The sequence below is a fragment of the Paenibacillus sp. FSL R7-0273 genome (genome assembly GCF_000758625.1).
Classification (GTDB): domain Bacteria; phylum Bacillota; class Bacilli; order Paenibacillales; family Paenibacillaceae; genus Paenibacillus_AQ.
In genome coordinates this window covers 7056201-7171543 of sequence record NZ_CP009283.1, presented here as the reverse complement: position 1 = coordinate 7171543, position 115343 = coordinate 7056201, and the positions used below count along the sequence as shown (strand labels likewise).

Below are 115343 nucleotides of genomic sequence, written 5' to 3'. Positions count from 1 at the left end.
TGCCCCTTGATGCGCCTATAACTAGCTTTACTTCAATCTGCAGAACCCCCAATAATCTAACTGTAAGGAGAGGGCGTGCAACCGGTGATTTTCAGTGAACAATTAAAACGCGAACGGGAAAAGCTGGGCTGGTCCCAGGCAGAGCTTGCTGAAAAGCTGCATGTTAGCCGCCAGTCCGTATCCAAGTGGGAGACAGGCAAAAACTATCCGAGTATCGAGGTCATTATAGATCTGAGCGATCTGTTCGGTATTACGATAGATGAGCTGTTGAGGGGAGATGACGGGTTGAAGGAGAAGGTTATCCAGGACAGCAGGCAGCTGGCACACCCGAAGTGGAAGGCGCTGTTTGACAGTTTGTTTTTGCTGGGGGCATTTCTGCTCGTTGTCAAAATCGTGATTATCGGCCTGAACCATTTCACAAATGCTGATATTCAGATTCTCGAGGGGCTGCCGAAGGCGGTCACCAACTTTCTGCCGCTGGTTCTGATGGTAGGCGGCGGAGTCGGAAGCGATCAGTTGAAGGACAAGTATGTTTGAAGCAGGTTTTAACTAAAAAGAGGGCAGCCCCGTCAAGCCGTTTCCGGCCTGCGGGGCTGCCCTTTGTATATGCGCCTGATCTGATGCGCTTATTTATCCAAAGCTTCAAGTACCGCTTCTACACCGTAAGTGTTGGCCAGCGGGCCGTAACCCATGGCGAGAGCACCGTTAACCGCGTAGGTCTGTCCGCTCTCTACGGCTTTTAGCTTCTTCCAGACCTCCGTCTGCTCCCATTCATCAGTAATGGAGGCTGTTTCCGGGCTGTCGTAGTTGAAGTAGCCGAGAATCAGATGATCGGGATTGAGTGCAGCCAGCGTCTCCAGCGACATCTCGGCTCCGTCTGCCATGGCGGGATCATCCGGCGGAGTCAGGCCGATTCCCTGATCATAGTAAGGAGTCAGATATTTGGTGCCGCCCAGATAGGCAACGTTGTTGCGCACCTGCAGGAAGGCTACATTGCCTTTTACGTCAGCCAGCTTCCCTTTGGCCTCCGTCACCTTGGTCTGATAGCCGCTGATGAACTGCTCTGCAGTCTCTTCCTGGCCCAGGATTTGGCCGAACGCTGTAACAAGGGCAGGCCAGTTGCTCCATACATCGGTTGCTGCTTCATCAATCACAACAGTAGCTGCAATTTTCTCCAGCTGTTCCGTTACCTCTGCGTTCACGGTGCTACCCGCGATGATCAGATCCGGCCCGTAAGCCAGCAGCGCCTCCATATTGACGGTGGTGTTCTCGCCGACAATCACCAGCTCGCCGATCCGGTCTACATAGGGCTTGTACGTATCCGTTCCGAGCGATGAGGTGTCTTCCGTGAACGGCAGCGCGAGACCGGCAGACGGCAGATCGAACAGCAGAAGGGAATCGGCGTAACCCCAGTGGACTACAGCAACCCGTTCCGGCTTCGCGTCAATAGTAACGCTCCCGTTAGCCGCTTCTATTGTCCGTGGGAAGGCGGGGGCTTCGGTAGCAGCAGCTTCCTGCTGAGGCGCAGCCGGTGAAGGGCTGGCAGCCGCCCCGCTATTACCGGAATTGGCATTGCTTGAGCAGGCGCTCAGCAGCAGAAGCAGGCTGAACATTGCTGCAAGAAGGGCAGACCACGATGTGGCTCGTTGTGCTTGCATAGGTTAGATGGCTCCTCTATTGAAAATGATTATCAATTTCATTTCCAATAGTACCACCATCCTGCGCAAATGAGAATGAAGAGATTCCTGATCGAATGATGGACAATTTCGCCTCAGCCTTCCTTGCTGTCAAAGTCGACCTGGCTGGGCGCGATCCCTTTATATTTTTTGAACAGCCGGCTGAAATAGTAAGGGTCAGAGTAGCCGATGCTCTTGGCGACTGCAGCTACGGAGAACTGCTTGGTCAGCAGCCATTCATGCGCTTTGTTCATCCGGTAGTGAATCAGATAGTCAATCGGCCCGGTGCCTGTATACTTGGTAAATAAATAGGAGAAGTATTTGGGCTTCAGCTGATACAGCCCGGCAAGCTTGGACAGCGTCAGCGGCTCCGTGTAATGGGCCTGAATATACTTCATCGCGTCCTCAATTAGGAGATAGCTGTCCTTATTCTGGTGATGGCGCTCGGCTTGCAGGGCCCGCGTAATCAGCTGGTAGAACAGTGACCGCTGATTCAGCCGTCCGAGCACATCAGGGGCAGAGGCTGAATCCAGCAGCTGCTCCATCAGAGGCAGCAGCTCCGGGTTCAGTGCCGTCTCCAGACAGGAGATATCCTCCCTGCGGCGTTGTCCCTCTGCATCAGCCGGTTCATCAGGCAGGAAATGGGCCAGGAAATACTGAAAGCCATCTGTACCCGTAGTGATTTCGAGATGCCTGTGAGCTCCTCCGATCAGAATATGTCCGGGCTTCAGCTGGTAATGCTCCCCGCCATCGAAGGCAAACCGGGCTTCTCCCTTAAGCGCAATGATCACCGCACATTTTGTAGTCGGCTTATGGACATGCCCGCCATAAATCCGGCTGCCCTCCAGCCAGGTCTGATACACACCGTACAGCTGGACAGGCGTAGCAGCAAAATATTGCGCAAGCTCTTCATAGGTCCGCGGCATTCAGGTAACCTCCCTCCTATATAAAATACTTATCAGACTAAGCAGGGGGCTGCGTACTTTAGGCGTTAGGTGTGAATATGCTGTTCTTGTATTGCATCAGCGGCGCTAGCCAGACCATGCCGGTTCCGCGGTAGACGTTGACCAGGCCTTCGCCGGAGGCGGCGGAGCCAAGCTTGGTTTTGCCGGATTTTTCTACAGTGAAATCAAGGGTATTGGACCACATCAGCGCAAAATTGCCGTCTACCTTCAGCACATCATTGTTAAGCTCTACCACAACCGCTTCCTCTGAAGGAATCGGTGCCTCCAGTGCAAGGATGCCCTTGCCGCGGGCGCTGAGGTTGAACAGGCCTTCTCCGCCGAGTGCGGCAGAGGACAGGTTTTTACGGGCAGAAACAGACAGCTCCAGTGAGCTCTCACAGGCCAGGAACATGCCGTCATCAATAACAATATGATCGTTGTCGACATCAATCAGCCACAGATATTTGTAAGTGGTCTCCAGCAGAATCGTACCGGTTCCTTTGTACTGCGGCCTGATGGCTGTAGTTCCGGTTACCGCACTGGACATGATATTGCGCATCAGCCCGCCGACACCCTTAACACCTGAGGTCATTTCAATATTCCCGACCATATACTGCATAGCGCCTGCGCTAAGCACAACCTCGCTGTTATTCAGCTCGATCATCAGCTGCTTGTTGCGCATATTGCTTCTGCTCATGAAGTAGTTTAATTGCGCCTCCATCATGGTGGTGCTGCTCAGATCCTCTTTGTATTCAATTACCGTGAATCCGCCGAGCTGTTCCTTGATAATAACGTTGCTGTTATCTTTGAGATTATTAATGGTAAAAGCCATAGTGAGTCCTTCCTCCCGTCATGTTAACAGTGTAGGTAGTGCGTATTGCCAATTCTTCGTTCAAGGCCTATCTATTCGACAAAAAAGCCCAATATCCTCTAGGCGGAGCAGCCTCCCGTTTTCATTCACTATCCCCTCTCTGGTAAAATGAGAGAATCCTATATTCACAGAGAGGAAGTGCGCAGACTATGAATATGAATCTAACCTCACAATTTGCACAGTGGCATGAGAATGACGAGCATCAGAGGATTGTGGATGTAATACTGGAAATTCCTGCGTCTGAACGCGATTACGGGATGATTAGCAGCCTGGGCAGGGCCTTCAACAATCTGGGACTGTATGAGGAAGGTCTGGAGCAGTTTCATCTGATTGCGGCAGAAGGGGAAAAGGATCCGCTATGGCATTTCCGCACCGGGTATTCCTATTATTATCTGGACCGGCACGAGGAGGCTGTGCAGGCATTCCGCGCTGCGCTTGCCCTTGATCCGGGCGATGAGCAATCGGCGCTGCTGCTGGACTGGAGCCGTAGGAAGCTCGAGCAGGAGCGGATAATCGCGGCTAACCGCGAGCAGAGCAGGACACAGAAGCGCACAGGGGTACCTTTTGAAGGTATGGACCTTGAGGCCTTTTGGGATGACAGTGATTATGCCCTGGAGTCCTATGTCAGCGATCCGCCGGATGATGAGCTGATTGCATCTGTTGAGCAGGAGCTTGGCTACAAGCTGCCCGCTTCTTATATTACGCTGATGAAGCAGCATAACGGCGGTGTTCCGCACAACACCTGCTTCCCTACAAATGTGCCGACCTCCTGGGCGGATGATCATGCGGCGATTACAGGGATCATGGGAATCGGGCGGGATAAATCCTATTCGCTGTGCGGCGATCTCGGCAGCCCGTTCATGATTGAGGAATGGGGCTACCCTGATATCGGAGTGGTCATCTGCGACTGTCCCTCGGCCGGTCATGATGTCATCATGCTGGATTACCGGCATTGCGGGAAGGACGGGGAGCCTGAGGTGATCCATGTGGATCAGGAGGCAGATTACGAAATCACGTACCTGGCACCGGACTTTGAGACCTTTATCCGCGGCCTTGTGCATGAGGAGTTATATGATACCTCCGCAGAGGACAGGGAGGAGGATTTGCGCAAGGTGCAGGAGGGCGAATTCTCGCCGCTGCTTGCCGAGCTGTGCAGCCGGATGCCCCGTGCGGAGCAGCTGGCGGAGCAGATTAGGGCTGTATGCCTCCGTGTTGTAAGCGAGAAAGGTTATTTCTCGTTTCATGCCGACGAGCTGTCCCTGCTGATGTACGATGTGCAGTTCGCGCTGTATACTAACGCCTACCCGCAGCCAAGCCGGGAGGAGTATCTTGAGGCTTATCCCAAGATGATCGCCTTCGGCGGAGCGTTCGGGCAGGGCGGCTATGCTCCGGGCTTCATCACCGACTGGCTGGACCGGCGGATTAAGGAGGGGCAGATTGTGAAGTCCCACGGGAAGCTGGCTTTTACAGCCGAGGCGGCTAGCCGGGTACTGCAGCAGCTGGAGGCTGCTGCATCCCTGGCGGAGGATGAGCCGGAGGGGTCTGTGAAGGTGACGGAAGCGGGTGAAGAAGCGGTGGCAGCTGGGACTGGGGCAGGGGCAGCAGAGGTGGGAACTGAGATTGGGGCTGAGTCGGCAAAGTTGGGAGCTAAGACTGAGGCAGAGACTGCAAAGCCTGTAGTAACGGAAGCAGAGGTGGCACCGTTTAAGCTGGTTGAGCAGGCTAACGGCGGGATGTCCGTCATTCTGGTTGTCGGGAGCTACAGGCAGGAGGTGTTTGCTGCCCGGGCTGACGAGGGCTTCGAGGGTAACGGGTATGACTGGGCTTCGCTTGCGGCCGTCTTTCTTGGAGAGCGGATGCCGGAGCTCCGGGAGCATATCCATTTTGACCCGGAAGCAGATATGTTCTGTGCCTATTCCTCTGACCGGGCGGCGCTGCAGGCCTTCATTCTCGGATTCAAGCAGGCCTGTGAGCAGGAGCAGCTGATCCATGAGCTGTTCTCACGGGCAGAGCTGGATTAAAGGCTGTCCAAATTCCCTTCATTCCGCGTGAACTTTTGATTTTTTATTTTCTTCAAATTGTATATAATTATCTGATAACAGCTGATTAACATTTTAATAGTATTCCATAGAAGAGCCCGGCTTCTTGCAGCTTGTACAGCGCCTGGCTCTTTTGGCAAATTCAAAGAGATAAGGAAGGTTTTTTATGAGCAGCGTACACAAAAAAACAGACGTTATCTTGATTGGCGCAGGAGTCATGAGTGCGACTTTGGGAGCCCTGCTGAAAGAGCTGGCGCCGGACTGGAACATTAAAGTGTTTGAGAAGCTTGCAGGCGCGGGAGAAGAGAGCTCCAACGAGTGGAATAATGCCGGCACCGGCCATGCCGCACTGTGCGAGCTGAATTATACGTCGGAGAAGCCTGACGGGTCAGTCGACATCAGCAAGGCTGTCAAAATCAATGAGCAGTTCCAGCTGTCCCGGCAGTTCTGGTCTTATCTGGTCAGGCATCAGCTGATCCGCCGTCCGCAGGATTTCATTATGCCGATTCCCCATATGAGCTGGGTCGAGGGGGAGAAGAATGTTGCTTTCCTGAATAAGCGATTTAAAGCGCTCTCACAGAATCCGCTGTTCCAGGGCATGGAATTCTCCGATGATCCCAAGAAGCTGAAGGAATGGCTTCCGCTTATGATGGAGGGCCGCAGCTCCAGTGAGCCGGTTGCCGCAACCCGGATCACTTCAGGGACCGATGTTAACTTCGGCGCGCTGACCCGGCTGCTGTTCGACCATCTGCAGAGCCGGAAGGTGGAGGTCCATTACAGGCATGCGATAAAAGATATCCGGCGCGCGGCAGACGGCGGCTGGAACGTTAAGGTGCATAATCTGAACAGCGGACGAACGGAATCACACTCTGCCAAATTCGTGTTTATTGGGGCGGGGGGAGGCAGTCTGGCGCTGCTGCAGAAGACTGGAATTCCCGAGTCAAGGCATATCGGCGGCTTCCCGGTGAGCGGGCTGTTCATGGTCTGCGACAACCCTGAGGTTGTCGAGCGGCATCATGCCAAGGTATACGGCAAAGCCAAGCTCGGTGCCCCGCCGATGTCCGTTCCGCATCTGGACACCCGTTATATCAACAACAAAAAGGCGCTGCTGTTCGGGCCGTTTGCCGGCTTCTCGCCGAAATTCCTCAAAACCGGCTCGAACCTTGACCTGATCGGCTCGGTGAAGCCGAACAATCTGTTCACGATGCTGGCGGCGGGCGCCAAGGAAATGGCCTTGACCAAATATCTGATCCAGCAGCTGATGCTCTCGAACGAGCAGCGGATGAATGAGCTGCGTGAGTTCATTCCGAACGCCAAAACCGCTGACTGGAAAATCGTCGTAGCCGGTCAGCGTGTTCAGGTAATCAAGGATACGCCGGACGGCAGAGGCACGCTCCAGTTCGGAACCGAAGTGGTCAGCGCCTCCGACGGCTCGGTAGCTGCCCTGCTTGGTGCATCACCAGGCGCATCCACGGCCGTGCATGTCATGCTGGAGGTGCTGGAGAAATGCTTCCCGCAGCATTTCAAGGCCTGGGAGCCAAAGATCAAGGAAATGATCCCTTCCTACGGCGCACCGCTGGCTTCCCGGCCGGAGCTGCTGAAGGAGGTGCTGGCATCGGATACCAAGACGCTGGGACTTAGTGAAGAAAAGCCGCAGAAGCAGGCTCATATCCGTTAACACATTAGAGGCAGGTCCCCGTGGGGGCCTGCTTTTGTTGTTTGTTAGGGGGAAAGGTGATAAAGGTGATGCGGAGTGCGGGATGCGGGATGCGGGATGCAGGATGCAGGGAATGTGGGATGCGGGAAATGACAGGGGAAGTCTGGGGACTTTTCAGGAAGTTGGGGAATGTTCTGGAGTTCCGGGAGTTCTGGGAGTTGGTAAAAGTCCGGGAAAGTCAGGATTCCCCTTTACCGTGGTTTCCCGGCGAACAGGGGGAAACAGGCGAACACGGAATGAAGGGCAAAAAGGCCTTTGATTAGATCGGAAGTAGGCGAACAGGCAGAATGAAGGGCAAAAAGGCCTTTGATTCGAACGGAATTGGGTGGACGAGCGGAATGAAGGGCAAAAGTGCCTTTTGATTCGAGCGGAAGTGGGCGGATGTGCGGAATGAAGGGCAAAAAGGCCTTTGATTTGAGGAATTAGGTGAACGGGCGGAATGAAGGGCAAAAAGGCCTTTGATTTCGGCGAAAGTAGGCGGAAGAGTGGAATGAAGGGCAAAAGTGCCTTTGATTCGAACGGAATTGGGTGGACGAGCGGAATGAAGGGCAAAAGTGCCTTTGATTCGAGCGGAAGTGGGCGGAGGAGCGAAATGAAGGGCAAAAGTGCCTTTGGTTTGAGCGGAGGCGGGCGGATGTGCGGAATGAAGAGCAAAAGTGCTTTTGGTTTGAGCGGAATTGGTCGAACGAGCGAAATGAAGGGCAAAAGTGCCTTTGATTTCGTCGAAAGTAGGCGGAAGAGTGGAATGAAGGGCAAAAGTGCCTTTGATTCAAGCGGAAGTAGGCGAACAGGCAGAATGAAGGGCAAAAAGGCCTTTGACTCGAGCGGAAGTAGGCGAACAGGCAGTATGAAGGGCAAAAATGCCTTTGATTTCGGCGGAAGGGCGCAACGTCAGAGCCATAAACTCAGCTGGAGCTGATATGCAAAGGGAGATTGGAAAATCAGTTTGATTTTGATTACTTAATTCTCGAGTAATCAGGCATATGAGGGATTTAGTTGGAAAAACGTCACCTAATTCGGGTGATTTTCCTCTTAGCGGCCAAATCAGTGAAATTAGATGAACTTTTTACCACTAATGCTTTCAATTCGTGGCTTTGGAGTAAATTAGGTGACGTATTTCCACTTAATCTAATGGGCGTGAGTCCCGCTGGCTGAAACCACAAGCTAATATGTGTAATGCGAGTAACTGAGTGACCACGAGTGACTGCGAGTAACTACGAGTGACTGCAAGTGACTAGGAGTGACCGCGAGTGACAGCGAGTGCCTAAGAGTAGCTACAGCTGACCACCAGTGCCTGCTGTTGATTTAACAACAACCGCAGGTACCTGCGCGATTCCCCCAAACACCCTCAGCCCTCTGCAAGAAGCGCGCTAATGCGCCTCCCGCAGCCTGCTTCTGTATACGGCAGGGGTAAGATGCTCAAACTTCTTAAAGGTCTTGATGAAATAGCCGGCATCGCAGAAGCCCAGCACATCGCTGATCAGGTTGACAGGCTGGTCCGTGGCCTCAAGGAGCTGTTTGGCCCATTCAATCTTCAGGCGCGGAGCGAAGGTGGAGAAGTTCTCCCCGGTCTCCCTGGTGAAGATCCGGCTGAAATAGCTGGGGCTGATGTGACATTGTCTGGCCAGGTCAGCCAGGGTGAAATTTTTGTTTTTATGCCGGTAGAGGTAATCAAAGGCAGGCTGCAGCAGCGGATTAGCGGCGCGGTACTGCATGGAGCTCAGCTCTTTGATGGAATGCTCGACCAGCGCGTTGGACAGCTCGTTCTGAATGGCCTGGAGGCTGCCGACAGCCGGCACGGGAGAGGCAGCATAATCATCAGCCGGGCCCTGCGGCGTTTCGGGGAGCAGTGTTTTTTTGTACAGCTGGATGGTGGCATTCTTGGTGATAGCTTCTTCCACTATATAGTTGCAGAGATGATACAGCATATCAGCAATGGTTGAAACCTCGTCATAGGACAGCGTCGGCAGCGAGGCATATTCGGCTTCAAGAGCCTGGAATTTAAGCTCGGTATCGGCATTGGGCGGCCGGGAGACGAGCTGCTCCAGCTGCTGCTGGTCGGAGTCGCGGAGCCGGATCTGCCCGGCCATGACCGCACCTATGTATTGATTGTCTATAATGATCGGAACCGCAATATCAATAATATTGAAGTGGCATTTGTAGATATAGGGCGCATTCAGACGTACGGCCTCAAGACCGCCCCGGGCATCACATTTCTGGCAGAACGGGGACAGCATTTCGTCCTTCCTCACGCCCTGGCAGAAAGGCTGGCAGTAGCTGTGTTTGCTGACGGGGACCCCTTTGTAGTTGACGGTGATAATCGCCATCTTCGTGACCAGTGCGAGAGAGTCCTGGAGCTTATCCCACTTCTCGAGGTCTATAATGTTCTCCAGCTTAAACAGCGGATTACTCATGGGTGTAAGATCCTCCTATCCGGGCAATAAAGTGCAAGATAATACTATTAAATAAGTATACAACAAGAAAACACAATCTGAAAACGCTTAATGTAGCAGGCAGAGTACAATGCTTAAAAAGAATGGGCAGACTATACTTGACGTAAGAAGCTCACGACACTTTTAGGAGGAATTAAGATGAGAAAAGCCTTTATCAGCCCGACCAAATACGTGCAGGGTGAAGACGAACTGCTCAATCTGGGTTACTTTGTACAGACCTTCGGCCAGTCTGCGCTGCTTATTGCCCACCCGGATGATGTAAAGCGTGTGCAGGCCAAGCTGGATTCCACCATTGAAAAGTTTAAAATTACACTCGTCGAAAGCAACTTCCGCGGCGAATGCTCGCGTGAGGAGGTTGCCCGCCTGAAGGAGCTGGCCCGTGAGCATTCCTGCTCCTGTACCATCGGTCTCGGCGGAGGCAAAGCGATCGATACAGCTAAATGTGTAGCCGAGGGCGAAGCACTGATTATTGTGCCGACGATTGCTGCTACTGACGCACCGACCAGCCACTCGGCGGTTCTCTACACTCCGGACGGACAGTTTGATGATTATGCTTATTTTAAACAAAGCCCTAGTGTGGTTATGATTGATACAACAGTAATTGCCAATGCACCGACCCGGTTTCTGGTATCCGGGATGGGGGATGCGCTTTCCACTTATTTTGAAGCGAGAGCGACGTCCAATTCCTACTCCAATGTCAACGCCGGCCTGCCGAGCGGTGTACGCGAAGGTGTATGCGGACCGGCCAAGGGAACAAATACGGCCCTGATGATGGCGAAATTCTGCTACGAAACGCTGCTTAAGGACGGATTGAACGCGAAGGTGGCCAGCGACTGCAATCAGGTGACGCCTGCGCTGGAAAATATCATCGAGGCCAACATTCTGCTGTCCGGACTCGGCTTTGAGAGCGGCGGTCTGGCTGCGGCCCATGCGATTCATAACGGTCTGACTTCCCTGGAAGGCACGCATCACTACTATCACGGTGAAAAGGTAGCTTTCAGCACGATTGCCCAGCTTGTGCTTGAAAATGCGCCGTCCAGCGAGCTGAATGAGGTATTCGGCTTCTGCCTGTCTATCGGCCTGCCGGTCTGCCTTGAGGATATCGGAGTAGACAGCATTTCGCAGGAAGAGCTGCTGGAAGTTGCGCAGAAGGCCTGTATTGCAGAAGAGTCGATCCATTCCATGCCTTTCCCTATTACGGCAGAAGCTGTAGCAGCGGCAATCCGGGTAGCGGATCAGCTCGGACGCAACTACAAGCAGAGCAAGGGGGCATAAGATGAAGAAGATTATTAATGCACCGGAGACTCTGGTAAGGGAAATGTGCAGCGGGCTGGTGCTGGCCCATCCGTCCCTTGTTTTCAACAGCAAGCATAAGGTAATTCAGAAAAAGCGGCTGAACCCTGATAAGGTAACTTTGATCAGCGGCGGCGGCAGCGGACATGAGCCTGCCCATGCAGGATTTGTCGGCAAAGGGATGCTGGATGCAGCGGTCTGCGGGGATATTTTTGCTTCGCCATCGCAGATTCAGGTGTACCAGGCAATCCGCTCAACGGCCGGTCAAAAGGGAACGCTGCTGATCATCAAGAACTACAGCGGCGATATGATGAACTTCAAGAATGCGGCATTCCTTGCCGGAGAAGACGGCATTGAGGTCGATTACGTTAAGGAGGACGATGACATCGCCGTTGAAGACAGCCTCTATACCGTAGGGAAAAGAGGGGTTGCCGGCACAGTGCTGGTGCACAAGATTGCCGGCGCGGCGGCCGAGCGTGGTCTGCCTCTGGCCGAGGTGAAGAAAGCAGCCGAAAAGGCCATCGCGAATATCCGCAGCATCGGGTTCGCCTTCACCTCATGTACAGTGCCCGCTAAGGGAACGCCGACCTTCCAGCTTGAGGATAACGAGATGGAGTACGGAGTAGGGATTCACGGTGAGCCCGGTATCCGCAGGGAGCCGGTTGTAACCGCCGATGAGCTGGCAGCGAGAATGACAGCCGCTTTGCTGGAAAGCCTGGGCGCAGAAGGCGATGCTGCACGCGAGGTAACGGTGCTGGTCAACGGCTTCGGGGCAACTCCGCTGCAGGAGCTGTATCTGCTCGGCAACTCGGTTATCCGTGAGCTGAATGCGAAACAGGTTACCGTGCATAACGTGCTGGTCGGAAACTTCATGACGAGCATTGATATGGCCGGAGCTTCCCTGTCGCTCATGAAGCTGGATGATCAGCTTAAGGAATTGCTGGCTGATGAATGCCATACGCCTGCGCTTGTGCTGCGGGGGCCGTTCGAGCCGGTGCAATATACCGAGGCTGTCCGGCAGCCGCAGGCTGAGCAGGAGGTTTCGTTTAAGTGCGATACAGATGCTGCGTATGCCAAGGTTACAGGAGATACCTTTACTCTGAATAATCTCATCTATGCCATCGATAAAATGAGCGAGATCATCATTGAGAATGAGGTTCCGTTCTGCGAGCTGGATGCCCATGCCGGTGACGGTGACTTCGGCATGAGCGTGGCCAAAGGGTTCAAGCAGCTCAAAACCGAATGGAAGGATATTACACAGAATCATGCTGCTGATACAGGCAGCTTCCTCGATGCCTGCTCCCTGATCATTATGGAGCACTGCGGCGGCGCATCCGGCCCGATCTGGGGCTCTGCGTTCCGGGCGGCCGGCAAATATGCCGGAGACCGGACGGAACTGTCGATGCAGGAGCTGGCCGGAATGCTGGAGGCCGTAGTTAAGGGCATCCAGGATACAGGCGAGCGAGCCTTCGGCAGGGGCGCGGTTGTCGGCGATAAGACGCTGATCGACGCGCTGGTTCCGTATACGCAGTCATGGAAGGACAGCGCCGCGCAGGGCGATGACTTTGGCACCGCCTCAGCGAAGGCGGCAGCGGCTGCGGTTGAGGGAGCACGGCAGACCGGCGATATCGTAGCCCGGATGGGCAGAGCCGGTACTGTCGGCGAGCGTAGCCTCGGTTATCCCGACGCAGGCGCTTATGCGCTGGGGGTTATTTTTACCGGGCTGTCGGAAGCCATGCAATAAGAAGAATGCAATAAAAAAGACCGTTACCGGGAATGCTTGTCCGGTAACGGTCTTTTGCTGTGCAGCCCCGCTCACCGACGTACGGAGACGATCCGGTTGCGACCCTGGTGCTTGGCGGCATAAAGCGCTTTGTCTACGGTTTTGAGCAGGTCGTTCAGATAGGCGGAAGCATCCTTCGGCTGTCCGGAGCTGAAATCACTGATGCTGAGCACGCCCATGCTGATGGTTACCCATACCGGATGGGCGACATTATCGATGCCTATTTTATTGGAGGCGACGGCGGCCTTCAGCTGCTTGGCAATGGCAAGCGCCTCCGCTTCTCCGGTATCAGGCAAATAAATAATGAACTCCTCACCGCCGTAGCGGGCGAGAATATCATGCTCACGCAGTGTGCGCTGCAGCACCTCAACAGTACTGCAGATGACCAGGTCACCGGCCAGATGGCCGTAACGGTCGTTCACCGCCTTAAAAAAGTCGATGTCGATCAGGATAATAGCTGCCGGAAAATGCTGCCCGCGCCTTCCGTTCACTTCGTGCTCCAGTTGCTGTGTCAGATAATGCCGGTTATAGCAGGCGGTGAGGCTGTCGGTGATAGCCATTTTGGTGAGCTTGCGGTTAGTCTGGAACAGCTCCTCCTGAACTCTGATCAGAGATTCATTTCTTTCCTGCAGAATGGCATTCTGATGATTCGTTTCATCAACAAGCCGGCGGAGCTCGGTGATATCCTGGAAGGTGATGGTCCGCCCTACCCGGACTGAGCTTACCAGGATAGGCGCAGCGTGAATGTTGATGTGCAGCTGGCCGTCCGGAAGCAGGCATTCAATTTCGGCGATCTCATCGGGGTGTTCCCGGTATTTTTTCAGAAAATGTGAAATGGTATCTGTCTTATCCTGCAGAAAAGCCTCCATGTTAAAGCGCTCCCCGGCCTTGAGCCGGGAGTAAGGGAGCAGAGCCTGATTCATTTCCATCACCCGCTCCTGATCATCCAGCACGAGAATGCCGTATTCCATCGTATCAATAATATCCTGGTGGGCAATGGTCACAATATCGAATACCTTGTCCTGATGAATAGTAATGACAAAGAAAATAGCCGAGATCACAATGCCCAGCGAAGTAAATCCGGGAATGACGGGCAGATAGTCGTCGAGCACAACATTCAGCAGGATATCCAGGAGCAGAAATACCGTTACTGCAAGTATGCCTCTGAGCATATACATAATCTGGTTCTTAATCCGGGAAGCCTGGTCGGAGACAAGCGCAACATAAATAATGTACAGGGAAACAAAGGCGTGAATAATGAGAATGACGATATTTATCCAGAAAATAGGTCCGTAAATCCGTTCGACGTACCCCCCGTTAACCGGAGTAACGAACCAGCCGTACGGATTCAGTATTACCCCGATTGAGGAGAAGACGGCGGGCAGGAACAGCAGGATTAATATTTTGCGCTTAAGGAACTGTGTCTGGCCTGAGATCAGGATGGTGAAAAAGATCCAGCCGGCAACCAGCATGGACGCATCCACAAAGGCAAGCTTCACATAGAACAGCTGATATACCGGATCATCGACCGTTTTAATGGCGAACTGGCAGTACGGCCAGAGCATCATCGAGAAATGAAAGCCCAGGTATACCTTGTGCAGTCTGGTTATCGTGACAGAGGCAAATATGTATATGAACAGCAGGAACAGAATAAAGCACATGATCAGATCAATCCACGATCCCAAATCCAATACGCCGCACCTTCTTGCATTTATTGGTATATTATCAATTTCTGTGGGTCTTAAGACTTAGGTAATATTTTTAATATATAATCAGGCTATGAAGATTACAAGATTTTTAGGGGAATCTATAATAAAGAGAAGGTAGAGTCACCCCGGCCGTTGAATATTACCGACAACTAAACTAACATAATGAAAATGTCAGGCGTATCCGGGATACGCCCTAGCTGCAGGAGGAGAACCCTATGAAGTCAATCACCGTTCAGAGCCTAACTGATAAATTCCACCTGGAGGTGCTTGCCGGAGCGAGCCGGATGGACCGCCTGGTTACGCGGCCGCGGACGCACCGGCCAGGTCTGGAATTTGTCGGGTATTTTGATTTCTTTCCGATGGAGCGGGTGCAGGTGCTCGGCCGCAAGGAGATTAATTATCTGCTTACGCTGAGCGTAGAGGACCGTGTGCATCATATCGGCAATATCGTCAAATATCATCCCCCGTGCTTCATTGTCACGACAGGACAGCAGGAAATTCCTTATCTTACGCATTTCTGCAACCAGGAGGGGATTCCCCTGCTGCGGACGGCAGAAACAACCAATGAGTTCATCGCCAAGCTGGACAGCTTTTTGGTCAAGGCGCTGGCACCCGAGCTGTCCATACACGGTGTCTGTGTGAACGTCTCCGGTATCGGCATTCTGCTGCGGGGCAAATCGGGCATCGGCAAAAGCGAAACGGCACACACCCTGATCCGCAGAGGCCACCGGTTCGTAGCCGACGATATTGTCGTGCTCAAAAAGCTCGGTCCGGCTACACTGCTTGGCACCCATAACGAAACCACGCGCGAGTTCCTGGCGCTGCGCAGCATCGGTCTGATCAATGTGGTCCGCCAGTACGGGCGAAAGGCCTTCCAGGACGAGACCCGGATTGTGCTGGATATTGAGCTGTGCCCTTGGCGCGAGAACGCACTTAACAATGAGCTGGAGCTGGTGCCCCAGTTCACGGAGTACCTCGGCGTAAAGATCCCGCACATCGAGGTTCAGCTTCAGCCGGGGCGCGATGTGGCCGGCTTGATCGAGGCGGCCGCCAACAACTGGTATCTGAAGCAGCTCGGCTACAGCGCGGTTGAGGAATTCATGAAACGGATTGAGGACGGGATGCAGCCGTAAGCGCTGAAGCGTTATCATCCGGAAAAAATAAACGAAACAGGCCATCAATAATAATTCTATCAGATAGTGAGGCAAAGCGGCACTCCAGAAAAGGATATATACAACTTTCTTCTAATGTGGTATCGGCCAGAGGCAGCGTTCTGCCTCTTTTTTTGCGCACAAAACAGTAGTAACCGTTTTCACTTCGTTGTAGAATGGATGCAAACAGCGGCCAGCTGCTGTTACACCTTTGTAAGGGAGCCTCAGGTATGGAAAGATTTTGGCCGGATAAAAAATACATTCCTTTCACCTACAAAATGATGATTCCTTATCTGATTCTCGTTCTCCTGACCGATCTGCTGGTCGGCTATATTGCCTATACGATGCTCGTTGAGTCAAGGACCGAGATGGCGGAGACGAATGTGCGGACAGCCTTGAAGCAGACGAGAAGCAATATAGAATATCAGACCGATGAGATTAAGCGGATGAGCAATTCGCTGTTTCTTAATACGAACTTTCAGAATGCGCTGCAGTTCAGGGGCAATCTGCTGGAGAATATGCTCAAGATGCGCGATGATATTGTGCCTTACATGAAGGCGCCTCTGCAACTGTACGGGAACAAGCTGCGGCTTGTGCTGTATACAGCTAATGAGACTATGCTGGAGATTACCGGAGATGATATGTCGGAGCCTATCGGCAGAAGCGATTATTACGTGATGTCTCAGCGGGTCATTGAGAATAAGGAATGGTTCCGTTCCATTCTGATGAGCAACCGGGACAGCCTGTGGCTGCAGGCCGACAGTGACAGCGGGCTTGGCAACATTTCGTATTTCCGCAAGCTCGTTGCTTCCAACGCGGCCCCGTCGGTTATCGGCTATATCCGGGTTACGGCGAGAATAGATGAGCTGTTCGGCAACTTTGACACCTTTCCCGTGGATCAGGGACTGGAGCTGCGGCTTGTTGACAGGGCCCGGGGGCAGACCATTTATGAGCAGGGAGCTCCGGACAAGCCGGCTAAGCCGGACGAGTATCTGATAATCAGCGAGGATATCCCGATACCCGGTTATGTGATAGAAGCGCGGGTGCCGCACAGCTATCTCAATAAGGATGCAAGCAGAATGCAGAGAGCCATCGGTGCAGTCTGCACGATCAGCTTCGTGGTCATGGCGGCAATTGGTTTCCTTGTGGCCCGTATATCCGGTAAAAAGATCAAGCGCATCGTCTATCTGGCCCGCTCATTTCAAGAGGGCAACTTCTATAAACGGATCGGCTTCCCCGGGAACGATGAATTCGTGTATATTGCCAACAGCTTTAATCAGATGGCAGCGAGCATTCAGGAGCTGATCAGGAACGTCTATGTTCAGGGCCTCCAGAAAAAGCAGGCCGAGCTGGATGTGCTGCAGGCCCAGATCAGTCCGCATTTCCTGTACAACACCCTGTCTACCATTGTCAGTCTGGCCAATCTCGGGGAGGTCGAGAAGGTGACGCGGATGGTGCAGGGGCTGTCCAAGTTTTACCGGCTGACCTTAAATGAAGGACAGGTCTATATTTCAATTGAAAAGGAGCTCGAGCAGGTACGGATGTATCTGGAAATCCAGCGGGTAAAGTATGCCGATGCTTTTGAGGTCTATTATGATGTGGATCCTGAGATTCTGCAGGTTCCGGTCATCAAGCTGATTCTGCAGCCGTTCGTGGAAAATATCTTCAAGCATGCCTGGTTCGGCGAGAGCATCGCCATCCGGATTACCGGCAGGAAGCTGGGCGACCGTATCGAGCTGAAGGTTATTGATAACGGGATCGGGATGCGGCCCGATACGCTGCGGAATATGCGCTCAGGCTCCTTCCAGCCGGGCAGCTACGGCCTGAAGAATGTGGAGGAACGGATCAAGCTGAGATACGGCAATGATTACGGAATTCAGATCGGCAGCTATTACGGGGCCGGAACGGCTGTACAGATTGTTCTGCCGGTAGAAAATGAAGAAATCCGTGAAGTGAGGGAGTAGAGGGATATGGCAGTGGAGATAAATGTTTTGCTGGTAGATGATGAGGCTGTTGATCTGGAGTGGCTGAGACGGCGCGTGGCCGGAAGCAGCCATCTGCCGCTGCATAGCGTCCTGACGGCTGCCAGCGGCTTTGCCGCTCTCAAAGTGATGGAGCAGCACCCGATCGATATTATTCTCTCTGACATCCGGATGCCGATTATGACAGGGGTGGAATTTGCCCGCAAGGCTAAGGCGCTGAACCCGGAGGTCGAGATTGTGTTCATCAGCGGGCATCAGGATTTCAGCTATGCCAAGGAGGCCATTCAGTTAAATGCCTCCGACTATCTGCTGAAGCCTGTAGATGACGAGGAGCTGAACGGCATGCTGGTCCGGCTCTGTGCCAAGATTGAGCAGGAGCGCAAGCAGCATACCTCCCTGACGGAGACACTGTCGCTGGTCAATCAGGAGCTGCTGCTGCGCTGGTTCAGTGAAGCTGCCCCGGGTCCGGCGCAGGCCCATATTCTCGGTGTGCTCACGCCTTATCTGCAGGCACTGTCGGCTGTGGCTATTGTTGAGCTGGATGATATCGCCTGGAAGATACGCGGCTGGAGCGAGGAAGAGCGGTGTGCCTGGAGCGCCAGCGCCGGAGATTTTATCCGGGAGTTTGCCCGGGAGCATAATCTGGGCATGGTAATCACCGGCTATGACTATCACTTTATCATTCTGGCTGCGGTTCAGGAGCAGCATTTCACTGTCCTGCTGGAGGAGCTGATCCGTTCCTTTTATCAGAAATTCTCCAGCTCTGTTACCATAGGCAAAGGGATGTACGCTGCTGAGCCGGACAAGCTGCATGACTCCTACCGGCAGGCCCAGGCTGCGCTGAGCATTAAATGGATTGTCGGCAAGAACAGGCTCATTCAGGACGCCTCGGAGTGGCATCCGAAGGAGAAAATCGCCTCCGATCTGGAGGAGATTGTGGACCGGATGCTGAAGGCGATGCTTGAATATGATCTTACGACCGTCGATGACTGCCTGCTGCAGCTGTTTGCCGGGGACAGCCCGATCTCACAGAAAAATGATATCTACGATATCATCATCCGGATCACCTCCAAGCTGCACGCCGACCTGCGCCAGATGAATGAGCATCTGTACGAGATTCTGAACTGGGATGCCCATCAGCCGTTTGTGCTGTTCCAGTTCGAGACGGTGCATGATATCCTCTCCTGGCTGCGGCGGCGGTTCTTCGAGCTGTCGGAGCGGCTGTATCTGAAGCGCCAGCGGCAGAAGCGCAAGCTGATCGATGAAATTACAGACTATGTGAAGGCAAGACTGGACCAGAAGATTACACTGAACGAGGTAGCAGCCCATTTCGATTTCTCGCCCAACTACCTGGGCCACCTGTTCAAGGTGGAGACGAACAGCCTGTTCAGCGACTATGTCGGCGAGCTGCGGATGAAGCGGGTCTGCGAGCTGCTGGAGGACCCGACCAAGAAGGTCTATGAAATTGCCGAGCAGGCCGGCTACAAGAATATCATCTACTTCAACCGGCAGTTCAAGCAATACATGGGCATGTCCCCGGGCGAATACCGGAAGCAGAATAAAATATAGGATTGCGGCCTCTGTTCCGGGTGGAACGGGGGCTTTTTTTATACTAAATCGTTGAATTAGTATTAAGTTTAGTTGTTTCGCTGAATTATGCCGGGGGCCTGCCCTGCTTATAATGTGAGATATAGAAGAGAGAGGGGTGCAGAAATGAAAGGGCATACATTCTGGAATGATTTGAAAAACTATAAGGTTATCCTGCTGATGCTGTTACCGGCGGTTGCCTTCTTCCTCCTGTTCGCGTACATCCCGATGGCGGGTATCGTCATTGCTTTTAAAAAATACGATTACGCCGGCGGCATCTTCGGCAGCGCCTGGAACGGGCTGGACAACTTCCGCTTTTTCTTCGAATCCGGCGATGCCTGGCGGGTTACACGGAATACAGCACTTTATAACATTGCTTTTATAACGGTAAACAACGCCCTGCAGATCTTCGCTGCCATCATGCTGTTTGAGGTCGGAGGCAAATGGTTCCGCAAAATTACACAATCGGCGCTGTTCCTGCCCTATTTTATCTCCTGGGTCGTAGTCGGGGCGATTGCCTATAACCTGCTCAATTATGACATCGGTACAGTAAATGCGCTGCTTAGAGGCCTTGGCCTTGAGCCTGTCGATATTTATAATACACCGGCCTACTGGCCTTATATCCTGGTTATTGTAGCTGCCTGGAAGAGTCTCGGGTACGGAACGGTAATGTATCTGGCGGCGATTTCGGGTATCGATACAGAAATGTACGAGGCGGCTGAAATTGACGGCGCTAACATCTTCCAGCGGATTATGAAGGTGACTCTGCCGAACCTTTATCCTACAGTCATTATTCTGGTGCTGCTGGCGGTCGGGAACATTTTCCGGGGAGATTTCGGGATGTTCTATAACATGGTCGGCAACAACGGGCTGCTGTTCTCCGCGACGGACGTTATCGATACCTTTGTCTTCCGGTCACTGATTACTTCCAATGATATCGGAATGTCGGCTGCAGCAGGCGTGTTCCAGTCGGTGCTTGGATTCGCAACCATCATGACGGTGAACTACGCTGTCCGCAAATACGACAAAGACCGCGCCCTGTTCTAGGGACAAACAGGAAATGGAGGTAACGATATGAAGCAGCTTGACCGTAAAATTTTCTCAGCCATAGGCTATGTTTCACTGATCTTGCTCGCCGTGCTATGTATCTTCCCGTTCATTCTGGTCGTCTCCTCATCCCTGACCGAAGAGAGCAAAATCATAACGGACGGCTATCAGTTTATACCGACTGCCTTCTCGACCGAGGCTTACAGCATTCTTTTCAAATACCCGCAGGAAATGATCAACGCTTATCTGGTGACTATCGGGGTTACGGCGACCGGCACCCTGCTGGGATTGTTCCTGACTTCGATGACCGCTTACGCGCTGTCCCGCAAGGATTTCAAATGGCGCAACAAGTTCTCGTTCTTCTTCTTCTTCACTACCCTGTTCAGCGGCGGACTCGTTCCGTGGTATCTGCTGATCGTTAACTATCTCGATATGAAGGATACGCCGATGGCCCTGATTGTGCCGATGATGCTGAATGTGTTCTACATTATCGTCATGAAGTCTTTTATGAGTAGCATCCCGGAAGCCATTGTCGAATCGGCCAAAATCGACGGCGCCGGCGACTTCCGGATTTATGTCCGCCTGATTCTGCCGCTGTCCAAGCCGGCCCTGGCTACAATCGGATTGTTCCTGGCTCTGGCTTACTGGAATGACTGGTATAATGCGCTGCTGTTCATCTCCGACGAGAATCTGATGCCGCTGCAGTATTATTTGTACAAAATGCTGGGCAACATGGACGGTATGCGCAAGGCAATGATGGGAGCGGGTGCTGTCGTGACTACAGCCATTCCTACCGAGAGCCTCAAAATGGCGATGACGGTTGTGGCTACTGGCCCGATCCTGCTGGCTTATCCGTTCGTGCAGCGTTATTTTGTCCAAGGCTTAACGATCGGTGCTGTTAAAGGGTGAACCCGGAGTCATCCGGTTTATCAATAGATTTCATATTCAACTACAAGGGGGAAGGCTTGAGATGCTGAAAAGAAATAGAATGATGCTGCTGGCGCTCGTTTTAACCTTCGTTACGATTCTAAGTGCGTGCGGCGGAGGCAATAACAATGCCAATGCACCGGCTGAGCCTACTAATAATGCATCAGAGGCAGGCGGCAACAGCACTGCAACAGATCCTGCAGCTTCGGGAGCTATCGATACTTCTAAAGAAGTGAAGCTGAAAATGATTTTTGTCGGACCTAAGCCGGTCGATTACGACAGCGTATTTGCTGAAATCAATAAAGTGCTGAAGGAAAAAATTAATGCCACCGTCGAAGGCGAGTTCCTGGACTGGTCCGACTGGGCACAGAAATATCCGCTGAAGCTGGCGGCTAACGAGGATTTCGACCTGATCTATTCGGCGAACTGGGCCGGCTACAATGACCAGTCTCTGAAGGGCGGCTTCCTGGAGCTGACCGATGAGCTGCTGAACAAGTACATGCCGGAAACGGTGAAGGCTATGCCGCAGGTAAGCTGGGACCAGGCCAAGGTGAACGGCAAGCTGTACATGGTTCCGCAAAACAGCGGGGAGTCTGTTGAAAAACTGATTCTCTACCGCGAAGACCTGCGCAAAAAGTACAATCTGCCGGAGATCAACAGCCCAGAATCCTACTCGACTTACCTGAAAACCATTGGCCAGAACGAGAAGGGCGTTACCCCGTTTACTCCGGAAACCGGAGACTGGAAATATCATAACCTGGACCGTGTCCTGCTGAAGCAGCAGAATGAATGGAACATGTTCGATCTCGACCTTCCGTTCGCCTTCAAGCTGGATGACGCTGCCGGTAAAGTATTCAACGTCTATGAAACACAGGAATTCAAGGATCTGCTGGTGTACTACAAGGATCTTGCCGACAACAACGCCTGGTCCAAGAACGTGCTGAACAGCAAAAACGATCATCAGGCTGACTTCAAGGCAGGTAAAACTGCATCCATTACGCACAACAATGGTACGCTGGGTTCCCTGATGGCTCTTATGCGCCAGGAGAATTCACCTTACGAAGTAGCGCTGGCCGACATCAACCAGGGCAAGAAGAAATCGATCGCCATCTCCACGCAGAACGGTACATCCATCCATGCGACCTCCAAAAATGTGGAGCGCTCCCTGATGATGATTGACCTGATGCAAAATGACAAACAGCTGCATGACCTGATGATGTACGGAATCAACGGCGTACACTATGAACCGGTAGGCGAAGACAAATTCAAAGCGCTTGAGAAGAACCCGAACTATACCGGCTTCTCCAACTGGAACTTCAACTCGCCGCTGAACCGCACCAATGAAGCGTTCCCGCAGGAAGCTTCCGATCTGGTTAACAGCTGGGAAGCTAGTGTGTACCACTATGACCTGGAAACCTTCGTGTTCGACAACAGCAAAGTGAAGACAGAAATCGCCAACGTCGGCAACGTGATGCTGCGCTACGCTATTCCGCTGGAATACGGCGTAATCGAAGACATCGACAAAGGCCTGGCCGAGCTGAACAAGCAGCTACAATCCGCCGGTCTTGAGAAAATCCAGACTGAGCTGCAGGCACAGATTGATGCGTTCCTGGCGAACAAGTAATAGAGTGTTTATACAAGAGCAGGGCAGCGTTCTCCCGTTATTGGGGGGGCGCTGCTCTGCTTTTTTGTGCGGGTGGCGGGATGGGGCAGGTGGCAAGCGGCGAACTTGCGCAAAAGGGGCATTTGTAGCAGCTGCAGCACATGGGGCGCTCTAACGGAGCATTCAAGTAACTGCAGTGCACGGGGTGCTCTAACGGACCCAGGAGGCGTTATTTGCCTATTTTCTGGCGTTTGGACTTCCTAACGGACTCAGATGACGCTGTTTAGCCAAAAATGCGCTCATGCGGGTGAATACGGAGCAAATAACGCCGCTGGAGTCCGTTAAACCTGCCGGTAGACTGAAATGGCAAGAATAAGGTCTGCTGAGTCTGTTAGGAGGTATTGGCTGCGAGGGAGGTTAGCGATTAGAATGAAATTAGTTGATTTTGTAATATATGGGATAACAAACTTTGTCTTAAAGGTACACGAAGGGACGGTCTGAATGGAAGCTACATTTATTAAAGTCTGCGATAAGCAGCTGTATGTAGAGATTCACGGCGACGCAGCGGCTCCGCCATTGTTGTATCTGCATGGGGGCCCGGGAGAGGGCTGCTATGAATTCATGCTGCATCAGTCTCGGCGCCTATCAGACCAACTCCGCCTAATTGGCATTGACCAGCGGGGAGTATGGCGTTCTGAGGAAATCGGAGAGAGTGAGCCGTTAGCGCTGGAGGATTTGGTAGAGGACTGTGAGCAGCTGCGTAAAGAGCTGGGGATTGCAAAATGGTCTGTTCTAGGCCATTCTTTTGGCGGATTATTGGGAGTCCGGTATGCCGGCAAGTATCCAGACTCGGTAAAGAGCCTGATTCTGGAGGGGCCTTCTTTGGATTTGCCAAAATCACTTCAGAGCTGGCTGCGCAAGGCAGCAGGCTTGTACGAGTCACTCGAAAAATCAGAGCAGGCACAAGCCTGTCTTGCAGCAGCAGGAGATAATCGGCCGCCGTTTGAGCTGTTACACTCCTTTTTTGAATTAGGCGAAGGTTTGGGTGAACTCAGAATGAAGGTATACACGCCGAATGAAGGCAACAATTATACAGAGATGTCGTATTCAGACAGTGAGACAGAGGAGTTTGGAAGGCGCAGTTATATACATTTGTCCAAGCTAATGAAAGAGGGGCGGATGTTCGACCCGGTGCTTCCCGTGCTTAAAGAGCTCACGGTTGCCGTTCTTCTGATTAAAGGCAGGCATGATCCGATTACCTGTGAAGAGCAGACCCGGACTTTTGTTGAAAATACACGGAATGGAACTTTGAAAATATATGAGGAATGCGGGCATCTGCCGCATTTTGAAGCGCCTGACCGGTTTGCGGCAGATGTCATTCGATTTGTAACCCGACCCTAATACCGGTATACATACACTTTAGTCCGCAGACGATCCTTACAGGTAATAACGCGCACAGGCTGCCTGTCCGGCAAGGCAAAACAGATGCTGATCACCGTCGCGCCTTGCGGCAGCTGCTGTCTGAACTTCTCTGCCAAAAGCGCCATTGCTCCCGGGAACAGATAACAGAGCACAATGTCGGCGTCCCTGTAAGAGTAGCTATAGATATCCCCGCGCTTAAAAATAACCCGTTTGCGCAATCCCTCCCCGGCACCCTTTTCCGGCAGCATGCGGGCATAGAGTAAGGTGAACAGCCTTGAGAACCCCAGGGGAATGCCGGAATTTTCGATTCCGGTCAGCCGCTTCCCGGGACAATGGCGGATAACCTCCAGCCCAAGCGTGCCCCAGCCGGAACCGGCTTCAACAATATTGCTGTAGCCCCGAATCCGCTGCACCTCTGCAATCACTGCCAGCCGGACAAGCCCGGAGGCGGGCATCGGCGAAATCCCGTTCTTCCAGCTTATGAGGACAATCCAAAGTACGGATAACAGGAGGACAAATGTGATTATCCAGGGAATGATTTCAATAAAAGGCATAGGGACTCCTTTCGGGGATGAACGTTCAGCCGTTTAGAACTTACTCCATTATAAGATAACTTATGCCGAGGTGAATACCCGGCGTCCAGTTCGCTGAGTCTGCATGAGCTGCAATAAATGTCCTCCCCCTTTGAACCTTTTTACCCCCAGCGGGCCAATATCCGTTGTAACGCCTGAATGGAGGCCGGTCCTATGAAGGATTTAGATTTACACCCGTGGCTTATCCGGATGAGCCAGGGTGAGGAAGAAGCGTTCCAGGTTGTGTATGAAGCTACACGGGATCACGCGTACCGCTTCATCAGCTACCTTGCGCCCCGCCAGCAGGACGCGGGAGATATTATGAGCGAGGTATATCTTGAGCTGTACAGAAGCGTGCATACGTATGATCCGCAGCAGAACTTTGGCGCATGGTTCAGCGGCCTGATGATCAGGCAGGTGCGGAACTGGAAACGGAGAGAGTGGCGCTTGTTCCGGATTACGGAAAAGCTGAAGCTCAGCACGGGCAGATCTGCAGATCCGGCGGCTGAACGGCCGTTCACTGCTCTGGATGACCAGCTGGAACTGCTTCCGCTGCTCCAGACGCTGCCGCTTAAGCTTAAGGAGGTTATCGTGCTCCGCTATTATCAGGATTGTCCGCTGACGGAAATTGCCGTGCTGCTGGAGGTTCCGTTAGGCACCGTAAAATCGAGGCATCATCATGCGCTTAAGCAGTTACGCCGCCGGTTCGCTGAGCAGGGTATGGAAAAGGAGGGTGATGGCTTTGTCTATTGAGCAGCAGCTGACAAAAGAGTTCAAGCACGATTCCCGGAGAAGCCCTGAGGGCCTTAATAACCGGATTACGGCGGAATACAGGCAGCAGGTGATGCAGCAAAGGGGAGTTTCAATTATGTTCAGAAAAAGAAAAACGTCCGTCTACCTGTTAACCGCTCTTATCGTTGTTATGCTGTGCGGCTTCGGCTATGCCGGCAGCAGGCTATTGTATTCGGATGAAGGCAGATTGTCCGTCAGCAACCGGACGGAGCAGCAGCTGCAGTTCAAGCAGGAGGATGTGGTGAAAATCCGCGGTGAGCTGGAAAAGGTAAAAGCACAGCTGGTACCCGGGGAATCAGCGGTCGTATATCTTCGTGATTTTGATCGTACTATCGGCGAGTCACCAATTATTTATGGTATCAATAACCCGGTGAAGGTACCGGCAGAGGAATGGAGAATGCTGCTTCAGCAGCAGGGAGTCCAGGAAAAGCTGCCTGAGACCCTGCTTGGAGCCTACAGCCTGGAAGAGGGCATGGAGGCCTCCCCTTTTCAAGTCGCTTTGGGGACCGGCGCCGATTCCATTTTCGATGAGCTGAAGACTGAAGGTACAGCATCAGGAAGTGAGATGCTGTGGCGCCTCACTGACACAGCCAATGGTTTTATAGATACCTATACTTCACTCTACCGGAATGCAGCCAATGATACGATCTACGTTACCTGGCAAATCGCCGGGGAAGATGTAAACCCTGCGATTCTCCAGCTAAGCCCGCCCGGGATAACCGCTGAAGATGCAACGATCGGCGGACTGACCGCACATTATCTCAAGAACGACCAGTCGCTGTTCGGGCAGAGCAGTATCCACCAGGATGTGACCTGGGTTAGCGAAGCCGGTGATACGGCGGTTGCCTACCATGTACAGACCGATTCTGCGGCGGTTACGAAAGAGCAGCTGATTGAGGCAGCTGAGAGTTTAGTGCAGAAGTAATATAATGAAAGCCTGGGCCCTAATAATGGGGTTCAGGCTCTTTTTTACATTCAATACAACCAAATTCATATAAAAAGGATGTGCACGATGAATCAGGCAGAGCAGCTTCATACCCTCGCAAGACGTTACTGCATGATTATGTCCCGGTATTGGGGGAGAACCTATTCACGGCTGATGAATGCCGGCAGGGACAGAACGGAAGACGGGGGCTACACGGCAGAGGCAGAAAAGCTGTTTCCCCGATATTTAGTGCTGGATGCAATCCTTGCTCAGCTCGAACAGTCTGACGGAACAGAATTTGCGGCTGTGGAAGAAGCGCATAAGAAGATTTTATCGGCTGTCTGGAATGCCCAGAGCCTGTTTACCGAGAATAAAGAGGGGATATTTCAGCAGACTGCGGCGGCTGAGCGGCAAGCGTTAGCGGACTATTTGGATAAAAAGGCTGCGGAAGGAAAAGTGCGCGTATCTCCGCTGCCTTACCGGCGCACCTTGTCAGAGGTAGAGCGGACCTTACTGTGGGAGGACCTGAGGGAAAAGTGGGGCATCGGTGATTTCTGGTACCCGCTGACTGATGCCAAGCCGGCGGATACAGAAGCTTTTATGGATGACTATTTCGCGGCAGAGGTGGGGATTGAGGCACTAAAGGCAATATTACGGGCCCGCGGAATAGAGCGGATTTTCGAGCTGCGGGAGTTCGATCATTCACCGGAGTATCAGCTTGATATAGAAGGATTTAACCCGGCTTACACAATCAACGGCGAGGGCTACTGGTTTGCTGCCGATATGGACTGGGTCATCTACGCTTCGCATGAGAATTCGATTACGATAGCGGGTGAGTGGCTGTTAGAAGAGATAAAAAAGATTTGGCCGGGCTGGGAAGAACGGCGGTGGCTGGATTGGCAGGAACGTCTGCGGCGCGGGCTCTGATATGTGGCAGATCAGCCACGGTGGGGGAAACGTACTGCTGGAGCAAAATAAAAGCCTGAGCCCGGCAAAGCCGTACCGGACCCAGACCTGTACTTACAGCCTATAGCGAGAAAAAAGTGCGCAGCAGCCCGCGCTTCTTGGGCGGGGTTTTGAGCTTCATAGCGGCGAGGGGATGCAGCTCCTCATAGGCCGCGGCTGCCTGAAGCCGCGGCTGCTGAATGCTTTCAATCGATACAGCGAGCTGCTGGATCATCCGGCGCAGATCCTCAAGCTCCTGGCGCTGCTGAAGCAGCTGCACGGAGACGACCTCGTCGGCCTTCTGGTCAAGCGAACGCTCGATACGGACGAGCCTGGACCAGACCTCCTGCATAGGGGGCTCCGTAACAGGAGGCTTCTGAATAATAGGCATCGGCTCTGCCTGCGGTTGATTCTCAGCTAGCGTGATGCTGTCCAGTGATTCCCCCTGCTCAAGCCGTTCTTTAATAGATTTAAGCAGGCTGACTTCCTGCGTGGTAAAAATATAATGACCGAACCGGTCCTTGGGAAAGCTGGCAGGGAACATCGCGGCCCAGCGTTTGATCGTGGTCTGGCTGACGGACAATTGCTCTGCAGCTTCCTTTGTTTTAAACATTTCCATTTTCCATTCCTCCGCTTCGGTATTTGGTGATATACCTATTCGCTCCTCAGGAGCGACTCCCTGCACGGGTGACAAAGGTGGTGCCGGTTCGCTAAACAAAGTGGTATTGCGAGCAAAGCCGAGATTAGCAGCGCCTTATGATTCTACATAAAGCGGCCGGATTTTGCTTTTTTCTCAATTAAACAGCCGTGAGCTTCACCACGAACATTACAGGCGATCCTGCTCCAGCAGCTCCACCAATTCAGCCACACTGCTGAAAACGTCATCCGGCTCCACGTCATAGGTTTGACTCTGAAAAGCCGACAGCCAGCGCACCGCATAAGTACGCAGTCCGGCAGCTTTGCCTGCCAGAATATCGGCATTGCTGTCACCTACAAATACAGCCTCGGCGGGGCTGACTCCGAGAAGCTCCAGGGCACGATGGATGCCTTCCGGGTGTGGCTTCGGCTGCACCACATCATCCCCTGTAATGGCAAACTCACAGAAGTTCTCCATCTGCAGTGCCTTGGAGGAGATCCGGTATGCCCGCTGTCCTTTGCCGGTGATAACAGCGATCCTGATCCCGCGCTCTTTCAGCAGCTGCAGCAGCCCGGTAATTCCGGCGTTCTTGACAGACTCACCACTATGGCCCGTTTCATAGATTGAGAAATAATCCTGAACCGCCTGTGGAGCAGCGGCTTTATTAGTGAAGTTAGTTTCAATAATCTCCTCTTCGGTCGGGCCGAACATAGCTACCAGCTCTTCGTTCGTTACATCTCTGTTCTCGTATTGCTTAAACACCGTGCGAAAAGCCGTGAAGGACAAGGGCAGCGTATCAGCCAGTGTTCCGTCAAAATCAAATAGTACTGCTTTAATAGACATAATGTGGTGACTCCTTTATTAGATTGAATGCGCGGATAATCAGAAAAGCGATACTTATCATTTTAGCAGACACAAATGAAATGATATGTTTGTTTCGGCACAGATTAACCGTTTTCATATAAGGGAGGACTGCCGCATTTGCTTAACATCCGTGATATTAACAAAGTAATGGAAGGAAACTGGTTTGATGTCTTCTGCGTTGACAAGGGAGAAATGGCAGGGGACAATTTACAGCTTATTATCTCTATGTACGAATGTGAGGGCGGAACCATTGTAGGTAAATTGCGCTCCTGGGAGATTATATGTTGAAAATGTACGGGAAAGTAATATCAAATTTGCAAGCGGATTTACCTATCTGAGAATATTGAAGGATCATCCTGTCTTATTTAAATATAACAAGCCTTCCTTTATGATTTTGGGTCCTATTCAGCTTTGGGGGGATGATGAAATTTACGGCCGGGTGTTCAGGGAACTGGAGGAATATTTGGGAAGTTATAATGCGAGGGATAGAATCAGTGAATTCATGTGCTCAAGTGGAACCACAGAAGGCCTTGTAATTTTCACCATTGGTCCTCAGGAAATCGCTGATGTGTACAGCAGCGTGCTGGCGAGCCGGGGGTTAGAGATTACTCTCTGGCCGGATTCGCAGATATATAGCGATAACGGAACTGAAAGGATTCTGCTGTTTAATAATTCCGCCTATGTAATCGCCGAGAAATTTCATATAACCCAAATAGATATTACATAATCGGGAGGAACACAAAGACCGGAAAACAAAAAGCTTCCCCGGTCTTTCCGCTGTTTATATGATTTTACCAGGCATAAATTCCGTTCACATCCAGAAACTCCCCGTTATGCCGCTTGCCGTCGGTGGCGTAGCCGACAATAATGGCTGCTCCCGCTTCCTTGGACTGGCCGCCCTCGGCGTTGTGGTTCAGGTCTGTTTTCGTAAATCCAGGGGTAACAGCAAAGACCTGAGCGCTGCTGTCTCTTAGCTCAATAGCTATTGCGGTGGTCATCGCGTTGCTGGCTGTTTTCGAGGCATTATAGTCGAAGCAGTTCAGCGGATGCTCCGTATGCTGCATGAACTGCAAGGAAGCCATGTCGGTCGAGACGTTAATGATCGCTCCCTCATTCTTTTTAATTAGCGGGAGCAGCAGCTGGTTTAACCGGAATGTACCGAAGAAGTTCACCTCAAAAGCCTGCCGCAGATCCTCCTCACGGGTATTGCTAAAGGAGCTGGAGAAGGCCCCAGGCATCCCGGCATTGTTGATCAGCAGCGTCAGATTAGCGTAACGCGATTGAATTGTAGCGGCAGCCTGTCCGACACTTTCCGGATTCGTCATATCCAGCTGCAACAGCTCCACATCCAGCCCCTGTCCGGTTAATTCGGCAACTGCCGCCTCTCCCCGTTCCGTGCTGCGTGATCCGAGCACTACCTTCCATCCGGCTGCGCCCAGCTGTCTCGCTGTTTCGAGTCCGATTCCTTTGTTCGCACCTGTTACCAAAGCTGTTTTCATCATTATGATCCTTCTTTCTGTTAAGGGGTATCTATCTATAATTTGAAGCATAATATGCTACACTAAGTGTAGGTCAACAATGAATTTTCGGGAGGCAGGCAGAATGTTTACGATAGGACAGATTGCTAAGAGGGTAGGACTGAACATCGGGGCGATCCGCTTTTATGAGCGTAAGGGGCTTCTGGAGCCGGCGGTACGCAATGAGCAGAATAACCGGCTGTACAGTGAAGAGGATATCGGCTGGCTGGTGTTTCTGAAATGTCTGAGGGAAACGGGAATGAGTGTGGAGGAGATTAAGCGGTATTACGATATGGTTAAGACCGGGACATCAACCCTGCCGGAGAGAACCCGGATGATTGAGGAGCAGAAGCAGGTGCTGCTGGATGACATTGAGAAAAAGAAGGCGCAGCTCGTTCATCTGGAGCATAAGCTGGAGCGTTATTACCGCGGGGAGAACTATTAAAAATCCTTAATTTCCTAGTAAATGAAGTTGAAGTACTTACTTTTATATACTCCCTTTAAATTATAATATTAATATTTAAAATATATAATGAATGGTGATTCTTTTGCCGATATAACTATCCTTACATCAAATACAGACCTCAAATGGATAGGGAGCTGCAAGCATGAACATCTTAGAAAGCGTATTGAAGGCATTGCCGTTTTTTACCCAGACCTTACGTGAAAAAGTGAACCTTGTCGTGTATGACCGGACCAAGGTTCTTTATTTTGTACAGACCCGGGGCTTTGAGCTGGAGCAAAAGGTTGGTGATCCGCTGATTCCGCAGTTCCAGAATTTTGGAGCCTTGACGAACGGGCGGGAGCCGAGCCTCGTACATATTAGCGCTGAATTATATGGCTTTCCTATAGATGTCATCAACATTCCGATTGTCGATGACAGCAACGAAGTGGTGGCGGTGCTCTGTGCTACCTATGACCAGAGTAACCAGCACCAGCTTAACGCAGTTGTAGACGATAATCAGCATATCTCGAACGAGCTTATCGATATGGTACAGCACGTAGCAGCACATGCCGAGGAGCTTCAGGCGACCAGCGAGCAGATTCTGCAGAACAGCAGGCTTGCGGTTGAAAATGCGGGTAAGGTCACCAGGGTATCCGGCCTGATCCGTGAAATCTCCGAGCAGACCAATCTGCTGGGTCTGAATGCCGCAATTGAAGCGGCGCGTGTAGGGGAGGCGGGAGCCGGCTTTGGAGTAGTAGCGACTGAGGTGCGTAAGCTTTCTGTTCATTCCAGAGAGGCGACATCTGGCATCGAGGCTGCTTTGAAGGAAGTCCAGGAGTCTATCGGCAAAATGGAGTACGAAATCAGCCAGATTTCCGCTTCGGCGGCAGAGCAGGCTTCCCTGGTTGAGGCTTTTACCCAGGTGATTGAGCGTCTGCATCTGTCGAGTGAGAAAATGCTCGGTGTGTCGGGCAATCTGATTGAATACTCGGTGGAGTAAGGAAGCAAATATAAACCGCAATTACATTTATAACCTCACATGGAGACAATCTATCGCTTCCACAGCTAAAATACATCAAAGCTATTTCTCTGCTGGGGGAAGCAGAGAGAAGATCCTGTAAAACCAAATAAAGGCGGCAGCGTCCGCCTCTCCTTCTCTTCGGTGATGCACTTGCCCTGTTTCGTAGGTAATTGCACGGCATCATGAATGAGCCGGGTTGAAATAACTGTACTTTCTGCAACTAAACTAGGCTAAATAGCTTCGCTGCAGGGTTTAACTGCACTCTATACATTTATATTTGCCGAAAACGCCCCGAACCGGCTATTTCGCGAAAAATAGATGTATAGAATACAGTTATCTCCTTAAAATGACTGAATTCCCCTGTTTTAATTGCACAAACTACACTTAAACTCATTTGACTCCGAACCGACTGACTAAGGTTAGCGCTTTGGCAAGGGAGATCCATCCGCTGCTCAACGCTTTACCTAAGGCAGGAACGGGAGACGGTTTGTTAGTCTCTTAATAACGTTCTATATAGAAGCAGTAAAAGGCCATCCCAACACGGGATGGCCCTTCTTTTTACTAAAACTAATACATTAGTGGCTATGCTCCACCGCTCCGGCTGCCGCTGCCATCGCTTTCGTCAGCGTAACCGTTCCGTCAGCAGGGGCATAATTCACCTTCCAGCCGAGCAGCTCGGCGATGAAACGGACCGGAACCTGCACACGTCCGCTGTCCAGGAAGACCGGGGCTCCGATGTTCTTACGCTCCCCGTTCAGCTCCATGTAGGATTGCCCGGCCCAGAACACAGCGGTATTGTCACTGTCCATGATCCAGAGTGTTTTCTTGGTATTATCCCAGGTAACATCCACGCCGATAGCCTCACCAAGGTAACGGAGCGGAATGAAGAGACTGCCGTTCTTCATTACCGGGGTAACATCCATCTGGCTGGTCGTACCGTTAACGGTTACGGCTGTGCTGCCTTTTGTCATTGAGATGGTTGTCATTTCAGCGGCGCCGGCCTTCATCCCGTGGAACTTGTCCGGGAATTGGGCGACAATGCCGCCGGTCAGCTCGCTTGCTGTCATGAACATATGAGAATAGGCGGTACGTTCAAGGCTATAAGCTGTGGCATAATCTTTATTTACATAGCTGTTAAAGGTATCCAGCAGATGGCCGATGTGCATTTTCAGGCCTTCTGCAATAGCTGCCGTTTCAAAATAAGCCGGATTCGCACTGTGGAAAAACTCGGCTTGCTTCATACGGTAATCTTCGAGCGAGGCAACAGCCTGTCCGCGTCCGGCTTCGTCTTTAGCGGCTGTGGCTTTTACATAGTCTACAAAATATCCGATATGGGACGACCAGATCGGCTTAAAGGCATCGCCGGCTGCTGTGCCGTATACGGAGGCAATGGCTGCGGACAGGTCATCCGTGTTGCTGTTCAGGGCAGCCGCTGCTGCGGTGAAGTCCGGGGCACCGTCGATGCCTTTTTGCATGGCGAGTGCGGCCAGTGTGGCATGCTCACCCAGCAATTGTCCAAGACCTGCGCGCAGGTCAATTCCCGGAGATGCTGTGGTAACGGCAGGGAATTTATCAGGGAACTGGGCCTGAATGCCGCCAGCTAGCTCGCCTGCAGTCATGAACATATGAGCGTAAGCAGTCCGTGTATCCTCGTAGGCCGCTATATAGTCTTTATTCACATAGCTGTTGAAGGCGTCCAGCAGATGATTAATGTGCATTTTCAGCCCTTCTGCAAGGGCAGCCGATTCAAAATATGCAGGATTGGCATTGTGGAAAAATTCCGCCTGCTTCATCCGGTAGCCATCCAGATCAGCGACGGCCTTCTGCCGTCCGGCCTCATCTTTGGCAGCGGCCGCTTTCACATAGTCTACAAAATATCCGATATGGGAGGACCAGATGGGCTTGAAGGCCCCGCCGGCGGCATTTCCGTATACCGAGGCAATCGCGGCGGACAGGTCATCTGTGTTCTTGCCGAGTGCGGCAGCAGCCTCATTGAAATCTGGAGCACCGTCGTAGCCCTTTTGCATCGCAATTACGGCCAGCAGGGCATGCTCACCGAGCAGCTCGCCAAGTGCCGCCTGCAAATCCGGTGCAGCCCCATTCGTATCCACTTCGTGGGCGTTTGCAAGTGCGGGTACAAATAGACTCAGGCAAAGCATCAGGATGGCCAGCTTACTGTGCAGCTTTTTCATTTCTGTTCACTCCTTCATTCAAAGTTGAGCCGCTAATCAAAAGCGGTTATACTCAGTGGAACGTAAGTATTCTGAAGTTGGATCACTTTTTAGAATATAAATTTTAAAATATTATTCATCCAACTACGCTGGGGAAATGGGGGGTAACAATTGAACGAAGTCGCTGACGACGTACAATTAATGCAGCTGATCAGGCAAAAGGACCCGGATGCCCTCGAAAAGCTATATGACCGGTACGAGCAGATGATTTACAGCTTTGCATACCGGATTGTGAAGGACTCAATGGCAGCCGAGGAAGTCATGCAGGAATTATTTATGCGGATATGGAAACATGCGGAGCAGTATGACTCCTCCAAGGGCAAGCTGTCGACCTGGATGTTTACGGTTACACGCAATATTGCGATTGACCAGCTCCGCAAGACAAATACACGGCCTCCGCAGCAGTACGCAGACTCTGAGGAAATACAACAGCTTCGCGATACCGGAACCATGACTGAGGATATGGTCGAAATGCTGCTGGCGGGGGAACAGGTAAGAGAAGCCCTGCAGGAGCTGAGCAGGGACCAGCAGCAGGTGATGGATCTGATCTATTATCAGGGCCTTACGCAGCAAGAGGCGGCTTATCATGTGGCTGTTCCGCTGGGGACGGTTAAGAGCAGGGTAAGGCTGGCCATGAGGCAGCTGCAGAAGCGGTTAATCCATTGGGGAAGGAGGGATCAGGCTCATGAGTGAAGAGAATACAGAGTTGTGTGAATGGGCTGAGTTGTATGCGCTGGGCGCACTTCAGGACGATGAAATGGAGCGGTTTGAGGTTCATTTACAGGATTGCCCGGAATGTGAGAAACTGGTAAAAGAATACCGCCAGGTAATTGAGCTGCTCCCTCTTGCCTCCGAGCCTGCTGAGCCGCCGTCAGGCATGAAGAAACGCATTCTCTCCCGGGTAATGGAAGCGGAGGCTCCGGTGCAGAAGACTCAAAAGCCTGTAAGCGAGGTGCCGGAGCCGGTCCGGGTGGAGCAGAAGCCCGCAGTGAAGACTGTGCCTGTGCCCGGAAAGAAGCCGCTCCTGCGTTATGTGAGTGCAGGGCTTGCAGCAGCGGTTGTCGGACTGCTCATCTATACAGGCCAGCTTCGCCAGGATGTCGGGCAGCTGCAGAGCCAGGTGGATGCCAGCTCAGGGCCGCTTCAGCAAATCAAAGTGAATGAGTCGGTTGTGCTCAGTCCGTCAGCTGTGGAAGCTGCAGCCAAGGGGCTGGCAACCATCATTTCTGATACCGGCGGTACACATCTTGTCGTACAGGCCGAGGGTCTGCCGGAGCTTACCGGGACCGAGGTATACCAGGTGTGGCTGATCAAAGGGGATGTTCCGCAGAATGCGGGCACCTTCGTAGCACAGGGCGGCAACGGCGCGCTGTATTATACCTTTGAGCCTCAGGAGTACGATACTGTTGCTATCACACTAGAGCCGGACGCAGGCGGAGAAGCGCCGAGAGGACAGATTGTACTGGTGGCACCAATCAAGCAGGGGTAGTTGAACTTGGGAGAAAGCCGGGAGGAACGTAAGAATGAAAGAGAACGGGAAGCTGCAGGCCGCAGCGTTGTCTGAGGTTTCACATCTTAAGGTTCACGGAAGATCAAATGGCAGCCTGGCTCCCCTGACGCTGTTCTGGACTGGCAGCGCAGTGGAATTTAACATCAGGGGATCAGAGCTGTGGATTGAAGCCGAGGCTGATTATGACCAGCACGAGCCGTGGATTGGCATTGTCATTAACGGTTTTGCTGTCAGCAGACAGATGCTAACAGCTGGCAGACGCTGGATTTGTGTATTCCGGGGAATGAACGGAAATACCGTGAAAAATGTCCGGATCGTCAGGGAGCTGCAGGCCATGAGCGATGATCCGGGCTGTCTGCTGCAGCTGCATGCTGTAAGGTCGGACGGGGAATTCCTGCCGGTCGCAGATAAAGCACTGAAGCTTGAATTCATCGGTGACAGCATCACCTCCGGTGAAGGGGTAATGGGCTCCAAGACGGAGGAAGACTGGATTCCGGTATGGTTCAGCGCAACTGACAGCTATACAGCATTGACAGCTGAGTTGCTGGAGGCGGATTATCGCGTTATTTCACAGAGCGGCTGGGGCGTGCTGACCAGCTGGGATAACAATCCCAGCTGTAATATCCCCCGGTATTACAGCCAGGTGTGCGGTCTGCTTGGCGGAGAACGCAATGAGGCGCTTGGCGCACTGCAGGAGAATGATTTTGAAGCCTGGCAGCCGGATGCCGTTATCATTAATCTGGGCACCAACGACGGCGGCGCCTTTTATTCTCCGGAATGGACCGATCCGGCCAGCGGCATAGCCCGTAAGCAGCGGCTTAACGAAGACGGCTCCTTTAATGAGCATGATCTGGAGGCTTTTGAGAAGGCTGCCGAGTCGTTCCTGGTGAAGCTGCGGCAATGCAATCCGCAGGCTCACCTGGTTTGGGCCTACGGAATGCTGGGAATCCCCATGCTGCCGGCGATCCGCCGTGCGGTGGACAGCTACATAAGCGCAACCGGTGATAACAGGGTGTCGGTCTTCCAGCTGCCTGATATGACACCGGAAAGCGCCGGCGCACGAAGCCACCCGGGGAGATTGGCCCATGAGCAGGCGGCTCAGGCGTTAAGCGGCTATTTATTGAAATTGCTGCAATAAAATGTCCGCCGCCTCTTAGAAGAAGCTATGCATAGAACGGCTGCCCTGAACACAAAAACCGGCTGGACGGATCACTATCCGTCCAGCCGGTTTCTTGTATAGAAGCCGTTATGCGTATTTGCTGATCGTTGCAAGCAGCTGGTCGGCAACATGGCCGGTGCCTGCTGCCAGGTGAGCGCGGTCCAGGCGCAGCCTCACGAACTTCTCATCGGCATCGAGCGCTTCAGCCAGCAGCCCGGATAAGCCGCGTGCCTTGCGGTCAATCTGCAGCAGCAGCTCAACGCCCTGGTCATCTGGATAGAACATCATTTCCAGCTCATCCAGACGGCCGCGGAACTGGCTGGAAGGCTGGAATTCAAATTCCTGGACGAAAGGAAGGCCGTTTCTTTTGCCGAAATGAGGGGCATATTCACAGCTGACCTCGCGGAGCCGGAAGCCAAGCTGGGCTGCAGCGTCCAGAACAACCGCTGAATGCGGATGAGGTAGCACCTGCAGATAGTCCTCATCCTTAGGATCAAGGGCTTCCTTGATATCAAGCCCGGTATGAATCCAGACGGGGGTTTTGCCCATGGTCACCGGGGTAACGGACGGAAGCTGGAAGGATACCGGGAACTCATACACCTGTTCCGCTTCCACGGTGAACCCGGAAGCCAGCAGGAACTTGGCAATGGTTGCCTCTACATGGCTCTTGGAATCGTTATGCTCCTTCACGTAACGGGTCTTGACGAAGGCATACACATCGTCCACCTTCTGATCCACACGGCCGCCCTGGATGCGGACAACTCCGCTAAGTGTATCCCCGGCTTTTACTACATCCTGATGAAGCATGAGGTTGACTTCAGCGGCGCCAATCCCGGCGCTTGCGAGCATTCTTTTGAACATGGACATGCTGTGAATCTCCTCCTTATCGGTAATAACTCTGATACGGAGGTATCCTCTGCCTGGTTTCAGCCGTTTATCTAAAATTTCAATTAATTAAGAGAGCTGCACATAAAACGTAGCCGACTCCCCGATTGTGCTTCTGGCATACAGCTTGCCCTTATGCTGCTGCTCGACAATGGACCTCGCGATCGCGAGGCCAAGGCCGTAGCCGCCCTGCTTGCGGGCGCGGGAGGTATCGGTGCGGTAGAACCGGTCAAAGATCCGGGTCAGATGCTCAGCGGCGATGCCTTCGCCGGTATTAGTGACGGAGAGCAGCACGTCGTTATGCTGCTTGCGCAGAGACAGGGTGACCTCACCCTTCGGCCCGGTATACTTCACAGCATTGTCCAGCAGGATCATGACGACCTGCTTAATCTGCTCGCTGTTGCCGTTCACACTCAGATTAGGCTCGATATCATACTCCAGCACGACATTCTTCTCGAAGATGACGGCCTCCATCGTCAGGATGATATTTTCCACCGCTTCGCTGATGTTGAAGGGGGCATGGATCATACCGGTGCGGGAATCATCCATTTCAGTCAGATAGAGCAGGTCACTCGTCAGCTTGGCCATCCGCTCGGTCTCCGATTTGATATAATGCAGCCATTTGGACTGCTCCTGAATCGTATCGTCCGGGTTAGACAGCAGCACCTCGGTATTCGTATTAATAATGGCCAGCGGCGTCTTCAGCTCATGCGAGGCGTCGGCGATGAACTGCTTTTGCTTATCGAAGGCTTCCTGCACCGGCTTGATGGAGCGGTTCGCGAAGTAACGGCTGGTAAAGTACAGGATGATTAGCATCACGATACCGACGATGGTAAAAATATAGACCATGTTCGTGAGAATCTTCTGCTGGGAGGTAATGTCCAGGAACACAAGCATGTGCCCGTCAGCGGTCTGCCTGACTTCAAAGGTCCAGAGACTGCCGTCCAGCCCGAATCTTCCGGTTGTTGTATTCATATCCACAGCGGTCTGCAGCGCCTGGGCATAGAATTCATCATCCATGCTGAGCTGTGAAATGGGTGTCCCGGTCTGCTTCCAGTCGTTATCGGTCTCGATCATGAAGGAAATGAACCGCTCCGGCGGCGGATTATCCCCCATTCTTCCAAAGGTGCCGCCGCCCTCCAGACGCTGGGCTCCATTGTCTATGGCGCTATCCGGAGCGCCGGCCGGACCGCTGCCAAGGCCGCCGTCCATCCCGCCGCCGCGGTGCTCGCCGCTGCCCGGCTTTTGAAAGGCCTCCGTAATCCGCTGCAGATCCATACGGATGTCATTCTGGACGTTCAAGTAGTTGATAATGTAGATGGTAGCGAAGGCGGCCAGCATCATTACAGAGATGGTCACCAGGTTGACGATCAGGAAACGGTTTCTGAGCTTTTTGAACATCAGGCGTTCACCTCAAGTACATACCCTACGCCCCGGAGCGTACTGATCCGCGTAGAAGCACCGAGGAACGTAAGCTTTTTGCGCAGAAAAGAAATATAGACCTCCACATTGTTATGCTCGGCCTCAGAGTCAAAGCCCCACAGCTTCTCAATAATCTGCTCCTTCGAGGTAACGGACTGCTTGCGGACCATCAGCAGCTCCAGCAGCTCGCTTTCCTTCAGATTCAGCTTCATTTCCTTGCCGCCCACCATCAGCTTCAGGTTCGTCGTATTCAGCTCCAGGTCCCCGTATTTCAGCGCATCGTCTGGCAGCACCTCGCCTTTGCGGCGCAGCACGGCGCGGATTCTTGCAAGCAGCTCCTCCGAGGAGAAGGGCTTGGCGATATAGTCGTCGGCGCCGTAATCAAGCCCGGTCACCATATCGGTGGTATCCCCTTTGGCCGTCAGGAAAATGACGGGGGTCGGGATACTCTTTTTGCGCAAGGCCCGCAGCAGGCTGATTCCATCCATCTCCGGCATCATGATGTCGAGCAGCAGCAGATCATAAATCCCGCTCAGCGCGTAATCAAGCCCCGTTCTGCCGTCATGCACAGCGTCTGCCGAATAGTTATGCTTTTTCAGAATTTGGGTCACGGCCTCGGCCAGATGCACCTCATCCTCCACGATTAAAATTCTCACCCAGTCATCATCCCCAGTTTAGCTTAATGTCTGTCCTGTAACTTACGTCATTATAGCAAGATTACCTTTAATCAACCTTAACCACGCGGGCAGAATCTAAGACTTCTACTATATAGCGGAGGTTTTCTTTTGCTGCAGAAGGCTTGTGTAAAGCGGGTGTAAAAAAATTAACGCAGTGTAAAATCTATTTAAGCTTCATTAAAGGTTCGCCAGCTAAGATACATTCATAGACAAGCGAGACACACGAAGCACTCTATTTAAGAAAGGATCTGATCCCAATGGCTATCGAGGTTTTTAACCGCTATGAAAACAAATACCTGTTCAATCATGCAGCCTACCTGAAGCTCTATAACGAACTGCTCGAATATATGGAACCGGATGACTACAACAAACAGCATGAGTTTTATTCCATTACGAATCTGTACTACGACACACCGAGCAATACGCTGATCCGCAACAGCCTGTCCAAGCCGAAATACAAAGAGAAGCTGCGCCTCCGGGCATACGGTGTTCCGGATGGCGATTCCAGGGTCTACCTGGAGATCAAGAAGAAGGTCTTCGGTCTCGTCAACAAAAGAAGAACCTCGCTCATGCTGGACGAAGCTTACGATTTTGTCCGCACAGGTATCGCACCTGAATACAAGGACTACATGAACAAGCAGGTGGTTGAGGAAATCAAATACTTCCTGAGCTGCTACGATCTGAAGCCGATGGTGTACCTGTCCTATGACCGCAAGGCGCTGTTCTGCAAAAATAACCGCGATCTGCGCATCACCTTTGATACGAATATCAGAAGCCGGCGGTACGACCTGGCGATGGAGCACGGCACCCACGGCGAGCTGCTGATGGAGCCGGGCCAGTGGCTGATGGAGGTTAAGGCCGAGAAGACCATTCCGGTCTGGCTGTCCAAAATGCTCTCCGAGCACCAGATGTACCGCACCAGCTTCTCCAAATACGGCAATGAATATAAAAAAATGCTGAGAAACAGCAAAGTAGAAAGCGAGAGTGTCCTGTATGCTTGATTCGATCTTCGCCGCCGTCTCCGACAGCACGGCTTTAACCTTTGGCAATGCGGTTCTGACCATCCTGATCTCCCTGGCGCTGGGTGCGCTGATCAGCTTCACTTATATGAAAACTAGCCCGGCCGGCTATTCGCAGAGCTTCACGCTCACTATGGTGCTGCTGCCGGTCATTGTAGCTATCATCATTCTTTTAATCGGCAGCAACGTAGCCAGAGCGTTCAGTCTGGCCGGAGCATTCTCCATCATCCGCTTCAGAAGCGCGCCCGGCGATCCTAAAGACATCACCTTTGTCCTGTTCACCATGGCATCGGGCCTGGCCTGCGGCGTCGGCGCTTACGGCTACGCAGTCCTGTTCACCATTATTCTCTGCATCATCATGGTTATCCTGAACCGCACCGGTTTTGGCGTAAGAAAATCAGCACAAAAAACACTGAAGGTTACCATCCCTGAGAATCTGGGCTATGAAGAAGCCTTTGCCGAAGTATTTAACAAATTCAATGTCGCTTATGAGCTGAAAAAGATCAGAACCACCGAGCTCGGCAGCCTGTATGAGCTGGTGTATAACGTTACCCTTGATGAGCATACAAGCCAGAAGGAATTCCTGGATGCCATCCGCACCCGGAACGGCAACCTGGATTTGTCGCTGACAATGTGCCCTACAACAACTGCGGAATATTAACACAGACTGAAAGGATGGATCCGATATGAGTAAATTTATAATGGCAAGCAAAGCGGGGCTGATTCTGCTGTTAGCGGCAGTAATGTCAGCCTGCGGGACGGCCAGCAGTGCATCGACCCCGTCACCGGCGGCCACAGCAGCCGTGGCTACAGCAGTTACTGGCGGGACTGCATCAGATGTACAATTGGCAAGTGTGAAGGCGGCTGATCTCGTCAGCTTTGATGAAGAAGATGTGGCGGCAGACTGGAGCGCTGATAGCGCCACAATGATTGCGCTGAGCGGTACAAGTAGCACTGTAACAGGCTCGGGGGCAGTCGCTTCCGGCAGCACGGTAACAATCTCGGCCGGCGGAACCTATGTACTGAGCGGTACCCTGAGTGACGGCCAGATTATTATCGATGTGCAGGATGACAGCAGCGTGCATCTCGTGCTGAACGGGGCCACGCTCACGAACAGCAGCAGCGCACCGGTCTACATTAAGGAAGCCGGCAAGGTAATCATGACGCTGGAAGACGGGACGGTAAATACCGTAACCGATGGGGCAAATTATGTGTACCCGGATGCAGCTACAGATGAGCCTAGTGCAGCGATTTTTAGCAAGGCCGATCTGACCATTAACGGAACCGGGACGCTGAAGGTTAACGGCAACTACAACGACGGCATTACAAGCAAAGATGATCTGAAAATCGTCTCCGGCACCATTGAGGTAAAGGCTGCGGATGACGGCCTGGTCGGTAAAGACCTGGTGGCTGTGCAGGACGGCAGCATTACCATTACAGCAGAGGGCGACGGCATCAAGTCGACCAATGACGAAGACACAGAGAAGGGCTTCATTGCGATCTTCGGAGGAAGCTTTGATATTACCGCAGCAAACGATGGCATTCAGGGTGAAACCTCTCTTGTCATCGATGGCGGCACCTACAATCTGGTGACCGGCGGCGGTAGCGAGAGCGCGGAAGTGAAGACAGGCGATGAAGGCGGCTTTGGGGGCGGTGGCTTCGGCGGGGGCGGTATGGGCGGCGGCGGAATGCGCGGCCAGGCTCCGTCAGCGGACGGTACGCAGGCAGCACCGCCGGAAATGCCGGCGGGTGATGCAGCAGCCGGCCAGGGGACGCCGCCAGAAATGCCGGCAGATGATGCAGCGGCCTCCACGGATACAGCAACCGCTACTGAAACAGAATCGGTCAGTATGAAGGGCCTGAAATCGGGCGGTGACCTAACCGTTAACGGCGGCAGCTTCACGATCGACTCCGCAGATGATGCGGTGCACAGCAACAGCAGCATCTCAGTCACGGGCGGGGAGTTTCAGATCGAAACAGGCGATGACGGCATCCATGCCGACAGCCTGACAGCCATCTCCGGCGGCACCATTAACATTACCAAGAGCTATGAAGGGATTGAAGGCGCCAATATCACCATCTCCGGCGGTGACATTGATGTAGCGGCCTCCGATGACGGCGTCAACGTAGCGGGCGGCAATGACACTAATGCCGGACAAACCGCAGGCGGGCAGGACCAGTTCGCAAGTGCAGGCAGCAATATGCTTACAATTACTGGCGGTACGCTGACCGTGGATGCCTCAGGCGACGGTCTGGATTCCAACGGCTCAATCACAATGAGCGGCGGTACCGTTACTGTATACGGTCCGACTAATGACGGCAACGGCGCCCTGGACTTTGACGGAACTTTTGAAATGACCGGCGGATATCTGATCGCGGCAGGAAGTGCGGGTATGCTGCAGGCACCCGGCGATGCTTCCAGCCAGTACTCCATCGCCATGACCTTCACCGATTCACAGGAAGCCGGGCAGCTGGTAAACCTGAAGGATAAGGACGGCAACACCATTGCAACCTTTGCACCAGCGAAGAGCTACCGTGCAGTAGTTATCAGCTCGCCGGACCTGAAGGAAGGCGGCACGTACACCCTCTCCACCGGCGGCAGCTCGACAGGCACCGCAGTGGACGGCGTATACACTGACGGCACTTACAGCGGCGGCACAGAGGTTGTAAGCTTTGACCTCTCCAGCAGCGTAACCTGGCTGAATGAATCCGGTGTGACCGAAGCAGCCCAGGGTATGGGCGGCATGGGCGGCGGACGCGGCCAAGGCGGCTTCGGCGGCGGTACAAGACCTGACCGCGGCACAGCTGGAGGCACACCGCCGACTGGCACACCGCCAACTGGCGCTCCGTCTGCTGGAACCGGCGGGACAACACAATCTGGAACCGGCAGTGAGTCTCAAATGTAAGGCCGGGAATTTAAAGCCGGTTAAGCATCATTGAATAGCAAACAGCACGTTCTCCTTAACCGGGGAACGTGCTGTTTTGCTGTTTACTGTTTTTACTTGGGCTCGCGCTCCAGCGCTCTGAGGAACTTCTCCGCTTCAGTGTTCTTTTTCCGCGAGGTGGAGAGCAGCCGGATGCCCCCGCCGATCATCAGCAGAGCAACAACGACAGTATTCATATACGATTGAATCCGGGCGATATAAAAGCCGTAGTTAAAGTCCAGCTCCGGAACAACAATCCGGATGAACAGATAATACACACCCAGGAACAGGAGCGCGCCGCCGATCCAGCCCTGATACCGGGTCCAGCTCTCAATGACCGGCTTGTCATACAGGGGCTCCCGGCCGTATTTGCTGGCCTGCTGCATCCCGTCAAAAAAGCTGTAAAACCAGGCAATCGGAATAAAGAACAGGAACAGCGAAAGATTCAGCAGATCCAGAATATAGATGCTTCCGAGGAAAATGAGCATCAGCTGGAGGCCTCTTTTTTGCAGTCCAAGGTACATATGTCCGGCCCCCGGAAAGGCAGCCAGCAGGGTGGCGATGACCTTGCTTTTTTTGCCTGCACTGCTGCCGTGCTCAAGCTGCTCAAAGATCGTCCTGTCCTCGAGCAGCTCGCCGGCCTGCTTGCGGTTCACATGCTGGGCTGCATCGAACATGCAGTACAGCCACAGTACCGGCAGCAGGAGCAGAAAGATCAGAAACGTCTCCTGTCCGGTTATGCCGGCCACAAATACCAGCATGATGCCGAGGCCGAAGAACCCGATCAGGAACGACAGCCCGCGCTGCAGCAGGCCTAAATGCAGATGTCCGAGCCCGGGAACAAAGGAAAGGAGAATCGTGTAGAACCGCTCGCTTTCCCGGCGCGGCTCCCTTCCCTGATCCGGATGGCCGTAGCCCTCGGGCGGCGGCTGGAATCCGTACGGCTGCTGCTCAACCGGTATCTCCGGTCCGTAAGACATCTGGCCCTGGGGGTGGGAATAATGCGGATAGTTCGCATAGCTTGGCGGATAATCCGGTTCCCGGATCAGCCTGATTATCATACCGAACATGCTGATGAACCAGAGAACGGCTGCCGCTAAAAGACATAAGGCGGCAAACCCCTCATCATTCCCTGCGACGAGTGCAAGAAAGGCAAAGCCCAGGCTGCCAAAAAAGATAAAGCCGTAAATGAACCCCTTCAGCCGGCTGCCGTAATAATAGTGCCCCAGGCCAGGAATCATATTAAGCAGAAAAGCCAGCATCTTGCTGCGGTGCTGCTGCATTATTGTTCAGTCCTTTCGTTTGTTATGGTATAGGGGGCCGGCTTTATTTCCTTAAGCCAGCCGGTTGCTTTTTCGACCATCTTCTCACTGTAAGGCTGTTTGGTCTGGGCACTGATGCCGATATTGCCGGGAGCCATTCTGTCGAATACACCGGCAGAGATGAACAGCATCGTGATGCAGGCTGCTGTAATATAATGCAGCCACTGATTCCGCAGAAGCCCCTGAAGCCGGAGCGTGCCGCTGCTTGCCTGCTTCTGTCCGGCTGCAGGCGAGAGGGGAGCCAGCTGCTCCATGATCTGGTCTGCAAAGCCGTCACGATCCGGCAGCTGCGGCAAAGAGTGAAGCTCAAGAGCTGTCATATAAGAGTCCAGTGCTTCAAAATCCTCAAGGAGCAACCGGTCCATGTATACCCGCTCCGGACCTGTTATTTCTCCTTGTACATACCTCTTCCATTGCTGCTGATCCGGTTTATTCATGAGAAGGTTCCTCCTTCCAGTGTGTTCTGATCCACTGCCGCGCCCTGTACAGTCTGGATTCGACGGTTCTGACCGATACCTGCGTTTTCTCTGCAATCTGCTCGTAGTTCTCCTCTTTAATATAGAAATCAACGATAATATCGCGGTGCAGGGGCGGGAGCGAGGATATTTTGTGCCGGAGATCCTCCTTCTGCTCTTTACGGAGCAGCTGATGCACAATATCTGAACGGTAATCGGCGATATGGAGCACTGCATCGTCATCGCGGCCGCTAACCTCTGCTTTTCTGCGGTCCAGCTTCCGCCTGATATCTATGGCTTTGTGCAGGGCAATCCGGGTAATCCATGTTTTGAAGCCTTCTGAGCGGTATTGGGGGAGAGATTTATAAATTTGAATAAAAGCCTCCTGTGCAGCATCCTCCGCATCCTGAGCCTGATGAAGCACAGAATAGGCTACCTGGTATACATAGCTTCCATAGCGGTCGATAATGCTGCGGAACAGGGTATGGTCCCCTTTTAAAATTTGCTTGATCAAGCGCTCGTCATCAATGGGTCCTCTCCTCCTTCCCAACCGTAATAGACGAAGGCCTCAGGGCAAACCCTGCGGTAAATCATTTATTTTATAAAAAATAGACATCCCCCTTTGTAAGAGATGCCTATCGTACGTTCCGGCCTACATAAAATCAAAGAAATACCGGATGACATGGAAAAAGATCGGCGAGGTATACGCCAGACTGTCAACCCGGCTCATATAGCTTTTTTGCAGGGCGGCGAATTTGTCATCGTCTCCGATCAGCAGGTCGCGCTTCAGTACGGAGACAGTCAGGCTGCCGAAATATCCGCTCAAGCTAATCAGTACCCCGGACAGCAGGCCGAACAGCGGGGTAAGCGGCGTCAGGTAGGGGTAGATGAGGTAAGACACGGCGGTCGTCACCACAAATCCGCAGACAAAGCCTTCCCAGGTCAGATGCGGGTTGGCGGTCGGCACGACCTTATGCCTGCCGAAATAGAGCGAGGCCAGATAATGCGCCACATCATTAAGCTGCGTCAGCACGACCAGGAACAGCACCAGCCCTGCGCCGTATTCCGGGGTGGCAAACTGGAAGTAGGCCAGATGGCTAAGCCCGAACACCATCAGCATCATTCCCCATTGGGTGGAGCTGACACTCCGCAGGAAACCGAGCGTTCCCTTGTTCAGCAGCCGCGGGAGCGGCAGCAGCAGAAAGACGTAGACCGGAATAAAGACGATGAACATCCCGTACCACTCGATATAGATCCAGTAGAATTGCAGCGGAATCGCCAGATAAGCCCACAGGAACAGCCTGCGGTCCGCCTTGCGTGTGCGGATCATGGAGAAGTATTCCTTGAGTGAAAAGAAGCATAGCACCATCAGCGACAGCAGGGACACCACAGCATTAAACAGGGTCGCCAGGCAAAAGATAAACAGCATGCCCCACCAGGTTTTGATGCGGAAGCCGATACCGGTATAGTCCTTGTCCTTCTGAAGCCTGCTGACGGCAAGGTAGATCAGATGAATCGCCGAAAGGCCGGCGAAAATTAGCAGTAGTGTGAATAAAGAGCTGTCCAAGCGCCGATCACCAGCCTGTCCCAGGATTGGATTCCAATAAAGGAATCATATGTTATTATGAAGGAAACGTCCGAAATTGATAAGGGGAAAATTTGTAATGACAGGTAACCAATCGGTCTTTATTTTGCTTACGAATACCGGAACGCTGTTTACCAGACTTATTCAGGGCTATACCAAGGCTCCGTATAACCATGCCTCCATCTCGTTTACCCGTGATCTTTCGGAGATGTACAGCTTCGGCAGAAAGCATCCCAGCAACCCTCTGAACGGGGGCTTTGTGAAGGAGGATCTGCACACGGGGACGTTCAGTAAATATCCGAATACAACTTGCGTTATCTATGAGCTTAAGGTTACAGAGCGGGAAGTGGAGAAGATGCAGCGCGTGCTGCATATTTTTATCCGCAGCCGGCAGAAGTACCTGTATAACATTCTGGGTGTGATCGGCATTGCCCTTAAGGAGCCGGTTGAATTCAGCAATTCCTATTTCTGCTCCCAGTTCGTTGCGGAGATTCTCGACCGTTCCGGCATCAAGCTGTGGAATAAGCTGCCGGCGCTCGTTACGCCGGATGATTTCAGGCAGAGTGAACGGCTGGAGTTAATTTATCAGGGTAAATTAAACCAGTATAAGCAGGGGAGTGAATAGAATGGTTCATGCGAGAGAAGTATTAGCCAATCAATTGCTGGCAGGCGCCAATGATCCAAGCTGGCATCTGCCGTTCATGCAGGCAGTGGAGGACGTGACCGAGGAAGAGGCGTTCTGGAAGCCGGGGGCCGGCCTGAACAGTATCGCCGAGCTTACGCAGCATCTGCTCTACTGGAACAGAACCTGGCAGACCCGCTATCAGGCGGGAACGGCAGCTGCCGTGCCGCCTGTAGGCGACAACAACAACAGCTTTATCCTGCCGGAGAATGTCTCCTTCGCTGAGCTGAAGAGCGGTCTGCTTGATGTCCTGCTGGGCTGGCAGACCCTGCTTGCCGAAGAGAGACTGGAGGCGCAGGTCGCCGGCTTCCCGGAACCCGCGCTGTGGTGGGAAGTCATCAGTAATGCCGCAACGCATAATGCCTACCATATCGGCCAGATCGTCTATGCCCGCAAGCTGCAGCGGCGGGCGTAGACGATAGCAGGATTGCGGATGCTGAGCATTAACGGAAGCCATAAACACCAGCTGTCAGCCGCTCTCCACCTCAGGTACAACGACCCGGATATGGCGCGGCAGCACGCTGAGCTGTACTGGCAGAGCGGGCCCCTCCTCGCCATCCACATTCGTGTGCATCGGGGCGGCGGATTCGACCGTTATGCTGCGGGCGGCAAAGTACTCGACCCCTTTATGGTTCTTCAGATTGCCGAGCAGCAGGGAGATGCTGGCGGTAAGGGTGCTCAGAATTGTAAGATCCTTAATGACAAAGCAGTGGATCAGGCCGTCGTCCACTGCTGCTCCGGGAGCCAGCCGCTCAAACCCGCCGACCGAATTCGTCAGGGCGGCAACAAACAGCGGCGAGTCGCCCTCCCACACCTGGCCGTCATGAGTAATGATCAGATGGTTAGGCGTGTTGCCGGTCAGCTCCTTCAGCCCCTCCTTGAAATAAGCAAACGAACCGAGCCGTGATTTATCCTCTGAGGTCACCGCTGATACCGATTCAGCGATGGCTCCGGCCGCAACCACATTGATGAACAGCCGCCCGTTTAGCCTTCCGACATCGACCGCACGGGTGCCGGGGGAAGCGAGAGTGCGGATCGCCTCTTCCGGATTCAGTGAAAGCCCGATGGCCCGGGCAAAATCATTGACGGTTCCCAGTGGAATAACTCCGAGCTTGGGACACCCCGTGTCTCCGCTCAGCCCGTTGATCACCTCATGCAGTGTGCCGTCCCCGCCAATCGACACAACCAGCCCGTAGCCTTCCTGGCATGCCGCTCTGCTGAAGAGGGTGGCATCGCCTTCCTGCTGTGTCTCCTTCACCGTAATGGCATACCCCTGTTCTGTGAGTATCTCCACAGCCATCCGTACATAGCCCGGCCCCTCCTCCTTACCTGAGGTGGGATTCACTATAATCATAGCCTGCTCCATCGTAGCCTCGTCCTTCCGTGCGTGGTTTATTATTCTGTGCTGCGCCTGCGAAAAGACTCCCCATAGGCGGTGTGGCGGAATTGTAGAATAGGGTCATCCGACAGGGCTATGCCCTCTGAAACGGCCGCCGGGTCCATTAGCAGGCCTGCCGGCTCAGGTATAATCTCTGTCAGATGCAAGCGGCCGATTTCGATCCGCCGCCGGTCCCCGGGCCACGCTGTGGTAGGGTCATCGGTGGGATCATCTTTTTCGCCAAAAATAACATGGAGCTGGAATACCGCCGGCTCCGCCTTCAGGCGCAGCTCCAGCTCATCCTCCAGATAGCGGTCCGGCTGCTGCCGGGCATCAGAGAGAGGCAGGGTACGGACACCGGCGTCCGGGGCCCATTCGAATTTAACCGGCCGCCGAATCCCCTCGGGATCTATAAAATGATAGGCGTGAATGCAGTAGTAGCGGGACTCGGCATAGCTGGCGGGCGGCTTCAGCCTGTTAAGGCTGAGAAGGCTTTCCTTGCTCTCGCTGAAATGCGCTGTGATCTCTTTTATAAGCTCAAGCGGACCCAGATTGCCTTCGCGTGCCTTGTGTGCGGTGCGGACGATATCGACAAATGATTCGGGTGTCCGTGCAAAAAAGACCGGCAGCGTAGCCCCTACAAGACAGGTGGTGCCGCCGCCGGGCAGGCTGAACCGGACTGCCATGCCTTTGGCCGGAGATAGAAGATCGGCCAGCGCCGGATCAGTGGAGCTGCCGGAGAAGCGGACAACCGCAGCTGTCTCCTGCTGCTGCAGGTGCGGTGCAGTTGTAAAGGCAGCGGCGAGCCCGTTCGGCCGGAATACGGCCCGGCAGCAGATGCCTCCGGCATGGGCCCTCCGGTAGCCGGGATGGACGCCGGACAAGCCTTCAATGGCGTCAACCGCCTCTGCGGCCAGCCCGGAACCGGCTGCTGCAGGGATATTTTCCGGTGAGTCAGATTCCTTCATATATTTGCTTCCCTCCTGAGTGCATCATTTACGGTCTCTACAAGCTCTATTCCATTCATAACCACGCGCGTTTCCAATTAAACTTCTGCCAGTATTTAAGCGGTGATAACAGACTCTATCTCTGGTATACTCTCGGCAAAATGATAACAGAGGGAGGCGTCCTTGATAGCGTGAATAGAATATGGAGAAGAGCGGCGGCAGGAGCTGTAGCCGTCTTGTGTGCAGCTGTTGTATACATACCTCACTCGTCGGCAGCAGCTGTACCGGCCGGGGCGAAGCAGCCTTTTGACGATATAGGAGCCAGCTATGCGAGAGAAGAAATCATAGACTTATATAACCGGAAAATAGTAACCGGCACTTCCGGGAACAGCTTCTCCCCGCAGGGGACAGTAACCCGTGCTGAGCTCATTACGATGCTGGGCCGCCTGCTGAAGCTTGAGCCGGTAGGGAGTACCATTACGCCATTTAAGGATGTAGCCCGGAACGCCTGGTACTATGGCTGGATACAGGCGGCAGTTCAGCTGGAGCTGGCGGGCGGCACCTCGGCTGCAACCTTCGCCCCGGCGCAGCCGGTTACCCGCCAGGAGGCTGCCGTCTGGCTGGCCCGGGCATTTAAGCAGACGGGCAGCACTGCCGGACTGCAGACTGCCTTCAGGGATAGCGGGGCTATTGCTGCCTGGGCAGGAAGTGCAGCGGCGGCTGTAAACCGCCTGGGCCTGATGAAGGGAGATGACACCGGCGCGTTCCGGCCTTTGTCGCCCATCACGAGGCAGGAGACCGCAGTGCTGATCTACCGGGTGCTGCAGCAGCAGAAGTGGGCCGCTGAGCTTGAGGGGCAAACGGATGAGCGAATTGTAATGGGCTGGCAGTATGGCCAGACGGCGGCGGAGTATCAGGCGAGTGTTGTGCAGTCCAATGTGAATGTGTTGTCTCCCCGCTGGTACTTTGTAGGGGGCAATGGAACGGTATCAGATTCGACAGCAGCCTCAATGGTTACCTGGGCCAAGAACAACGGCAAGCGCATATGGCCGCTGGTCGGCAACCGCTTTGACCAGGCTGCAACCCACCAGCTGCTGTCCAGTCCGGCAGCCAGAACATCAGCTGTTAATCAGCTGGGGGCGCTTGTCAGCAAGCATGGGCTTGACGGGCTGAATCTGGATTTTGAGAATGTGGCAGCGGCTGACAAGGCAGCATTGACCGCCTTTGTTACACAGCTGGCCGCTAAGCTGCATGCGCTGGGTGCTGTATTGTCGGTGGATGTGTCGCCGGACCTCGGAACAGACTGGACTGAGGCCTTTGATTATGCGGCGCTCGGCAAGCAGGCTGATTATATGGTGATGATGGGCTATGATGAGCACTACAGCGGCAGCATGAATCCCGGCTCAAATGCTTCGCTGCCTTATGTCCGGCAGGCGGTGACCGGGCTGCTGCAGGCGGTACCGGCTTCAAAGGCCATTCTGGCCATGCCGCTGTATACCCGGGACTGGACGCTGAAGCAGGGCCCGGTGAAGCCCTCCTCGGTCGAGCTCTCGCTTACCGCACAAAACCAGCTTGTCAGCAGCTATGGCCTTCGTCCGGTCTGGAACAGCACGCTCGGGCAGTATGTAGCCAGCTATACCCGGCAGTCACTGAAGCATACTATTTGGCTGGAGGATGGCCGTTCCCTGACCGCCAAATATAATCTGGCCGCAGAGCAGAAGCTGGCCGGCATCGCCTACTGGCATATCGGCGGGGAGAGCCCGGATATCTGGACGAGTATCCGCAATGCAGAGAAGTATGCGGGGTATTCCTTTTAGTTGCGGGGGAGTAAGTGAGGGGCAAGTGAAGAGTAAGTGAGGAACAATTAAAGGATGGATGAAGAAGTAAAATGAAGAGTAAGTGAGTAGTAAATGAAGGTTAAATGAAGGTTAAATGAAGAGTAAATGAAGAGTAAATGAAGAGTAAATGAAGAGTAAATGAAGAGTAAATGAAGAGTAAATGAAGAGTAAATGGAGAACAGTTGAGGAACAATCAAAGTATAAGTGCACTCGTCCTTATCTCAGCGCCTTTTGTGGGGCGCTTTTTTTATGGCCCGCTGGTCGACGGCTTACCTGTAGCGCTGTCGCATCTACAGCCGGACGTCAGAATTTAAAGGCAAAAATGCCTTTGAATTCGCTCGGAGAGGCCAAAGCGGCCGAATCAAGGGCAAAAGTGCCTTTGATATCACTCGGCGAGGCCAAGGCGGCCGAATCAAAGGCAAAAGTGCCTTTGATCTCGCCCCGCAAGGCCAAACCGGCCGAATCAAAGGCAAAAGTGCCTTTGATATCACTCGGCGAGGCCAAACCCGCCGAATCAAAGGCAAAAGTGCCCTTGATTTCGCTCGGCGAGGCCAACCCGGCCGAATCAAAGGCAAAAATGCCCTTGATTTTGCTCGGTGAGGCCAAAGCGCCCGAATCAAGGGCAAAAGTGCCTTTGAATTCGCTCCGCAAGGCCAAAGCGCCCAAATCAAGGGCAAAAATGCCCTTGATTTCGCTCGGCGAGGCCAAACCGGCCGAATCAAAGGCAAAAGTGCCCTTGATTTTGCTCGGCTAGGCCAAACCGGCCGAATCAAAGGCAAAAGTGCCTTTGAATTCGCTCCGTAAGGCCAAACCGGCCGAATCAAAGGCAAAAGTGCCTTTGAATTCGCTCCGCGAGGCCAAACCCGCCGAATCAAAGGCAAAAGTGCCCTTGATTTTGCTCGGTGAGGCCAAAGCGCCCGAATCAAGGGCAAAAGTGCCTTTGATCTCGCTCCGCGAGGCCAAACCCGCTAAATCAAAGGCAAAAGTGCCCTTGAATTCGCTCGGCGAGGCCAAAGTGCTCAAATCAAGGGCAAAAGTGCCCTTGATATCGCCCTGCGAGGCCAAACCCGCCAAAGCAAAGGCAAAAATGCCTTTGCTTTCCCTCCGCGAAGCCGGACCGCCTTTAACTCCCCGTATTCCCGGTAGTAAAGCTACGTCACAACCAGCAGCAAAAAACACCGTGCAGCGCTTGAATATAATCCGCCGCCAGCCGATATAAATCATGATTATATAAAATTTATACAATCGTTATTTGAGGGATTGTACCAGCTCTATAACCCATTAATATAAATATCAGCTAAATCAGATTTACTGAAAAAGGTGGCCACACAATGTATAACGTTGATTCGCTTGAGCAGCTCATGGCAGCAATCCCTGTAATCAAGGCGGCGGTTCCCGCCGATTTATCCATCGCCGTCTGTGACCTGGAGAAGTTCCTCGCCTACTGGCCGGGAGAAAATATAGATCTGCATATCCGGGAGGGGCAGCCCCTCCATGCCGAGGAGCCGCTGACGGCGGCAATCCGCAGCAATACACCGCTTAGGGCGGAGGTACCGGCCGAATTCTACGGGTTCGAGTTCACCGGAACGGCTACGCCTGTCCATGACCGGGAAGGCCGGATAATCGGCGGAATTGCGGTGCAGCTGCGCCGCCAGCGCGAGCTGCGGACGATAGCGGATCAGATGTCCGGCTCGCTCGCCCAGGCAAGCAGCCGGCTGCTGCAGGTAGCTGACGGAGCAAGCGAGCTTGCGGCCTTCACCCAGCAGCTGCTTGTGCTTGCACAGAGAAGCGGCGAGCAGGTGAACGAGACGGATAAGGTGGTAGCGCTTATAAACAATGTTGCCAGCCAGACTCAGCTGCTGGGCATTAATGCGGCTATAGAGGCGGCCCATGCCGGAGATAAGGGCAGAGGCTTCGGGATAGTGGCCCAGGAGATCCGCAAGCTGTCCAATGAGACTGTCAGCTCAACCCGGACCATTCAGGATACACTCGGGGCCTTCAAGGCAGCAACGTCACAGATGGGTGTCTCCATTGAGCGGATCGCTTCCATTGTTGAGGAGCAGGCTGCAACCTCGGAGCAAATTGCGTCCTTTATCGAAGAAATTCAGCAGATGTCCGAGAAGCTGAATGAGTTTGCCCGGAAGCTGTAAGCAGCGGACCGGCTCCACCTAGGCAGATACCCGGATACTGCCGCTTCGGACAGGGGTGGGCTTGAGCTGAGCGAAACAAATATTTGCCTGAATGCCACATTTTAGCTGGAATGATCAGGAAGATTGGCATAACGATTTACTTGTCAATTCGCACGTCCGCCTCCACAATAAGTGGATAGAATCAGGATGAGGAGCAATGGTAGATGAAAGAGGTTTGGGTACGGAATAAAGTTAAAGTAATCGGAGAGGGCGCGCAGACCATCGTGCTGGCCCACGGCTTCGGATGCGATCAGAGCATGTGGCAGTTTATTACACCGGCCTTTGAGCGGGAGTACCGGCTGGTGCTGTTTGATTATGTAGGCTCGGGGAACTCCGACTTAAGCGCGTACAGCACGGAGCGTTACGGTAACTTCCGCGGGTATGTACAGGATTTACTGGATGTTATCGAACTGCTGCAGCTGACCGATATTATTTTTATAGGACATTCTGTCAGCTCCATGATAGGTATGCTGGCTTCTATTGAACGGCCGGAGCTGTTCGCCAAAATGGTCATGATCGGGCCTTCCCCGCGGTATCTCAATGATGCTGACGGCTATTTCGGCGGATTCGAGAAAAGCGATATTACCGAGCTCCTGGAAATGATGGAGATGAATTTCAGCGGCTGGGCCAGCTTTATGGCGCCTCTTGCCATGAACAATCCGCATCTGCCTGAGCTTACACAGAATTTGGAGCGCAGCTTTATTTCGGCTGACCCGGTCATTACCCGGGAGTTCGCCGAGGTTACCTTCCTGTCGGACCACCGCGGTTCACTCGCTGATGCCGCAGTGCCCACGCTGATTCTGCAGTGCTCGGATGACAGTATTGTGCCTATTGCGGTAGGTGAATATCTGCACAAGCATTTGAAGAACAGCGAGCTGCGCCTGATGCAGGCCAAGGGCCATTATCCGCATATCAGCCACCCGGAAGAGACAATAGCGCTGATCAGCGGCTTTCTGTAAGCCGCCAAGAATATTTTGCAGTATTGTGAGGTTATTTAAAAATGGATGAACGGCTGGAGTTCGCCCCGTGCGGATATCTGTCAATTACACATCAGGGCATCATTACGGATATGAATCATACCTTCCTTTATCTGATGGGATACACACGGGAAGCGCTGCTGCATAAGCATATCGAATCCATTATGTCGAAGGCTAACCAGCTGGTGTTCCATTCTTATTTTTACCCCAATATCAATCTGCACGGCCATGTGGAGGAGCTGTTTATCAGCCTGAAGGACGGGAGCGGCGGGTCGGTTCCATACATCATGAACGGCCGGAGCCTTATCGTGGACGGGGTAGCCGTCATTGACTGTGTACTGGTGCAGATGAGCAAGCGCATCGATTACGAGCAGGAGCTGCGTTCGGCCAAGAAGCAGATTGAAGAGGCGTACTGGGCTAAAGATCAGGCGCTGGCCGGGCTGAACCAGATTCATGCTGAAATTCAGCAGAAGCAGCAGGAGCTGATGGAGCTGAATGCCGTGCTGGTAGAGCTGTCTACGACCGATAAGCTTACTGGGCTAAAGAACAGGCGTTATTTTGAGGATATGCTGAGCAGGCAGCTGGAGCTGTTCCGGGAGACCGGGGAGCCGTTTTCCCTGCTGATTATCGATATTGACCATTTCAAGCGCATCAACGATACCTTCGGGCATCAGACCGGCGATTATGTGCTGGAGAAGCTGGGGAGCCTGCTGAGATTTCATTCCCGTGAAAAGGATACGGCTGCCAGATACGGCGGTGAGGAGTTTGTTCTGATCCTGCCTGATCTGGCTGCTGATGAAGCCAGGCTGGTAGCGGAGAACCTGCGGCTGGAAACACAGCTTGCCGTCTGGGAGACCGGAAGTCTTACGGTCAGCGCCGGGATTGCGACCTGTGCAGACGGAGATACGGGGCAGACCCTGCTACACAAGGCCGATAAGGCACTCTATGCTTCAAAAGAAGGCGGAAGAAACCGGGTCACACACAGTTTGGATTGTATCCCGGAGGTCCGGTAATGCAGCTTCACTAACTATCAGCAATTAAAAAGCCTCCGACAGAGCAGCCGTCTTACGGCCGTATCTGCCGGGGGCTTTTTTGGCTCCGTGGCGCTGTTAGAACATTCTTCGTGCGGTTACAAAGCGCTTTTTCCACTGGCCGACTATAACCTCTGTGTGAACGCCCTCCTTGGGGGAGTAGGTGTGCAGCATCTTATTGTTACCCGCGTAAATACCGACATGTCCGATAGGAAGGCCGCGCGACGTAAAGAACAGCAGATCGCCCGGACGCAGCTCATCCAGCCCGACCTCGGTGCCCTGCTTAGCCTGGTTATAGGATACGCGCGGCAGCTCAATGGATAGAATATCCTCAAACAAGCGTTTTACGAAGGACGAGCAGTCAAAGGTACTGGTCTGGCCGGTGGAGGCGCCGAACTCATAAGGGGTGCCGTTAAAGGTCCTGCCGTAGGCGAGCAGGGCTGCAGCCTGCTTTTGGACAAGGGAGGCACTGCTGTAGTCCGTGAATTTCGGCTTGGCTGAGAGATAGCCGGTCAGGTTATCCTCAGTCTGCACCTTCAGCCAGAGCGCATCCGTTACGCTGATTACATGCACCCTGGCTCCTTCAGTAAGCATCTTCTCCTTAACCGGTTCACTTGCGCTATCCGGCTTGCTGCGCAGTGTGACATCTCTGAGGATCTCCGTTTCATAGATGACAGCGGGCTGGACGGCAAGCTTGGCCTGGGAGACAGGCTGCTTCAGCGGCCGGGCATCTGCATAGGCGGCACCCCCTCCGCATAGCGACAGGATTAGCAGGGAGAGGAGAGCGGTATTGCGTTTGATCATATGTGTATCACCTTGCCTATAGATTTTTGGTCTATAGTTGGACGCGGGCGGCGGAGAATGGTTTTGTGGTAAATAGTGGGCTGCGCCCGCTGCTGGCAGAGGATAAATCAGTAAAAAACCTTCTGCTGCAAAAGCTCCAGCGCAAGCCCGATTTCCCTGCGTTCTTCATCTGAAAGCTGACCGATGCGCTCTTCAAACCGCCGGCCGATCGTCTGGAAAGCCTCGCCCATCATCTGTTCACCGGCGGGGGAGAGGGTAATGCCCTGCCTGCGGCGGTCGGCGGGATCGGTAACTTTGGCGCAGAGCTGCTTTTCGGTCAGCTTTTTAAGCTCACGGCTGGTATTGGGCATGGACATATGCATGCATTCACTGATCTCGCTCAGTGTCACCGGCTGGCTGACAGCTATATATTCAAGGATTTTATATTGGACAGGGGTAAGCGCCCCGGATTTCACGTCTTTGGTAATATCGCTCGCGACCTGATGCACGGCAGCTGTAAAAGTCACGATTTGCCCGAATAGGGGGCTGTTGCTGCTGTTGTTCATTCCCATGGGATCACCTCTAGATGACCATAGCAAAAACCTTATCATAAAACAATTATCATTTGACAACTAATTTGCCGGTGTGCTAGGATTTCGTTATCAAATGATAAGTAAAGAGGTGCTGGAATGAATACGCTGGTTATCTATACACATCCCAATCATCAGAGCTTGAGCTATGCTTTTTTGCAGGAGGTACTCCGGGGAAGCCGGGACAATGCAGCGGTGAAGGACATTAAAGTGCTCGATTTATATGAGGAGGGCTTCGATCCGGTGCTGGTCTTTGGTGAGCATAAACGCCGGCGGGATATGCATGCCGATCCGAAGCTGGCTGTATACCGTGAGCAGCTGCTTTGGGCTGACCGCATTGTGCTGGTCTATCCGATCTGGTGGGGCCGGCCCCCGGCGATGCTTATGGGTTATATTGACCAGATGTTCGCCTCGGGCTTCGCTTACAGGGACAAGGGAGGACTGCTGCCGGAAGGCCTGCTGAAGGGGAAATCGGTGGTTTGTGTTTCGGTGATGAAAGGACCGGCGCATTACCCGCTGCTGTGGCTGGGCAATGCGCACAAGATCCTGATGAGGAAGGCGCTGTTCAACTTTGTCGGTATCCGTAAGGTGAAGTTCTTTGAGTTCGGCAGCATGGAGAGCCCGCGCGGCGGGCATGCGCGCAAGCTCGATAGGGTGTACCGCTACTTCAAGACAGCAGTCCGGTAGGAGCGCAGGCTGCAGATGCGGCGCTGCGGGCGGGAGTGTAATCCCCCCGGCCCCGCTTTGTCCGGCAGTATGGCTGCGGAAGGCTTAGCTGTACTGCTCCACGTACCAGTCGATGATTTTCCGGGCGATGCTGACCCGCGGCGGGATGTTCGGCAGGCTGTCCGGGGAGAACCAGGCGGCATGATCGAGCTCAATCCCGTCCACGCTAATTTCGCCGCTCTCGTATTCAGCCAGGAAGCCGACCATCAGTGAATGCGGGAAAGGCCACTGCTGGCTGCCGAAATAAGTAATATTCTTGACCGTAATGCCGACCTCTTCCCTGATTTCACGCACCACACAGTCCTCCAGCGTCTCGCCCGGCTCTACGAAGCCGGCAATCAGCCCGTACATATTATTCTGGAAATGGGGTGCGTGAGCGAGCAGAATCTGGCCGTCCTTCAGGATGGCAGTAATGACTGCCGGGGCCAGCCTCGGGTACCACAGCTGTCCGCAAGCAGAGCAGCTGCGCGCATGCTCTGTTCCCGAGAGCACGGTAGCTGCTCCGCACTTGCCGCAGAACTGGTGGGTTTCATCCCAGGCCAGCAGCTGGAGTGCTCTTCCTGCCAGGTGGAATACATCCTCGTCCAGCACATCGTACAAGGTGCGCAGAGGGCGGAAGGCCATACCTGCCGGCTCTGGCGTATCAGCCGGCACTTCGGCCGCGAAGCAGGGCATGCCGGCAAAGGAGCCGAGATAAAGGGTCCGGACAGGGGCAGCATCAAGGCCTTCAAGAGAAGCCAGCAGCGGAATGGCTGTCTGTTCAGGCGATTCCGTTACAAGCAGCTTGCCGGAATGGGTAATGAGCCAGTACACAGAGCCGGCATATTGCGGGTCCGGGATAACGGACGGGAGATAGCGTGCATAGATGGATGTCTGAGGTTTAGGCATAATAGGAGACCTTTCTGTTTTTGGTATATTTACTTCTTGTAAGAATAGCACCCTGCGGGAAGGCTAACAATCAGAAGGAATCAGGCGGGCTGCCCGAATGCGGGCAGGCCGTTATTTGGTATTTCGGAAACGAATGATTTGACAATTGCTCAACTTGTAACTACAATGGTTACAAGAGCGGAAGAGTAAGTGGTAAGTAAAGCTATATATACAGTATTTTCAAATAAAAAAATAGATCATGGAGGAATGTAAAATGAAGATCGGATTTACTGGAGCAACCGGACAGTTCGGTTCTATTGTAGCAGAGGCTTTGCTGAAGACAGTTCAGGCAGATAGCCTGGTGGCAAGTGTAAGAAGCCCGGAGAAAGCGGAGAGCCTGCGGGCCCGCGGCGTTGATGTCCGCCACGGAGATTTCGATCAGCCGGAGACACTTGATGCAGCATTTGCCGGTGTGGACCGGCTGCTGATTGTCTCGGCAGACGGCGACAATGAGACGCGTATCCGCCAGCATAAGGCGGCTGTAGATGCAGCAGTACGGGCCGGTGTAAGCTTTATCGCTTACACAAGCGTCGGACATGCGGATACCAGCTCCCTGTTCCTTGCCCCGGTGCACCGGGCGACTGAGGAATTCATCCGCGAATCCGGCATTCCGTATGCCTTCCTGCGCAATAACTGGTATCTCGAGAATGAGGCCGGCTCCATTCAGGCTGCTGCAGCCGGAGCACCATGGCTGACTTCCGCCGGCGAAGGTAAAGTAGGCTGGGCAACCCGCCGTGATTATGCCGAGGCTGCTGCTGCTGTCCTGACCGGCGAAGGCCACGAGAATGCCGTCTATGAGCTGTCAGGCAAGCCGCTTACCCAGGCGGAGCTGGCCGCAGTTGTCGGCAGCGTGCTTGGCAAAGATATCCCTGTACAGCAGGTGGATGATGCCACTTATTCAAGCGTAATGGCGGGCGCAGGTGTTCCGGAAGCAGCGCTGCCGATTGTGGTAGCCATTCAGGCGGCGATCCGTGAAGGCGCGCTTGATATTGCGGGCGGCGACCTGGAGAAGCTGCTGCAGCGTCCGCAGACTCCGCTCAGCGAGGGCGTCAGCGCATTGCTGAAGGGTGCGCAGGCGTAAAGAGCCGGAAGCTGCCTGCGGCAGCACGCGCCGGCTAAGTGTAGCGAGTGTGCTGTAAATGAGTTTTGAGATATAAAGCTATATAGACCAAAGGCTGCCTTCCGGTGAATGAACCGGGGCAGCCTTTTTGTAGTATTTAGTTTGGGGAAAGTGGAGTTGCAGACGTAGGCTGACCGGAGGTTAGAGGAAGAAATTACACAAATTAGCTCATCCGGACTTCCAGCACATTTAGTTATAAAAACGTCACCTAAATCATGCTTTTTTATGGTTTTTTAAGCATTAGGTTGATTTTAGCCACCTAATTCAGCCTATATCCTGCATGCGCGGCAAAAAGGAGTATTTAGGTGGCGATTTTCCAACTAATCCTCTGGCTGTGGGGCTTTACAAGAAATTAAGTGGCGAAAATCCACCTAATACACAGCTGGTCAGCACTGTATCTACCGCCTATCCCCTAACAGCTGTGGCAGGGAAAAAAGCCAGCTACTCCGCGTCCTCCCGCCGCTCAAGGCAGCCGGCTACTCGGCGTCCTCCTGCTGCTCAAGGCAGCCGGCCACAAGCTTGTCCACGGCGCCCTCCAGTAAGGGCTCCGGCGGAGACCCCAGCCACTCCGGCGGGATAATCAGATAGCTGCCGGAGCTGCTTTTGAGGTAGCTGTAGATAATTTGCGCCTCGTCAATCGTGTGGCGGTTAATAGTACCTGCACCGTCGCCTGCTGAACCTGCAGCCGCTGCAGCAGCGAACTGCTCCAGAATAGCCGCATACACTGCGGCCTGCAGCTGCGCACGGTCCATTTGCTGTGAATGCAGCGTGGCACGGTATATAATCTGTGCGCCCTTGATCAGAATCAGCTTGATGCGGTCCCCGGCCATCGGCTCCAGCACGGCAATGCTGTTGTTCTCGCCGGTGAACCGTGAGACCTTCTCCTTTTGCAGCAGCGCCTGGACAGCTCCGGCATAATCGCGGTATTTGACTGCTGCCTCAAAGTCGAACCGCTCCGCCGCCTCTGCCATGCGCTGCTCCAGATCGCTGAGAATCCCGGTGTCCCTGCCGTCTAAAAGGGCAATAATCCGGTCCATAATGACATCATAGGCTTCAAGCGCTGCACCGCCGCCGCACATGCCGAGGCAGAGCCCAAGCGAATGGTTGAGGCAGAGCGAGCCCCGGGCATTCGGGCTGCTGCAGAGAATCCGCTGGCTCTCCTTAATACCCTGCAGAGCACGCTCTACTGTGCTTCTGCTTGTGTAAGGGCCGAAATGCAGGCTGGCGCCTGGAGGTCCGGGGTCGTAGCTAACTTCAAACTGGCGGCGACCCTTGTCTTCACGGACGGAAATATAGCTGTAGGCGAGCGGATTTTTCATTTTGCGGTTGTACATTGGCTTCATTTCTTTAATGAGCTGGCATTCCAGCATAAACGCCTCAAATTCTGTATCGGTCAGCCTGTACTCCAGGTCCCTGATCTGGCGGACAAGCTGAACAACCTTGGGGGAGTGGCCTTTGTTATTATAGAAATAGGACTGCACCCGTTTGCGCAGCCGTTTGGCCTTGCCTACATAGATAATATTGCCGAGGCTGTCCTTCATCAGGTAGACGCCGGGCGATAAGGGGAGGCTGTGTACTTTTTCAGTGAGATTCATAGAGGAGTCACCTCTGCTTATAGCATAGATTGGTAGCTTTAAGTATATACGAGAGCTGTAGTATCAGGCGACTGGAAAAGTACATGCCGCAACTCTACAATGGGAGTAATCTTCGCAATTGTAAGCGGATGTACCGCCCGATTTGGCTGAAGCGCTTGACCTCGAGCCTGCGGCCCGCAGCTTTTTTGACGGATTATCTTACAGCGGCAAGCGGCGGTTTGTACTGTCCATTGAGGATGCCAAGACTGCGGAAACCCGGCAGCGGCGCATCACTAAGGCTGTCCAGATGCTAAGTGAAGGACGCGCCCAGTAAAGGAATCACCATACCAATATATCATTAATAAGAAGCGGCCCGGGCAGGGCTGCTTCTTTGCGTTCAGCAGGCTGTGCTGCAGCATTGTGACAAATACCATAAAACCTTCCAGGCCGACCACTTATCATTAATGATATGAATATAGAAGAATTTCGCCAAAGCTGGGGGGCTTGATATGAAATATTCGATCGGAGAGTTTGCATCCATGCTCGGCATAACGGCGGATACGCTGCGGTTATACGAAAAGCACGATATAGTCAGGCCTGAGAAGGACTGCCGCAATAACTACCGTTACTTTAATGATCTGGATGCCCGCAATCTGCTGTCGAGCCGCTGGTACCGGAGCATGCAGATTCCGCTGCAGCATGTGGCTGAGCTGATTAATGAGGCGCCTGCGGAGCAGGTGGTGGATTCCATATACGCCGCGCGGCTGCAGCTGGAGGAGGAAATCCGGCGGAGCACGATGCTGCTGGACAAAATCAATGCCATCCATAACGAGCTTACAGGGCTGGAGGCCGGACTCTACACCTGCCGGATCCGGCGGATGCCGGGAATGTACCGGATTCAGCAGACGGACAAGAACCAGCTGCTGCAAAAGGAGGATCTGAAACAGACGGTCCAGGCCTGGATGGACCTGCTGCCATTCACCTTTTATTCCTTCCGGACCGGAGATATGGAGAGCATCAGCTGGAGCGGAGAGCTTGATTACAGCTGGGGTCTGGCTCTGCTTGAGGAGGATCAGCAGAAGCTCGGCGTAGACATTGACGGCAGCATGCAGTACATTCCGCCCTATACATGCATCTCATCTGTAATCCTGACCTCCTATGAGGATTATCTCGAACCCAAAGCATTCCAGTTCATGCTGGACCACGCTGATGAGCAGGGCTATACCTTGAAGGGCGATATATACGGCAAGATATTATTTACAGAACGGCTGCGGGACGAAAACAAGACGTATCTGGAAATCAACATTCCAATAGTTTGAGAAAAAATTCACAACTAGTTCATTGACCTTGGTGCTGCACCAAGGTTTAGACTCAGTGGCATCAGCATCAGGCAGCCGCGGCTCAGCAGTGAGATAACGGACTGCCATTAACGACAGGGGGAACAAGAAAGTGCGTAAGAGAGGATTAACCAGAAGGTTTATGGTATCACTTAGTCTGATTATGCTCCTGGCCGTCATCGGCGGGTGCAGCGGAAATTCCGCAGAGCCGGAGGCAACAGAGCAGCCGGCGGCATCGCCGGAGGCCACGCAGCAGGCAGCAGACAACAGCGGAATTCCGGCTTCTTTTAAGGCGGGTACCTACAAGGCGGAGGCCGACGGCAAAGACGGCACAATCCGGGTCGAAGTCACACTGGACGACAAACAGACCATTACGGACATTAAGGTTCTCAGCCAGACTGAAACGGCCGGGATTGGCGTTGAGGCCATTGATAAAATCAAAGATCAGATTATTACCGGCCAGACGCTGAAGGTGGATGCGGTCAGCGGCGCTTCCGAGTCCAGCAATGCCATTCTGGCAGCTGTAGAAGATGCCCTTAACCAGGCGGGCGGTGACGTTGCAGCCTTCAAATCCAGAGAAGTCGCCAAAGCAGGTGCAGGCAAAACAGAGCAGCTGTCGGCAGACGTAGTAGTGGTAGGCGCAGGCGCATCCGGTGTATCAGCGGCAGTATCGGCTGCGGATAAAGGCGCCAAGGTCATTCTTATCGAGAAAACAGCGACCATCGGCGGAGCGAGTAACCTGTCATGGGCAGGGAAATTCTACAATTCCTCAGCTGCAGTCAGCAGCGGGCTTAAGGTGAACGTGGAGAAGGAGATCTCCGACTGGATTGTCAATAATCACTGGCGGGTGGATGCGGCGGCGATCCGCCAATATGTAACTAAGTCAGGGGAAACCTACGACTGGCTGACCGGAAAAGGCTATACTACAACCTTTATTAACTTCGGCGGTGAACAGCTGCATATGCTTCCGGCTTATGAGACACGCCAGGAGCTGCTGCGGGCTATGCTGGCTGAATCGGTAGAAAAGGGCGGCGGCCAGATCCTTACGGAGACCACAGCCAAGAAGCTGATTACAGGTGCAGGCGGTGAGGTAACCGGAGTAGTAGCTGAGAAGGCTGACGGCACGACCCTGGAAATTACGGGTAAAAGCATTGTTATGGCAACCGGCGGTTATGCCGCCAACGCGGAAATGGTCAAGGAAGCCTTCGGCTTTGAAGGCGTAAACGGCGGGCTTGGCCAGAATATCGGCGAAGGCCTGCAGATGGCCTGGGAAGCCGGAGCCAAGGTGCCTGATAATTTCGGCGGGCAAATGCTGCACCAGACCTTGGCCAGAGCAACAGAGAAGCTGAAGGCGGAATATGAGCCGTTCCAGGCCAGCTATCCGCTGATGACGACCTATCTGCCTACCTTTATGAATGTCGGCCCGTCCGGGGCAAGATTCAGGGATGAAGCGGCGACGCTTACTGCTGTGGCTGCGGCGAATACGAGCGCTTTTAATGGAGCCTATCATCTGGTTATCGTCTCCAAATCACAGCTGGATGCACTTGCGGCCAAGGGGATGAACGGGGTAAAAGCACCGGGTCTGCCGGGAATGCCGCCGGAGTTCTATGCAGCCTTCGCGGACAAGTTCACCCTGGAGAATCCGTGGCAGAATGCGGAGAAGGTATTCGATTCCATGGCTGCAAACGGGGACGGATATAAAGGCAGCACTATTGAAGAGCTGGCTGCTAACGCCGGCATGGATGCGGCTGTGTTCAAGGACGCTTTTACGAAATATGAAGCGGCAGCGAAAAGCGGTGTGGACAGTGAATTTGGCAAAGCCAAGGAATATCTGCTGCCGATGGGCGAAAGCGGACCTTACTATGCAGTAATTGCGGAGATCAACAATCTCGGCTCTGTAGGCGGCTTAATCGTCAACACGAAGTTCCAGGTACTGAACGACAAGCGGGTGCCGGTCAAGGGCCTGTATGCAGTAGGTCTTGAATCCGAAGGCGTAATGTACAATGATACCTACGTCGGCAACGGTGTCGGGCTGGGCTACTCGTTCACCTCCGGACGTCTGGGCGGCGAGGATGCCGCTGCGGCTGCGCTGGGACAATAAGCTTGTATAGCTGGGGGGAGCCGGGAGGCTTCCCCCTTGCTGCGCCTTCATGCTACTATGAAGGTGCAACATCAGCTTGCTCATGAAGGTGAGGCTGTAATGATGGTGATTAAACGAGGTAACTGCCCGGTGCAGCCAGACTGATCTGATAACAGGACAGCGCCGGGCTATAGAGGAATAAGCTATGTTATCAGGCTGGTCCCGCTGCACCTAATCCGCAGAGCGTACAATATACACACTTGCGAGAGGGGCATTATTATGGGAACAGACAAACGGGATATGAGCAATTGGAAGCAGGGCTGGCTGCAGGAGGAACGGAGCTCCTTCCAGGGGTGGGATTTCTCTGCGCTGTCCGGAAGGATGGAGGAGGAGGAGCTGCCTTGGGATTATGAAGCAGCAGTCCGAGACTATATAAGAGGCACTACAGGCAACCTGCTGGACATGGGCACAGGCGGGGGAGAATTTCTGCTCTCCCTGTCCCCGCCCGGGGGACGTACTTATGCTACTGAGGCCTATCCGCCTAATGTGGAGCTGTGCAGGAAGCTGCTTCCGCCTCACGGAATTGAGCTGAGACAGGTATTCTCGGATGAGGAGCTGCCGTTTGCGGATGAATCGTTTGAGCTGGTTATGAACCGGCATGAGGCCTTTTCAGTCCGGGAGGTACACCGGATTTTGAAGCCGGGCGGCGTATTCATAACCCAGCAGGTCGGAGGAAAGAATAACCGCGCTTTGTCCGCGTTCCTGCTGGGTGACGGTGCAGCGCCTGAGGACGATGATTTTTGCCTGGAGCCGGTCTGCAGTGAGCTGCGGAGCTGCGGGTTCACGGTCATAGAGGCCTCCGAGAATTTCCCGCTGCTGCGGTTCAGGGATGTCGGGGCGCTGGTGTATTTTGCGAAGATTATTGAATGGGAATTCCCCGGCTTCTCGGTAGAGAGTTGCTATGACCGGCTTGTCCTGCTGCAGCAGCAGCTTGAGCGGAACGGCTATGTCGAAAGCATGGAACACCGCTTTATGATTACTGCCGTCAAAAGATAGAGCCTTTCAGGCCGCCCCGCGCCGGGGCGGTCTTATTCTGCACCGCCCGGGCCTGCGGTATTTACACCGGGACAGAAGAAAACGCCCTCGAAATTTGTCGCATCGACACGGAGCCTGCGAACCTAAGCCCATCCTTCTGCATAGCATATAGCACCATTCTGCTATAGAAGAAAGGGGGCGCGCTTCACAATGGGCATCCATTTAAGTGCAATCCACTATGTATATCTGGTTTTCATCGTATTCATTCTGGCGCTGCTGATCCGGCGCCGTGATACGACAATGATCTGTGTGGCCGGGATTTTCGCCTTAGGGCTGCTGGCTACAACGACAGTAACAGGCTCTGTATCGGGAATATTCAATTCGTTCATTTACGCAACCAAGGAACTGATGGGCACCATTATGATCATCTCCATCATTGTGGCGATGAGCCGGATTCTGATTATTACGGGCATTAATGAAACGATGGTTGCCCCGCTCACCCGTTTTCTGCGGACACCGGCGATGGCTTACTGGGGCATCGGGCTGATCATGATGGTGACCTCCTTTTTCTTCTGGCCTTCGCCTGCTGTTGCGCTGGTCGGTGCTGTGCTGCTGCCGGTGGCGGTCCGCGTCGGTCTGCCGGCACTCGGGGCAGCGATGGCGATGAACCTGTTCGGGCATGGCATTGCCTTGTCCGGGGACTATATAATTCAGGGCGCGCCGAAGCTGACCGCTGATGCGGCCGGCCTTCCGGTATCCAGCGTGATGCAGGCGAGCGTGCCGCTGGTCATTGTGATGGGGCTGGTGACTACGGTCACCGCCTTCTGGATGATGCGCAGGGACCAGAAGAACGGAACCTGGAGAGACGGGCTCGTAACGGGAAAAGGGCCCGCAGACCTCGCTTCCTCCGGACCGGCTGAAGCGGCTCCGGTCTATATGAGCGCAGGGCTGCGCAAAGGGCTGGCTGTCGCCATCCCGCTGCTGTTCCTGCTCGATGTCATCTGCATGTTCGTCCTGAACCTGCAGGGAGGGGATGCGACAGCGCTTGTCGGCGGCACGGCTGTACTCATTCTGATTGTGACCACGCTGCTGGCGCACCGCAATCAGGGACTGGAGAAGACGACCTCTTATCTTATTGAAGGCTTCGTCTTCGGCTTCAAGGTCTTCGGCCCGGTGATCCCGATCGCCGCCTTCTTCTATCTTGGCGACTCAGCGTTCACCGCGCTGTACGGCAATGCGCTGCCGGACGGCTCGCACGGCATCGTCAACGACCTCGGCGTCGCCCTGGCGGAGCATGTGCCGCTTAACGGCGCAGTAGGAGCCGTAACGCTGACGGTGATCGGCGCGATCACCGGTCTCGACGGCTCCGGCTTCTCCGGCATCTCGCTGGCCGGCTCGATCGCCCAGATGTTCGCGGCGGCGATCCATTCCGGCGCCGCCACGCTGACCGCCCTTGGGCAGGTAGCCGCCATCTGGGTCGGCGGCGGCACCCTGATCCCGTGGGCGCTCATCCCTGCTGCCGCCATCTGCGGCGTCAGCCCGTTCGAGCTGGCCCGGCGCAATCTGAAGCCGGTCCTGCTGGGTCTGGCGGCGATGACGATCACCGCCATCTTTCTGATCTAAGCTGCACGGCACAGCAGGTGCATAAGAACGCCTCCCCCTATCCATCCTAAAGAGGAACGACAGTGTGAGAAAAGGGGGAGTACCCAGGATGAAACCACATTACGAGTCCAGCCTGCGGACCAACAGCACCGTGGATCAGGCGCAGGATTCAGTAACCAGACTGCATAACGCAGTGTCCCAGGCGATGAGCCATCCGAATGAGCAGATGCTGGCCCAGGCGGAGAACAGTCTGGAGCACGCTGAGGAGGCTGTCCGGCATGCGCCGGAAGGCTCGGTTGACGGACATGGCGTAGAGCTCGCTGAAGATCGGCTGGCCGATGAACAGGAAAGACTGGCCGGACTGAAGCAGCAGCTTGGACAATTTGAGAATTAGAGGCTGTTTACACATTGGCTTCCGGCATTCCCGGTGTGATCCGGGAGTGCCTTTTTCTGTGCACAGCTCCGGGAAGCTGTATCAATTTGCCCTGCTCCGGCATTCAAGCCTGCCGTTTCCGGTTAATCATCTAAGAGATGCGAAACCGCAGATACAGACCGTGCGTAGAACCTCAAAAGCGGCGCAGGACTACTATGAAGGAGGGGAAGATATGTTGGACAACGCAGGGAAAACAGCATCAATGGAGACACGGGAGGAGCTGCTGGCTGCCCTTGCCGGAATCAGCGCATGGGAGAAGGAGCAGAACAAGCTGATGATCTGGGACCGGATCACCCGTCTGCCGTTCAAGCTGCTCGACAAGGTGACCCCTAAGGTAATCCATGAAAAAATAGGCAAGCTGCTGGACGAGCTGGGCAGCTATATTCAGAACGGGGGGAATTACCTTGTAGCCGGGCGCAAGGTGGGTCAGCTGATGGAGACGGCCAGCCGGTCGGCAGGCGCCCCTGAGCAAGGGCCTTATCCGCTGGCTGTTATGGATGCGGCGGCAGAGAAGCTTAGCGGGAGCAGCCGGAACGTCGCCACAGTGCAGGGGGCGACAACAGGCTTCGGCGGTGTATTCACACTGGCGGCGGATATCCCGGCAATTATGGGGCTGTCACTCAAGGTCATTCAGGAGATCGGTTTATGCTACGGCTATGATCCCACCGATAAGGCAGAGCGGATCTTTACCGTAAAAGTAATGCAATTCGCCTCATCCGACATTGTCGGCAAGCGGACGATTCTTAAGGAGCTGAATCTGCAGGCCGGAGGTAACGGGGACATTACAGCAGGAACCAATGAGGCGGTCTCCAAAATCCAGGGCTGGAAGGAGGTTATCACGGTGTACCGGGATAACTGGGGCTGGAAGAAGCTGCTGCAGACGGTTCCGGTTGCCGGAATGTTCTTCGGCGCGTTTACCAACCGCAAGGCGCTTGAGGATGTGGCGGAGGCGGCGCAGATGCTGTACCGCAAACGGAGAATTATAGCGAGGCTGGCGGAGCTGGATAACGAATAAGGGAGTGCCGCCCTCTGCTGCTTCTGGTGCAGGGGGCAGCCGTCGCAGCGGTCAGCCGGGTGCGGGAATGATCAGGCTCCGCGAAGGATTAATGCTTTATTCGCCATTGCTAAAGCTCAGCCCTTTTCCGCCGATCGGCCGGAGCCTTGTTGGCTCCACACCTGCAATCAGCGGCATCGCCCGCTGGATCGCTGCTCTTGTAGCTTCGAGAGTAAGCGAGGCTGCATGAGCCTCCTGGCTGGACCATACCTCTGTTACCCAGAGGACATCAGGCTCAGTCTCAGAATGATTGATGATATAGAGCTCACACTCTGCCACAGCTTCAGCTGCAGCGGCGCTTTCCAGCAGAATGGCTGCGAGTGTATCGCGTTCACCCGGCTTGGCGGTAAATTTGGCGTATATGCCGAATTTGCTCATGGGTCAGCCTCCAATATTTTGAGTTTTGTTCATTGTCAGCTGCCCGTTTTCAACAGCTGCTCTGCCTTTTCCTTGATAACCTCTGCGTCTGAGGTAAATAATAGATAAGATCGCTGTTTTGACCGGATAAGGACTCTGCCGGTAGTTCCATAGGGTGTTCCTATACGTATGGCATCCTTGTCAGAGCCTCCATAGGTATCATCCAGCGTTACCTCTGTAATGTCCGTAACGGGTATCTCGATTTTTGTCAGCTGCCAGCGGATGATAAGGTTGTCATCTTCACGGTTCATTTTGATCCCGAGCATATCTCTGCTCCTCCCATTCTTTATATCCAATCATTACCTTTTAATTATCATATAGGATTCAGGAATGATTTACACTATTTATCTAAAAAAGCTGAGAATACTCCACCCTCGATAGGGTGGGGATGAATCTGCGGTAATTGACCTAAACCCGAACGCATGTGCTATAATATGAATAATATTACCAAAAATGAGGTGTCGCACATGCTGATACATCAAGCCTATAAATACCGGATCTACCCCACACCGGAACAACAGCAACTCATAAGGCGTATGTTCGGCTGCTGCCGCTTTGTGTTCAATACCTTTTTGGACACTTGGAATCAAAGCTATGCGGAAACGGGAAAAGGCTTGTCCTATCACGCTTGTGCGACAAAACTCCCTGTACTAAAAGCGCAATACGACTGGCTGAAAGAAGTCGATAGCATCGCTTTGCAGTCGGTTGCCCGTCATGTGGCGGATAGCTTTGATCGCTTTTTCAAAAAGCAAAATCAAGCGCCACGCTTTAAGAGCCGGAAGCATCCGGTTCAAAGTTACACGACCAAATTCACGAACGGGAATATCGCCATTGAGGGGAGTCGCTTGAAGCTCCCAAAACTCGGCTGGATGCGTTTTGCAAACTCCCGGAAGCTGGAAGGCCGGATATTGTCCGCTACCGTGCGTCAAAACGCCAGTGGGAAATTTTTTGTTTCGCTTAGTTGCGAAGTTGAAAAGAACCCACTGCCGCAAGTGGACGCACATATCGGAATCGATCTGGGTTTGAAAGAGTATGCTGTAAGCTCAAATGGTGAACGGTATGCCAACCCCCGCTTTTACCGCCAATATGAGAAAAAGCTGGCGCTTTGGCAGCGGCGGATGGCTCGGCGTACTCCGGGCGGCTCCAACTGGAAGAAAGCGAAGCAGCATGTCGCTCGCATTCACGAACGTATTGCGAATAAACGAAATGATTTTCTCCACCAACTGACAACGAAACTGATCCGTGAAAACCAAACGATTAGTATCGAACATCTGCGTGTCGCGAATATGATTCAGAATCCCAAGCTTTCAAAATCCATCGCGGATGCGTCTTGGGGGGAATGGGTACGGCAACTGACGTACAAAGCCCTTTGGTATGGACGAACCCTTCGGATCGCCGATACGTTCGAACCGACCAGTCAGCAGTGTCACGTGTGTGGCACGATCCACCCGGAAGTAAAGAATCTTGCGGTTCGGGAATGGACGTGCAACGCTTGCGGTACGCTTCATGACCGTGATGAAAACGCCGCTCATAATATTGCACAAGTAGCGGTTTAACCGCCACCTATCCAAATGATAGAACTGCGGGAACGCAGGAATCGCTTGCTAAATAAGAAGAGGTTACGCTTCTGTTCGCAAGAATCCGCCACTTCAAGCGTTAGCTAAGTGGGGGACAATTCAAAGAAAGAGGACTATATGGAAATACAGACCCGCGAAGAAGTAAGCCTGGAAGTACAGCTGGAACAGGCTGAATCCTTCCTCCGGCAGTGCTACAGTGAATTAGAAAAGTCACCTGCTGAGCTGAACCGGCGCATAGAAGCAGTACATAAAGAGTTAAGTTTAACGGGAACCTATATTCATACAGCCGAAGAGCTTACGCACGGCTCCAGAATGGCCTGGCGGCATAACAGCCGCTGCATCGGCAGGCTGTTCTGGCATACGCTGGAGGTCCTCGATGCCCGACAGGCCGAAACGGCCCCTCAGGTGGCGGAGGCGCTGTTCCGGCATCTGGAGCGCGCCGGCAACGGCGGCCGGATTCGTCCGGTAATGACCGTGTTCCGCAGCGGTACGGAACCGGGCAGGGCTATCCGGATCTGGAACCACCAGCTGATCCGGTATGCCGGCTATCCCGGGCAGGATGAACAACCCCGCAGCGGCGACCCGGCCTCGGATGCCTTCACGGCAGTCTGCCGGGAGCTTGGCTGGCAGGGCAGCGGCGGTGATTTTGACGTGCTGCCGCTGGTTATCAGCATCGGGGATGAGCCACCGAGCTGGTTCACAATACCGGAGGCGCTGGTGCAGGAGGTGCCGCTCAGCCATCCGGAGATAGAACAATTCGGCGGGCTGGGGCTGCGCTGGTATGCCGTTCCGGTCGTGTCTGATATGCTGCTGGGGATTGGCGGTATCCGCTATCCGGCAGCACCCTTTAACGGCTGGTATATGGAAACGGAGATCGGCTCGCGCAATCTGGGGGATACGGGACGGTATAACCGCCTTCCGGCGGTAGCTGACCTGCTGGGGCTGGACCGTTCAACCAATACCTCGCTCTGGAAGGACCGGGCCCTGCTGGAGCTGAACCGCGCTGTACTGCATTCCTTTAAGCTGGCGGGGGTCAGCATTGTGGATCATCATACAGCGGCCGACCAGTTTGTCCGGTTTCAGGAGCAGGAGAGGCAGAAGGGCCGGGAGGTGTCCGGCAAATGGCATTGGCTGATTCCGCCGATGTCACCTTCCTCCACACCAATCTGGGAGGACAACAAGCTGAGGGAGCTCAATTTCAGTCCGCGTCTGATTTATCAGAAGCCGGCTTTTTCCGGCCGGAACAGCAGCCCGCCCCCTGACGAGACCTCCATGAAATGCCCTTTTCATCGATAGTCAGGCTGTTTGATCTGTGATACTATTTAATCTTAGTCTATGTCAGAGGGAAGTGAGCTCAAATGATCAGTATTACCATTCCTGCGCCGGAAGTCACTATATTTAAGCAAGAGAACCCGGTGCTGAGCCATATTTACGGATTTACCGATTTTCACCTGATTACGCGGGAAGCGGGCGGCATCTTTATGTTCTACAACGATAAGGACGAGCTGCTGTTTGTGGGCAAGGCCAGAAAGCTCAGACCGCGGATCAAAAAGCATTTCGAGGATACCGTCTCGGTCATGAAGGCCCACCGGGATGAAGTGGCGAAGATCGAGGTCTGCATTGTGGAAGATCCGGTGGACCGGGAGATTTACGAAACGTACATTGTGAACAAGCTCAGAGCGAAATACAATGTGGAGAAGGTACTCTATAAATAAGCAGCTCTATAGACAGGCTGCTCCGGTACAGATAAGCGTAGTCCTTTCGGGCTGCGCTTTTTGCTGTTCCGCTATAGGGGTATGATTCTAAAGACTTGGATAATTATCCCTTCGTAGTTAAAATGGTCCTTTAGATATACGTCTGAAAGTTAGACAATTCGGCTCACTTCCGGACCGGACAAATCATCTATAATAATCTCGTGAATGCTCGACATTTTTTGACATTTCATCTCGAGGTGATGGATAGATGGCAGGTTCTTTTTTCAGGAAAAAGGATGCGGCAGAACGGGCGGTAAACTCCGGGGCTGCAGCGGTGCCGCAGGCGGAGGAGGCACCTGCAGCAGAGCCGGATGGCAGCAGGCCAAATGAACACTCAGCCGGCCTGATCTCTGCAGGTAAGACCCAGCTGGATAAGAAATCACTGGATCTGATTTTTGCAGTAGAACAGATGATACAGGCCAGGGCGCATGCAGAAGCAAGCAATTATGAGCTCCAGGACCGCCTGAACCACTCCGGCAGCCATATTGAGCGGATAGGCAAGGATTTAAAGAATCTGAACAAGGTTATTGAAGAACGGGAGAAGGATATCCTGGAGCTGGAGCAGCGCCTCGCCGAGAAGAATCTGAAGATGGATCAGGTGCTTGAGGATCACCGTGAGCTCCGGGACACCATGTCGGCCAAGGCTGACGAGCTAAAAAGTACGATTGAGCTGGAGCAGCAGAAGTACGCCAAGCTGATGCAGAAGCATCATGAAGCCCATGTGGACAAGCATAAGCGGATTATTGAGCTGGAGGACCGGATCAGCCGGCTGGAGACAGAAAACGGCCATCTGCGGCAGAAATACGATACGGTCCGGCAGGAGAAGGCCTACCTCTCCGGGATGATCAGTGATTTTACAAGCCGGATGACCGTCCCCTTCAGTGCCGGAAGCCCTCCATCAGAGCGCAATGAAGAATACGGGGATACATAACAATTATGTCTGCACAGGATAACACCGGTCTGTTAGTTGAACTTCTGGCGCTCGGCAGCCGGGACGGCGGCTGTCACCTGGAGGTGGGGATAACCACCCGGGACGGCTGCAGGAGACATATTCTCAGCATTGATGAACATACATATCTGCAAATTGCTGCGCTTGGCCCGCTGGGCGGACATAAAGTGCGGCTGTCGCTGTACATGAAATGGGACCCTTTCCGCCGTACATACTTCAGCAGCCTGATCCGGATAAGGGATACCTTTAGCGAAACCCTGTATTTTAGCTGCTCGGAGAGCTATGGGGAGCAGCTGCTTAAATTGAAGGAACAGGAATATGCCCTCTCCCTGCAGGCAGACCGGCAGGAGGCTGCTGAGGATGTCCGCAGCATACCTGTACAATCGGAGCATAAGCGGGCAGCATTAACGGGACTGAAATATAAACGGACTGTACTGCTGCGCGGCCTGTTATTCGGTTTTCTGCTGGCGCTGCTCCTGCTTCGTATGGACGGAGGGGAGACGTGGCTGTTTGCAAACAGTGCGGAAGCCAAACAGGATAACACTATGGAAGCCAGGGCTTCAGCCGGTGTACCGGCGGCGGACTCAGAGAGGACAGAGGCTGCAAGCAGTGCCGCAGCTGCTCCAGCTTCCGTACATAACGCAGCGGAAGCTTCTGATAAAACAGACTCAGAGGAATTACAGCAGCCTCCGCTTCAGAACAGGCCAGCCGCCGAAAACGCTGCATCACTAGCAGGGCTGCCCGCACAGCCGCGGCTGCTTTATGAGACGGTTGAGCTGTCCGGAGACAGCTATGAGTACAGTCTGCCGGAGGGCTATGTTGCCCTCACCTTTGATGATGGTCCTTCCCCCTATACAGAACAGCTGGTAGATATTCTGGTGAAGGAGGGGGTTGCGGCGAATTTTCTGTTCATCGGCGTGAATGCCAGCCGGAATCCCGGAGCGGTCCGCTATGCCGCCGGGCAGGGAATGGCGGTAGGGAACCATTCCTGGGATCACAGCGATATGACAGCTAACCCGGAGGAGGAGAACCGGGCTAACCTGGAACGGGCCAGCCGGCTGCTGGAGCAGCTTACTGCTGAGCCTGTTACCATTTTCAGGCCGCCATATGGGGCGGTGGACAGCCGGCTCGCCGCAGAGGCGGACAGACAGCAGCTAAGAATCCTGCTCTGGAACCGGGACCCTGAGGACTGGAAGTCCGGAAGTGCGGAGGCCATACTCGATTATTTCCGCAGGACCAATCCGTCGGGCGGTATCTATCTGCTGCACGAGAAGCAGATGACCGTGCAGGCGCTTCCTAAGATCATTGCCTATCTGAAGGGGCAGGGACTGAAGTTTGCTGTTTTTAAATAATCAGTTTATATAAGCAGCATACCTGCCGAAGAAGCAGAGATGCTGTTTTTTTTGGCGCATAGCCGCGCGCTGTGTCGGCGCTCCTGTGAAAGCTTTGTGTAATATTGCAATTGCGGCCGCCGGAGCGCGGATTACTCTTGTTTTAATAAGTAAAATTTGAGAGAATGAGAAGATATTGTTGTTGGCAGAATGGTCTGTGAAAGCTACAATAGAAAGTTAGTACAGATTTCACTTTAATGTTTTGAAAAGAGGTAAACATGAGCAAATCATCCATTTATGGATTAACTTTAGAACAGTTATCGTCATGGCTGCTGGAGCACGGGCATAAGAAATCCCGCGCTGCCAAGGTCTGGGAATATGTGTACCGCAAGCGGGTTACTGATTTTGCAGATATGACTGAGGCGAACAAGGAATGCGTCCGGCTGTTGTCTGAGCATTTTGTGTTTCAGACGATGGAGGAGCATGTGAAGCAGGAGTCGGCTGACGGGACCATTAAGTTTCTGTTCCGCCTGAGTGACGGCAACCTGATTGAGACCGTACTGATGCGGCAGAAATACGGCCTGTCTGTATGTGTAACTACACAGGTCGGCTGCAATATCGGCTGCAGCTTCTGTGCAAGCGGACTGCTGGCGAAGAGCCGGGACCTGTCGAGCGGAGAGATTGTCGAGCAGATTATGAAGGTGCAGCTGCACCTGGATCAGGCCGGCCTGGGCCAGAGGGTCAGCCATGTTGTAGTAATGGGGATCGGCGAGCCGTTTGATAACTTTACGCATCTGCTGAACTTTTTGACTACGGTCAAGGACCATAAGGGGCTGGCGATCGCCGGCAAAGGCATCACGGTATCAACAAGCGGCCTGGCCGGCAAAATAAGAGAATTCGCTGATGCCAACACCCAGGTAAACCTGGCCATTTCGCTTCATGCGCCGAATAACGAGCTGCGGACCTCGATCATGAAGATCAACCGCGCTATTCCGCTCGAGAAATTGATGCCTGCTATCGATTATTATCTGGAGAAGACAAACCGGCGGATTACGCTGGAATATATTCTGCTGAAGGATATCAATGACCAGCATGAGCATGCACTGGAGCTGGCCGAGCTGATTGGCGAACACCGCCGGCAGTTGGTTAATGTCAACCTGATTCCTTACAATCCGGTCGATGAGCACAGCCAGTACCAGCGGACTGACCGGGAAGTGGTCCGGGCCTTCTTTGACACCCTTAAGAAGCAGGGAGTCAGCGTCAGCACCCGGCTGGAGCATGGAGTCGATATCGATGCCGCCTGCGGGCAGCTGCGCAGCAAGCAGATCAAGAAAACCCAAGAAGCTATTTAAAGAAAGAAGGTTCGTTTGTGCTGACATTTACAAGTTATACGGTGGAGGATGTTAGAGATCCATTCGGCATTCTGAGCGGCAAGCGGTATGAGTTCATGATTAATCTGGAGATTCCGGAAGAGGATGAGCTGTATGAGGAGAACGGAGTATCGGTCCGGGCTGTAGTCAAGGCAGAAGCGGGTGAAGCGGTACTGGTCACTTATGATCTGCTGGAGACAACCACCGGCAGGCTGCTTGAGTTTGACCTGGAGGATGAAGAGGAAGCGGAGCTGGCACAGTTCTGCAAAGAGCATCTGCCGGAGTAACCGCATACCGCAGAAATTCATAAAGCCCCGGAGCTAAGCGCCCCGGGGCTTTTCACTTTTACAAAACACCACTTACATAATGATAAATCTGCTTATTCCACCAGTCCCAGTCATGATTCACATCATGCCCCCAGTAATCGACCTGCGCCGGAATGCCTTTATTCTGCAGCAGCTCCTGAATCTGCCGGGTTTCGTGCAGCATCTCATCTTCATAAGCGCCCTGGCCGACACAGAGGATGATCCTGCTGCTGCGGTACTCGTTCAGGTAGTCCTCATCCGCAAGGTTCGGCAGGTAATGGAGCGGAGAGTTGTAATAGACATTTTCACTCATATAATCGCCGAAGAAATAATAAGTGGAATAGACGCCGCTCAGGGCAATCAGGGTATCGAAGTAGTGCGGATAACGGAAAAAGAAGCTGCCGCTGTAATAGGCCCCCATCGAGCAGCCGGAAATCAGGATTTTCTGGTCATCCCCGCCGTTATTCCATTTGCTCTCATGAAGAATGCCGGGTATGAGCTCCTGCGTGATGTATTTGTCGTACTGCTCATGCCGGATCGCCTTATCCTCATGATTCCAGTGGGAGGAGAAAAACGTCTCCTCATCGATACTGTCGCAGGCCCAGATCTGCAGCTTGCCGGCTTCAATGAAGCTGGAGAGTGTCGCGATCATCCCGGAGTCCTCATACTGGTAGAACCGGCCGAGCGAGGTGGGGAAGACAAGCATCGGTTTGCCGGCGTGGCCGTATACTTTATACTCCATGTCCCTGTTCAGGTGACGGCTGTATTCCTTGCGGTAGCTTGTCCTCATCCGTTAACACATCCTATCCTTCTTCTTGTTGTATATATTTCACGATTTCTCTGACAGTCTCAAGGTCCGGGGAGCGGAACTGATAAGCGCTGTTACCCATCGCTCTGCTGAACACTTCCTCAATCTCCGCGTAATTTACGATTTTGTCCCCATAGGTACGGTAAATGTCTTCATGGCTATGGCTGTAATGCTTATGGCGCTTGCGGCTGGCATAGCCGGTGTAGTATTTGCCTTCATACGGTCCGCTGACCTCATTATTAGCTACCATTCCTGCCCATTCCTTATACACGTCAACATCATAGGAGTAGTTAATGGCATCCGTCATCCACGCACCGGGCGGCCGCATATTCACTTCGAGCGCAATAATCCGTCCATCCTTGTTCGATTTGAACAGCTCGATATGGAAGAACCGTTCCCTGATGTCAAAAGCCTGCAGAATGCTCCGCCCGGCCTCCTCAACCTCAGGACTGATGTCCTTCAGGCAGAAATAATACAGGTGGTTGTCCGTGTTGACGACCTCCATCACGCTGTTCTCAAACAGATGGCTGACGGCAAACCGGACTTCTCCGTTTCGATCAACCAGACCGTCATAGGTGAAAATCACCCCGTCGATAAATTCCTCAATAATAAATGAGACATCAGCCGGCTTGTTATCAAAAAAGTGCTGCAGCTCAGCTTCATTATTGATCTTATAGGTATTGCTGGCCCCGGAGCCGAGGTCAGGCTTGACCACCAGCGGGAATCCGGCGCTCCGGATGAAATCATCCACGCTTTCCCGGGTGGTGCCAGTCGAGAACTGGACGGTGCTTACCCCGCTTTTGCGGAAAAATTCCTTCATTTTGGATTTGTGCTTCAGGTTCTGGACGAAATCATTTTTGGTGCCGTAGATGTTAAAATCAGTCCGGATCGCGGCATCCTGCTCCAGCCAGTATTCATTCAGCGACTCAAACCGGTCGATCTTGCCGTATTTGTGGGTGAAATAGCCGACGGCCCGCAGAATTTCCCCGTAATTCTCGAGATCCTCTACCTTGTAATACTCTGTGAGAGCAAGCTGCAGCCTATCCTCCAGATGATCATATTCGGCATCGCCGATCCCGAGCACGAACACCCCACGGCGCTGCAGCTGAATACAGAAATCAGCACTGTTTTTAGGGAAATGAGGGGAGAAGAAAATAAAGTTAATGGTGACCAGCCCCTTTGGCTAAAATGTAATTCCGAGTCAATTTGTATGATTAATTTAATCTAATCTACCAGCTGTGCTGCTTTTCGTCAATCCTTTTACAGAACTCAAATATAGGGTAGAATACAATAAAGCAGGTAAAAATAGGAGTTGTGATCATGTCTAATGAAGAAGTATTCTTGACCAAGGAAGGTTTGGCCAAGCTAGAGGAAGAGCTTAGAGAGCTCAAGGGCGCAGGGCGCAAGGAGCTTGCAGCCCGTCTTAAGCTGGCGATCAGCTACGGCGACCTTAAGGAGAATAGTGAGTATCACTCGGCCAAGGAAGACCAGTCCTTCATGGAAACCCGCATTATGATCCTGGAGAAAATGCTGATTAAAGCACAGGTTGTCGATGCCAGCAGCATGGATCTCGGCAAGGTGAGCGTGGGAACCGTTGTTATTCTTAATGATGTGGAATTCGCTGAGAAGATTGAATACAGAGTAGTAGGCCCGGCAGAGGCTGATGTGCTGGACAACAAGATTTCGTACGAAAGCCCGCTGGGCAAGGAACTGATCGGTAAAAAGGTAGGCGACATCATCAGTGTAAATGCTCCAATGGGCGTCATTAAATATGAGCTCCTGGAGATCAAAGCGGATTAATAGCAGAAATCCCTGTTTCCCGGCTTCCGGGGACAGGGATTTTTTTGTGCGCATCCGCTTATAACATCTAGTCTCTCCATAGGCAGCATCTATTAAGCATATTGCTTCCAAATCTTAGACGCTGTCTGCCTCCGGGGTTATAGTAGGAATTAACTATCGAATAGAGGAGTCCTGTCCCGTGATACAGCAGGTGTTATCAACCTTAGTGGAGGTTATCGTACCGCTCGCCATCCCCGTTACGGCAGGGGCGCTGCTGGCCCGCTACAAAAATCTGGATACCAAGCCGCTTCTGACGCTATATTTGTACTTTCTGACCCCCGCAATCATCCTTGATACGCTGGCTAATGCCGAGATTTCCTTCGGTGATGTGTATCAGACGATTGCTTTTGCCCTTTTGAATCTGTTATTCCTGTGGCTTGTATCGGTTGTGCTCGGCAGGCTGCTGAAGCTGGCTCCGCCTGAGGCGGCCGGGCTGACCCTGATCTCCACCTTTACGAATAGCGTCAACTACGGGCTGCCGCTTGTTCTCCTGGCCTTCGGCCAGCTCGGGCTTGATAAGGCTTCAGTCTATGTTATCGTCCAGATGGTTATTGTGAATACCATCGGCGTTTACTTTGCAGCCCGTTCACAGTTCAATGTGAAAAGCGCAGTGAAGTCGGTCTTTGCCCTGCCGGCTGTCTATGCGGCGCTGCTTGCCCTGCTGCTGCGGGCGCTCGGCCTGCAGCTGCCGCAGGAGCTGGCCTCCGGGGTATCGATGGTAGCAGGAGCATATTCACCGGTGGTGCTGGCAATTCTGGGTGCCCAGATGGTCAGGGTGCAGGCCGGCCACACCGAACGCAATGTGCAGCTGGCCTTCTGGACTGGCCTGTCTGTCCGCCTGCTGCTGTCACCGCTGATTGCTCTGCTGGTTTTGCTGCTGTTGAATATTTCCGGCACCTTGTTCTCGGTGCTGCTCGTTCTGGCCTCCATGCCGGTCGCCGTCAACTCGGTTGTGCTGGCTGAGCGGTTCGGCAGCTCCCCCTCACTGGTGTCACGCTGCATCGTCTGGACTACGCTGGCCTCCTTCCTGGTGCTGCCGGTGCTGATTACGGCGGTGGGCAGTGCCCAGCCTTAGAAATCAAAGTTGTCCGGGTCCGGGCCAACCCGCTGGCCGCGGTTCAGGCCGTCAATAACGGCCATATCCTCAGCACTCAGCTCGAAATCAAACAGCGCGGCGTTCTCCGTAATCCGCAGCTCCTTCGTTGACTTCGGAATGGTTATAATGCCGTGCTGCAGGTCCCAGCGGAGAATGACCTGGGCCACGGATTTGCCCGCTCTGGCCGCGATGCTCTTGAGGTCAGGCTGATCAAATAGCCCGCCCTGCATCAGCGGGGACCAGGCCTCAATCTGGATGCCCTGCTCACGGCAGTAGCTTCTCAGCGCCTGCTGGGACAGGTAGGGATGGAGCTCGACCTGGTTAACCGCCGGGCGGATCTCCGCATCCTTCAGCAGCTCCTCCAGGTGATGAATTTGAAAATTGCTGACCCCGACTGCCTTGACCCGGCCTGCCTTGTAGAGCGTTTCGAGTGCTCTCCAGGCTTCTTTATATTTGTCCTTCACCGGCCAGTGGATCAGGTACAGATCCAGATAGTCCAGGCCGAGTCTTTCCAGGCTGGCCTCATAGGCAGCCAGCGTCTCTTCATAGCCGAGATCGGCATTCCACACTTTTGAAGTGATAAAGAGGTCTTCGCGCCGCAGTCCGTTCTCCGCCAGCGCCTCTGCAATAGCCTGTCCTACTCCCCGCTCATTTTGATAGATAGCTGCAGTATCAATGCTCCGGTAGCCGTGGGCAATGGCCGACTTTACCGCCTGCACGAGCTCCTCGCCATCGGCCACCTGGAATACGCCCAGGCCGAGCCAAGGCATCTTTACGCCTCCCTGTAGTTCGGTTGTATCCTGTAAATGCTGTGCTGTATGCTGTGTCATTATAAATAACCTCCGTAATGTAATGAATTAGTGTAGATGCTTCTGAATCAGGCGGTTTGCCGCCGGGGAGCCTGCTCATCGCTGCGCTCAAGCGAACGGCTGCGCGCGGTAAGCACCACCGCTCCCAGCACCATAACCGAACCGACCCAGGCTGTATGAATCAAACCCAGATGCTCGGTGACATATCCCCCGAGATAGGCACCGATGGCAATGCCGGCATTGAAAGCGGCGATATTTACCGCAGAGGCAATGTCTCTGGCCCCCGGAGCGTACCGGTCAGCGAGCATGACGACATAGGATTGCAGTCCGGGTACATTCATGAAAGCGAGCAGGCCCATGAAGATAATGGTGATGAGCGCGGCTGTTTTGAACGGCGCAGTGAAGGCCAGAATCAGCAGCACGGCTGCCTGCAGGGCGAACATATAGAACAGGGCATTCATCGGCCTGTGGTTTGCTGCTTTGCCGCCGATCACATTGCCGGCAGCAATGGCCAGACCGTAGACAAGCAGAATAACGGCAACGGTCTGCTCCTTAAAGCCGCTGATCTCATGCAGCAGCGGGGACAGATAGGTGAAGACGGCGAAGGTGCCGCCGTATCCGAGAGCTGTTATGGCAAAAGCCAGCAGTAGCCGTCCGTTGGTCACCAGCTTAATCTGCTCGTTAAGAGGTGTACGCTGACCCTTGCGCAGTCCCGAAGGGATAAGCAGGAGGTTGGCGGCCAAAGCGGCAACGCCTACGGCTGCGATAGCGATAAAGGCTGCCCGCCAGCCCAGGTGCTGGCCCAGCAGGGTGCCGAGCGGCACGCCGGTTACGGTGGCGACGGTAAGGCCGGTGAACATAATGGAGATGGCACTGGCCTTGCGGTCCTCCGGCACCAGATCTGCGGCGATTGTCGAAGCGATCGACATGAACAGGCCGTGGGACAAGGCGGAGATGACCCGGGCCGTCAGCAGCAGGGCAATACCGCCGGCAGCGGCGGCAAGACTGTTGCCGATGATGAATAGCACCATCAGTGCCAGCAGCAGTGTTTTACGTGAGACCGCTGTTGTCAGCGAAGTCAGTACAGGCGCGCCGAAGGTAACGCCAAGAGCGTAAAGGGTGACCGTAAGTCCGGCCGCTGTTACGGATATATGCAGGTCATCAGCAATCAGCGGCAGCAGCCCGACACTGATAAACTCGGTTGTTCCGATTGCAAAAGCGCTGATTGCCAGCGCCAGCAGCGCGAGTGTGCTTCTTTTTTGATTAAAGGACATGTTTTCCACTCCTGTAGTATGGTAATCACCGGCCGGTAAATGCTATTATGAACCACGCAGGCAGAAGTGAATAGTACGTACTTTAAAGTACTATAGGTACTAAAAAGTACCCATAGGATAAACTGAGCATATGCTTCCGAGCCAAGCGAAGATTATCCAAGGAAGCTGTGATACCAAACTTTCAGGAGGAACCCCATGTCCAAAAAATATAATATTTCTGTTGAGGCAACGCTTGAGGTGATTGGAGGCAAGTGGAAATGCGTCATTCTCTGCCATCTGACCCATGGCAAGCTGCGGACCAGCGATTTGAAGCGGCATATGCCGAATATCACGCAAAAGATGTTAACCCAGCAGCTCCGCGAGCTGGAGGAGGACGGGATCGTCAACCGGATCAGCTACAATCAGGTACCGCCCAAGGTGGAATATGAGCTGAGTGAATACGGGCAGTCGCTGCGTGCCATTCTGGATTCGCTGTGTGCCTGGGGGGAGCAGCACATCATCAGGGAGTACGGGGATAAATTTTCCGTACTGGAGGACAACGTCCTGAATCATAAAAAAATGGACGCTCAGCCTGTTGAATAAGCCTGAATTAGGGCAAAAAAAACCGCAAGCTCTCTTCACGGAGACTTGCGGTTTTTTTTGAAAAGAATGCTAGTCCGGACGGCCCTCCGTGACCTGAATGGTAAAGATAAAGGCTGCCCCCTGCTCTATGCCTGTTCTGGCATAGATGGTGCCGCCCATCAGCTCCACGAGCATTTTGCATATGGACAGGCCGAGGCCGGTGCCGCCGAATTTGCGGTTAATGGTTGCATCAACCTGGGTGAACGGCTGGAACAGATATTTCATTTTATCCTCCGGAATGCCGATACCGGTATCCTCAACTATGAACTCCAGCTGCAGCACGCCGTCAATCGCCTGCCTGAGCCGGGCATTCACCTTTACACTGCCGCTGGCGGTGAATTTGATGGCATTGCCGATCAGGTTGTTAAGCACCTGTCTCAGGCGGTTAGAATCCCCGACCAGCAGGGCGGGGATATTGGGATCAATGATCAGTTCCAGCTTCAGGCTGCGTTCCATGGCCAGCGCCCTGAACAGGTCGAGCGTTTCCTTAAGGCAGGAATGCAGATTGAACAGCTCATAGTCGAGCTCCATTTTGCCGGATTCAATTTTGGTGAAGTCCAGAATATGATTGATCACCGACAGCAGCGCATGACCGCTGGTATGGATGATATCAGCCATTTCCAGATCGCCGGACGACAGCTCCGAGGTTCGCAGCACATCTGACATGGCAATAATCCCGTTCAGCGGCGTCCGTATTTCGTGGCTCATCATGGCGAGGAAGCCGCTTTTGATCCGGAGTGCGACTTCGGCGGTATCCTTCAGCTCGGTAAGCACGGCATTGGCTGACTCCAGCTCCTGTGTTTTGAGCTGCAGCTCCTTGCGGGTCTGAAACATGCGGACAAATCCGTCAATTTTGCTCTTAAGCACCAGGGGGTGAAAGGGCTTGGTCAAATAATCAATCGCCCCGGCTGTATAAGCCATCATGTAATTCTCCAGCTCCGACGTGAGCGAGGTCAGAAAAATAATCGGAATATCCTTGGACTTTTTGCGCATCTTGATCCGCTTGGCCGTTTCAAAGCCATTCATATCAGGCATCAGGACATCCATAATAATCAGGGCAAACTCTTGCTCCAGCAGGTACTTCAAGGCATCCATTCCTGAGGTGGCATGAACCAGCTGGTATGGTTTATCCGCAAGCAGGGCTTGCACGGAGAGGAATTCATCAGGACGATCGTCTACAATCAAAATATTAACAGGATAATCCATAGTTCCTCCCGGGGCACAATAAAATAAAAAATGACAACTGGTGATAATGAAAAGCTATTGGATTAACCATACCTTCAGGACGGTGACAAGCTGCGTTGTATTAATCGGTTTGGAGATATAATCTGATGCCCCTGCCTGGAGGCATTTGGTACGGTCCTCTTCCAGCGCGCGGGCGGTAAGGGCTATGATGACGATATGATCATAGGCCGGATTCTCCCGGATCCGCTTCATCGTCTCGTAGCCGTCCATCTCCGGCATCATGATATCCATGAATACAAGCTGCGTCTCCGGATGCTTCTCCAGATGTGCAAGGGCTTCAAGCCCGTTCTGGGCAAAGCTGATATCCATATTATAACCCTCAAGCACACTTGATAAAGCAAAAATATTACGCATATCATCATCGACCAGCAGGATCTGCTTACCGGCAAAGGCCGCCTCAGGATTATGCAGCTTCTCGATCAGCTGCTGCTTGTCCGGCGGCAGGTCGGCATGCCTGCGGTGCAGGTACAGTGCCGTTTCATCATAGAGCCGCTCCATGGAGCGCACATTCTTGATGACGATGCTCTCGGCGTAATGCTTCAAGCGCTGCTCGTCGGTTTTGCTCAGGTCCTTGCCTGTGTAGATAATAACCGGCAGCGTCTGCAGCTTGCGGTTGGTTTTGATCTGCTCCATTAAATCGAAGCCGCTGATATCGGACAACCCGAGGTCAAGCACCATGCAGTCAAAATGATGGCTGCTTAGCTGCTCGAGCGCCTCGCGCCCGGTGCCGACGGCCACAACCCGTACATCCGGATGGGCGATGAATTCGACCAGGCTGCTGCGCAGCAGCTGATTGTCTTCCACAATCAGCAGGCTCTTCACCGGGCGGCGGATATAGGTCTCAATCTGCAGGAAGGCTGTTTCCAGCTCTGCCTCGTCGCTCGGCTTCTTCCAGAAGGAGAGGGCGCCCATGGCCAGACTCTGCTGGTTCTCTTCGGCAGTGGAAATAACATGGACCGGAATATGGCGCAGCTCCGGCCGGCTCTTCAGCCGGCTGATAATAGCCCAGCCGTCAAGCACAGGCAGATGCAGGTCAAGCAGGATGGCATCCGGCTTGTAGGCATGGGCGAGTGCCAGGCCCTGATCGCCCTGGAAGGCTACAATGGCTTTGAAGCCTCTGCTGCGGGCAAGCTCAAGCAGAATAGTCGCGAACTCGGCGTCCTCCTCAATAATCAGGAGCAGTGTATCACCGTTCTCAAGGTTATTCCGGTCATCATCCATCTCAGCAAACTGCAGCAGCTTCGGATTGGAAATTGAAATATCGGGAACAAAGGATTCGCGGAAGAAAGGATGCTCTTTGACTTCAGTATCCGTAACCGGCGCATAATCCTGGTTTGCCGCTGCCGCAAAGACGGAAGCAGCCTGAGATAAGGCAAGCTCATCCGGGAGCTCAGCCGGCAGAATCAGGGAGAACGTGCTTCCTTGGCCTTCAACCGAATCGACCTCTATTCTTCCGCCCAGCATTCCGGCCAGCTCACGGCAGATGGTCAAGCCGAGGCCTGTACCCCCGTACTTGCGGCTGGTTGTGCCGTCGGCTTGCTGGAAGGCCTCAAAGATGCTCTCCAGCTTGGAGGCGGCAATACCGATTCCTGTATCACTGACGGCAAAGATGATCTCTTTGCCGCTTGTCCGGATCGACAGGGAGATCGAGCCGTGTTCAGGCGTAAACTTCAGGGCATTGGAGAGCAGATTGTTCAGAATCTGCTGAAGCCTGTGCCCGTCGGTCAGCAGATGCTCAGGAAGCCTGCTGTCGCAGTGTACGTCAAAGCGCAGTTGCCTGGTCTTCGCCTGCTGCTCAAACCGGCGGTACAGATGACTGCTGATATCGTGCAGCGGCACCGGCTCCAGAACAGCCGTCATTTTACCGACCTCAAGCTTGGCCAGGTCAAGAATTTCATCAATCAGCTGAAGCAGGTCCTTACCTGCTGAGAAAATAGTGTGGACATATTCCAGCTGCTTGGCACCAAGATTACCTTCTTTGTTCTCGGCCAGAATCTGTGACAGAATCAGCAGGCTGTTCAGCGGCGTCCGCAGCTCGTGGGATACATTGGCCAGGAATTCCGATTTGTACTGGGCAGCCATAAAGATCTCTTCCGCCTGCACCTTGATTTCTTCCTTCTGCTGCTCTGTCAGCTCCATTTGAGCGAGCAGGCTCTTGTTAGACACTGCCAGCTCCTCGGTCTGTGCAAACAGCTCCTGGGCCTGGGCCTCCAGCTGCTCCTTCTGGTCCTGCAGCTCATTTGTCTGTGCCAGCAGCTCGTCCGCCTGGTTCTGGATTTCCTCTTTTTGTTGAGAGGTAAGCTTCATCTGATCCTGCAGGTTGCTGTTGGAGGTGGCGAGCTCTTCGGTCTGGGCAAGCAGCTCGTCCGCCTGCACCTGAATTTCTTCTTTCTGCCGCGCTGTAATTTCCATCTGCTCGCGCAGCTCTTCCGTCTGAGCGCGGAGTTCTTCTGTCTGCTCCTCCAACTCGCCGGCCTGCAGCTGCAGCTGCTCCTTCTGTTCCATAAGTGTCTCGGTCTGGGCCAGAAGTTCATCCGCCTGCTCTTGAATTTCCTCTTTCTGTCTTGCTGTAAGCTTCATCTGGTCCTGCAGATTACTGTTAGAGGTGGCGAGCTCCTCTGTCTGGGCGTAGAGCTCGTCCGCCTGCTCCTGAATCTCGTCTTTCTGCCGCGCGGTCAGCTCCATCTGGAGCTGCAGATTATCATTAGAGGCCGAAAGCTCCTCGGTCTGGGCAAGCAGCTCCTGAGCCTGAGCCTGCAGCTGTTCCTTCTGGTCCTGCAGCTCTTCTGTCTGAGCGAGGAGCTCATCAGCCTGCTCCTGGATTTCCTCTTTCTGCTGTGCAGTAAGCTTCATTTGTACCAGCAGATCCTGATTGGAGGCTGCCAGCTCCTCCGTCTGTGCGAGGAGCTCATCGGCCTGCGCCTCGATTTCAGCCTTCTGTTGTGCCGTCAGCTCCATCTGATGCTGCAGATTGCTGTTGGACGAAGCCAATTCATCTGTCTGCGCCCGCAGCTCCTCAGTCTGGGCCTCCAGCTCCTGTGTCTGCGCCAGCAGCTCTTCCGTCTGCGCTTCAAGCTCTTCCTTCTGCAGCTGTGTATGATTCAGCAGCTCCTCAATCCGGGTGACATCGGCCAGCGTATTAATCAGCACGCCCATGTTCTGGCCGGTCCGCTCAATTAACTGCCGTTCTTTGTCGCCCAGCTGCTGCAGGGTGGCCAGCTCGATTACAGCGACAACCTCGGCCTCATATACAAGCGGAAATACAATAAGCGTGGAGGGGAGCGCATGCCCCAGTCCGGAATGAACTCTTATATAATTCTCCGGCAGATCATGTAAAATAATCGTCTGCTTGTCAACTGCACATTGGCCTACCAGCCCGTTGCCGAGCGCAAACGGTTCGCGGTTTACGGCGGCTTCGTCAAAAGCATAGCCAGCCGTGAACTGCAGCCGGTTATGCTGCAGCATGTACATGGCGCCGTAGCTTCCGCCGACAGCGGTGGCCAGCCTTGAGATGAAGATGCGTGCTGCTGTCTGCAGATGCACCGAGCCCTGCAGGCGCAGCGCCATCTCTGAAACCTCGGTATTAATCCAGGCCTGCTCCTCTGCCTTCAGGCGCAGAACGCGCTCTTCAGCTGTCTTATGATGCAGATCGACACCCAGGCTGTAAAAGGACTGTGCCAGCTGCCCGAATTCATCGCTGCGCGTGGTCATTCCTGAAGCATCCAGCGTGCCGCCGGCAATATTCTCTGAAATGGCTCTGATCTGTCCAATGCCCCGTGTTACGTTGCGGTGGATCAGTGTCATCATGATGAAGCAGAGCAGAACGCCTGCCGCGCCTGCGCCAAGAGACAGGTATAGAGGTAATCCTTCGAGAGAGACTATTGCTATAGTGATCATACTGCTGAGAAGCAGTATAGAAGTTATAGTTGCCAACCCAATCTGTTGCTTTATTTTCATGCTCGCCCGCCTTTATCTAGATAGTTTAATTAATTATACTTTTAATAGAGGGGCGATGATAGTGGAAACACAGGCAAAACACCAGTTTAACCATAAATTAGCCTGATTACCTGGTGTATTTATGACAGCTTCTTGTCTGTGGCCTGTGTGCTTACCGTTTCCGTCCCGGTGCCGGTTTGCGCTTAAGCCGGCTGCTGTTTACAGCGTGGCCGCCTGCACCGCCGCCTACCGCATGCTGCTGCCGGGTATAAGGGCTCTCAATAGCGGAGTTCGTTCCTCCGGTGCTGTAGGTTCCGCCGCCGCTGCCGACCTGGGTGGCAGCGGAGCTCCGGCTGCCTTTAGGCAGCTTTACAGTCTGGTTTTTAACGACAATGACGATTTCCCTGCCGCTGGTATTGAGCGGAAAAGCGTGAGCAATAAGGGCGGTGCTGAGCAGCAAACGAGCGGCTGCCTACTGCTATGGATGAAAATGGTTGAATTACATGAAAAGTTGTCAAAATTCCTCTGTGTTTTTCAGCAAAAGGGCTTGTAAGGATCATACAGAGCGTGTAAGATATACGAAGGTTTAATAACGAAAAATCATATAACAACTCATATAATCTTGGGAATATGGCCCATAAGTTTCTACCGGATAACCACTGTAAATATCCGACTATGAGTGAAATAGCGCATCTAGGGTTCCGCTTCAGCAGCTGCAAGGCTGTGAGAAGGCTGGTCCGAGCGATGCGGACACTGCTGATGTGTTACACCGCTTAGGGACAAAAACCCAGAAGGACAGCTTCACTTGAGAGAAACAATCAAGTGAAGCTGTCCTTTTTTTGTTTCAGCCGATCACACAGCTGCAACAATTGTAGAAGGAGAGAGGCTGCTGTTATGAAAGTATTGGAGGAGCGTATTAGACAAGAAGGCCTGATTCTGTCAGAGTCCGTGCTGAAGGTGGATTCCTTCCTGAATCATCAGGTGGATACCGGACTTGCCCTGCAGATCGGCCGGGAGTTCAAGGAAGTGTTCGGCCATCTGCCGGTTACCAAGATCCTGACTGTTGAGGCCAGCGGTATTCAATTCGCTATGGCTGCAGGCATTGCATTCTCGGTTCCATTTATTTACGCAAAGAAAAAGAAGGCCGTAACTTTATCCGAAGATGTCTATTCGGCCCCTGTGTATTCCTTTACCCGCCAGGAGAGCTATCAAATCAGTATTTCGCAAAAATATTTAGGTCCTGAGGACCGGGTGCTGATTGTCGATGACTTTCTGGCCACCGGCGCAGCCCTCGTCGGGCTGGCGGATATCGTCGGGCAGTCCGGCGCACAGCTGCTTGGTGTAGGCTGTGTAATTGAAAAGAGCTTTCAGGAAGGCCGGAGCCTGCTGGAGAAGAGAGGAATCAATGTACATGCATTGGCGAGAATCTCATCCATGGCTCCGGGAGAAGTTCATTTTATTGCAAATGAAGAGAAAATGAGGGAGAGTGCAGGATGTTAAGCAAGCAAAAGATTTTCGCTCTGGGACTGCAGCACGTGCTGGCCATGTACGCGGGAGCAGTCATTGTACCGCTGGTTGTCGGGGGGGCGCTTAATTTAAACGCGACACAGATGGCCTATCTGATCGCGGCAGATCTGTTCACCTGCGGGCTGGCCACACTGCTTCAGGTTATGGGCAGCAAATATTTCGGCAGCGGGCTGCCGGTCGTGCTGGGCTGTACGTTTACTGCCGTCAGCCCGATTATTGCCATCGCTTCGGGCTCAAATCTGGCGACCGCGTACGGGGCGATCATTATTTCCGGCTTGTTCGTCGTGCTGGCAGCCCCCTTGTACGGCAGGCTGCTTAAGTTCTTCCCTACTGTAGTTACCGGATCGGTAGTAACCATTATCGGCCTGTCGCTGATTCCGGTCGCCATGAACAATGTGGCCGGCGGGCAGGGCAGCCCTGATTTCGGCCAGCCGCGCAATCTGCTGCTGGCGCTGATTACCCTGCTCGTAATCCTTGCGGTGAACCGCCTGGCGACCGGCTTCCTGCGCTCCGTTTCGGTTCTGGTAGGTTTAGTGGTGGGGACGGGAATCGGCTATTTCATGGGAATCGTTGATTTCTCAGCTGTAGGCACCGCGTCTTATGTTAGTATTGCCCAGCCCTTCTACTTCGGCTGGCCGGAATTCAGCATGACTGCAATATTTACTATGATCATTGTAAACATAGTCTCAATGGTAGAGTCTACCGGGGTTTATTTTGCAGTAGGCAAGGCTACAGACCAGAAGGTTGAGAACCGGCAGGTTGTAAACGGGCTGCGTTCTGAGGGACTGGCAATCATGCTGGGCGGAATATTTAATGCGTTCCCTTATACGGCATTTTCCCAGAATGTAGGGCTGCTGTCGCTAACCCGAGTTAAAACACGCAATGTCATCTTTGCAGCAGGCGGAATCATGGTGGTGCTGGGTCTCCTGCCTAAGCTGGCTGCGCTGACAACCGTCGTTCCGAATGCGGTGCTGGGCGGTGCAATGATTGTAATGTTCGGTTCCGTTGCCGCTTCCGGTATGTCTATTTTGTCCGAGGTGGATCTGCGCAAGGACGGAAATCTGCTGATTGCCGCCTGCAGTATTGCGGTTGGCCTTGGCTCGGCAGTCCTGCCTGCCATGTTTGACCAGCTTCCGGAATTCGCCAGAATGCTGCTGCAGAACGGTATTGTCTCCGGCTCCCTGACGGCAATTGTCCTGAACATTTTCCTCTCCAGATCACAGGACCAGGCTGCTCCGGCGCCTGCACCGGAAATGAAATAAAACTTACCATTTTTAAAGTATAACAAGTAAGGCAGCCGATTCCGAAATATAGGGGATCGGTTTTTTCTTTATTACGGTAATAATTTCAAGGTATAATTTTAAAATAGGAATCGATACGCAACCAGAGGGGAGCCGGAGATATGAGGAAATATTGGCTTAGTGTGCTGGCCAGCCTGCTGCTGGTCTGCAGCGTCCCGTTGTTCTCCATCCTTCAGAATGTGATGGTTACACAGGATAAGCCGGTCTCCAGGCAAGGCATAATTGATCTGCGGCAATGGGATTTTCACCGGGACGGGGAGCTGGAGCTGGACGGGGAATGGGAGTTTTACCGTGACAGGCTGCTTACGCCTGCCGATTTCCGTCTGCCTGCTGCAGACCAGAACGCTCCGCCAGTACCGAATATAATCAACGTGCCTGAGAAATGGAATACATACCTGTCGGATGATGGTACGAGCCAGGCCAAGGGCTATGCGACGTACCGTCTGCAGGCCATTATTCCTGAAGGCGATGCAGTCGTATACGGCCTACGGGCACTTAACATCCGGATGGCAAGCAAAATTTACCTGAACGGGCAGATGATCGGCAACAGCGGCTATCCGGCATCCGAGCCCTCCGAGAGCAAAGCCAACAATATTCCTTACATGGGATTTGCCGCTGTTGACGGAGGCAGGCTGGAGATTATCGTGCAGGTGGCTAATTACAATTATTCTTCCGGCGGTATCATCCAGCCGATTATCATCGGGGACCAGAAGTCGATTATGAAGCACCGGGAATTCGCCTTGTTTGTGGACGGGGCAACCATCTTGGGATTTTTTGCCCTGGCCCTGTTCCTGCTTATGTTTTCCAAGGTCAAGGCAAGCAGGGGAATCACGCTCTATCTGGGGTTGTTCAGTATAGGAGCCCTCATATATATCCTGACCCACGGTGAAAAGCTGATTGCTGCCGCATTGCCCGGCCTCCCCTACGAGATCGTGCTGAAGCTTCAGCTCGCTTCTTCTACACTGGTCTATTATTATCTGCTCCGATATGTGGCGAATTCGGTTAACTATCCGATGCCGCAGGCAGTAATGAAAGCCTCCAGGGCTATTACGGCAGTACTGCTGATGATTGCGGTATTTATTCCGGCACAGTATTTCAGCTATCTGGAAGGAATGCTGTTAACCTGGGGCGTAGTTGCTATAAGCTTCGTGCTCTACTCCATGATTGCAGGCACACTGCAGAACCGTAAAAACAGGTTTCTGATGATGGTCAGCATAGAGAGTCTAAGTGTAGTTATCATCTTCTATCTGGTCAGCTTCAGCAGTGCGCCGTTCCATTATTATGTATTGTCCTATGAAATAATATTGTTCGGTTTCGTCCAGGCGATTCTGATGACCCGCCAGTACGCGGCATCCTTTCTGGAAGTGGAGCAGCTGTCCCGCAGGCTGCTTACACTGGACGGGCTGAAGGATGACTTCATGGCCGCTACCTCAAGTGAACTGCGCATGCCTCTACAGGGGATTGTAAATATTGCCCAGACACTGACGGAGGGGGCGGCAGGACGGCTGAATGCCCAGCAGAGCGGACAGCTGTCCATGATTGTATCAACCGGAAAAAGGCTGTCCGCCCTGATCAACGATATGGCCGACTTTGCCAAGCTGAACCACGGCGGCCTTTTCCTGCAGAGACAGGCTGTTGATCTGCACAGTGTTGCCTCCTCTGTCATTGAGGTTACCCGTCATGTTACAGGCAATCCGAAGCTGAGCTTCCGGCTGGAGCTGCCGGATACGCTGCCGCTGCTGGAAACGGATGAACAGCGGCTGGGCCAGATTTTGTTCAATCTTTTGGCTAACGCTGTAAATTACACCCAGCAGGGTGTGATTACGGTGTCAGCGGAGGTTAAAGAAGATTATGTGGTCATCCAGGTGGCTGATACCGGATCGGGAATGCCGCCCGAGCGGCTCCGGACGATATTTGACGCCTATGATCCGCAGGGTGCATCCGCCCAGAAGCTGTACCGTGAGAACGGGCTGGGCCTCAGCATTACCCAGAAGCTGGTAGAGCTTAACGGGGGAGAGATTGAGGGGCAGTCCATCCTTGGCCAGGGAACAAGGTTCCGCTTCACCCTGCCGGTGCTTAAGGACCCGGCGGCCTTTCTTGATCAGAGCTATATGGAGGTTACCGGCTGGGAAACTGCAGCCTCCTCCGAGACCGCATATAATGAGCTGGGGCTGCTGCTGGACGCGGAGTGCTGCAAGATTCTGGTTGTTGAGAATGATCCGGTCAACCAGCAGGTGCTCTCGAATATCCTCAAGCTGGAGCGGCATTTGGTTATAACGGCGGCCAGCGGTCCGGAAGCGCTTCTGATTATGCAGGAGCAGCCGGATATCGACCTTGTTATTATGGACTGGGCCATACCCGAGATGCCCGGACTGGTGCTGTGCCAGGCCATCCGCGAGCGGTTCGTTTTATCAGAGCTGCCGATCCTTGTCCTGACGGCCGGTAACCGGCCTGAGGATATACAGGCCATCTTTGAGGCCGGGGCTAACGACTATTTAATCCAGCCGGTGGAGCTTCGTGAATTCCGGGCCCGTGTACAGACGCTGCTCGATATGCGCAAGCTGATCCGGAAGTCTGTCGAGACGGAAATTGCCTTTCTGCAGGCACAGATCAAACCGCATTTTTTGTACAACGCGCTTAATGCCATTATCTCGGTATGTCCGGATGATCCGGATAAAGCGACAGACCTGCTGCTGGATCTCAGCATGTATCTGCGCAGCAGCTTTGATTTCCAGAACCGCGGACAGACAGTGCCTGTCGAGAAGGAGCTGGAGCTGGTACGGTCTTATCTTGCGCTGGAGAAGGCCAGGTTTGATGACCGGCTGAATATTGAATTTGACCTGCCTGAGCGTATCCGGGAGCTGATTCCCCCGCTCAGCATTCAGCCGATTGTAGAGAATGCAGTGAATCACGGGCTGATGCAGAAGGAAGCCGGCGGAACCGTTACGCTGTCCATCCGTCTGCTGGACCGCCAGCTGGTTGTAGCCGTGTCGGACGATGGAATAGGCATGACGCAGGATCGGATCGGGGAGGTTCTGTCTGAAGAACGCACCGAGGGCGGAATCGGACTGAGAAATATCCAGCGGCGGCTGCTTAAAATTTACGGAACGGGCCTGATTATCGAAAGCGTGCCTGGAGCTGGAACGAGGATCTCCTACGCTATTCCGCGGACGCATCCGGTATCAGAATGACCTGACAAGAGGTGAACCTGGCTTATGAAGGCTATATTAATAGATGACGAAAAACCTGCGCTGCAGCATCTCGAACGCCTGCTCCTCAAAGACGGGCGGCTGCAGATTACAGGTAAATATACCTCGGCCAGACTTGGGCTGCAGCACCTGCAGCAGGAGCGGGCCGATATCGTCTTCCTGGATATCGGGATGCCGGAAATGAACGGCCTGGAGGCAGCTGAGCATATTATGCAGGCAGACAGCGGTATCCGCATTGTCTATATTACGGCATACAGTGATTATGCTATTGATGCCTTTGAGCTGAATGCTGCCGATTATCTGCTGAAGCCGGTTACCGCACAGCGGCTGAACAAGACGCTGGAACGGCTGGTGGTCCGTGAGGAGCCGGCAGCGGTTCTGCCTAAAGAGCAGCCGGCGGACGCAGCAGCCCAGGACAATCCATGGATTCTCTGCTTTAAACGGCTGGAATTTCTGGACCGCGGCGATGCCGGCCGAAAAACGCAGTGGAGGACAAGCAAGGCGCAGGAGGTGTTCGCACTGATGCTGCACCACCGCGGGCAGTGGGTAATGAAGGATATGATTGTAGACCTCGTCTGGCCGGATTTCAAGCCGGAGAAGGCGGTAACCAATCTGCATACCACCGTGTATCATATCCGCAAGCTGCTCAAGACATGGGGGATGGATGTAACTGTAGAGTTCTCGCAGGAACGTTACCGTCTGGTTACCGGGAATGTAGCGCTTGATGTCGAGCGGTTCATGCAGGGCTGGCAGGGCGGTGCCGTAGCGGATGAGCCGGACTGGCAGCGGCGGGAGGCTGTCCTGTCACTGTACCGCGGCGATTATCTGGGAGAGCATCATTATGACTGGGCAGAGACAAAGCGCAAGGAGCTGCAGGTGGGCTATCTTCAGATGTCATTGCGGTCAGCTGAGTTTGAGCTGGATACAGACCGGCCGCGGCAGGCGTTTGTCCGTCTGGCTGCGCTGCAGGAAATTGATCCCTACTCGGAGGATATCTGCCGGCTGGTTCTGCGCAGCTACGCGGCTTTGAGCGATTTTCCCGGGTTCCGTAAGCATTATGAGGGGTATAAAGCCCTTTTGCAGAATGATTTGGGCATCGGTCCGGGCAGTATAATGGACAGCTGGGTGCAAAACGCTTTTTAGCACAATTTCATGGTCAGAGCTTTACATAGCTGAGTTGCCCGCATGGTCGTATGCGCTGCCGTTCGGCTATTTTTTTCATACCGGAGGCAAGGGCCGGAGGGCCCCGGGAAGATGAAACGAAAAGAGGATATTTGCGTATCAAAAGCGTAATAGTTAACAGGAAGGAAGTGTAATTTAGTGGATAATGGATTGAGTGTCATTTTGTTTGAAAAGCTGCCCGAAGGTGACCTGCGGGTGATCGAGGAGCGGATGTGGAGTATGAATATGATTACCGCCCTGGAGCATGTCAATTATATTGTTGTGGGCAGCAGGGAATATGAGGCGGTTGAAGGCAGGCTGAATGTGGATCAGGGGAAGCTTGAGCTCCTGCTGGTCCCGATGCGCACCGCAGAGTAAGAGAAAGGTAGGAAAGGAGGGAAATATTGTGGAGAATGAGGACAAAAAGGCTGAAGAGCCCGCCAAAGACAGCGGAGGGCCAAGACTGCTGAGTGCGGAGGGCAAGCCGCTGCGTGTGCTGTCAACGTCCCTTGGCATCGCCCTGCTGGCTAATGCCATGTTCATTCCGGGAGGCGCCCAGGCGGCAGGCAGCTCCGGCGGGGAGCCGCAGCTGGTATCCTGGTCGACCGAAGAGGTCAAGGCCTATTTCGATGCTAATGTAGACTGGAATATTCCTTATCCGGAGGAGAGTGCGGAGGAGACTGTACAGGAAGGCAGCGGAGTCGTAACCTCCGGCGGCACAACGGTAATCAATAATTACGGCGGCTACAGCAACGGCTTCGGCTGGGATGACATGCTGCTCTATCACATGCTGTTCAACAGCGGGTCTAACTACTCCTCCAGAGGCTGGTACAATGACCGGCCGACCTATTACGGAGGTACGCGTAATACCTATAAGCCGCCTACGTATAACAGCGGAAGCTTTCAGAACAAGCAGGTTACAGGATCAGTGGTTAAGCCCAAAACTTCAACATCTTCAACAGGCTCGATTACCCGCAGGGGCTCTTCCTCGGCCGGCGGGGTCGGAGGAACCTCAAGCGGACTGGGCTCCTCATCAGGCTCAAGCTCTGGCAGCAAGTCAAGCTCCTCTGTCAAATCCGGAAGCTCCAAGAGCTCTTCCTCCAAGAGCTCAGGCAGAAGCAGCGGTTTCGGCGGATGAGCCCGCAGAAGAGCGTCTTTGAGCTGCTTGACCAGTCGGGGCTGGAACGCGCGCCCCGCGTAGAGCAGCTTCGTGAGCTTGGCTTTACCTGGGCTGATCTGGAGGAGGAGGAATACTGGCTGGACGCGATTGCGGTAATGTCAGCCGGGACATACAGGGAATTGGCTGCCGCCTCGGAGAAGCTGTGGAGTATCCTTGACAAAGCAGTGCGTTATGTCCACCACCGGCAGGATCTGTATGAGCTGCTGGGTATTCCGCCTGTCCTGTGGCAGATGCTGGATGATACGCCGCTGCCTGAGCCGGGGCTGATCAGCCGATACGCCCGGTTTGATTTTGCCGTGTCGGATGAGGGGGCCATTAAGCTTCTGGAGCTGAATGCGGATACGCCCACAGGCTATGTGGAAGCCTCTATTGCTACACCGTGGATCTGTAAGCAGGCCGGAATCGGCAGCCCGAACGGGGCGATGAAGGAGCTGCTGGCTGCAGCATGGGGAATTGAGCGTCCCGATACTGCTGCCTGTGTAGCTTACGGCTCCCATCAGGAGGATTCAGGCACCATCGAGGCGCTGGTACGGCACAGCGGTCTGGACATTAAGTGTGTGGACTGTCTGGATTTGTGGATTGATCAGGGCCGGGTATACGACGGGCAGAACCGCAGAATTGAGCGGATGTTTGCCCTGTATCCGAAGGAATGGATGGCGGTTGATGAAGCCGGTGATGCGCTGGCTTATGCTGTAGAGACAGGGAGCCTCCAGCTGTTCAACGGACCGCACAGCATTCTGCTGCAGTCCAAGGGACTGATTGCTGCGGTATGGGGGATGTATGAACTGGGGCTGCTATACAATGAGGAGGAGCGTGAAGCGATCTCCAGATATATTCTGCCTACCTACAACAAGCCGGTATTCTCCGGAAGCTTTGTGTCCAAATCCGTATTCGGCCGCGAAGGCGGTTCGGTGCGCCTGTTCGACGACAGCGGTGAGCTGGAGCTGGAAGATGAAGAGGGCTTTGACAGCAGTGTGCTGTTCCCGACCGTATACCAGAAGCGGGCCGAGCTCGCCCGCATTCAGGCTGCGGAGGGGGAGCTTCATCTGCTCACCGGCATGTTTGTCATTAACGGGAAGCCCTGCGGGCTTCTGGGGCGGGCAGGCGGACCGATTACAGGCAATGCCAGTCATTTTATTGCGTTAGGAGTGAGGGAGCTTGAACAGGAATAAAAGGAATTCAGCACGGATTGCAAGGGCGGCAAAAGTCCGGCTGGCTGCAATGCTTGGCATGCTGCTGTTTGCAGTGCTGCTGCTGGGCGCCTGCTCCAGCAATGAGGACAGCGTGTTCCACACCGGAACCTCGGAGACAACGGATAGCGTGTCACGCGTCCCCTGGGATTACCGGGTGGTGGAGAGTACAGTGGGCGATCTGATCGGCAGTGATATGACTGTGCTGCCGGACAACGAGCTGCTTCCCAATGACGGGAACTATGCTACAGGCGACAAAATCTGGACCCTGCAGTATATGGATGCCGAGATGATTACCTCTGCCGACCAGAAGAATGAGGTCCGGCTGTCCGAATGGACAACGCTTAAATCCTATCCGGACCAGAATACCGCTGCCGAGGATCTTAAGAATCTGAAGGTGTCGATTACAACGGATGTTGACCTTGTCGGGGTCTACAAGACCAAGTACCAGGAGAAGACGAGAAACTTCGCTGTGCTTGAGCTGCCGTCGGGCAACCGCATCAAGCAGCCGATAGATGATGAGCGCTACAAGGCGCTTGAAAAGGCAAAAACAGCATCGGTCGTGCTGGAGGAAGTGCATGATTTTGCCGATTATGATTCGGCTTATGCGAAATTTCGGGGGTGGGCGAATTGACGATAGTTATAAATTTGATAGTCAGTGTCTTGACCATTATTCTGCTGCAGGTGCTGGGCATGGTCGTCTTTACCCTGATGACTCCGTTTAAGGACATGGATGAAATCAAAAAAGGAAATACCGCTGTGGCGCTGGCGCTCGGCGGCAAGTTTCTGGCTACGGCGATTATCCTTGGCGTAGCGGCATACACCAATACGTCGATCTGGCACATGATGCTGTGGTTCGCGGTAGGGTATGTGTGCCTGATCGCGGCGTACTGGATATTTGAGCTGTTTACTCCGGGCTTCAGAATCTCCAAGGAGCTTGAAAAAGGCAATACTGCTGTAGGCACCATGCTCTGTCTCGTATTCATCGGAACCTCGTTTGCAGTAAGCAGTCTGATTATTTAACTTCTAAGCATCTCTGCGGCTGTCCGCCCGCCGGTTGCGCGGCGGCAGCCCCAGTCCCATTAACTTAAGGAAGTAGGGGAGGCAGGTGCATTTTCTCCTCAAATTATCCGGCAAGCTGATCGCACTGAAAAAAAAGACCATAGCTATCATGATCCTTTGTTTCGTTGTGCTGAGTGCGACCATTGCGTATACGCTTGAACCGGACACCTTCAGCAGCTGGTTTAACGCCTTCTATTGGGTAATGACAACGATGTCCACTGTCGGCTACGGTGATTTTTATGCGGCATCGCTCCCGGGAAAGGTATTTACGATTTTCTTATATATTTTCGGCATTGGTCTCTTGAGTCTCGTCATCGGCAAGGTTGTCGAGGCTATGGGCGAGATGCAGAGAAGGAGAGGGGCTGGAACCTTGAGCTTTCATGGGGCGGATCATGTGGTGCTGATCAACTGGAGCCGGAAAACACAGGCGGCTGTAGATGAGATTCTGTGCTATGCGCCGAAATGCCGGATTGTGATCATAGACGAGGCCGGCCGGCATCCGCTGGAGCAGATGGAGCAGGTTCATTTTATCAGCGGCGATGCCTCAAGCGATGAGATTCTAATGAAGGCTTCGATCGGAAGTGCCAGGGCAGCCATTGTGTTCGGTGACATCCGCATTGACGAGTCTTCCCTGATTGACGGCAAGTCGCTGCTGATTGTCTCCAGCATAGAGCGGATAGCTCCGCAGGTACATACTACAGTAGAGATTATGCAGGAAAAGAATATCCAGAATTTCCGGCATGTCCAGGTGAACGAGTTCGTGGTGTCTCACGATGCCGTCTCCAGGCTGGCTGTAAGATCAGCGCTGCAGGAAGGGAATTCCGAGGTCATCAGCCAGCTGCTCAGCCGCCAGCACGGGGACGATATTTATGAGGTGCCGGTGGACACAAGCTGGAAGACGTACGGCGATGCCTTTCAGGCGCTTCTGCTTCAGGGAGCCACCCTGCTGTCTGACCACGGCGATCTCAGCATAAACCGAAGGCTGGACCAGCCGATTCCGGCAAATGCCAGATTGTATGTTGTGTCAGATGAACTGACCTACCGCAAAATTACAGCAAAATAATCGGCCTCCAAAAGAAGGGCTGTCCGGGTAAAAAAACCGGGCAGCCCTTTTTGCATTGTAAAAAATTAATAAACCACCATAGGAGATTAGGAAAAAGGGATCAATTTATTATTTTGGCACAAAATGAAGTGAAAATGATTTAACTTTGTGACCAAAGTTACCGTAATATACTTATCGGCAAAAAATCCCTTTTGTGGAGGAGTGGCGATTTGAATAGAAGACGCAGCATATTACTAGCTACATTGACAGTTGTGGCTCTTCTAACCGGCTGCAGCAATAAGGCAGAGCCTGTGCCGCCGGCAACTGCAGAGGTCACATCTAAGCCCTCGCCGACTCCAGGATGGCCGCCGGAGGGGATTTCCGGAGAGGAACAGCAGTTAAAGGCCTTTATAGCCAGCAAGCTTACAGGCCCTTATGGGATTTATACTAATCTGATAGACACTGACCAGTCGGCAGAGGCTGCCACCGGCCATGAGGTCCTGAGTGAATCGGCTTCTCTGATGATGCTGAGTGCTGTCCGCGATGGGGATGCAGGAGCGTTCGCGGAGCAATGGGAGCTCGGAAAGCAGGTTTTTGGCATGGAGGGCGGGTTCGGCTACCGGTATAGCCCAAAGCTGGACAGGCAGTATACGGTTAATGCAGCCGTGGACGATCTGCGGATCATTGAAGCGTTATATGAGGCCGGGGAGCTGTTTGCAGAGCCTGCATACAAGGAAGAGATGGAGCTTTATTCCAGACAATTCTACAACAATAACGTTAGAGATGGCTATATGCTTGACATCTACGACAATTATTACCATAACAACAACGAGTTTATAACTTTATGTTATATTAGGCTAAGTGTTTTGCAAAATTTGTCGATTGATAGCGAATCTAAAGGTATTTTGATGCATAATATGAGTGAAATTCTTGAGGACGGATATTTGTCAGACGCTTTTCCCTTCTATGAGACGAGGTTTGATTATCCTTCCGGAACGTACAGGTCGGAGAATATCAATACGGTAGAATCGCTGCTGAGTATATTGAACCTGACCGAGGTCGGCCGGGAGAATCCGGAGAGCCTACGCTTTATCAGGGAAAAGGTCGAAGCAGGCACATTGTACGGGCAATATACCCGCGAAGGAGCGCCGGCGAATGATATACGCTCTACAGCCATCTATGCGCTGACAGCGATGATCGGTGCTGCAGTCGGTGATGAGGCGCTCTATGCAGCAGGCATAGAACGGATGAACGAATTCAGGATTACTGATCCGGAAAGTCCGCTGTACGGCGGGTTTGGAGACACGAATACCGGGCAGGCGTACTCCTTTGACAATCTGATGGCTCTGCTCGCTTATTCCTATTTCCCCAAAAACGAACAATAACGAAGGTGAATCCGCATGATCAACAGCACTGTAAAAACAACCCTGCGGCAGAGTGTTATCCTTGCCGGCTTCCGTACCTCCCCTGCCTTTATTGCGGCCTTCGGGGTGCTGCTGATTACGGTGATTGCCCTGTTTACGGCTCCATATATCGGAATGGCCGATAACGGCGACTTTTTCCGCAGCATCTACAGCAACGGACTCTACTTCAGCCAGCCGGATTATGACAGCCAGTACTTTGGTTACTTTGTGAAGCATTTTGGAATTTATCAATACTTTAATGAGAACGGGGCAACGCTGGATTCGTCCCAGTCCATGTTTATCAAGCTGGCTATCGGCCTGAACAAGCTGCTGTTCAGCAGTACCGTGTTCGACATCCGGTTTCAGGCCGCCATTTATACCCTGCTCTATGTGGCTGCCGTTTACCTGCTGGTGGAAGCCATTACGTGCCGAATGACCCGGAAACAGGGGATGCTGTGCGCGGTGCTGGCCATTTTTGTTTTTGGCGATACCGGATATACCGCTTATTTCAATTCTTTCTATAGTGAGAGCATTGTGCTGATTATGATGCTGTATGTATTTGCCGCATGGCTGCTGCTGTTCCGCAAACGGTACAATGATTATTTCCTGCTGGCCCTGTTTCTGATCAGCGGCCTGCTCCTGACCACCTCCAAGCAGCAGAACGCTCCTGTCGGCATCATTCTGGCAGTGCTGGGCATCATGCTGCTCTGGGTAAGAAGGGACCGTATATTCCGCGGACTGACCTTGTTCTCGCTGATGCTTCTGATGGCTTCCGGATTATTTACCTATCTCAATATTTCCAAAGAGTTTGTGAACATTAACCAGTACCATGCGATGACCCGCGGAGTGCTGAAGGATTCAGCCAACCCGGAGACGTCGCTGAAATCGTTCGGGATCGATGAGCAGTATGCCATTCTCAAAAATAATATCTACTATGAGCAGTACGGGACGGTTGATGTGAACTCTCCGATTCTGGAAAAGGATTTCTACAGCAAATACGGCTTTGTCTCGATTCTGAAATACTATCTTGCCCATCCGGACCAGTTCAGCTCCATCCTTGATGTAGCGGCACAAAGCGCCTTTTCGATCAAGCCTGCGGCAATGGGCAATTACGAGCAGTCGGCGGGCAAGGAGTTCCGGGCGCAGAGCCACTTCTTTGCACTCTACAGTCTGCTTAAGGGTATTATGGCGCCCAAAACCTTCGGATTTATTCTGCTCTGGATGGTGCTGGTCATCGGGCTGTATATGCCCTCGTTCATCCAGGCGCTCAAGGCACGCGACTTCCGGGGGATGCAGCGGATGACGCTGATTATAGCCAGTATGGCAGTAGGCCTGTCAGGCATTATGGTCTCCATTATCGGGGCAGGTGATGCGGATATATCCAAGCATGAATTCCTGTTCACTCTGGCCTTCGATCTTGTATCCGTGCTGGCTTTATCCGGTGTAATCGGCCGCAGAGTGTCCGGCAGCCGTGAACCGGCAGCCGGTAGGGAGCCCGGCATGCAGAAGGTGCAGGAGGGTGTCAGCGCATGAGCAGACGCAGGCTGAACTTACTGCTGCCGCTGCTGCTTATAGCTGCCCTGCTGCTGCCTGCGGCTCCGGCTGGAGCAGCGGAGGATGCCGGACGGCAGCCGGAGGTTCTGTTGCTCTATGACAGCCTGGCCTCAGGCACTCCGCGCGAGGGCAATATCCGTGAGCTGCAGCATCAGCTGGCCGCCTATCATGTGCAGGTTACCCTGCTGTCCCTTAATGATTATGAGCAGGGTGCGATGAAGGAGTTCTCCAGGGTCATTGCTGTCATCAATGAACGGGAGCTGCCTCCTAGTAAGGGGATTGAGGCCGATATTTCCGGCTATCAGGGACAGTACCTGCATATCGGCTATAATCCGCCTGACAGGCTCCAACAGGCAATGAAGCTGTCGACCGGTATGGTCGCCGAAGAAAGTGCAGAGCTGGCCTTCGGACCGTTCCGGGAAGCTGGCCTTATGCTGCGCCAGGTTCCTTACATTGCCGCAAGCAGTGCGGAGCGGCTCTACGGCAGCCTGTCGCTTACGGGCAGCGGCCGGAAAATGCCTTACGCAGCCAGCTCCGGGAGCTTAACCTATGTGCCCTACCTGGAAGCAGGCAATGCCGGCAGGCTGGCGATGGCAGAAGTGCTGAAGGATTGGCTCGGGGCCGGCGCTTCGGCGCAGACGTATCTGGTGATTAAAGAAATCTACCCGTTCTCCGATCTGACACTGCTGGAGAAGCTGGCCGACCGTCTGTATGAGGCCGGTATCCCGTTCATCGCCAGTGTGCGTCCGGTATTCAGCAATACCGGTTTTCCGGCGATGCAGCGGTATCTGGAAGCCCTCAAGTCAGTCCAGTCGAAGAACGGAAGCATCCTGGTCAATGCGCCTGTGGTCATGCCGTCGATTAACAGCAATGACCGCACGCTGAACGCCAAGATGAACAGCTTTATCAATCTGCTGGTTGAGAACGGCATTGCCCCGCTCGGGATGGGGGCAGATCTCTACTGGACCTACGATAAGGAATATTCCTCTGCCGGTATGGCGTTTTTTGACTCGGTGGTGCTGTTCCCGGATGAAAATGTGATTCATATGGAGAAAACCAATGTTTCCGTTTCCTTTGCCTCTTCACTGTACAGCGTAACGCCCGAATTCCTGTCGGGGCTTAAGCATGAGGGCAAGGCCATACCGCAGCTGCCCGCCGATACAGCTGTTACAGTGGATCTGCCGGAGGATGAAGCCGGGCTGGAGGCCCTGCTGCAGACAGTAACCGGCTACTGGATCGCTTTTGCCGACTATAAACAGACTGTCCATAAGGTGGTTACTGATGCTTACACGGTGGATTCCGCTGACGGGGTAATCAGAGTAAACGGCAGTCCGCTTAACCTCGGCTATGCGCCGGAGGCAGTAAGCAGCGATTTTCAATACCAGGAAGAGCAGTATCAGAGCTTTAAGGCGCTGTTCAGCGTGCAGAATCAATTTTTTATAGTTGTGATTGCCGTCGCGCTGCTCTTTTTCGGGGTGCTGCTACTGGTCGGCTACAGACTGTACCGGAAGAAATATTTGAAATAAGGCCTGCGGGTTAGGAGGATAACATGACGGTCTCGGACGTGTTGATGGTAATTGCGGTGATCTGTATCTGGTCGCTGCTGCTGGTCAATGTTGCACTGATTATTGCCGGATATTTATATTACATTCAAACCGAGCGGGAGGAGATTCCGGAAATCAAGGGCGAATATCCCTTTGTGACCATCATGGTTCCCGCACATAATGAGGGTGTGGTTATCAGTAAGACCGTGGAGTCGCTGCTGGCGCTGGATTATCCGCATGACCGTTATGAGATTATTGTCATTAATGACAATTCCTCGGATAACAGTGCTGTGCTGCTGGGGAATATACAGGAGAGATATCCGGCGCGCAATCTGCTGATTATCAATACGGATACGGTCACCGGGGGGAAAGGGAAGTCCAATGCCCTTAATATCGGCTTTACCCGCAGCAAGGGGGAGCTGATTGCAATCTATGATGCCGACAATACACCTGAGCGGACAGCGCTGCGGTATCTGGTTGCCGAGATTAATGCTGATCCTAGTCTTGGCGCTGTCATCGGCAAGTTCAGAACCCGCAACCGTGATGCCAGTCTGCTTACAAGGTTTATTAATATAGAGACGCTCTCTTTTCAATGGATGGCCCAGGCCGGGCGGTGGAAGCTGTTCAAGCTGTGCACGATTCCCGGAACCAACTTTATTATGCGCAGGTCCATTGTTGAAGCGATCGGCGGGTGGGATGTCAAAGCGATTGCCGAGGATACGGAGATCAGCTTCCGCATCTATATGATGGGCTACCGGATCAAGTTCCAGCCTAAATCGGTCACCTGGGAGCAGGAGCCGCAGACGGTGAAGGTCTGGTTCAAGCAGCGGACGCGCTGGGCCAAGGGCAATGTCTATGTTATTGTCAAAAATCTGCCCTTGCTCTTCGACCGCTCGGCGGCCCGGATCCGCTTCGATATCCTGTATTATGTGTCGATCTACTTCCTGCTGCTGATCTCGCTGATTACCTCTGATCTGCTGCTGGTGCTGCACGCAATGGGTTATGTGCATACCACCATAGCCGGACTCAGCAGCTTTCTGTGGATCCTGGCCATCATATTGTTCGTAGTCGGGATATTCGTTACCCTGACGACAGAGAAGGGCGAAATGAGCCTGTCGAATCTGGGCATCATTATGCTGATGTATGTTTCTTACTGCCAGCTCTGGATGGCTGTTGCCGCTTACGGGATGTATAACTACCTCAAGGATGTCATTTTCAAGCGTGAAGCCAAATGGTACAAGACCGAGCGTTATTAGGCGCCGGAGGAAGAGAATTAAGGTGAACAGGAGATACAAAGATGATAAAAAAACAGTTGTTGTTGTGGGCGCTCTGCCTCTCCCTTTTCCTGTCTCTGCTTCCGGCAGCCTCTGCCGCGGCAGTGCTTCCGGGAGCCGGCAGGCTGACGTATGAGACCGCCTTTACCGGCAGTGATACTGCATTGTCCGGCGGAGCAGCATCGCAGCAGCTTTTTACCATAATGGATTACTGGAATGTCGACAGCGTGAAGATCAACCTGCACTTCCAGGTTTCACAGATTACAAAGGATCAGGTGTCGAGCATCACGCTGTCGCTGAACGGCATTCCGTTCCACTCGTTCCGGCCGTCCCTTCAGAATAACGGGGAACAGATTATAAGCATCACTGCGCCGAAGGGCTTCCTGAAGAAGGACAGCAACACGCTGACACTGCAGGGGGACCTGAAGACAGCTGTTGACAATAACCAGGTCTGCTATGTGGACAACTCGCCGGACAACTGGCTGCACTTCTTCAATACCTCCAGTATTGCGGTTACTTACAGCAGCAAGGAGCTCACCGGCGGAATCAGCGATTTCAGCGGGCGGTTCTCCGGTATTGATACCGTGAAGAACGGAAAAAGCCTGATTACAGTGCCGGAGCAGGCTACCGGCGCTGAGCTGGAATCCGCTGCCTACGCCTTGTCAGGCTTTGCCAAAGAGAATGCCCTGACGGACAAAACCATCGCAATGCTCCCTTACCGGGAGGACAGCATCAAAGACAGAAGTGCGGTAGTGCTCGTGGCCATGTACGACCGCGTTCCGGCAGAGCTGAAATCCCGGCTCAGCACAGCAGAGGATCTGGGGACACACGCCCTGATCCAGCTGCTGAATAAGGATACCCGGCCGACGCTGGTGATTACCTCGCAGGATGAGAGCCTGCTGATCAAGGCGGGCAGGCTTGCGGCAAGCACGGAGCTGATGAGCCAGATTTCAAGTGATCTGAAGGTGGTCGACGACGCTACGCAGGCAGATGAGCCGGCAGGCAGCATCAGCTCGGAGGTGACGCTGACGGAATCCGGCGATACCTTAACCGGTCCGAATCACCGGGAGCAATCCTATTTCATCGCCCTGCCTTCGAACCGCTCCATCGCCGATTCCGGCAAAATCAGCCTGGATTTCCGCTATGCCGGAAATCTGGATTTTACCCGCTCACTGGTTACTGTCAGCATTAACGGCACACCGATCGGCAGCAAGAAGCTGACCAGGGAGCTGGCTAACGGCGACACGCTTACCCTGACGGTGCCCAAGAATCTTAATATCTCGGGGAATTTTTCAGTAACCGTAGCCTTTGATCTGGAGATGGAAAGCGCAGTCTGCACGCCGAATACGGAGCAGATGCCTTGGGCCTATATCGATAAGGAATCACTGCTGCAGCTGAATACGAAGGACCGGACTGACCTGCTGTTCAACAACTATCCGTATCCGTTCCTGCGGGACGGGATCTATAATCATGTGGCTGTAGTGCTGCCGCAGGAGATGGATGACTATGCCTACCTGAGTCTGGGGAATGTGTTCAATCTGCTGGGACAGTATACGGACGGCAATACCGGGGATATTCACTTTTACACTGACGATGTCAGCGCGGATAACCTGAAGAACAACAATATTCTGGCCGTTGGCTCCTATAAGAACAATAAGATTATCCGGGACAACAACAACAAGCTGTATTTCCGGTACAGCAAGGACGGCACAACCCTCCTATCCAATGAAAAAATAAGCATTGAAGAGCAGTACGGCGCAGAGCTTGGAACGCTGCAGCTGGTGGAATCGCCGTATGGAAGCGGACGAGGATTTATGGCGGTTACAGCGGTGAATGCGGAGAATTATTATCTGGCTTCAAGGCTGATTGCCAGCGAAAAGGATAAGTGGAAGGTGTTCGGTGACGGCGTTGCTGTCGACAAGGACGGGAACGTCAGCGCCTACCGGTTCAAGACGGATACAGGGGCGAAGCAGGATTCGGCGCTGGAGCAGATTGTAGAGCGCAGCGATGTGCTGGGCTTCGTTGTCGCGGTAGTCCTTACCATTGCCCTGGTGCTTGTAGCGCTTCTTCTGCTGATCCGCAAACATATGAAGAAACGTGGTGATAGACGTGAGACGTAACCGCAGCAGTCTGGCTTCAGACCTTGGGTTTCTTGGATTTTTGGTCCTGATGTTCATCTGTGTTGTGTTTATCGCCGGTTCAGGCAGCGGCTACCTGCAGAATATTATTATTCTGAATATTGCCTTCCTGCTCGCTCTGGTCACGTATTTCACTACGGTGACAGCGGGACTGACACTGAACCTCGCCTTCATCTTCAGCTATGGTCTCTTCGTGGTATACCAGACGGTGTCCCGGGGGGAGACGATCGGGGTCAACACCTATTTCTGGCTGATTATGGTGCCGCTGATTACGGTGACGATGTGGATTTTCACCTCAAGCTCACGGGAGCTGCAGGCGGAGAATGAGCGGCTGAAGAAGACAACGGCCAATCTGGCTACGGTGGATGAGAATACCGATCTGCGCAACAGCATTGCCTTTCAGAAGGATGCCAGCCTGTTTACGGGGATATCCACCCGCTACGGCATTCCGCTTACCCTGCTGGTCGTTAAGGTGAAATACTGGAGCGAGATCCGCCGGCTGATTCCGGAGGAGCAGCTGTCCGAGGCGATCTATGATGTCTCCCAGCTCAGCCAGTCCAGCATCCGCACGAATGATGCGCTGTATCTGCTGGACAAGGACGATGCAACCTGGGGGCTGCTGCTCTTTACAGACCGTGACGGGGCCAAAATTGTCATTGAACGGATCAAGCTCAAGCTTCAGCAATTGAACGAAAATGAATTCTCCAGCAAATATAAAGTGAGCCTTGGACTCAAAATCGGTGCTGTGCAGTACGAGGCTGCTGCGATTGAGAATCCGCTGGACTTTATTGTCCAGGCCAAGAAGCAGCTGGAGTACGATGTGTAAAGCCTGACTGGATATCCCGGAGGCCCCGTTTTACAATTGATCTATCCCGCCGGCGGAGGCAGGGGCTACCTTGAACAAGGAGGCAGAGAGAGAATGGATCTGGGTCTTAAAGGAAAATCAGTATTTGTAGCGGCTGCGAGCAAGGGGCTGGGACTGGCGACTGCGCTTGAATTCGCAAGGGAAGGCGCGAAGGTAACAATCGCCAGCCGCAGCCAGGCGCAGCTGGAAGCAGCCGCGAAGAGAATTGAAGCGGAGACCGGTGCGGAGGTTGCGCTGGTGGAGATGGATGTAACCGACCCGGACGCGGTACGGGAGGCCATTGCGGCAGCAGCCGGCTGGGCCGGAGGCCTTGATGTGCTCGTTACCAATGCAGGCGGCCCTCCGGGCGGCGGCTTTGCCGATATGGCGGACAGCGACTGGGCCGGCGGCTTCGAGCTGACGCTGATGAGCAGCGTGAGGCTGATCCGTGAGGCGCTGCCCTTCCTGCGTGCAGCCGGCGGCGGACGGATTGTTACCATCAGCTCCTCATCCATTAAACAGCCGATTGACGGGCTGATTCTTTCCAGTGTGTTCCGGGCCGGTGTCCAGGCATTGAACAAGAGCCTGGCGGCGGAGCTTGCGCCAGACGGTATTCTGATTAATACGCTTGCCCCGGGGCGGATCGGCACAGACCGGCTGACCGAGCTGGACAGCCGGAGGGCGGAGGCGCAAGGGCTGGCGCTTGAAGAGGTTCAGCGTGCTTCAGTGAAGAACATTCCGCTTGGCCGGGCAGGGACGCCGGAGGAGTTCGGGAAGGCGGCGGTCTTCCTCGGTTCCTTTGCCAATACCTATATTACCGGGCAGGCGCTGCTGATTGACGGAGGCGCAATGAAATCACTTTGACGGCTGCTGTTTGACTGGCGGCCTATGCGGGTAATAATGAGCAGGTGGGAAGTGGAAGGCATCAATTAACGGATTGGAACGGCATGTAATGTGTATTCCGAAAGGTAGTTGATTACCCATGTACTATCTGAAAGGGAAACGGAAAACCAAATCGAGATTTCTTCGGTTGTTTTCAGGAAGAGTACCCTAGCAACTGGATAACGGCATAACTAAATATTCGCTTCTCACCTTTAATAGGACCCTGCGGGCAGCCCGCAGGGTCTTTGTGTATTTTTGCAGGGAAGGTTCAATTGTACAGAGGAGTAGGATATAATAAGGCAAAGCTATAACAAAAATAGGAGAAATATGACATGCCGTGGATGCAGGGTTATCCCTATTATTTAATTATGGGCAGTGTTCTAAGTCTCTACATGGGCGTCAGCTCTTGCCGGCACCGCAACACACCAGGAAGGCGCTATTTATGGATCTTGATGCTGCTGGTCAGCGTGATTTTTGCGGCTACGGCCGGAGAAATCCTCTCGGAGTCGTTTCAGGCCAAGCTGTGGTGGAGAAACCTCCAGCAGCCGCCGCTCTTTTTGAGCACCATCTTTACCTATGCTTTTGTTAAAGAATACATAACACGATCCTCGGACGGGCTGAACAGACGGCTGGCTCTTTTTTGCATTCCGGTAGCCCTTTATGTGCTGCTGATCTTTACAGATTCCTGGCATCATCTGATGCGTACCGGAGTCGGCATGACTACCTTGGCGGGCGTGAGCGGAATTGAGGTGCATCCGACCGTGCTGAATATGGCGCTGATTGCGTATGACCAGCTGTTCGGCGTCTACGCTGTTTTTCTGCTGGCTGTTTCCCTGCAAAGTGCGCCCAAATATTATTTTAAGTGGAATTTACTGATGCTGCTCAGTCTGCTGGTCCCCATCGGATCTATTTTTCTGCTCCCGCTGCTCAAAATTACGCTTCCCGGCTTTATCGCATTTACCTATCTTCCTCCTGTAATCGTCGGTTACTTCTCCATCTTCCGCAATTCGGAGCTATCCCTGTATCCCCGGGCGAAGAAACAGATTATCGAGAACATGAAGGACGGCATTGTGCTGACCGACCGCCACAACAACATAATAGACATCAATGAAGCCGGAGAACGGATGCTGTCGGCACTGGCGGAACGGACGGAGAAATCGTGGCTGGGCAAAAATATATTTGTGCTGCTGGAACGGTACGGAGAAGTCGCGGTTAGTTATTACCGGCGTACGGAGGGCCAGTTCGAAGTGGATGTTCCCGGCACAGACGGGGCCTGCTACGGGCTGTCTCTGATCGATACGGAGGCCGGGCACGGTGCGGCTGCAGGCATGCTAATCGTGTTCAGTGACCTGAGCGAGAAGAAGCGGTATGAGCGTGAGCTCCTCTACCAGGCTACAGTGGATGATCTGACCGGATTGTATAACCGCAGGCATTTCATGCGGCTGATTGAGAACTACGCTTTGCAGGATGAAGCAGGAATCGCCCTGCTGCTGTTCGATATCGATGATTTCAAGCTGATTAATGATACATACGGGCATATAGCCGGAGACCAGGCACTGATTGATTTCTCGGATAAAATACTCCGGCTGTACCAGAACAAAGGCATTGCCGGACGTGTCGGCGGCGAGGAATTTGCTGTCTGCTTCTTTGCAGACAATGAGGAGGCCGCACTGAAGGAGGCGGAGAGGTTCCGCAGTGAAATGTCCCGGCACACCGTAAGGCTGGACGGCGGACACCGGATCAGGCTGACGGTCAGTGCCGGCATTGCCTTTACCGGGGACAGCGGCGCGACCTTTGAGGCGTTGTACCGCGAAGCGGACGAGGCGCTGTACCTGTCCAAGACCGGCGGTAAAAACAGGGTTACGCTCGGGCGGCAGCCAGCCCCGCTGGAAGCAGGCAGGCTGTAGCTTGCGGAAGAGTTCGGCAAGTGCCTGAAATGAACAAGAGCCGCCGGCCCCGTCATCATGACGCGGCCGGCGGTTCTTGGTGTACGTACTATTGCTGCTGTGCGGTTACCACGACAATCTTCCAGGCTGTCCCGATAGCCGGAAGGCTTCTGGTCAGCACCGGACCATAGAAGCCGATGACTTTTGCACCCTGTACCACAGCTCCAGCCTCTACAGGCTCGCCGCTTTCATTGACATATACAGTGTCTTTGGACAGGTTGAGGATAATTTCACTCTGGGACGTTTCAGTCAGGCCGCTGCCGTTAATCCGGATCATGGACGTTCCGTCCTGTGAGGTCTTTATTTCCTCTACAGTACCTTCTGTACCCAGCAGATCCGCCGGCTGTGCGGAATCAAGAACGGTGATCTGATAGGCCGGTGTCTGCGGCGGCAGGCTTCTTGTTGAGAATAGTGCATGCTCGGCTTCAATTGTCATGCCGATCTGCAGGTCGGCCAGAGTCAGCTTGGTGCCGTCAGCCTTCCGGAAGACAGTGTCCTCGCCTATATTAAGTACCAGCCCGGAGGTTCCTGTGCCTTTAATATGAATGGACTGATATTTTCCGTCCGCATTAACCGCAGTGATAACACCATTCTCCGTCATATGCTCTACCGCTGAAGCGATCACAATTTTTTGCCCCTCCACAGAAATGGTCTGCTGCAGCACCTCGCTCACAAAGGAAGCAGGCACAAACAGCTTATTCTCTAACGTCCGGGGTGCTGCTCCCAGCGTAGTGGACATTTTATTAACGGAATAACGGTCCTCGCCGCTCTTCACCGTTGTAAAGATGTTGCCTTTGGTCAATTCGGCAGTTTTGCTGGACTGGTTCCAGGTAAGGGTGAAGCCCAGGGCTTCTGCAACTGCACGCAGCGGCACCAGCGGCTCTTTAACGCCGGAAGGCTGGAAGCCCTGATCTCTGATAACGGAGCCGTTCAGCTCGATGGCAAATGTCTTAACGGCAGCGATGGTCGTTGCCTGCGGCGTTTTGCTTGTCGGGGATGAAGCTACAGGAGCGGCAGAAACGGCTCCGGCAGACAGGGCCAGGGATAGAGTTAGTAGAACTGCACTGGTTTTCAGGGGTGTTTTCATAGTTGTAAGCTCCTTTAGTTGAGTTTGTCAGATGGTTGCTGTCATGTACTAAACGGGAGCGAATCCGATTTTGTTGCATCTTTATTCAGTTTGTCTGTTCTTTTGTAGTACACTTGGGGTGTTTATATTTATCTAAAAAAGCTGAGAATACTCCACCCTCGATAGGGTGGGGATGAATCTGCGGTATTTGACCTAAACCCGAACGTATGTGCTATAATATGAATAATATTACCAAAAATGAGGTGTTGCACATGCTGATACATCAAGCCTATAAATACCGGATCTACCCCACACCGGAACAACAGCAACTCATAAGGCGTATGTTCGGCTGCTGCCGCTTTGTGTTCAATTACTTTTTGGACACTTGGAATCAAAGCTATGCGGAAACGGGAAAAGGCTTGTCCTATCACGCTTGTGCGACAAAACTCCCTGTATTAAAAGCGCAATACGACTGGCTGAAAGAAGTCGATAGCATCGCTTTGCAGTCGGTTGCCCGTCATGTGGCGGATAGCTTTGATAGCTTTTTCAAAAAGCAAAATCAAGCGCCACGCTTTAAGAGCCGGAAGCATCCGGTTCAAAGTTACACGACCAAATTCACGAACGGGAATATCGCCATTGAGGGGAGTCGCTTGAAGCTCCCAAAACTCGGCTGGATGCGTTTTGCAAACTCCCGGAAGCTGGAAGGCCGGATATTGTCTGCTACCGTGCGTCAAAACGCCAGTGGGAAATTTTTTGTTTCGCTTAGTTGCGAAGTTGAAAAGAACCCACTGCCGCAAGTGGACGCACATATCGGAATCGATCTGGGTTTGAAAGAGTATGCTGTAAGCTCAAATGGTGAACGGTATGCCAACCCCCGCTTTTACCGCCAATATGAGAAAATGCTGGCGCTTTGGCAGCGGCGGATGGCTCGGCGTACTCCGGGCGGCTCCAACTGGAAGAAAGCGAAGCAGCATGTCGCTCGCATTCACGAACGTATTGCGAATAAACGAAATGATTTTCTCCACCAACTGACAACGAAACTGATCCGTGAAAACCAAACGATTAGTATCGAACATCTGCGTGTCGCGAATATGATTCAGAATCCCAAGCTTTCAAAATCCATCGCGGATGCGTCTTGGGGGGAGTGGGTACGGCAACTGACGTACAAAGCCCTTTGGTATGGACGAACCCTTCGGATCGCTGATACGTTCGAACCGACCAGTCAGCGGTGTCACGTGTGTGGCACGATTCACCCGGAAGTAAAGAATCTTGCGGTTCGGGAATGGACGTGTACCGTTTGCGGTACGCTTCATGACCGTGATGAAAACGCCGCTCATAATATTGCACAAGTAGCGGTTTAACCGCCACCTATCCAAATGATAGAACTGCGGGAACGCAGGAATCGCTTGCTAAATAAGAAGAGGTTACTCTTCTGTTCGCAAGAATCCGCCACTTCAAGCGTTAGCTAAGTGGGGGAGAATTCAAGAGGGATTAAGAAAACCGGATGCAGAAAGGGGAAGACAGATATGTATGATACGTATATTTTCGATTTGTATGGCACCCTGATTGATATTGAGACGGATGAGGAGAACGCGGAGGTGTGGGAGCGGCTGTCCCTGCATTTCAGCTATCAGGGTATGAATATTACCGGTGCAGAGCTGAAGGAGCGGTATTTACAGGAGCGTGACAGCCAGCTGGCCGCAGCAGCAGAGCATTGCGAGCATCCGGATTTTGTGATGGAGGAGGTGTTCCGGGCGTTAGCCCGTGACCTGGGCGGGGAGCCCGGACAGGCCTGGCTTCATGAAACCGTGCGCTGGATGCGGACCCTATCCATGATTCATATCTCCCTGTATGACGGCGTGGCAGAAATACTGGGGCAGCTGAGAAGCCGCGGCAAAAAGGTGTTTCTGCTCTCCAACGGCCAGAAAACCTTTATTGAAGCGGAGCTGACGATGCTGGGCATCCTGCATCTGTTCGACGGGATTGCCATTTCCTCTGAGGCGGGCGTAAGCAAGCCCGACCCGCTGTTCTACCGTTACCTGGCGGATCATTACGGTGCTGATCTGAGCTCGGCAATCATGATCGGTAATGACCCGCGGACCGATATGGCCGGAGCGAACGCTATCGACATTGATTCCTGCTATATAGAAACAGCTTCCTCTCCGCGCGGCATCCCGGCTAACAGCACGACAGAAATTCTAAGCGGTGACCTGCGGCAGATTCCCGGCTGGAACGGGTAGCGCCTGCAGCAGCGGTACATTTGCCCGGGCCGGCT

General features: G+C 53.4%; 103 protein-coding genes, 1 pseudogene and 1 riboswitch. Of the genes and pseudogenes, 70 read left to right on the top strand and 34 right to left on the bottom strand.

The genetic code is table 11. The features are described 5' to 3' along the window. Window positions 1-84 precede the first annotated feature (84 nt). Complete coding sequence (locus R70723_RS30850; RefSeq protein ID WP_039877951.1) at window positions 85-537, top strand: helix-turn-helix domain-containing protein; 453 nt, start codon at window positions 85-87, stop codon at window positions 535-537. An 89-nt stretch (window positions 538-626) separates the two neighbouring features. Here the strand turns inward: R70723_RS30850 and R70723_RS30845 are convergent, their stop codons facing one another. From R70723_RS30845 to R70723_RS30835, 3 genes are all read right to left on the bottom strand, one after another. Next, the gene (locus tag R70723_RS30845; RefSeq protein ID WP_039877950.1) at window positions 627-1658 is read right to left on the bottom strand and encodes an ABC transporter substrate-binding protein; all 1032 of its coding nucleotides are present in this window, start codon (window positions 1656-1658) and stop codon (window positions 627-629) included. 113 nt (window positions 1659-1771) lie between these two features. Further along, window positions 1772-2602 carry a helix-turn-helix transcriptional regulator gene (locus R70723_RS30840; RefSeq protein WP_039877949.1) on the bottom strand — a complete coding sequence of 277 codons (831 nt, stop codon included), beginning with the start codon at window positions 2600-2602 and terminating at the stop codon, window positions 1772-1774. Window positions 2603-2660: 58 nt separating this feature from the next. After that, the gene (locus R70723_RS30835) at window positions 2661-3452 is read right to left on the bottom strand and encodes an AIM24 family protein (protein ID WP_039877948.1); all 792 of its coding nucleotides are present in this window, start codon (window positions 3450-3452) and stop codon (window positions 2661-2663) included. 188 nt (window positions 3453-3640) lie between these two features. On the opposite strand from R70723_RS30835, the gene R70723_RS30830 reads away from it, so the two are divergent. The 3 genes from R70723_RS30830 to R70723_RS30815 all read left to right on the top strand — a co-directional run bounded on the left by R70723_RS30830 (window position 3641) and on the right by R70723_RS30815 (window position 8166). Continuing rightward, window positions 3641-5512: an Imm51 family immunity protein gene (locus R70723_RS30830; RefSeq protein WP_063837778.1), complete on the top strand. Its 1872-nt coding sequence runs from the start codon at window positions 3641-3643 to the stop codon at window positions 5510-5512. A gap of 184 nt (window positions 5513-5696) precedes the next feature. Continuing rightward, window positions 5697-7208: a malate:quinone oxidoreductase gene (locus tag R70723_RS30825; RefSeq protein WP_039877947.1), complete on the top strand. Its 1512-nt coding sequence runs from the start codon at window positions 5697-5699 to the stop codon at window positions 7206-7208. A 478-nt stretch (window positions 7209-7686) separates the two neighbouring features. Continuing rightward, window positions 7687-8166 (top strand): hypothetical protein, encoded by a 480-nt coding sequence (locus R70723_RS30815; protein ID WP_039877945.1) that lies wholly within the window; start codon window positions 7687-7689, stop codon window positions 8164-8166. Window positions 8167-8617: 451 nt separating this feature from the next. Here the strand turns inward: R70723_RS30815 and R70723_RS30810 are convergent, their stop codons facing one another. Beyond that, complete coding sequence (locus R70723_RS30810; protein ID WP_039877944.1) at window positions 8618-9661, bottom strand: PocR ligand-binding domain-containing protein; 1044 nt, start codon at window positions 9659-9661, stop codon at window positions 8618-8620. Window positions 9662-9838: 177 nt separating this feature from the next. On the opposite strand from R70723_RS30810, the gene R70723_RS30805 reads away from it, so the two are divergent. After that, window positions 9839-10975 carry a glycerol dehydrogenase gene (locus tag R70723_RS30805; protein WP_039877943.1) on the top strand — a complete coding sequence of 379 codons (1137 nt, stop codon included), beginning with the start codon at window positions 9839-9841 and terminating at the stop codon, window positions 10973-10975. A 1-nt stretch (window position 10976) separates the two neighbouring features. Next, on the top strand, window positions 10977-12737 hold the full coding sequence (gene dhaK, locus R70723_RS32655; protein ID WP_039877941.1) for a dihydroxyacetone kinase subunit DhaK: 1761 nt from the start codon (window positions 10977-10979) through the stop codon (window positions 12735-12737). 71 nt (window positions 12738-12808) lie between these two features. Here dhaK and R70723_RS30795 read toward each other — a convergent pair whose 3' ends face one another. Then, window positions 12809-14467: a histidine kinase N-terminal 7TM domain-containing diguanylate cyclase gene (locus R70723_RS30795; protein WP_039877939.1), complete on the bottom strand. Its 1659-nt coding sequence runs from the start codon at window positions 14465-14467 to the stop codon at window positions 12809-12811. A 233-nt stretch (window positions 14468-14700) separates the two neighbouring features. Here R70723_RS30795 and hprK point away from each other — a divergent pair, with 233 nt between their 5' ends. The 7 genes from hprK (at window position 14701) to R70723_RS30760 (ending at window position 24183) form a co-directional block, all read left to right on the top strand. Next, window positions 14701-15618, top strand: coding sequence for an HPr(Ser) kinase/phosphatase (gene hprK, locus R70723_RS30790; RefSeq protein WP_039877937.1), 918 nt, complete (start codon window positions 14701-14703; stop codon window positions 15616-15618). A gap of 248 nt (window positions 15619-15866) precedes the next feature. Next, window positions 15867-17600, top strand: coding sequence for a sensor histidine kinase (locus tag R70723_RS30785; protein ID WP_039877936.1), 1734 nt, complete (start codon window positions 15867-15869; stop codon window positions 17598-17600). A gap of 6 nt (window positions 17601-17606) precedes the next feature. Beyond that, window positions 17607-19187, top strand: a complete 1581-nt coding sequence (locus R70723_RS30780) for a response regulator (protein WP_231574802.1) — start codon at window positions 17607-17609, stop codon at window positions 19185-19187. Window positions 19188-19331: 144 nt separating this feature from the next. Continuing rightward, window positions 19332-20252 (top strand): ABC transporter permease, encoded by a 921-nt coding sequence (locus tag R70723_RS30775; protein WP_039877934.1) that lies wholly within the window; start codon window positions 19332-19334, stop codon window positions 20250-20252. A gap of 27 nt (window positions 20253-20279) precedes the next feature. Then, the gene (locus R70723_RS30770; RefSeq protein ID WP_039877933.1) at window positions 20280-21161 is read left to right on the top strand and encodes a carbohydrate ABC transporter permease; all 882 of its coding nucleotides are present in this window, start codon (window positions 20280-20282) and stop codon (window positions 21159-21161) included. Between the two features lie 61 nt (window positions 21162-21222). Beyond that, window positions 21223-22803, top strand: a complete 1581-nt coding sequence (locus tag R70723_RS30765) for an ABC transporter substrate-binding protein (protein ID WP_039877931.1) — start codon at window positions 21223-21225, stop codon at window positions 22801-22803. Window positions 22804-23283: 480 nt separating this feature from the next. Beyond that, window positions 23284-24183 carry an alpha/beta fold hydrolase gene (locus R70723_RS30760; RefSeq protein ID WP_039877930.1) on the top strand — a complete coding sequence of 300 codons (900 nt, stop codon included), beginning with the start codon at window positions 23284-23286 and terminating at the stop codon, window positions 24181-24183. Here R70723_RS30760 and R70723_RS30755 read toward each other — a convergent pair. Then, the gene (locus tag R70723_RS30755) at window positions 24180-24758 is read right to left on the bottom strand and encodes a class I SAM-dependent methyltransferase (RefSeq protein WP_039877929.1); all 579 of its coding nucleotides are present in this window, start codon (window positions 24756-24758) and stop codon (window positions 24180-24182) included. The two genes, R70723_RS30760 and R70723_RS30755, sit on opposite strands and share 4 nt — an antisense overlap. A 192-nt stretch (window positions 24759-24950) precedes the next feature. On the opposite strand from R70723_RS30755, the gene R70723_RS30750 reads away from it, so the two are divergent. The 3 genes from R70723_RS30750 (at window position 24951) to R70723_RS30740 (ending at window position 27420) form a co-directional block, all read left to right on the top strand. Beyond that, window positions 24951-25529 carry a sigma-70 family RNA polymerase sigma factor gene (locus tag R70723_RS30750; RefSeq protein WP_039877927.1) on the top strand — a complete coding sequence of 193 codons (579 nt, stop codon included), beginning with the start codon at window positions 24951-24953 and terminating at the stop codon, window positions 25527-25529. Further along, window positions 25519-26493, top strand: a complete 975-nt coding sequence (locus R70723_RS30745) for a hypothetical protein (protein WP_039877926.1) — start codon at window positions 25519-25521, stop codon at window positions 26491-26493. The genes R70723_RS30750 and R70723_RS30745 overlap by 11 nt, the downstream gene beginning before the upstream one ends. An 87-nt stretch (window positions 26494-26580) precedes the next feature. Continuing rightward, window positions 26581-27420 carry a hypothetical protein gene (locus R70723_RS30740; protein WP_039877925.1) on the top strand — a complete coding sequence of 280 codons (840 nt, stop codon included), beginning with the start codon at window positions 26581-26583 and terminating at the stop codon, window positions 27418-27420. Between the two features lie 100 nt (window positions 27421-27520). On the opposite strand, the gene R70723_RS30735 is transcribed toward R70723_RS30740, so the two are convergent. From R70723_RS30735 to R70723_RS30720, 3 genes are all read right to left on the bottom strand, one after another. Next, entirely contained in the window at window positions 27521-28057 is a 537-nt protein-coding gene (locus R70723_RS30735) for a MerR family transcriptional regulator (protein ID WP_052421531.1), read from the bottom strand. Window positions 28058-28264: 207 nt separating this feature from the next. Continuing rightward, window positions 28265-28918, bottom strand: a complete 654-nt coding sequence (locus R70723_RS30730) for an HAD family hydrolase (protein ID WP_039877922.1) — start codon at window positions 28916-28918, stop codon at window positions 28265-28267. An 812-nt stretch (window positions 28919-29730) separates the two neighbouring features. Beyond that, on the bottom strand, window positions 29731-30441 hold the full coding sequence (locus R70723_RS30720; RefSeq protein WP_039877917.1) for an SDR family NAD(P)-dependent oxidoreductase: 711 nt from the start codon (window positions 30439-30441) through the stop codon (window positions 29731-29733). 100 nt (window positions 30442-30541) lie between these two features. Between R70723_RS30720 and R70723_RS30715 the strand changes: the two genes are divergently transcribed. After that, complete coding sequence (locus tag R70723_RS30715; protein WP_039877916.1) at window positions 30542-30901, top strand: MerR family transcriptional regulator; 360 nt, start codon at window positions 30542-30544, stop codon at window positions 30899-30901. Window positions 30902-31064: 163 nt separating this feature from the next. Next, window positions 31065-31901, top strand: coding sequence for a methyl-accepting chemotaxis protein (locus tag R70723_RS30710; protein ID WP_039877914.1), 837 nt, complete (start codon window positions 31065-31067; stop codon window positions 31899-31901). A 596-nt stretch (window positions 31902-32497) separates the two neighbouring features. On the opposite strand, the gene R70723_RS30705 is transcribed toward R70723_RS30710, so the two are convergent. Further along, on the bottom strand, window positions 32498-34114 hold the full coding sequence (locus R70723_RS30705) for a copper amine oxidase N-terminal domain-containing protein (protein ID WP_039877912.1): 1617 nt from the start codon (window positions 34112-34114) through the stop codon (window positions 32498-32500). Window positions 34115-34264: 150 nt separating this feature from the next. Between R70723_RS30705 and R70723_RS30700 the strand changes: the two genes are divergently transcribed. The 3 genes from R70723_RS30700 to R70723_RS30690 are packed head-to-tail and all read left to right on the top strand — an operon-like array spanning window position 34265 to window position 36801. Beyond that, complete coding sequence (locus tag R70723_RS30700) at window positions 34265-34846, top strand: RNA polymerase sigma factor (RefSeq protein ID WP_039877910.1); 582 nt, start codon at window positions 34265-34267, stop codon at window positions 34844-34846. Beyond that, entirely contained in the window at window positions 34839-35642 is an 804-nt protein-coding gene (locus R70723_RS30695; protein WP_039877909.1) for an anti-sigma factor, read from the top strand. Before R70723_RS30700 ends, R70723_RS30695 begins: the two co-directional genes overlap by 8 nt. Before the next feature lie 34 nt (window positions 35643-35676). Continuing rightward, entirely contained in the window at window positions 35677-36801 is a 1125-nt protein-coding gene (locus R70723_RS30690) for an SGNH/GDSL hydrolase family protein (protein ID WP_039877908.1), read from the top strand. A 108-nt stretch (window positions 36802-36909) separates the two neighbouring features. Here the strand turns inward: R70723_RS30690 and R70723_RS30685 are convergent, their stop codons facing one another. From R70723_RS30685 to R70723_RS30675, 3 genes are all read right to left on the bottom strand, one after another. Then, a complete protein-coding gene (locus R70723_RS30685) occupies window positions 36910-37689 on the bottom strand; it encodes a sporulation protein (protein WP_039877907.1) in 780 nt (259 codons plus the stop codon). Window positions 37690-37776: 87 nt separating this feature from the next. Then, a complete protein-coding gene (locus R70723_RS30680) occupies window positions 37777-39108 on the bottom strand; it encodes a sensor histidine kinase (protein WP_039877906.1) in 1332 nt (443 codons plus the stop codon). After that, window positions 39108-39785 carry a response regulator transcription factor gene (locus tag R70723_RS30675; RefSeq protein ID WP_039877905.1) on the bottom strand — a complete coding sequence of 226 codons (678 nt, stop codon included), beginning with the start codon at window positions 39783-39785 and terminating at the stop codon, window positions 39108-39110. The genes R70723_RS30680 and R70723_RS30675 overlap by 1 nt, the downstream gene beginning before the upstream one ends. 278 nt (window positions 39786-40063) lie before the next feature. On the opposite strand from R70723_RS30675, the gene R70723_RS30670 reads away from it, so the two are divergent. The 3 genes from R70723_RS30670 to R70723_RS30660 are packed head-to-tail and all read left to right on the top strand — an operon-like array spanning window position 40064 to window position 43731. Next, window positions 40064-40807: a polyphosphate polymerase domain-containing protein gene (locus tag R70723_RS30670; protein WP_039877903.1), complete on the top strand. Its 744-nt coding sequence runs from the start codon at window positions 40064-40066 to the stop codon at window positions 40805-40807. After that, window positions 40800-41486, top strand: a complete 687-nt coding sequence (locus R70723_RS30665; RefSeq protein ID WP_039877902.1) for a DUF4956 domain-containing protein — start codon at window positions 40800-40802, stop codon at window positions 41484-41486. Before R70723_RS30670 ends, R70723_RS30665 begins: the two co-directional genes overlap by 8 nt. Before the next feature lie 25 nt (window positions 41487-41511). Beyond that, complete coding sequence (locus R70723_RS30660; protein WP_047171281.1) at window positions 41512-43731, top strand: carbohydrate-binding domain-containing protein; 2220 nt, start codon at window positions 41512-41514, stop codon at window positions 43729-43731. Between the two features lie 92 nt (window positions 43732-43823). Here R70723_RS30660 and R70723_RS30655 read toward each other — a convergent pair whose 3' ends face one another. The 4 genes from R70723_RS30655 to R70723_RS30640 all read right to left on the bottom strand — a co-directional run bounded on the left by R70723_RS30655 (window position 43824) and on the right by R70723_RS30640 (window position 47093). Continuing rightward, window positions 43824-45032, bottom strand: coding sequence for a hypothetical protein (locus tag R70723_RS30655; RefSeq protein WP_039877900.1), 1209 nt, complete (start codon window positions 45030-45032; stop codon window positions 43824-43826). Next, entirely contained in the window at window positions 45032-45508 is a 477-nt protein-coding gene (locus R70723_RS30650) for a hypothetical protein (protein WP_039877899.1), read from the bottom strand. The genes R70723_RS30655 and R70723_RS30650 overlap by 1 nt, the downstream gene beginning before the upstream one ends. After that, on the bottom strand, window positions 45501-46040 hold the full coding sequence (locus tag R70723_RS30645; RefSeq protein ID WP_231574801.1) for an RNA polymerase sigma factor: 540 nt from the start codon (window positions 46038-46040) through the stop codon (window positions 45501-45503). The genes R70723_RS30650 and R70723_RS30645 overlap by 8 nt, the downstream gene beginning before the upstream one ends. 138 nt (window positions 46041-46178) lie before the next feature. Continuing rightward, window positions 46179-47093 carry a phosphatidate cytidylyltransferase gene (locus R70723_RS30640; RefSeq protein WP_039877898.1) on the bottom strand — a complete coding sequence of 305 codons (915 nt, stop codon included), beginning with the start codon at window positions 47091-47093 and terminating at the stop codon, window positions 46179-46181. A gap of 97 nt (window positions 47094-47190) precedes the next feature. On the opposite strand from R70723_RS30640, the gene R70723_RS30635 reads away from it, so the two are divergent. Together R70723_RS30635 and R70723_RS30630 are read left to right on the top strand one after the other, a co-directional pair. Continuing rightward, window positions 47191-47736 (top strand): hypothetical protein, encoded by a 546-nt coding sequence (locus tag R70723_RS30635; protein ID WP_039877897.1) that lies wholly within the window; start codon window positions 47191-47193, stop codon window positions 47734-47736. Between the two features lies 1 nt (window position 47737). Continuing rightward, window positions 47738-48208, top strand: a complete 471-nt coding sequence (locus R70723_RS30630; protein WP_039877896.1) for a DinB family protein — start codon at window positions 47738-47740, stop codon at window positions 48206-48208. A gap of 54 nt (window positions 48209-48262) precedes the next feature. Here the strand turns inward: R70723_RS30630 and R70723_RS30625 are convergent, their stop codons facing one another. Together R70723_RS30625 and R70723_RS30620 are read right to left on the bottom strand one after the other, a co-directional pair. Continuing rightward, entirely contained in the window at window positions 48263-49159 is an 897-nt protein-coding gene (locus R70723_RS30625) for a diacylglycerol/lipid kinase family protein (RefSeq protein WP_039877894.1), read from the bottom strand. A 29-nt stretch (window positions 49160-49188) separates the two neighbouring features. Further along, window positions 49189-50139 carry a catalase gene (locus tag R70723_RS30620; protein WP_047171280.1) on the bottom strand — a complete coding sequence of 317 codons (951 nt, stop codon included), beginning with the start codon at window positions 50137-50139 and terminating at the stop codon, window positions 49189-49191. Between the two features lie 170 nt (window positions 50140-50309). Here R70723_RS30620 and R70723_RS30615 point away from each other — a divergent pair, with 170 nt between their 5' ends. Next, window positions 50310-51935 carry an S-layer homology domain-containing protein gene (locus R70723_RS30615; RefSeq protein ID WP_047171279.1) on the top strand — a complete coding sequence of 542 codons (1626 nt, stop codon included), beginning with the start codon at window positions 50310-50312 and terminating at the stop codon, window positions 51933-51935. A gap of 349 nt (window positions 51936-52284) precedes the next feature. Next, window positions 52285-52710 carry a hypothetical protein gene (locus R70723_RS33665; RefSeq protein ID WP_156123861.1) on the top strand — a complete coding sequence of 142 codons (426 nt, stop codon included), beginning with the start codon at window positions 52285-52287 and terminating at the stop codon, window positions 52708-52710. Here R70723_RS33665 and R70723_RS30605 read toward each other — a convergent pair. Further along, the gene (locus R70723_RS30605) at window positions 52707-53180 is read right to left on the bottom strand and encodes a hypothetical protein (RefSeq protein WP_156123860.1); all 474 of its coding nucleotides are present in this window, start codon (window positions 53178-53180) and stop codon (window positions 52707-52709) included. The two genes, R70723_RS33665 and R70723_RS30605, sit on opposite strands and share 4 nt — an antisense overlap. A gap of 107 nt (window positions 53181-53287) precedes the next feature. Here R70723_RS30605 and R70723_RS30600 point away from each other — a divergent pair, with 107 nt between their 5' ends. The 3 genes from R70723_RS30600 (at window position 53288) to R70723_RS30590 (ending at window position 56135) form a co-directional block, all read left to right on the top strand. Next, complete coding sequence (locus tag R70723_RS30600) at window positions 53288-54106, top strand: methyl-accepting chemotaxis protein (RefSeq protein WP_039877889.1); 819 nt, start codon at window positions 53288-53290, stop codon at window positions 54104-54106. Between the two features lie 203 nt (window positions 54107-54309). Continuing rightward, window positions 54310-55104 (top strand): alpha/beta fold hydrolase, encoded by a 795-nt coding sequence (locus R70723_RS30595; RefSeq protein ID WP_039877887.1) that lies wholly within the window; start codon window positions 54310-54312, stop codon window positions 55102-55104. A 41-nt stretch (window positions 55105-55145) separates the two neighbouring features. Further along, window positions 55146-56135 carry a sensor domain-containing diguanylate cyclase gene (locus R70723_RS30590; protein WP_039877886.1) on the top strand — a complete coding sequence of 330 codons (990 nt, stop codon included), beginning with the start codon at window positions 55146-55148 and terminating at the stop codon, window positions 56133-56135. Window positions 56136-56231: 96 nt separating this feature from the next. On the opposite strand, the gene R70723_RS30585 is transcribed toward R70723_RS30590, so the two are convergent. Next, complete coding sequence (locus R70723_RS30585) at window positions 56232-56957, bottom strand: C40 family peptidase (protein ID WP_052421530.1); 726 nt, start codon at window positions 56955-56957, stop codon at window positions 56232-56234. Between the two features lie 107 nt (window positions 56958-57064). Next, a complete protein-coding gene (locus R70723_RS30580; protein ID WP_144027211.1) occupies window positions 57065-57502 on the bottom strand; it encodes a MarR family winged helix-turn-helix transcriptional regulator in 438 nt (145 codons plus the stop codon). A gap of 123 nt (window positions 57503-57625) precedes the next feature. Between R70723_RS30580 and R70723_RS30575 the strand changes: the two genes are divergently transcribed. Next, on the top strand, window positions 57626-58213 hold the full coding sequence (locus R70723_RS30575; RefSeq protein ID WP_039877884.1) for an NAD(P)H-dependent oxidoreductase: 588 nt from the start codon (window positions 57626-57628) through the stop codon (window positions 58211-58213). Between the two features lie 84 nt (window positions 58214-58297). Here the strand turns inward: R70723_RS30575 and nudC are convergent, their stop codons facing one another. After that, the gene (nudC, locus tag R70723_RS30570) at window positions 58298-59140 is read right to left on the bottom strand and encodes an NAD(+) diphosphatase (RefSeq protein WP_039877883.1); all 843 of its coding nucleotides are present in this window, start codon (window positions 59138-59140) and stop codon (window positions 58298-58300) included. A 253-nt stretch (window positions 59141-59393) separates the two neighbouring features. Here nudC and R70723_RS30565 point away from each other — a divergent pair, with 253 nt between their 5' ends. Next, on the top strand, window positions 59394-60260 hold the full coding sequence (locus R70723_RS30565; RefSeq protein WP_039877882.1) for an SDR family oxidoreductase: 867 nt from the start codon (window positions 59394-59396) through the stop codon (window positions 60258-60260). A 515-nt stretch (window positions 60261-60775) separates the two neighbouring features. Here the strand turns inward: R70723_RS30565 and R70723_RS30560 are convergent. Further along, window positions 60776-61894, bottom strand: coding sequence for a GIY-YIG nuclease family protein (locus tag R70723_RS30560; protein ID WP_039877881.1), 1119 nt, complete (start codon window positions 61892-61894; stop codon window positions 60776-60778). Between the two features lie 139 nt (window positions 61895-62033). On the opposite strand from R70723_RS30560, the pseudogene R70723_RS30555 reads away from it, so the two are divergent. The 7 genes and pseudogenes from R70723_RS30555 to R70723_RS30525 all read left to right on the top strand — a co-directional run. Further along, window positions 62034-62207: pseudogene (locus tag R70723_RS30555) on the top strand (YdeI/OmpD-associated family protein); the annotation flags it as partial. Between the two features lie 175 nt (window positions 62208-62382). Beyond that, window positions 62383-63192: a MerR family transcriptional regulator gene (locus R70723_RS30550; RefSeq protein WP_039877879.1), complete on the top strand. Its 810-nt coding sequence runs from the start codon at window positions 62383-62385 to the stop codon at window positions 63190-63192. A 130-nt stretch (window positions 63193-63322) separates the two neighbouring features. Then, window positions 63323-65311 (top strand): FAD-binding protein, encoded by a 1989-nt coding sequence (locus tag R70723_RS30545; protein ID WP_039877877.1) that lies wholly within the window; start codon window positions 63323-63325, stop codon window positions 65309-65311. Between the two features lie 258 nt (window positions 65312-65569). Then, window positions 65570-66346 (top strand): class I SAM-dependent methyltransferase, encoded by a 777-nt coding sequence (locus R70723_RS30540; RefSeq protein WP_039877876.1) that lies wholly within the window; start codon window positions 65570-65572, stop codon window positions 66344-66346. Window positions 66347-66535: 189 nt separating this feature from the next. Next, window positions 66536-67948, top strand: coding sequence for a hypothetical protein (locus tag R70723_RS30535; protein WP_039877875.1), 1413 nt, complete (start codon window positions 66536-66538; stop codon window positions 67946-67948). Between the two features lie 88 nt (window positions 67949-68036). Continuing rightward, window positions 68037-68321 carry a hypothetical protein gene (locus tag R70723_RS30530; protein WP_039877874.1) on the top strand — a complete coding sequence of 95 codons (285 nt, stop codon included), beginning with the start codon at window positions 68037-68039 and terminating at the stop codon, window positions 68319-68321. Window positions 68322-68532: 211 nt separating this feature from the next. After that, on the top strand, window positions 68533-69375 hold the full coding sequence (locus tag R70723_RS30525; RefSeq protein WP_039879531.1) for an EcsC family protein: 843 nt from the start codon (window positions 68533-68535) through the stop codon (window positions 69373-69375). Window positions 69376-69471: 96 nt separating this feature from the next. Here R70723_RS30525 and R70723_RS30520 read toward each other — a convergent pair whose 3' ends face one another. Both R70723_RS30520 and R70723_RS30515 read right to left on the bottom strand, forming a co-directional pair. Continuing rightward, window positions 69472-69792, bottom strand: coding sequence for a putative quinol monooxygenase (locus tag R70723_RS30520; protein ID WP_039877873.1), 321 nt, complete (start codon window positions 69790-69792; stop codon window positions 69472-69474). A gap of 35 nt (window positions 69793-69827) precedes the next feature. Then, window positions 69828-70097 (bottom strand): SunI/YnzG family protein, encoded by a 270-nt coding sequence (locus R70723_RS30515; RefSeq protein WP_039877872.1) that lies wholly within the window; start codon window positions 70095-70097, stop codon window positions 69828-69830. Between the two features lie 201 nt (window positions 70098-70298). Between R70723_RS30515 and tnpB (R70723_RS30510) the strand changes: the two genes are divergently transcribed. The 7 genes from tnpB (R70723_RS30510) to R70723_RS30480 all read left to right on the top strand — a co-directional run bounded on the left by tnpB (R70723_RS30510) (window position 70299) and on the right by R70723_RS30480 (window position 77099). Further along, the gene (gene tnpB, locus R70723_RS30510) at window positions 70299-71387 is read left to right on the top strand and encodes an IS200/IS605 family element RNA-guided endonuclease TnpB (RefSeq protein WP_197071790.1); all 1089 of its coding nucleotides are present in this window, start codon (window positions 70299-70301) and stop codon (window positions 71385-71387) included. 138 nt (window positions 71388-71525) lie between these two features. Further along, a complete protein-coding gene (locus tag R70723_RS30505; protein ID WP_052421529.1) occupies window positions 71526-72704 on the top strand; it encodes a nitric oxide synthase oxygenase in 1179 nt (392 codons plus the stop codon). A 62-nt stretch (window positions 72705-72766) separates the two neighbouring features. Next, a complete protein-coding gene (locus tag R70723_RS30500) occupies window positions 72767-73123 on the top strand; it encodes a nucleotide excision repair endonuclease (RefSeq protein WP_039877871.1) in 357 nt (118 codons plus the stop codon). Between the two features lie 247 nt (window positions 73124-73370). Next, window positions 73371-74093, top strand: coding sequence for a hypothetical protein (locus tag R70723_RS30495; protein WP_039877870.1), 723 nt, complete (start codon window positions 73371-73373; stop codon window positions 74091-74093). Between the two features lie 5 nt (window positions 74094-74098). Further along, complete coding sequence (locus R70723_RS32485) at window positions 74099-75463, top strand: polysaccharide deacetylase family protein (protein ID WP_052421528.1); 1365 nt, start codon at window positions 74099-74101, stop codon at window positions 75461-75463. Window positions 75464-75720: 257 nt separating this feature from the next. After that, window positions 75721-76794 carry a dual-specificity RNA methyltransferase RlmN gene (rlmN, locus tag R70723_RS30485; RefSeq protein ID WP_039877869.1) on the top strand — a complete coding sequence of 358 codons (1074 nt, stop codon included), beginning with the start codon at window positions 75721-75723 and terminating at the stop codon, window positions 76792-76794. 17 nt (window positions 76795-76811) lie between these two features. Next, a complete protein-coding gene (locus R70723_RS30480; RefSeq protein ID WP_039877868.1) occupies window positions 76812-77099 on the top strand; it encodes a DUF6509 family protein in 288 nt (95 codons plus the stop codon). A 58-nt stretch (window positions 77100-77157) separates the two neighbouring features. On the opposite strand, the gene R70723_RS30475 is transcribed toward R70723_RS30480, so the two are convergent. Then, on the bottom strand, window positions 77158-77907 hold the full coding sequence (locus tag R70723_RS30475; RefSeq protein WP_039877867.1) for an esterase family protein: 750 nt from the start codon (window positions 77905-77907) through the stop codon (window positions 77158-77160). Between the two features lie 13 nt (window positions 77908-77920). Beyond that, window positions 77921-79015 carry an ATP-grasp domain-containing protein gene (locus R70723_RS30470; RefSeq protein ID WP_231574800.1) on the bottom strand — a complete coding sequence of 365 codons (1095 nt, stop codon included), beginning with the start codon at window positions 79013-79015 and terminating at the stop codon, window positions 77921-77923. Window positions 79016-79245: 230 nt separating this feature from the next. Between R70723_RS30470 and greA the strand changes: the two genes are divergently transcribed. Next, window positions 79246-79725 carry a transcription elongation factor GreA gene (greA, locus tag R70723_RS30465; RefSeq protein WP_039877865.1) on the top strand — a complete coding sequence of 160 codons (480 nt, stop codon included), beginning with the start codon at window positions 79246-79248 and terminating at the stop codon, window positions 79723-79725. A 178-nt stretch (window positions 79726-79903) separates the two neighbouring features. Continuing rightward, on the top strand, window positions 79904-80839 hold the full coding sequence (locus tag R70723_RS30460) for an AEC family transporter (RefSeq protein ID WP_039877863.1): 936 nt from the start codon (window positions 79904-79906) through the stop codon (window positions 80837-80839). On the opposite strand, the gene R70723_RS30455 is transcribed toward R70723_RS30460, so the two are convergent. Both R70723_RS30455 and R70723_RS30450 read right to left on the bottom strand, forming a co-directional pair. Beyond that, window positions 80836-81690, bottom strand: a complete 855-nt coding sequence (locus R70723_RS30455) for an aldo/keto reductase (protein ID WP_039877862.1) — start codon at window positions 81688-81690, stop codon at window positions 80836-80838. The two genes, R70723_RS30460 and R70723_RS30455, sit on opposite strands and share 4 nt — an antisense overlap. 47 nt (window positions 81691-81737) lie before the next feature. Beyond that, entirely contained in the window at window positions 81738-82943 is a 1206-nt protein-coding gene (locus R70723_RS30450; RefSeq protein ID WP_039877861.1) for an MFS transporter, read from the bottom strand. A gap of 195 nt (window positions 82944-83138) precedes the next feature. Between R70723_RS30450 and R70723_RS30445 the strand changes: the two genes are divergently transcribed. After that, complete coding sequence (locus tag R70723_RS30445; RefSeq protein WP_039877860.1) at window positions 83139-83525, top strand: winged helix-turn-helix transcriptional regulator; 387 nt, start codon at window positions 83139-83141, stop codon at window positions 83523-83525. A gap of 69 nt (window positions 83526-83594) precedes the next feature. On the opposite strand, the gene R70723_RS30440 is transcribed toward R70723_RS30445, so the two are convergent. From R70723_RS30440 to R70723_RS30425, 3 genes are all read right to left on the bottom strand, one after another. After that, a complete protein-coding gene (locus tag R70723_RS30440) occupies window positions 83595-84770 on the bottom strand; it encodes an ATP-binding protein (RefSeq protein WP_039877859.1) in 1176 nt (391 codons plus the stop codon). A 54-nt stretch (window positions 84771-84824) separates the two neighbouring features. Beyond that, window positions 84825-88766 (bottom strand): response regulator, encoded by a 3942-nt coding sequence (locus R70723_RS30435; protein ID WP_081957534.1) that lies wholly within the window; start codon window positions 88764-88766, stop codon window positions 84825-84827. A gap of 151 nt (window positions 88767-88917) precedes the next feature. Beyond that, complete coding sequence (locus R70723_RS30425; protein WP_052421527.1) at window positions 88918-89205, bottom strand: hypothetical protein; 288 nt, start codon at window positions 89203-89205, stop codon at window positions 88918-88920. A 132-nt stretch (window positions 89206-89337) separates the two neighbouring features. Continuing rightward, a riboswitch (purine riboswitch) is annotated at window positions 89338-89441 on the top strand. Between the two features lie 198 nt (window positions 89442-89639). Here R70723_RS30425 and R70723_RS30420 point away from each other — a divergent pair. The 18 genes from R70723_RS30420 (at window position 89640) to R70723_RS30335 (ending at window position 111963) form a co-directional block, all read left to right on the top strand. Further along, window positions 89640-90245 carry a xanthine phosphoribosyltransferase gene (locus tag R70723_RS30420; RefSeq protein WP_039877857.1) on the top strand — a complete coding sequence of 202 codons (606 nt, stop codon included), beginning with the start codon at window positions 89640-89642 and terminating at the stop codon, window positions 90243-90245. Beyond that, a complete protein-coding gene (locus tag R70723_RS30415) occupies window positions 90239-91534 on the top strand; it encodes a nucleobase:cation symporter-2 family protein (protein WP_039877856.1) in 1296 nt (431 codons plus the stop codon). The genes R70723_RS30420 and R70723_RS30415 overlap by 7 nt, the downstream gene beginning before the upstream one ends. Before the next feature lie 140 nt (window positions 91535-91674). After that, on the top strand, window positions 91675-94764 hold the full coding sequence (locus R70723_RS30410) for a hybrid sensor histidine kinase/response regulator (protein WP_039877855.1): 3090 nt from the start codon (window positions 91675-91677) through the stop codon (window positions 94762-94764). A gap of 24 nt (window positions 94765-94788) precedes the next feature. Beyond that, window positions 94789-95925 carry a response regulator gene (locus R70723_RS30405; protein WP_039877854.1) on the top strand — a complete coding sequence of 379 codons (1137 nt, stop codon included), beginning with the start codon at window positions 94789-94791 and terminating at the stop codon, window positions 95923-95925. A gap of 177 nt (window positions 95926-96102) precedes the next feature. Beyond that, window positions 96103-96321: a hypothetical protein gene (locus R70723_RS30400; protein WP_039877853.1), complete on the top strand. Its 219-nt coding sequence runs from the start codon at window positions 96103-96105 to the stop codon at window positions 96319-96321. A 28-nt stretch (window positions 96322-96349) separates the two neighbouring features. Further along, on the top strand, window positions 96350-97081 hold the full coding sequence (locus R70723_RS30395) for a hypothetical protein (protein ID WP_039877852.1): 732 nt from the start codon (window positions 96350-96352) through the stop codon (window positions 97079-97081). After that, window positions 97078-98295, top strand: coding sequence for a glutathionylspermidine synthase family protein (locus tag R70723_RS30390; protein WP_039877851.1), 1218 nt, complete (start codon window positions 97078-97080; stop codon window positions 98293-98295). The genes R70723_RS30395 and R70723_RS30390 overlap by 4 nt, the downstream gene beginning before the upstream one ends. Before the next feature lie 49 nt (window positions 98296-98344). After that, window positions 98345-98947 (top strand): hypothetical protein, encoded by a 603-nt coding sequence (locus R70723_RS30385; protein WP_052421574.1) that lies wholly within the window; start codon window positions 98345-98347, stop codon window positions 98945-98947. Beyond that, entirely contained in the window at window positions 98944-99336 is a 393-nt protein-coding gene (locus R70723_RS30380) for a DUF350 domain-containing protein (protein ID WP_039877848.1), read from the top strand. The genes R70723_RS30385 and R70723_RS30380 overlap by 4 nt, the downstream gene beginning before the upstream one ends. A gap of 85 nt (window positions 99337-99421) precedes the next feature. After that, window positions 99422-100438: a potassium channel family protein gene (locus R70723_RS30375; RefSeq protein ID WP_039877847.1), complete on the top strand. Its 1017-nt coding sequence runs from the start codon at window positions 99422-99424 to the stop codon at window positions 100436-100438. A gap of 209 nt (window positions 100439-100647) precedes the next feature. Then, the gene (locus R70723_RS30370; RefSeq protein ID WP_047171278.1) at window positions 100648-101802 is read left to right on the top strand and encodes a glycosyl hydrolase family 8; all 1155 of its coding nucleotides are present in this window, start codon (window positions 100648-100650) and stop codon (window positions 101800-101802) included. 15 nt (window positions 101803-101817) lie between these two features. Beyond that, window positions 101818-103353, top strand: coding sequence for a glycan biosynthesis hexose transferase WsfD (gene wsfD / locus R70723_RS30365; protein ID WP_047171277.1), 1536 nt, complete (start codon window positions 101818-101820; stop codon window positions 103351-103353). Beyond that, entirely contained in the window at window positions 103350-104900 is a 1551-nt protein-coding gene (locus R70723_RS30360; protein WP_039877844.1) for a hypothetical protein, read from the top strand. The genes wsfD and R70723_RS30360 overlap by 4 nt, the downstream gene beginning before the upstream one ends. A 23-nt stretch (window positions 104901-104923) precedes the next feature. Further along, window positions 104924-106174 carry a glycosyltransferase family 2 protein gene (locus R70723_RS30355; RefSeq protein ID WP_039877842.1) on the top strand — a complete coding sequence of 417 codons (1251 nt, stop codon included), beginning with the start codon at window positions 104924-104926 and terminating at the stop codon, window positions 106172-106174. 41 nt (window positions 106175-106215) lie between these two features. After that, window positions 106216-108312, top strand: coding sequence for a cellulose biosynthesis cyclic di-GMP-binding regulatory protein BcsB (locus R70723_RS30350; RefSeq protein ID WP_039877839.1), 2097 nt, complete (start codon window positions 106216-106218; stop codon window positions 108310-108312). Beyond that, the gene (locus R70723_RS30345) at window positions 108293-109156 is read left to right on the top strand and encodes a diguanylate cyclase domain-containing protein (protein ID WP_231574799.1); all 864 of its coding nucleotides are present in this window, start codon (window positions 108293-108295) and stop codon (window positions 109154-109156) included. The genes R70723_RS30350 and R70723_RS30345 overlap by 20 nt, the downstream gene beginning before the upstream one ends. A gap of 93 nt (window positions 109157-109249) precedes the next feature. Then, entirely contained in the window at window positions 109250-110038 is a 789-nt protein-coding gene (locus R70723_RS30340) for an SDR family oxidoreductase (protein ID WP_039877837.1), read from the top strand. 350 nt (window positions 110039-110388) lie between these two features. Beyond that, a complete protein-coding gene (locus R70723_RS30335) occupies window positions 110389-111963 on the top strand; it encodes a histidine kinase N-terminal 7TM domain-containing diguanylate cyclase (RefSeq protein ID WP_039877836.1) in 1575 nt (524 codons plus the stop codon). Between the two features lie 88 nt (window positions 111964-112051). Here the strand turns inward: R70723_RS30335 and R70723_RS30330 are convergent, their stop codons facing one another. Continuing rightward, entirely contained in the window at window positions 112052-113089 is a 1038-nt protein-coding gene (locus R70723_RS30330; RefSeq protein WP_039877835.1) for a copper amine oxidase N-terminal domain-containing protein, read from the bottom strand. 251 nt (window positions 113090-113340) lie between these two features. Between R70723_RS30330 and tnpB (R70723_RS30325) the strand changes: the two genes are divergently transcribed. Beyond that, window positions 113341-114429, top strand: coding sequence for an IS200/IS605 family element RNA-guided endonuclease TnpB (gene tnpB / locus R70723_RS30325; protein WP_197071789.1), 1089 nt, complete (start codon window positions 113341-113343; stop codon window positions 114427-114429). A gap of 165 nt (window positions 114430-114594) precedes the next feature. Further along, a complete protein-coding gene (locus R70723_RS30320) occupies window positions 114595-115308 on the top strand; it encodes an HAD family hydrolase (protein WP_039877832.1) in 714 nt (237 codons plus the stop codon). The last annotated feature ends 35 nt before the right edge of the window (window positions 115309-115343 follow it).

Excerpts from the sequence above, each read along its gene's own strand:
- R70723_RS30705 (WP_039877912.1), bottom strand. The coding sequence starts at position 34,114 with ATGAAAAAGCTGCACAGTAAGCTGGCCATCCTGATGCTTTGCCTGAGT.
- nudC (WP_039877883.1), bottom strand. The coding sequence starts at position 59,140 with ATGCCTAAACCTCAGACATCCATCTATGCACGCTATCTCCCGTCCGTT.
- R70723_RS30565 (WP_039877882.1), top strand. The coding sequence starts at position 59,394 with ATGAAGATCGGATTTACTGGAGCAACCGGACAGTTCGGTTCTATTGTA.
- R70723_RS30330 (WP_039877835.1), bottom strand. The coding sequence starts at position 113,089 with ATGAAAACACCCCTGAAAACCAGTGCAGTTCTACTAACTCTATCCCTG.
- R70723_RS30835 (WP_039877948.1), bottom strand. The coding sequence starts at position 3,452 with ATGGCTTTTACCATTAATAATCTCAAAGATAACAGCAACGTTATTATC.
- R70723_RS30420 (WP_039877857.1), top strand. The coding sequence starts at position 89,640 with ATGAAAGTATTGGAGGAGCGTATTAGACAAGAAGGCCTGATTCTGTCA.
- R70723_RS30770 (WP_039877933.1), top strand. The coding sequence starts at position 20,280 with ATGAAGCAGCTTGACCGTAAAATTTTCTCAGCCATAGGCTATGTTTCA.
- R70723_RS30440 (WP_039877859.1), bottom strand. The coding sequence starts at position 84,770 with ATGGATTATCCTGTTAATATTTTGATTGTAGACGATCGTCCTGATGAA.
- R70723_RS30410 (WP_039877855.1), top strand. The coding sequence starts at position 91,675 with ATGAGGAAATATTGGCTTAGTGTGCTGGCCAGCCTGCTGCTGGTCTGC.
- R70723_RS30355 (WP_039877842.1), top strand. The coding sequence starts at position 104,924 with ATGACGGTCTCGGACGTGTTGATGGTAATTGCGGTGATCTGTATCTGG.
- R70723_RS30515 (WP_039877872.1), bottom strand. The coding sequence starts at position 70,097 with ATGCTCGGGATCAAAATGAACCGTGAAGATGACAACCTTATCATCCGC.
- R70723_RS30435 (WP_081957534.1), bottom strand. The coding sequence starts at position 88,766 with ATGAAAATAAAGCAACAGATTGGGTTGGCAACTATAACTTCTATACTG.
- R70723_RS30825 (WP_039877947.1), top strand. The coding sequence starts at position 5,697 with ATGAGCAGCGTACACAAAAAAACAGACGTTATCTTGATTGGCGCAGGA.
- R70723_RS30830 (WP_063837778.1), top strand. The coding sequence starts at position 3,641 with ATGAATATGAATCTAACCTCACAATTTGCACAGTGGCATGAGAATGAC.
- R70723_RS30455 (WP_039877862.1), bottom strand. The coding sequence starts at position 81,690 with ATGACACAGCATACAGCACAGCATTTACAGGATACAACCGAACTACAG.
- R70723_RS30815 (WP_039877945.1), top strand. The coding sequence starts at position 7,687 with ATGAAGGGCAAAAAGGCCTTTGATTTCGGCGAAAGTAGGCGGAAGAGT.
- R70723_RS30680 (WP_039877906.1), bottom strand. The coding sequence starts at position 39,108 with ATGTTCAAAAAGCTCAGAAACCGTTTCCTGATCGTCAACCTGGTGACC.
- R70723_RS30405 (WP_039877854.1), top strand. The coding sequence starts at position 94,789 with ATGAAGGCTATATTAATAGATGACGAAAAACCTGCGCTGCAGCATCTC.
- tnpB (WP_197071789.1), top strand. The coding sequence starts at position 113,341 with ATGCTGATACATCAAGCCTATAAATACCGGATCTACCCCACACCGGAA.
- R70723_RS30780 (WP_231574802.1), top strand. The coding sequence starts at position 17,607 with ATGGCAGTGGAGATAAATGTTTTGCTGGTAGATGATGAGGCTGTTGAT.
- R70723_RS30585 (WP_052421530.1), bottom strand. The coding sequence starts at position 56,957 with ATGATCAAACGCAATACCGCTCTCCTCTCCCTGCTAATCCTGTCGCTA.
- R70723_RS30575 (WP_039877884.1), top strand. The coding sequence starts at position 57,626 with ATGAATACGCTGGTTATCTATACACATCCCAATCATCAGAGCTTGAGC.
- R70723_RS30385 (WP_052421574.1), top strand. The coding sequence starts at position 98,345 with ATGCTTGGCATGCTGCTGTTTGCAGTGCTGCTGCTGGGCGCCTGCTCC.
- R70723_RS30710 (WP_039877914.1), top strand. The coding sequence starts at position 31,065 with ATGAACATCTTAGAAAGCGTATTGAAGGCATTGCCGTTTTTTACCCAG.
- R70723_RS30520 (WP_039877873.1), bottom strand. The coding sequence starts at position 69,792 with ATGAGCAAATTCGGCATATACGCCAAATTTACCGCCAAGCCGGGTGAA.
- R70723_RS30650 (WP_039877899.1), bottom strand. The coding sequence starts at position 45,508 with ATGAATAAACCGGATCAGCAGCAATGGAAGAGGTATGTACAAGGAGAA.
- R70723_RS30845 (WP_039877950.1), bottom strand. The coding sequence starts at position 1,658 with ATGCAAGCACAACGAGCCACATCGTGGTCTGCCCTTCTTGCAGCAATG.
- R70723_RS30670 (WP_039877903.1), top strand. The coding sequence starts at position 40,064 with ATGGCTATCGAGGTTTTTAACCGCTATGAAAACAAATACCTGTTCAAT.
- R70723_RS30630 (WP_039877896.1), top strand. The coding sequence starts at position 47,738 with ATGGTTCATGCGAGAGAAGTATTAGCCAATCAATTGCTGGCAGGCGCC.
- R70723_RS30695 (WP_039877909.1), top strand. The coding sequence starts at position 34,839 with ATGAGTGAAGAGAATACAGAGTTGTGTGAATGGGCTGAGTTGTATGCG.
- R70723_RS30505 (WP_052421529.1), top strand. The coding sequence starts at position 71,526 with ATGGAAATACAGACCCGCGAAGAAGTAAGCCTGGAAGTACAGCTGGAA.
- R70723_RS30805 (WP_039877943.1), top strand. The coding sequence starts at position 9,839 with ATGAGAAAAGCCTTTATCAGCCCGACCAAATACGTGCAGGGTGAAGAC.
- R70723_RS30595 (WP_039877887.1), top strand. The coding sequence starts at position 54,310 with ATGAAAGAGGTTTGGGTACGGAATAAAGTTAAAGTAATCGGAGAGGGC.
- R70723_RS30535 (WP_039877875.1), top strand. The coding sequence starts at position 66,536 with ATGGGCATCCATTTAAGTGCAATCCACTATGTATATCTGGTTTTCATC.
- R70723_RS30335 (WP_039877836.1), top strand. The coding sequence starts at position 110,389 with ATGCCGTGGATGCAGGGTTATCCCTATTATTTAATTATGGGCAGTGTT.
- R70723_RS30600 (WP_039877889.1), top strand. The coding sequence starts at position 53,288 with ATGTATAACGTTGATTCGCTTGAGCAGCTCATGGCAGCAATCCCTGTA.
- R70723_RS30750 (WP_039877927.1), top strand. The coding sequence starts at position 24,951 with ATGAAGGATTTAGATTTACACCCGTGGCTTATCCGGATGAGCCAGGGT.
- R70723_RS30540 (WP_039877876.1), top strand. The coding sequence starts at position 65,570 with ATGGGAACAGACAAACGGGATATGAGCAATTGGAAGCAGGGCTGGCTG.
- R70723_RS30665 (WP_039877902.1), top strand. The coding sequence starts at position 40,800 with ATGCTTGATTCGATCTTCGCCGCCGTCTCCGACAGCACGGCTTTAACC.
- R70723_RS30730 (WP_039877922.1), bottom strand. The coding sequence starts at position 28,918 with ATGTCTATTAAAGCAGTACTATTTGATTTTGACGGAACACTGGCTGAT.
- dhaK (WP_039877941.1), top strand. The coding sequence starts at position 10,977 with ATGAAGAAGATTATTAATGCACCGGAGACTCTGGTAAGGGAAATGTGC.
- wsfD (WP_047171277.1), top strand. The coding sequence starts at position 101,818 with ATGATCAACAGCACTGTAAAAACAACCCTGCGGCAGAGTGTTATCCTT.
- R70723_RS30740 (WP_039877925.1), top strand. The coding sequence starts at position 26,581 with ATGAATCAGGCAGAGCAGCTTCATACCCTCGCAAGACGTTACTGCATG.
- R70723_RS30785 (WP_039877936.1), top strand. The coding sequence starts at position 15,867 with ATGGAAAGATTTTGGCCGGATAAAAAATACATTCCTTTCACCTACAAA.
- R70723_RS30550 (WP_039877879.1), top strand. The coding sequence starts at position 62,383 with ATGAAATATTCGATCGGAGAGTTTGCATCCATGCTCGGCATAACGGCG.
- R70723_RS30450 (WP_039877861.1), bottom strand. The coding sequence starts at position 82,943 with ATGTCCTTTAATCAAAAAAGAAGCACACTCGCGCTGCTGGCGCTGGCA.
- R70723_RS30685 (WP_039877907.1), bottom strand. The coding sequence starts at position 37,689 with ATGTCCATGTTCAAAAGAATGCTCGCAAGCGCCGGGATTGGCGCCGCT.
- R70723_RS30715 (WP_039877916.1), top strand. The coding sequence starts at position 30,542 with ATGTTTACGATAGGACAGATTGCTAAGAGGGTAGGACTGAACATCGGG.
- R70723_RS30765 (WP_039877931.1), top strand. The coding sequence starts at position 21,223 with ATGCTGAAAAGAAATAGAATGATGCTGCTGGCGCTCGTTTTAACCTTC.
- R70723_RS30495 (WP_039877870.1), top strand. The coding sequence starts at position 73,371 with ATGGCAGGTTCTTTTTTCAGGAAAAAGGATGCGGCAGAACGGGCGGTA.
- rlmN (WP_039877869.1), top strand. The coding sequence starts at position 75,721 with ATGAGCAAATCATCCATTTATGGATTAACTTTAGAACAGTTATCGTCA.
- hprK (WP_039877937.1), top strand. The coding sequence starts at position 14,701 with ATGAAGTCAATCACCGTTCAGAGCCTAACTGATAAATTCCACCTGGAG.
- R70723_RS30560 (WP_039877881.1), bottom strand. The coding sequence starts at position 61,894 with ATGAATCTCACTGAAAAAGTACACAGCCTCCCCTTATCGCCCGGCGTC.
- R70723_RS30660 (WP_047171281.1), top strand. The coding sequence starts at position 41,512 with ATGAGTAAATTTATAATGGCAAGCAAAGCGGGGCTGATTCTGCTGTTA.
- R70723_RS30690 (WP_039877908.1), top strand. The coding sequence starts at position 35,677 with ATGAAAGAGAACGGGAAGCTGCAGGCCGCAGCGTTGTCTGAGGTTTCA.
- tnpB (WP_197071790.1), top strand. The coding sequence starts at position 70,299 with ATGCTGATACATCAAGCCTATAAATACCGGATCTACCCCACACCGGAA.
- R70723_RS30500 (WP_039877871.1), top strand. The coding sequence starts at position 72,767 with ATGATCAGTATTACCATTCCTGCGCCGGAAGTCACTATATTTAAGCAA.
- R70723_RS30580 (WP_144027211.1), bottom strand. The coding sequence starts at position 57,502 with ATGAACAACAGCAGCAACAGCCCCCTATTCGGGCAAATCGTGACTTTT.
- R70723_RS30415 (WP_039877856.1), top strand. The coding sequence starts at position 90,239 with ATGTTAAGCAAGCAAAAGATTTTCGCTCTGGGACTGCAGCACGTGCTG.
- R70723_RS30530 (WP_039877874.1), top strand. The coding sequence starts at position 68,037 with ATGAAACCACATTACGAGTCCAGCCTGCGGACCAACAGCACCGTGGAT.
- R70723_RS30445 (WP_039877860.1), top strand. The coding sequence starts at position 83,139 with ATGTCCAAAAAATATAATATTTCTGTTGAGGCAACGCTTGAGGTGATT.
- R70723_RS30755 (WP_039877929.1), bottom strand. The coding sequence starts at position 24,758 with ATGCCTTTTATTGAAATCATTCCCTGGATAATCACATTTGTCCTCCTG.
- greA (WP_039877865.1), top strand. The coding sequence starts at position 79,246 with ATGTCTAATGAAGAAGTATTCTTGACCAAGGAAGGTTTGGCCAAGCTA.
- R70723_RS30635 (WP_039877897.1), top strand. The coding sequence starts at position 47,191 with ATGACAGGTAACCAATCGGTCTTTATTTTGCTTACGAATACCGGAACG.
- R70723_RS30775 (WP_039877934.1), top strand. The coding sequence starts at position 19,332 with ATGAAAGGGCATACATTCTGGAATGATTTGAAAAACTATAAGGTTATC.
- R70723_RS30810 (WP_039877944.1), bottom strand. The coding sequence starts at position 9,661 with ATGAGTAATCCGCTGTTTAAGCTGGAGAACATTATAGACCTCGAGAAG.
- R70723_RS30320 (WP_039877832.1), top strand. The coding sequence starts at position 114,595 with ATGTATGATACGTATATTTTCGATTTGTATGGCACCCTGATTGATATT.
- R70723_RS30350 (WP_039877839.1), top strand. The coding sequence starts at position 106,216 with ATGATAAAAAAACAGTTGTTGTTGTGGGCGCTCTGCCTCTCCCTTTTC.
- R70723_RS30720 (WP_039877917.1), bottom strand. The coding sequence starts at position 30,441 with ATGATGAAAACAGCTTTGGTAACAGGTGCGAACAAAGGAATCGGACTC.
- R70723_RS32485 (WP_052421528.1), top strand. The coding sequence starts at position 74,099 with ATGTCTGCACAGGATAACACCGGTCTGTTAGTTGAACTTCTGGCGCTC.
- R70723_RS30620 (WP_047171280.1), bottom strand. The coding sequence starts at position 50,139 with ATGAAGGAATCTGACTCACCGGAAAATATCCCTGCAGCAGCCGGTTCC.
- R70723_RS30340 (WP_039877837.1), top strand. The coding sequence starts at position 109,250 with ATGGATCTGGGTCTTAAAGGAAAATCAGTATTTGTAGCGGCTGCGAGC.
- R70723_RS30605 (WP_156123860.1), bottom strand. The coding sequence starts at position 53,180 with ATGATTTATATCGGCTGGCGGCGGATTATATTCAAGCGCTGCACGGTG.
- R70723_RS30655 (WP_039877900.1), bottom strand. The coding sequence starts at position 45,032 with ATGCAGCAGCACCGCAGCAAGATGCTGGCTTTTCTGCTTAATATGATT.
- R70723_RS30475 (WP_039877867.1), bottom strand. The coding sequence starts at position 77,907 with ATGAGGACAAGCTACCGCAAGGAATACAGCCGTCACCTGAACAGGGAC.
- R70723_RS30760 (WP_039877930.1), top strand. The coding sequence starts at position 23,284 with ATGGAAGCTACATTTATTAAAGTCTGCGATAAGCAGCTGTATGTAGAG.
- R70723_RS30360 (WP_039877844.1), top strand. The coding sequence starts at position 103,350 with ATGAGCAGACGCAGGCTGAACTTACTGCTGCCGCTGCTGCTTATAGCT.
- R70723_RS30840 (WP_039877949.1), bottom strand. The coding sequence starts at position 2,602 with ATGCCGCGGACCTATGAAGAGCTTGCGCAATATTTTGCTGCTACGCCT.
- R70723_RS30590 (WP_039877886.1), top strand. The coding sequence starts at position 55,146 with ATGGATGAACGGCTGGAGTTCGCCCCGTGCGGATATCTGTCAATTACA.
- R70723_RS30625 (WP_039877894.1), bottom strand. The coding sequence starts at position 49,159 with ATGGAGCAGGCTATGATTATAGTGAATCCCACCTCAGGTAAGGAGGAG.
- R70723_RS30735 (WP_052421531.1), bottom strand. The coding sequence starts at position 28,057 with ATGGAAATGTTTAAAACAAAGGAAGCTGCAGAGCAATTGTCCGTCAGC.
- R70723_RS30390 (WP_039877851.1), top strand. The coding sequence starts at position 97,078 with ATGAGCCCGCAGAAGAGCGTCTTTGAGCTGCTTGACCAGTCGGGGCTG.
- R70723_RS30525 (WP_039879531.1), top strand. The coding sequence starts at position 68,533 with ATGTTGGACAACGCAGGGAAAACAGCATCAATGGAGACACGGGAGGAG.